This window comes from Micromonospora sp. NPDC005087 (genome assembly GCF_042872965.1).
GTDB lineage: Bacteria > Actinomycetota > Actinomycetes > Mycobacteriales > Micromonosporaceae > Micromonospora.
On record NZ_JBIALB010000003.1, the window covers coordinates 1 to 110,907 of the forward strand.

Consider the following 110,907-nt stretch of genomic DNA (forward strand, 5'->3'; position numbering starts at 1 on the left):
ACGCCCGGTCACATTCCGAACCCGGAAGCTAAGCCCTCCAGCGCCGATGGTACTGCACTCGTGAGGGTGTGGGAGAGTAGGACGCCGCCGGACAAACATTGGTCAGGGCCACCCCTTCAAGGGGTGGCCCTGACGCATTTCCATACCCCGAAAGACCTCAGCCGGCGTGGGACGCCGGCTCAGGTTTCAGCCCCGGGTCTGCATGCCGGCGCGCAGGTTGCGGAGCAGGCCGCCGGCGTCGGTGACCGACCGCCCCGGGAACATCGCCATCACCACGCTGCCGTGGTCCGCCCAGCCACACACCGCGAAGTCACCGCCCTCGCCGCTGGTGTTGCCGCACTTCATCACGCCGCCGAGCTCGCCCGCGGACACCTCGCGCAGGCCGGTCACCCTGCCGGTTTCGTCGGACATCAGGCCGAAGAGACTGTCCAGGTCCCGCTCCGGCTGCCAGAGCAGGGTGGTGCCCCCGAAGATGAGCACCGACCGCTTGTCGTCGGCCTGATCGCGGTAGACCGTGCCGAAACTGCGGTCCAGCTCGATGTTCGCGGCCAGGCCGCTGCGCAGGTAGTCCGCCGTGCTCTTCGCGCGTTCGCTGTCGTCCCGGGTCAGGCCCGCCGCCCGGTCCGGCGAGGTCAGCCGGGTGTCCTTCTGCTGAACCACCCGCCAGCCGCCGGCGCCCAGCACACCCGCACCGGCCAGGCCGACGACCAGCGCGACCGCCCAGCCGACGCGGCGCCGCCGGGACCACCCGCCACGCCGCTCGTCGGGGTCACCCCCCGGATCGCGGGTGCTCAGCTGGATCGGCTCCTCGGTCAGCTCCACCGGCTCGCGACCGTCGTCGAGCGGGCGCTCAGTGAGATGTGCGTCGGACATAGCCGACACCGTACGCGAATGGCAGGTGGCGCACGTCAGGTCCGCGGAAGCCCTCCGTAGACTTTCACGGGTGACCGACAGACTCGATGCCCGACGCCCCGACGCCCCCACCCTGGCCGGCCAGTACCAGCCCGCCGAGGTAGAGCAGCGACGGTACGAGCAGTGGGTAGCCGCCGGGCACTTCCGGGCCTCCGCCGACAGCGACAAGCCTCCGTTCACCATCGTCATCCCGCCGCCGAACGTCACCGGCTCCCTGCACATGGGCCACGCGTTCGAGCACACGCTGATGGACGCGTTGACCCGGCGTAAGCGGATGCAGGGCTTCGAGGCGCTCTGGCTGCCCGGCATGGACCACGCCGGCATCGCCACCCAGAACCTGGTCGAGCGTCAGCTCGCCGGCGAAGGCCTCTCCCGGCACGACCTCGGGCGGGAGAAGTTCGTCGAGCGGGTCTGGCAGTGGAAGGCCGAATCCGGCGGGGCGATCCTCGGCCAGATGCGACGCCTCGGCGACTCGGTCGACTGGGACCGTGAGCGCTTCACCATGGACGCGGGCCTGACCCGCGCCGTCCAGACGATCTTCAAGAAGCTCTTCGACGAGGGCCTGATCTACCGGGCCAACCGGATCATCAACTGGTGCCCACGCTGCCTGACCGCGCTCTCCGACATCGAGGTCGAGCACACCGACGACGATGGTGAGCTGATCTCCATCCGGTACAGCGACGAGGTCGTGGTCGCCACCACCCGCGCCGAGACGATGCTGGGTGACACCGCCGTCGCGGTGCACCCGGATGACGAGCGCTACCAGCACCTCATCGGCACCGAGGTCGAGCTGCCGCTGACCGGGCGCCGCATCCCGATCGTCGCCGACGCGCACGTCGACCCGTCGTTCGGCACCGGCATGGTGAAGGTGACCCCGGGGCACGACCCGAACGACTTCGAGATCGGCCAGCGCCACGACCTGCCCGCGCTGACCGTGATGGACGAGCGCGGCGTGATCACCGTGCCCGGCCCGTTCGAGGGGCTGGACCGCTTCGAGGCACGTCCCGCGATCGTGGCCGCGCTGCGCGAGCAGGGCCGGATCGTGTCCGAGAAGCGGCCGTACGTGCACGCGGTCGGGCACTGCTCACGGTGCAAGACGACCGTCGAGCCGCGGCTGTCGTTGCAGTGGTTCGTCAACACCGCGCCCCTGGCCCAGGCCGCCGGCGACGCGGTCCGCGACGGCCGGGTCCGCATCGAGCCGGCCGAGCTGGCGAAGCGCTACTTCGCGTGGGTCGACAACATGCACGACTGGTGCATCTCCCGGCAGCTGTGGTGGGGGCACCGGATTCCGGTCTGGTATGGCCCGCAGGGCGAGATCGTCTGCGTCGGCCCCGGCGAGCAGCCGCCGACGGGGGAGGGCTGGCACCAGGACGAGGACGTGCTGGACACCTGGTTCTCCAGCGCGCTCTGGCCGTTCTCGACCCTCGGCTGGCCGGAGCAGACCCCGGACCTGGCCAAGTTCTACCCGACCAGCGTCCTGGTCACCGGCTACGACATCCTCTTCTTCTGGGTCGCCCGGATGATGATGTTCGGCCTGTACGCGATGGACGGCCAGCAGCCGTTCGACGTGGTGGCCCTGCACGGCATGGTCCGCGACGAGCACGGCAAGAAGATGTCCAAGTCGTTCGGCAACGTGGTCGACCCGCTGGACTGGATCGACCGGTTCGGCGCCGACGCCACCCGGTTCACCCTGGCCCGCGGTGCCAACCCCGGCCAGGACGTCCCGGTCAGCGAGGACTGGTGCCAGGGCTCGCGCAACTTCTGCAACAAGCTCTGGAACGCCACCCGGTTCGCGCTGATGAACGGCGCGCACACCGCGGGCGACCTGCCCGCGGCCGAGCAGCTCTCCACCGTCGACCGGTGGATCCTGTCCCGGCTCGCGCACGTCACCGCGGAGGTCGACGAGCAGTTCGAGGCGTACGAGTTCGCGAAGGTGTGTGACCTGCTCTACCACTTCGCCTGGGACGACGTCTGCGACTGGTACGTCGAGCTGAGCAAGCCGGTGCTCGCCGAGGGCGGCGAGCGGGCCGAGACCACCCGCCGGGTGCTCGGGCACGTGCTGGACCAGCTGCTGCGGTTGCTGCACCCGGTCATCCCGTTCGTCACCGAGGAGCTGTGGCTCGCGCTGACCGGTGGTGAGACGGTGCAGACCGCGGCCTGGCCGGTGGCCGACCGTTCACTGATCGACGACGCCGCCGAGGCGGAGCTGGTCAGCGTGCAGCGGGTGGTCACCGAGATCCGCCGGTTCCGTTCCGACCAGGGGTTGCGCCCGACCCAGCGGGTGGCCGCCCGGCTGGACGGGTTGGCGGGGGCCGGCATCGCGGCCCACGAGCCGTTGATCCGCTCACTGGTCCGACTGGACCCGGCCGGCGACGCCTTCCAGGCCAGCGCCACGCTGGCCATGCCCGGGGCGGTCGGTGTCGCGTTGGACACCCGGGGGTCGATCGACGTGGCCGCCGAGCGGGCCCGCCTGACCAAGGACCGCGCCGCGGCCGAGAAGGAGGTCGCGCAGGCTCGGGCGAAGCTCGACAACCCGGCCTTCGTCGGCAAGGCCCCCGAGCCCGTCGTCGCGAAGATCCGCGACCGGCTGGCGACCGCCGAGGCCGACCTGGTCCGGATCGACGCTGCTCTGGAGACGCTTCCCTCGTGACCGACCGTACCGATTTCGCCGCCGTCGAGGCCGAGCTGGCCGCCCGCGGCTTCACCCGCATGGTCTTCGAGCTGGACCGGATCGAGTCGCTGCTCGACCTGCTCGGCAGCCCTCAGCGGGCGTACCCGGCGATCCACCTGACCGGCACCAACGGCAAGACCTCCACCGCGCGAATGATCGACTCGCTGCTCCGGGCGTTCGGGCTGCACACCGGCCGGTACACCAGCCCGCACCTGGAGACCGTCCGGGAGCGGATCAGCCTGGACGGCGAGCCGGTCAGCGAGGAGCGGTTCGCCGCGGTGTACCGGGAGATCCGGCCACTGGCGGAGCTGGTCGACGCGGGCTCGGACGAGCCGCTGACGTACTTCGACATGACCACCGCGCTGGCGTTCGCCACGTTCGCCGACGCGCCGGTCGACATCGCGGTGGTCGAGGTGGGCCTCGGCGGCGCCGAGGACGCGACCAACGTCATCCAGGCCGGCGTCTGCGTGATCACTCCAATCGGCCTGGATCACACCGAGTGGCTCGGCGACACGCTCCAGGACATCGCGCTCGCCAAGGCCGGCATCATCCACCCGGGCGCCACCGTGATCGCGGCGGCGCAGGAGGAGGAGGCGGCGCGTCCGCTCCTCGAACGCTGCGCCGAGGTGGGCGCGACCATCGCCCGCGAAGGCGCCGAGTTCGGCGTGCTGAGTCGGGCCATCGCGGTCGGCGGCCAGGTGCTCACCCTCCAGGGGCTCGGCGGCACCTACGACGACGTGTTCATCCCCCTGCACGGCGCGCACCAGGCGCAGAACGCCGCGGTGGCGCTCGCCGCGGTGGAGGCGTTCCTGGGCGCCGGGACCACGCGGCAGCTGGACATTGAGGCGGTCCGGGAGGGCTTCGCCACGGCCAGCTCCCCGGGTCGCCTGGAGCGGGTCCGGAATGCCCCGACCGTGCTGTTGGACGGCGCGCACAACCCGCACGGGATGGCCGCCACCGTCACCGCGTTGCAGGAGGAGTTCGCCTTCAGCAAGCTGGTGGCGGTCGTCGGCGTGCTCGCCGACAAGGACGCGCCCAGCCTGTTGGAGCTGCTGGAGCCGGTCGTCGACCTGGTGGTGGTCACCCGCAACAGCTCGCCGCGGGCGATGCCGACGGCGGAACTCGCCGCGCTGGCCGTCGAGATCTTCGGCGAGGAGCGGGTCGAGGTGGCCGAGGAGATGCCGGACGCGATCGAGGTGGCGGTGGCACTGGCCGAGGAGGAGGTCCCGGGTGAACTCAGCGGGGTCGGGGTGCTGATCACCGGGTCGGTGGTGACGGTGGCCGACGCCCGTCGGCTGCTGAAGCGATGACCGGCCCGGAGCGGGACCGCCGCAGCACCGAGCATTCACCAGCGGACCAGCCCACGATCGGGTCGCCGGGCGAGCAGCCCTCGGGCGAGCAGCCCCGGCGGTCCGGGCTGCGCAACCCGGAACGGGCGGTACGCGGCCTGGGCGCCGGGACCCTCAGCCTGGAGGCGCTGGTGCTGGTGCTGGCCATCCAGCCGATCCGCGTGGTCGGCGGTGACCTGGGCGGGGCCGCGATCGCCGCGGTGGTGGCCCTGGCGGTGGTCGCCATCCTGCTCGCCGGCATGATGCGCCGCCCGTGGGCGTGGCACGCCGGCACCGTGGTCCAGGGTCTGCTGCTGCTGGCCGGCCTGCTGCACTGGTCGCTGTTCGCGCTGGGCGTCATCTTCGCGCTGGTCTGGGCGTACGCGCTGCACGTCCGCAGGGTCATCCTCGGCTGACGGCCGACCTGGACCGCCTCGCGCTCGCGGTCAGGCGTCGGCGCGTTCGCGCCACTGGGTGAGGGCGATGCCGTGGCCGTCCGGGTCACGGAACGCCGCCGCCCACACCTCCAGCCTGGTGCCCCGGTTGACGACGCGGGGCGCGTACGTGAAGCGCAGACCGGACCCACGCAGCCGCCCGTACGCCGCCTCGATGTCGTCCACCTCAAGGTTGACGTGCACCAGCCGGCGGCTGATCGGTGCCGCCCCGGTCACCTCACGCAGCACCAGGCGGGTCGTGCCGGAGGCGAGCACGGCGTTGCCGGCGCCCTGGTCGACCTCGGTGAAGCCGAGCACGTCGCGATAGAAGCCGAGCGACCGGGACAGGTCGGTGACCAGCAGCGTGAGGCCGACCCCGCTGATCGGTGCGGTCGGGTCGGCGGCGGCCTCCGTGTCGTATCCGAAGATCGCCTCGTCCAGTTCCTCGGCGGTGACGGTCTCGCGCGCGGCGCCGGGCGGGGTGGGATCGTCCAGCGGCAGGTCGAGCGGGTCCAGGGGGTCCGTCATGCCCGGAGCGGACCGCTGCGCCGGAGGTGGGTCGAAGCGCTGTGCGGTGGGCGGGTCGAAGCGATCCTCGGCGGGTGGGGCGGCCTCCGGCTGGTCGAAGCGCTCTTCGGCGGGCGGGCGCGGCGCGGGCGTGGCCCGGCGGGGCAGCCCGCCGCCGGCCGACTGGCCGCCGGCCGTCTGCTCGACCACGACGCCCTCCAGCACCACCGGGCCGCCGGGGCTCTGGTGCACCACCACCGGCTCGCGTTCCTCGGGGGGCGCGACGCCCGGGTCGTCACGGAGCGGGTCCGGGCCGGGTGGGTCGCGAAACGGATCGCCGAGCGGGTCGCGGAAGTCGTCGTCCGGCGCACGGTCGGCCCACGGCGGGGCGTCCTGCTGGATCAGCACCTCGTCCAGGGCCTCGGCGTCGGCGAACTCGGGTGGCAGGTCGGCGACGGCCGCGGCGGTCTCGGCGTGGGTGGGTATCTCGTCCCAGAGGACCTTGACGTGCCGCTGATCGTCCAGCGCGACCCGGATCGGCAGGGTCTGGCCCAGCGACGGCCACTTGGAGACCGGCACCCGCGGTTCGATGATCTTCTTGGACCGGGGCGGCAGACCGGGGGCGTCGATCACCAGTTGCAGCTCACAGCGGCCGAACGCGTACTGGGTGGGTGGTTCGGACGCGCTGTGCACGTGCCCGACACCGACCACCCAGGTGCGGCCACCGCCGCGCACGGTGGCCAACGCGATCGCCAGCACCAGCAGGGCGACCCCGAGCGCCACGATGGCCCAGCTCATCATGCCCAGCCCGAAGAGGACGACGAACGTGGCCACGGTGCCCAGCACCGTGCCGATCAACTTGCGTACCGGCGCGATGGTTCGATTCCCGCCATTCGCCACAGTGGACCTCCCGGGGTCAGGGTCAGGCTAGGCCGGATCGGCCACCGGGGGAAAGACCGGCCGCCGCGCCGGCGCCGGGACCGGGTCGCTAGGCTGACCGTACCGATCCCGAGCGTTCAGCGCGTACAGGAGGAACCCAGCGTGTCCAGCAACAGTCCGGATGAGCGCAGCCTCGTTCTGATCAAGCCCGACGCGGTTCGCCGCGGCCTGGTCGGCGAGGTCCTCTCCCGCTTCGAGCGCAAGGGGCTGCGGATCGACGCGATGGCGCACCGGACGATGGACGCGGCGCTCGCCGACGAGCACTACGCGGAGCACGTCGACAAGGCGTTCTACCCGCCGCTGAAGGGCTTCATGACCGGCGGTCCGCTGGTCGCCCTGGTGCTCTCCGGCGACCAGGTCATCGACGTGGTCCGCGGGCTGGTCGGCGCGACCGACGGGCGCAAGGCCGCCGCCGGCACCATCCGGGGCGACCTGTCGCTGTCCAACCGGGAGAACCTGGTGCACGCCTCCGACTCGCCGGACAGCGCCAAGCGCGAGATCGCGCTCTGGTTCCCCGAGCTGGGCTGAGCCGCGCCGCCGGCGCTCAGTCGACCGGTGGCAGCTTCTCCGGGTTGCCGACCACGTAGACGCCGGTGATCCGACCGTCGGCCGCGCTGACGGTCAAGGTGTGCCGGCTGCCGTCCGCACCGGTCATCAGGGCGGCGGGTTCCCCGTTCAGCTCCACCCGGCGCATCGTCCACTCACGGGCCCGGCCGTAGATCCCGGCGAAGAACCGGGCGACCCGGTCTGCACCGGTGACGGGGTTGCGGGCGGCGCGTACCCGACCGCCGCCGTCGTTCCACGCCGTGGCGTCCGCCGCGACCAGGTCGGTGAGCGTCGCCAGGTCACCGTCCCGGGCGGCGGCCAGGAACGCGTCCAGCAGACGTTCCCGCTCGGCCCGGCTGGCGGTGAAGCGGCGCTGCTCCTGTCGCACCCGGGCGGTGGCCCGGTGGTGCAGTTGCCGGCAGTCCTCGGGGGTCCGATCGAGGATCTCGGCGATCTCGGCGTACGGCAGGTCGAAGGCGGTGTGCAGGACGTACACCGCGCGCTCGGGCGGGGTGAGCCGTTCCAGCACGTGCAGCAGCGCGGCGGACAGCGAGTCGCGCAGCTCCGCGCGGTCCAACGGCCCGAACGGCGAGGGCGCGGTCCCCACCGGCTCGGGCAGCCACGTCCCGACGTACGTCTCACGCGCCGCCTGCCGGACGCGCAGCCGGTCCAGCGAAAGGCGGGTGACCACCCGGGACAGGTAGCGGCGGGGCTCGGCCACCGTCGACCGGTCCACGCCGAGCCAGCGCAGGTACGTCTCCTGGAGCACGTCCTCCGCGTCGTGCCGGCTGCCGAGCAGCCGGTAGGCGAGCCCGAGCAGCATCGGCCGGTGCGCCTGGAGCGCACCGGCCGCGTCTGCCGCCTCGGTCCTCACACCTGCGCCGGAGGCTCCAACCGCAGGGTCACCCCGATCCGATTCCACACGTTGATTGTGGCAATCGCCATGACGAGGTCGGCCAGTTCCTTCTCCGACCAGACCTTCGCGGCGGCGTCCCACACCTCATCCGAGACACCGTGCTCGCCGAGCCGCGTGACCGCGTCGGTGAGCGCCAGTGCGGTCCGCTCCCGCTCGTCGAAGAACGGCGCCTCCCGCCAGGTGGCCACCGCGAACAGCCGCCGGTTCGACTCGCCGCTGGCGAGCGCGTCGCGGCTGTGCAGGTCCACGCAGTACGCGCACCCGTTGAGCATCGACGCCCGCAGCTTGATCAGCTCCAGCACGGTGTGGTCGACGTTCGACTGGACGTACTTCTCCAACCCCATGACGGCCTGGTACGCCTTCGGCGCCACCTCGCCCGGGTTCATCCGCTGCATGACTACCTCCCCTGATCGGTTCGACACCCTCACGACGGACCGGCCGGGGTGTGCCGTGACAGCGGTGGGTGTGACTCCGCTCATGCCGACCGGACAACCGGCGTTCCGGCCCGCGTCACCCGTACCGCCGCTCGCGGTCATGTCCGGCCGCTAGACCGGTCTCCGCAGTTGATCATGAAGTTGTTGTCACGACTCGCCGTGGCGACGGGCAACAACTTCATGATCAACGGGGTGGGGGGCCGGGGCCGGGGGGGTGGGGTGGGTGGGGTGGAGCGGGTTAGAGGGTGTCTAGGGAGGCTCGGCGGCGGGACTCGGCTTCGAAGAGCTTGAGCAGGAGTGCGGCGAGGACGGCGTAGGCGGCGCCGACGGCGAGCTCGGCGGCGAGTTGGGGTGCGGCAGCTCGGAAGCTCTCGCCGGCGACCAACCGGCGGGCCGCCTCGGCGGCGTGGGTGATCGGTAGCAGCTCGCCGATGACGCGCATCCAGGCGGGCAGCCCGGCGGCGGGCACGTTGACGCCGGTGAGCAGGAGCAGCAGCGCCACCGAGACGTTCGATACCAACCAGACGTCGCGAAAGCGCAGCCCGATCGCGCCCAGGGTCAGGCCGAAGAAGCCGCAGGCGAGCGCCGCGACCGCCAGGGCCAGCAGCAGTCCCGGCAGTGCGTCGACCGGCACTCGGAGGCCGAGCAGCAGCGACGCCGCGGTCAGTGTGGTGACCGCGATCAGCAGGCCGTTCGCCGCGTACGGCAGGACCCGGCCGAGGAAGACCGCGGTGCGGCTGCGCGGTGAGAGCAGCACGTGCCCGAGCGTGCCGAAGCGCCGCTCGTTGGAGACGGCCATCGTGCCGCCGAACACGCAGGCCACCGAGGCCGCCAGCACGGCGTTGCCGGTGATGTAGAAGCCGTCGTCGGCGACGCCGAGCTGCCGGCCCAGGTAGGCGAAGAACAGCAGCTGGAACAGCGGGCCGACGAGCAGCGTGCCGACGAACATCGCCGGGGTGGTCCAGTTGAACAGGGCACGGTAGGCGATCACGCCACCGATGCCGATCAGGCGGAGCAGTGCGGGCATCGTCGCCTCCTCAGGCCAGGGCGAGGGTGGCCGCCGCGCGGGCCCGCCGCTCGACGTGGGTCATCATGATCGCGCCGAGCGCCAGGCAGGCCAGGCTGATCGCCAGGCAGACGCCGAGCGACGGCCAGACCGGCCCGCTGCCGGTGGCCGCCTCGCGGACCGCCCGCGCTCCCCAGGTGGTGGGCAGCACGGCGGCGATCGGGCCGGTCCAGCCGGGCAGCGCGGTGATCGGCACGAGCATCCCGGAGACCAGCCAGATCGGGTACTCCAGCGTGTTGGTCAGCGCGTTGGCGTTACGCAGCAGGACGAACGTGGAGGCGAGCAACAGCCCGAACATGCCGAGCCCGATGATGCAGCCGGGTACCGCGACCGCGAACGCCAGCGGGTGGACGAAGGCCAGCGGAATGCCGTACAGCAGCCGGCCCCAGGCCAGTGTGGCGAGCATGGCGTACGTGCCGGTGAGCGCGGTGGCCAGCGTGATCGGCAGCACCACCAGGGCCGGCGGCCGGGGCGCCAACATGATCATTTCCAGGGTGCCCTGCCAGCGCTGGTTCTGGATGGCGCCACCCGAACCGAACAGCACCGACGACCAGATGCCCATCAGCCCGGCCCCGACCGCGGCCTCCAGCAGCCGGCCCGGGTCGCCGCCGGCCCGGAACAGGTGGACGGCCAGGGTCGCCTGCACCACCGGCACGATCAGCGCGGTGGCGATCTCGAACGGCGACCGGCTGAGCTGCTTGGCGTGCAGGAGCGCCCCGACCGCGATCATCCGCGACGTCCTCACGCCGCCACCGCCTCGACCGGGCGGGTCTGCGCGTCGACCCGGTTCACGATCGCCACGTACGCGTCCTCCAGGGTGGGCTGCCGGGCGGTGACCCGGCCCAGCCGGACCCCGTCCAGCGCGCGCAACACGTCCGCCTGCACGTCCACTCCCGCGTCGGACTGCACGGTCAGCATCTGCGCCGCACCGGTGACGACCACGCTCGCCTCGCGTACGCCCGGCAGGGCGTGGATCAGGGCGAGCTGGCCGTCAGCCACCCCGTACGCCTCCACCTCCAGCACCTGCCGGCCGTCGGCGTGGTGCCGCAACTCGGCGGGAGTGCCGAGGGCCTGGATCGTGCCGTTCGCGATCACCGCGATCCGCCCGCACAGCTCGTCCGCCTCGGCCATGTAGTGCGTGGTGAGCAGCACGGTGGTGCCGGTGGCGGCGAGGTCGGCCACGGTCTGCCGCAGCTCCCGGGCCGCCACCGGGTCCACCCCGATCGACGGCTCGTCGAGGAAGAGCACCCGCGGCCGGTGCAGCAGGCCCCGGGCGATGTGCAGCCGCTGCCGCAAGCCCCGCGGGTAGCCCTCCACCCGGTCGTTCTCCCGCCCGGTCAGCCGGACCAGCTCGAACAGCTCGGCGATCCGCCGCTTCTGCTCCCGCCCCGGTACGCCGTACAGCTCGGCGAAGTAGCGCAGGTTGTCCCGTGCGGAGAGCCGGTCGTAGAGACCCCGGTCACCGCCGAAGACGTACCCGATGCGTCGCCGTACCTCGCGGGTCTGCCGGACCACGTCGAAGCCGTCGATCCGGGCCTCGCCCGCGGTCGGGATGAGCAGCGTGTTCAGCAGCTTGATGGTGGTGGTCTTCCCCGCGCCGTTCGGCCCGAGCAGGCCGAACAGCTCCCCGTGGCCGACCGTCAGGTCGACGCCGCGGACCGCCTCCACCTCCCGGCGCTGTGGTCGTAACCATCCGGTCCGGCTGCGGTACGTGCGGCGCAACCCGACCGCCTCGATCGCGTGTTCGCTCATGGCCCGGAGGCTAGGAGCGGCTGGGGCGGGTAAAAACGAATTCGGATCCGGCCGAATGTTCAGGCCGAGGCGGTCGCCGGCCCGTCGCCGATCAACTGCACCAGGGCCAGGCCGGCCGGTTCCAGGCCGTACAGCACCCGCCGGCCCACCCGGCGGCGGTGCACCACGCCGGCGGTGAGCAGGGCGGAGAGTTGCTCCGAGACGGTGCTCGGGGCCAGCCCCAGGGTCGCGGCGAGGCCGGCGGTGGTCGCCGGTCGGGTCAGCGCCCGCAACACCTGTGCGCGCCCTCGCCCGACCAGCACCGCCAGCCGGTCGGTGGCCGGATCCGCCGCGGGCCTGTCGGTGGCCGGCCGGTCGGCCAGCAGCACCGAACCCCGGGCCTGGTACGAGACCGCGAGGATCTCGGAGTGATCGGTGGAGCAGGTGAGCGCTCCTCGGGAGAAGATCAACGGGATCAGCAGCAGCCGCTGGTCGACCGCGGTGAACTGGCCCTCGGACGACTTGACCAGGGTCAGCACCGGCCGTTCCCAGCGCACCCGCTCGTGCAGGTCGGCCAGCAGCGCGTCCGGGCCGTGCGCGGCGAGCGCCCGCGCCCGGTGCAGCACCTCCTCGTCCAGCGCCGCCCGCATCGCCGGCCACCAGGGCGCGATCGCCGCGTCCCAGTACGCCTGCAGGCCGTCGGCGAGCCGGTCCAGGGCCGCCTGCCGGTCGGTGACGAACGGGCGCAACCAACCCGGCAGGTCATCGGGACGGTGGTAGCGGGGGATCTGCTCGGCGATCACCGAGGCCGGCGTGGCCCGGAGCGCGGCCAGCTCCTCGGCGAGGGTCGGGCTCGCGGTGGGCGGTACCGGGCCGAGGAAGTCCGGGTACCACGGGCCGGTGACCGAGTAGAGCTTCAGCGGGGCCGCGTCGGGCAGCTCGGCGAGCGCCCGGCGGGCGTGCCGGGCCCAGCCCGTGTAGGGCCAGGGCACCTCGTCCGGGTACCGGTCGAGCAGGTAGAGGCTGCACTTGGCCTCCCAGAGCGGGCTGGTCGCGATCCGGGTGCGGGTCAACGTCGGCTCGTCCAGCTCGATCCGGATCACCCGGCCAGCCTAGGGGGCGCCCGGCGGGCGGGATTACTCGGCGGCGGGCCGGTGGGTGGGTCGAGTATCGTTGAGCACCGTAAGGCGATGACCCGGCCATCACCGGTGAGCCTCCGGAAGAACAGCCGGGCAACCGGCCCAGTAGAACCGGACGGGTCCGGCCCGTCACAGCCGGCCAATGAGCGGGCGGTCGATCCTGACCGCCAAGCGGGGTGGTACCGCGGGCCACCCGGGGAGCGTCGATTGAGGCGTACCCCGGAAGGTTCGTCCTCGCAGACCCACCGATGAGTGAGCTGCGAGGAGAGCGACCCCCGATGGTCTATCCGTTGCACGACCCGACCGCCGCCGGTGTCCCGGCGAGCCCGGACCTGCCCGCGGTCGAGCGCCGGGTGCTGGAGCACTGGACGGCCGACAAGACCTTCGAGGCGTCGGTGGAGGCCCGCCCGGCCGGCGACGACGGCAAGAACGAGTACGTCTTCTACGACGGCCCGCCGTTCGCCAACGGCCTGCCGCACTACGGCCACCTCTTCACCGGCTACGTCAAGGACGTGGTGCCGCGCTACCAGACCATGCGCGGCCGGCACGTCGAGCGGCGCTTCGGCTGGGACTGCCACGGCCTGCCCGCCGAGGTGGTGGCCGAGAAGCAGCTCGGCATCACCAGCAAGGCGGAGATCATCGACCTGGGCGTGGCCCGGTTCAACGAGGCCTGCCGCACCTCGGTGCTGGAGTTCACCCAGGACTGGGAGCGGTACATCAACCGGCAGGCCCGCTGGGTCGACTTCGCCAACGACTACAAGACGCTCGACCTGGACTACATGGAAAGCGTCATGTGGGCCTTCAAGACCCTGCACGACAAGGGTCTGATCTACGAGGGCTTCCGGGTGCTGGCCTACTGCTGGCGCTGCGAGACGCCACTGTCGAACACCGAGACCCGGATGGACGATGTCTACCGGGACCGGCACGACCCGACCCTGTCCGTGTGGTTCGGGCTGACCCCCGACGAGTCCGCGCCGGAGCTGGTACGCGGGTCGGTCAAGCTGGGCGTCTGGACCACCACGCCGTGGACCCTGCCGTCCAACCTGGCGCTGGCCGTCGGCCCGGACATCGAGTACGCGGTGCTGGAGCGCAGTGGCCAGCGCTACGTCGTCGGCGCGGCGCGGCTGGCCGCGTACGCCAAGGAGCTGGAGGGGTACGAGCAGGTCGGCACGGTGTACGGCCGTGACCTGGTCGGGCGCCGCTACACCCCGCTGTACGACTTCCTCGTCGAGCAGGCCGGGGACAACGCCTACCAGGTGCTCGGCGCGGAGTTCGTCACCACCGAGGACGGCACCGGGATCGTGCACCTGGCCCCGGCCTTCGGTGAGGACGACCAGAACGTCTGCAACGCCGCCGGCATCCCCACCATCGTCACTGTGGACGACCACACCCGGTTCACCGCGTTGGTCCCGCCGTACCAGGGCGAGCAGGTGTTCGACGTCAACAAGCCGGTGATCCGGGAGCTCAAGGAGCGGGGGGTGGTGCTCAAGCAGGACACCTACACCCACTCCTACCCGCACTGCTGGCGCTGCGAGACCCCGCTGGTCTACAAGGCGGTGTCGTCGTGGTTCGTGGCGGTGACCCGTTTCCGGGACCGGATGGTCGAGCTGAACCAGCAGATCAACTGGACGCCGGGGCACATCAAGGACGGCTCGTTCGGCAAGTGGCTGGCCAACGCCCGGGACTGGTCGATCAGCCGGAACCGGTTCTGGGGCTCGCCGATCCCGGTGTGGAAGTCCGACGACCCGAACTACCCGCGCCTGGACGTCTACGGGTCGCTGGCCGACATCGAGCGGGACTTCGGCGTACGCCTGAGCGACCTGCACCGGCCGGCGGTGGACGAGCTGGTCCGCCCCAACCCGGACGACCCGACCGGCCAGTCGATGATGCGTCGGGTGCCGGAGGTGCTGGACTGCTGGTTCGAGTCCGGCTCGATGCCGTTCGCCCAGGTGCACTACCCGTTCGAGAACGCGGACTGGTTCGAGCACCACTACCCGGGCGACTTCATCGTCGAGTACATCGGGCAGACCCGCGGCTGGTTCTACACCATGCACGTGCTGGCCACCGCGCTGTTCGACCGGCCGGCGTTCCGCAACTGCCTGAGCCACGGCATCCTGCTCGGCTCGGACGGGCGCAAGATGTCCAAGAGCCTGCGCAACTACCCGGACGTCTACCACGTCTTCGACGCGTATGGCTCGGACGCGATGCGCTGGATGCTGATGTCCTCGCCGGTGCTGCGCGGCGGTGACATGGCGGTCACCGAGACGCTCATCCGCGACGCCGTCCGGCAGGTGCTGCTGCCGCTGTGGAACGTCTGGTACTTCTTCTCGTTGTATGCCAACGCCGACGGGCACCAGGCGCGGCGCCGCACCGACTCGACGCACCTGCTCGACCGGTACATCCTGGCGAAGACGAACGAGTTGGTGTCGACGGTCGGCGCGCAGATGGAGGCGTACGACATCTCCGGCGCCTGCGCCACCGTCCGGTCCTACCTGGACGCGCTGACCAACTGGTACGTGCGCCGGTCCCGGGACCGGTTCTGGTCCGGTGACGCGAACGCCTTCGACACCCTGTGGACGGTGCTGGAGACGCTCTGCCGGGTGGTGGCGCCGCTGGCGCCGCTGACCGCGGAGGAGATCTGGCGCGGGCTGACCGGGGAGCGCTCGGTGCACCTGACCGACTGGCCGGAGGCGACCGAGTTCCCGGCCGACCACGAGCTGGTCGCCGCGATGGACGCCACCCGGGCGGTCGCCTCGGCGGCGCTGTCGCTGCGCAAGGCGAAGGGGCTGCGGGTGCGGCTGCCGCTGTCGAAGCTGACCGTGGCCTCGCCGGCGGCGGAGCAGCTGCGCCCGTTCGCCGACCTGGTCGCCGACGAGGTCAACGTGAAGGCGGTGGAGTTCAGCGCGGAGCTGTCCGACTACTGCGAGCAGGTGCTGACCGTGGTGCCCCGGGCGCTCGGCCCGCGGGTCGGCAAGCAGGTCCAGCAGGTGATCAAGGCGGTCAAGGCGGGCGACTGGGAACTGGTCGACGGCGCACCGGTGGCCGCGGGTGTCACCCTGGCCGAGGGCGAGTACGAGCTGCGCCTGGTCGCCGCCGACGCCGAGCACTCCGCGCCGCTGCCCGGCGGTGAGGGCGTGGTGGTGCTGGACACCGAGGTCACTCCGGAGCTGGCCGCCGAGGGGCTGGCCCGCGACGTGGTCCGGGTGGTGCAGCAGGCGCGCCGGGACGCCGACCTCGACGTCTCGGACCGGATCGTGGTGTCGGTGTCGGCGTCCGAGGAGGTGCGCGCGGCGGTGGCCGCGTACATCGACTTCGTCGCCGGGGAGGTGCTGGCCGACTCGGTCGACTTCGCCGAGGGCCTCGACGGCTTCGCCGGCGAGGTCGGCGAGGGTGACCGGGTGACGGTCGTCGTGCGCAGGGTATGACCGTGTAAGGAAGGGGCCCTTCCTAACGCCTCGTGTAGAGGAAGGGCCCCTTCCTAACCGCAGCATCGCCGGGGCGCGGGCGCCTCGCCACCTCCGTCCGGGGGGTGTGGCGGCGTCCGCTACCGTGACACCGCCTGTTCGCACCTGATCTGCCGGAGGACCAGTGCCCCTGCTCTACACCATCGGCAAGCTCACCGTGGCGCCCACGCTGCGGTTGGCGTTCCGCCCGACCGTGGAGGGGCTGGAACACGTGCCGGACACCGGCGGCGCGGTCTTCGCCGGCAACCATCTCTCGGTGGCCGATGAGCTGTTCCTCGGCACGGTGGTGCCCCGGCACCTGGCCTTCTGGGCAAAGTCGGAGTACTTCAAGGGCACCGGGGTGAAGGGCGCGATCTCCAAGTTCGTCCTCACCGGCCTGGGCGCGATCCCGGTCGAGCGGGCCGGCGGGCGGGCGGCACTGTCCGCGTTCGACGCGGCCATCCCGGCGCTCAAGGGTGGCGATCTGGTGGTGGTCTATCCGGAGGGCACCCGCTCACCGGACGGCAAGCTGTACCGGGGGCGGACCGGCGCGGCCCGGCTGGCGATCTCCGCCGGTGTGCCGATCATCCCGGTCGGCATGATCGGCACGGACAAGGCCCAGCCGATCGGCGCCCGGGTGCCCCGTCCCGGCACCGCCAAGATCACCGTTCGGTTCGGCAAGCCGCTGGACTTCACCGGCCGGCCGGACGACCGCACCTCGCTGCGGCAGATGACCGACGAGCTGATGAGCGAGATCCAGAAGCTCACCGGCCAGGAGTACGTGCCCCGCTACGCCCCGCCGCGCGCCCACCCGGACCCGACCCGCGACGCCTGACGGTCCTCAGCTCTGCTTGGGCTGGACGATCTGGCCGCGCAGGGTGTCCAGTAGGGCCGCGCTGTCGGAGACGGAGAGCCGGGTGAACACCCCGGTGGCGATGCTGCCGTGGTCGACCGAGGTGCAGACCACCACGTCGGTGTCGGCTGACCGGCCGACCGCGCAGCGTTCGTGCCGGCCCCGCACTCCGGTCTTCACCGTCTCGGGGGCGTCCAGCGCGTAGCGCTCGCTGAGCCGGCTGATCTCCGCGTCCGCGTCCGCCTCGGGGGTCAACCGGATGCCGGTGCCGCCGAAGACCGTCACGCGCTTGCCGTCCGCGGTGGCGTAGACGCCGGCGAAGGTGTCCTCGGCCAGCCAGTGCTCCTGGCGTACCTCGTTCTCCAACTGCCGGGCGGTCTTCGCGCTGCCGTCGTCCTGGCGCAGGCTCAGGTCGGCCACCTGCTCGGGCAGCGCCGCCCGGGCCGGGTACTGCGCCGAGATCGGGAACCCGTAGTAGGCCGGGCAGCCGCAGCAGCAGGCCAGGGTGAGCAGCAGCAGCCACGGCCAGCGGCGTCGCCGGCGGACCGGGACCGGCACGTACCCCTTGGGCGCCTGCCATCCCGGCGGCGGCGTCACCGGTGGTGGCGCGGCGGATCGGCGGCCCCGGCGCTGCTTCGGCGGCGCGGGCGGCGACACCGGCCGGGCCGGCGGCGTGGGACGCGACGGCACGGTGGGCCGGGCGGCTGTCGGCGGCGCGGCGGGTGGCGACACCGGGTGCGACCCGACCGGGGGAGCGGGTGGACCGGACCACTGCCGGGTCGCCGGCGGCGCCGGGTAGGGCAGTGTCGGAGGCAGCGGGGGCAGCTCGACGTGCGACAGCTCCCAGCCGCTGGTGTCCACGCCGGCCCACGGGTCGACCGGGGTCCGGTGCTCCGGTGGCTCGTCGGGCAGCGGCGGCGGCGGGGTCGGCTCGGCCGACTCGCCCCAGGCCCGCCGGCGCGGCAGCGGGGGCGGTACCGGCGCGGATCCACTCCACCGGGGCGGCGGGACCGCGTCGGTGGCGGCGGACTCGGCCGCCGTGGCGGGCGATTCGGCTGCGGTGCCGGGCAGGTCGATCGCGGTGGCGGGCAGGTCGGCCGCCGTGGCGGACGGGGATTCGGCCGCGTCGGCGCCGCCGGCCTGCTCGGTCGGCGGATCCGGCTGGTCCGGTGGTTGTGGCCGGTGCGGTGCTTCCGGCTCGTCCGAGGGGTCCGGCTGGTGCGGTGCTTCCGGCTCGTCCGAGGGGTCCGGCTGCTCCGGCGGTACGGATCGGGAGGTCGGCTCGTCGGCGACCGCCGGATCCCGGTCCGGCTCCGTGCCCGGGGTGCTCCCGTCGGCTGGACGGCCTGCTCCCGGCTGGGGCTCCGGCATCGCGGCAATCTCCTCTCGCGCCGGTCCGAGGTTAGTACCGTGCCGCCACCGTCGCCGACCGGGCGTCGTGGCGGGGGCGGCGCTCACCGCCACCGCTGGTCCTCGGGGCGTCGTGGGCGGCGTGCGCGCGGTCATCGCCGGGCGGGCGCGTACCCTTGGGCATCATGAGTGCCCCGTCCACGACGCCGCGCGCGGCCGCGACCAATTCCGTCTGGCCCCGGCTGGAGCCACTGCTCCCGCAGGTCTCGAAGCCCATCCAGTACGTGGGTGGTGAGCTGGGTGCGGTGATCAAGGACTGGGACGCGGCGACCGTGCGCTGGGCGCTGATGTATCCCGACGCGTACGAGGTGGGCCTGCCCAACCAGGGCGTGCAGATCCTCTACGAGGTGCTCAACGAGCTGCCCGACACCCTCGCCGAGCGGACGTACGCGGTCTGGCCGGACCTGGAGAACCTGATGCGCACGCACGGCGTGCCGCAGTTCACCGTCGACGCGCACCGGCCGGTGCGCGACTTCGACGTGTTCGGCATCTCCTTCTCCACCGAGCTGGGCTACACCAACCTGCTCACCGCGATCGACCTGGCCGGTATCCCGATGCTGGCCGCCGACCGCACGGACGCCGACCCGGTGATCGTGGCCGGCGGGCACGCCGCGTTCAACCCGGAGCCGATCGCCGACTTCATCGACGCCGCCGTGCTCGGCGACGGCGAGGAGGCGGTCCTGGAGATCACCGCGATCGTCCGGGAGTGGAAGGCGGAGGGTTCCCCGGGTGGCCGCGACGAGCTGCTGCTGCGGCTGGCCCGCACCGAGAGCGTCTACGTGCCGCGCTTCTACGACGTGGACTACCTCCCCGACGGGCGGATCCAGCGGGTCGTGCCGAACCGGGCGGCCGTGCCGTTCCGGGTGCACAAGCGCACGACGATGGACCTGGACGCCTGGCCGTACCCGAAGAAGCCCCTCGTTCCGCTGGCCGAGACGGTGCACGAGCGGTACGCGGTGGAGATTTTCCGGGGCTGCACCCGGGGCTGCCGGTTCTGCCAGGCGGGCATGATCACCCGGCCGGTGCGCGAGCGGTCGATCACCACGGTCGGGCAGATGGTGCGCGAGGGGCTGGAGTTCTCCGGCTTCCACGAGGTGGGCCTGCTGTCGCTCTCCTCGGCGGACCACTCCGAGATCGGCGACATGTGCTCGGGCCTGGCCCAGCAGTACGAGGGCACCAACGTCTCGCTGTCGCTGCCGTCGACCCGGGTGGACGCGTTCAACATCGACCTCGCGCAGGAGCTTTCCCGTAACGGGCGGCGTACCGGCCTGACCTTCGCCCCCGAGGGCGGGTCGGAGCGGATCCGCAAGGTCATCAACAAGATGGTGTCGAAGGAAGACCTGATCCGCACCGTGGTGACCGCGTACACCAACGGCTGGCGGCAGGTGAAGCTCTACTTCATGTGCGGCCTGCCCACCGAGACCGACGAGGACGTCCTCGAGATTGCGGACATGGCCCACGAGGTGATCAAGGCCGGTCGGGCCGCCACCGGCTCCAAGGACATCCGCTGCACGGTCTCCATCGGCGGGTTCGTGCCCAAGCCGCACACGCCGTTCCAGTGGGCCCCGATGGAGCGCCCGGAGGTCATCGACCACCGGCTCAAGATCCTCAAGCAGGCGATCAACTCGGACCGCTCGCTGGGCCGGGCGATCGGCTACCGCTACCACGACGGCGAGCCGTCGCTGATCGAGGGGCTGCTCTCCCGGGGTGACCGCCGGGTCGGCTCGGTGATCCGCAGGGTGTGGGAGAACGGCGGCCGGTTCGACGGTTGGAGCGAGCACTTCTCGTACCAGCGCTGGGTGGACGCGGCGGCCGAGACGCTGCCCGCGTTCGGGGTGGACCTCGACTGGTACACCACCCGGCACCGCGACGAGCTGGAGGTCCTGCCCTGGGACCACCTGGACTCGGGCCTGGACAAGGACTGGCTCTGGCAGGACTGGCAGGACTCGCTCAGCGAGTTCGAGCAGGACGACTGCCGGTGGACCCCGTGCTTCGACTGCGGCGTCTGCCCCTCGATGGACACCGAGATCCAGATCGGCCCCACCGGCAAGAAGCTCCTGCCCCTGACCCCCGTGAAGGGCCTCAAAACCCCCACCGCCTGACCCGGCCCCACCGGTGCTGAGTTCCGAGGAGCGAGACGATCAGTAAGAAACCACAGCCGGAGGGTGGGCAGGCGCCGGTCGTCCAGCGCGTCCGCATCCGGTACGCCAAGCGCGGGCCGCTGCGGTTCACCTCGCACCGGGACTTCGCCCGGGCCTTCGAGCGGGCGCTGCGCCGGGCCGGCGTGCCGATCGCCTACTCCCAGGGCTTCACCCCGCACCCGAAGATCTCCTACGCCAGCGCCGCACCCACCGGGGTGGCCAGCGAGGCGGAGTACCTGGAGATCGGCCTCCAGGCGCCGGTCGACCCGGAGGCGCTGCGGGCCGCGCTGGACGCCGCGCTTTCACCCGGGCTGGACGTGCTGGACGCCGTGATCGCCGTCGGGGGCAGCCTGCCGGACCGGATCGAGGCGTCGTACTGGCACATCGAGCTGCCCGAGGTCGACCCCGCCGTGCTGCGCGCCGCCGTGGATGCCTTCACCGCCGCCGAGGAGGTGCTGGTCGAGCGGATGACCAAGCAGGGCCGGCGTACCTTCGACGCCCGCGCGGCCGTGATGTCGATCGATGTCCTCGCGCCGACGCCGACGCCTTCCGGGGCGCCGGCCGTACCGTGTGCGATACTCGAACTGGTCGTGCGGCAGGTCACCCCGTCCGTACGGCCCGATGACGTCCTTTCCGGCCTCCGCGTGGTGGCCGACCTGGAGCCGCCGGTCTCGCCGAGGGTGACCCGGCTGGCTCAGGGCACGCTGACCGCGCAGGGTGCGATCGTGGATCCGTTGGATGCGGACCGCGACGGGGCAGCCATCGTTGGGCACTGACCGACGGTCAGTGCTCTGGCAGGCAGACTTCGGCGGTCGCGCACCACGCGCGCCCGGCGGAAACACTTTTGCGGCGACCCTGCGTGGCAGCGCTCACCCGCGCCCGGGGCAGCCAGAACTGGAGAACGTCCATGCTCGAGAACGAGCCCGAGGGCGGCGAACGGACCGGTTCACAGCCGGCCGGCGACACCGCTGACCAGAGCACCACCGCCGACGGCGCCGCCGTCGCGAACCCCACCGCCGCCGGGTCGGCCGCGTTGGACCCGGCCGGCGCGGACAGCGCCGAGCCCGCCGCGCCCGCGCGGCGTACCCGGACGACCCGTCGTCGGGCGGCACCACTCAACCAACCGGAGCAGGCCGAGGCCCCGGTCGAGGCGCCCACCGGTGGGGCCGGCGCTGGCGAGTCGCCACAGGCGGAGGTCTTCGCCCCGATCTCCGGCGACCTGGACACCCCACCGAAGACCCCCCGGCGCCGCCGCAAGGCCGCCCCGGTGGAGAAGGCCGCCGAGGAGCCGCTGGTCGCGGCCTCCGCCGAGGAGGCCACGCCCGAGGTGGTCCCCCCGGTCAAGGTGACCCGCACCCGGCGGAAGAAGGCCACGCCGGCCGCTGTCGAGGAGCCTCCCGCCGCCGAAGAGCCCGCCGCTGTCGAGGAGCCGGTCGCCGAGACGCCGGCGGAGTCCGACCTGCGCGAGGCCGAAGCCGAGCTGAACGAGGCGGAGATCGCCGCCGAACCGGCCCGGACCAGCGGCGCGCAGGAGGGCTCCGGCGAGGTGCCGCCGGGCGCGGCCGTGGCCGGTCTGGCCAACGAGCCGATCGAGCCGGCCGAGATCATCGAGCCGGAGCAGCCGCGGACCCGCCGCCGGCGGGCGGCGCTCTCCGCGCCCACCGTGCTGTTCATGGCGCCGCAGCCGGACGCCGTGCCGGTGACCCGGCCGGCGGAGCCCGCTCCGTTCGCCGAGGAGCCGGCCGCGGAGGAGGCCGCCGAGCCGTCCCGCCGGCGGCGGCGCGGTCGCCGCGACGCCGAGCCGGTGGAACCGGTCGAGGCAATTGAGGCCGAGGAGGAGCCGACCGAGGAGGCCGACGAGGCCGCCGAGGTGGATGAGGACGACGAGGACAGCGCCGCCGCGCGCCGCCGCCGCCGGCGTGGTCGCCGTGGCCGTGGCCGGGGCAAGGGCGGTGCCGACGACGCCGAGGACGAGGAGTCCGACGAGGCCGCGCAGGCCGAGGAGGAGGAGACCGCCGAGGCCGAGGCCGAGGGCGACGAGGACGAGGAGTCCGAGGGCGGGGACGGGCTGACCCGGCGCCGCCGGCGTCGCCGCCGCCGCGGTGCCGGTGACACCGAGGGTGCCGCCGACGACGGCGTGCCGACCGTGGTCAAGATCCGCGAGCCGCGCCGGACCGTCGACGAGGTGCAGGGCGTGTCGGGCTCGACCCGGCTGGAGGCCAAGCGCCAGCGCCGCCGGGACGGCCGGGAGCAGCGGCGTACCCGGCCGCCGATCCTCAGCGAGTCGGAGTTCCTGGCCCGCCGGGAGGCGGTCGACCGGGTGATGGCCGTGCGTCAGCGCGGTGACCGGACCCAGATCGCCGTCCTGGAGGACGGCGTGCTGGTCGAGCACTACGTCACCCGCAACTCCTCCGGCACCATGGCCGGCAACGTGTACCTGGGCAAGGTGCAGAACGTGCTGCCCAGCATGGAGGCGGCGTTCGTGGACGTCGGCCGGGGCCGCAACGCGGTGCTGTACGCCGGCGAGGTCAACTGGGACACCTCCGGCCTGGAGGGGCGTGCCCGCTCGATCGAGCAGGCGCTGCGTTCCGGCGACTCGGTGCTGGTCCAGGTCACCAAGGACCCGATCGGGCACAAGGGCGCCCGGCTGACCAGCCACATCGCGCTCTCCGGCCGGCACCTGGTCTACGTGCCCAACGGCAACGCCTCCGGGATCAGCCGGAAGCTCCCGGACACCGAGCGCAAGCGGCTCCGCGACGTGCTCAAGAAGCTCGTCCCGGACGGCGCGGGCGTGATCGTCCGGACGGCCGCCGAGGGCGCCAGCGAGGACGAGCTGGCCCGCGACGTCAAGCGCCTCCAGGCCCAGTGGGAGGACATCCAGGCCAAGGCCGCCGAGGGCGGCGCGCCGGTGCTGCTCTACGAGGAGCCCGACCTGGTCATCCGGGTGGTCCGGGACCTCTTCAACGAGGACTTCCGCGAGCTGGTGATCGAGGGCGAGCAGTCGTACGACATTGTCGAGTCGTACCTGTCGCACGTCTCCCCGGACCTGGTCGACCGGGTGCGCCGGCACGTCGGCACGAGTGACGTGTTCTCCGAGTACCGGATCGACGAGCAGATCATCAAGGGCCTGGACCGCAAGGTCTTCCTGCCCTCCGGCGGCTCGCTGGTGATCGACCGTACCGAGGCCATGACGGTCGTCGACGTCAACACCGGCAAGTACACCGGCTCCGGGGGCAACCTGGAGGAGACGGTCACCCGTAACAACCTGGAAGCGGCGGAGGAGATCGTCCGCCAGCTCCGGCTGCGCGACATCGGCGGCATCGTGGTGATCGACTTCATCGACATGGTGCTGGAGTCGAACCGTGAGCTGGTGCTGCGCCGGCTCACCGAGTGCCTGGGCCGGGACCGCACCAAGCACCAGGTCACCGAGATCACCTCGCTCGGCCTGGTGCAGATGACCCGCAAGCGGATCGGCGCGGGCCTGCTGGAGGCGTTCAGCGAGACCTGCGAGTGCTGCAAGGGCCGAGGCGTCATCATCCACACCGAGCCGGTGCCGGAGAAGCCACGCGCCAACGGGGCGGGGGAGAAGGTCAAGGCGGTCGCCTCGTCGGTCGCCGCCGCCCCGCCCGCCGAGCAGGGCAGCGCGTCGTCCCGCCGTCGGGCGCGCAAGAGCGCCTCGGCCGAGAAGGCGGTGGCCGAGGTCGTCGAGAGCGACACCGGCACCGAGCCGGACGCCGACTACGTGGACACCATGGGCTACGACCTGTCCCGCTACGAGGCGGACACCGCAGCCGCGCCGGCGGTCTCCGACAGCCAGCGGGGCGAGTCCGCCCGGCTGGCCGCCGCGGACGACCCGGACGCGCTCGCCGACGGCGACGCCGACGAGGAGAGCACCGAGGGTGGCGCGGGCCGGCGTCGCTCCCGCCGGGGTGGCGCCCGCCGACGGACCCGCCCCTGAGCAGCTGACCGGCCGGTCTGACCGGCCCGGTGTTTGATGAGGTCCCTTCCCCGGCAAAGTGACGGGGGAGGGACCTCGCCGTCCCGCCACCCCGGTCCGCGATCGGCCACCCCCGGTCAGGAGAAGAAGATGCGTCGTCTGCTCGCCGTCACTGTGCTGGTCGCCGCGCTCTCCGCCGGGGCGGGTTGCTCCACCGACCGGCCCGGCGAAGGCCCGACCGGCACGGCCACCGGGGGTTCCGGCCCGACGGCGGGGCCCGGGGGCGGGTCGGCCGGTACACCAGCGGGGTCGACCGGCACGCCGGTGGGTGGCAGCGCCGCGCAGGTCTGCGCCGTCGCGCAGCAGGCCGGCGTCACCGCGCTCGAGACGTACGTGGCGGAGGTGGGCCAGATGCTCGCCGCGGTGGGCGCCGGGGACACCACCGCCGCCGAGGCGGCCCGCGAGCGGGCCGAGGCCGCGTTGGCCGGCTGGCGGACCGCGCTGCGGGAACAGTCGGCCCGGGCCACCGACCCGCAGCTCAAGACGCTGCTCACCGACATCGGCACCGAGGTCGCCGCGCTCGGCGCGGACGTCGATTCGATCGACGAGACCGAGCTGGATCGGCTCCAGCAGCGCCTCGACCAGCTCTGCCCGCGCTGACCAGGGCGGGCCGGTTTGGGGTCCGGGCCTGCGATGGCGTACTCTTGCCTGCGGCGCACTTTTGGTGTGCCGAGTTCCCGTGTGCCCGCGCCGCCGTGCACTGCTACCCGGCGAGCCGCCGCGGGGACGACCGCCAGCAGCCTCAACGACAGGGAGTCCGCCTCCGATGTACGCGATCGTCAAGACCGGCGGCAAGCAGTACAAGGTCGCCGAGGGCGACGTGATCGAGGTCGAGAAGCTCACCGGTGCTCCCGGTGACGCGGTGAAGCTCACCGCAGTGCTCCTCGTCGACGGTGACGACCTGGTGACCGACGCGGCGAAGCTTGCCGAGGTCGCGGTGTCCGGCGAGATTGCCGCGCACACCAAGGGCCCGAAGATCAAGATCCACAAGTTCAAGAACAAGACTGGCTACCACAAGCGCCAGGGTCACCGCCAGCCGCTGACCCAGGTCAAGGTGACCGGCATCTCCAGCGGGAAGTAGGTCGTCCTCCAATGGCTCACAAAAAGGGTGCGTCCAGCTCGCGTAACGGTCGTGATTCCGCGGCCCAGCGACTCGGCGTGAAGCGCTTCGGTGGTCAGGTTGTCAGCGCCGGTGAGATCCTCATCCGGCAGCGCGGCACCAAGTTCCACCCCGGCGACCTGGTCGGCCGTGGCGGCGACGACACGCTGTTCGCGCTGTCCGCCGGTGCGGTCCTGTTCGGCACCAAGCGCGGTCGCAAGACCGTCAGCATCGTTCCGCAGCAGTAGCTCTCAAGCTTTGCGGGCCGCGGACCTCCGGGTCCCGGCCCGCTTCGCTTTTTTCGCAGTGCGGGGTCGAACCTCGCTGGAAGGATTGACGCCGTGGCGACGTTCGTTGACCGGGTCGTGCTGCATTTGCAGGCCGGCGATGGCGGGCACGGTTGTGCCTCGATCCACCGCGAGAAGTTCAAGCCCTTCGGCGGGCCGGACGGCGGCAACGGCGGGCACGGCGGCAGCGTGTCCCTGGTGGTCGACCCGCAGGTGACCACGCTGCTCGACTTCCACTTCCGCCCGCACGTCAAGGCCGACAGCGGCAAGGGTGGCGCGGGGTCGAACCGGGACGGGGCCAACGGCCACGAACTGGTGCTCAAGGTGCCCAACGGCACCGTGGTGCAGACCCTCGACGGCACCGTGCTGGCCGACATGGTCGGCGCCGGCACCACCTTCGAGGTGGCCCGCGGCGGGCGTGGCGGGCGAGGTAACGCCTCGCTGGCCAACGCCAAGCGCAAGGCTCCCGGCTTCGCCGAGCTGGGTGAGCCCGGCGACCACCTCGACGTGGTGCTGGAGCTCAAGAGCGTCGCCGATGTGGGCCTGGTGGGCTTCCCGTCGGCCGGCAAGTCGTCGCTGATCTCGGTGATCTCCGCCGCGAAGCCGAAGATCGCCGACTACCCGTTCACCACCCTGGTGCCCAACCTCGGCGTGGTCCGGGTGGACAACCACACCTTCACCGTCGCCGACGTGCCGGGCCTGATCCCCGGCGCGGCCACCGGCAAGGGGCTGGGCCTGGAGTTCCTGCGGCACATCGAGCGCTGCGCAGTGCTGGTGCACGTCATCGACTCGGCGACGCTGGAGCCGGGCCGCGACCCGGTCGCCGACATCGAGACCATCGAGGCCGAGCTGAACGAGTACGGCGGGCTGGCCGACCGGCCGCGACTGGTGGCCGTGAACAAGGTCGACGTGCCGGACGGCCGCGACCTCGCCGAGATCGTGCGCCCCGACCTGGAGGAGCGCGGTTACCGGGTGTTCGAGGTCTCCGCGGCCACCCGGGAGGGGCTCAAGGAGCTCACCTACGCGATGGCCGAGCTGGTCGACGCGCAGCGCAAGGCCGCGCCGCCGGCCGAGCCGACCCGGATCGTGATCCGGCCGACGGCCGTGGACGACGAGGGCTTCACCATCACGGCCGAGACCGACGGCTCGTTCACGGTCCGGGGCGTCCGACCGGAGCGGTGGGTCAAGCAGACCAACTTCGACAACGACGAGGCGATCGGCTACCTGGCCGACCGGCTGGCCCGGCTCGGGGTCGAGGACAAGCTGGCCAAGGCCGGCGCGCAGCCCGGCGACCTGGTCCGGATCGGTGAGCGCGAGTTCGACTGGCAGCCGACGCTCTACGCCGGCGTGGAGTTCACGCCCGGCAACCGGGGCACCGACGTCCGGCTGGAGGCGAGGTCGAACCGGGCTCGTGCGGCCGAGCGGCTCGCCGCCCGCAAGGCCCGCCGGGTGCGTTCCGGGGACGAGGTGGGCGCCGACGCGTCCGACGACATCGTCGACATCGACGACGAGGACGACGCCGAATAGCCCGTTGCGCTCCGTGATCGGGTTGATTGCCGGAAACCTCCGCGAAATCCACCCCGCCTAGCGTGGGGTGATGCTGATCGAAGCTCGGCCCGCCATCGATCCGGAGATCGCCGCACTGGTCACCGCGCAGCAGCGTGAGGTGCGCGAGGCCGACGGCGGGTTGGACGGGCAGGTCACCGTCACCCACGACGACATCCGCTACCTCGCCGTGGTGGTGAACGGCCGGGCGGTCGCCTGCGGCGGGCTCCAGTCGATCGACGCCGCCACCGGCGAGGTCAAGCGGATGTACGTCCGTCCGGCGTCCCGAGGTCGGGGCATCGCCCGCCAGCTGCTGGCCGCGCTGGAGGAGCTGGCATTCCGCCAGGGGCACTCGGTGGTCTGCCTGGAGACCGGCACCTACCTGCCGGCCGCGATCGGGCTCTACACCTCGTGCGGCTACGACCGGATCCCGGCGTACGGCGAGTACGTGCACAACCCGTACAGCGTCTGTTTCGCCAAGCGGCTGCCGGTCGCGGCCTGACGGCCCCGTGCCGCGGTGCCGGCGCTCAGGCGCCGGTGCTGGCGTGCGCGACGGTGACCGGCTTCGACTCCGGCGAAGCGTGCTGGCGCAGGACGATGCTCAGCACGATCAGGGCGCCGACCGCGAGGAACTCGCTCTGCCAGTTCTGCATGGACTGGAACCAGAAGTCGCTGGTGCCGAGGAAGTCCCACACCCCGATCGGCGGTGCGCCACTCTGCAACGCCTGCTCCTGGTTGTACGCGGCGGTGCCACCGAGCAGGTGGCCGACGAATGAGCCAGCGAAGATCAGCAGCAGCGCGATGGAGAGGCTGTTGCGGTAGACGACCAGCGGCAGGCCGCCGACGCGTACCGGCCAGGGCGACTGCGGGGTGGCCCGGCGCTCGTCGTCCTCCGGCCGGTCGGTCTGGTCCACCGGCTTCGACTCGGCCGAACCCCGCTGCACCAGGTGCGCGGTGAGCAGCACGTACCCGCCCATCTGGAGGAACTCCGACTCCCAGTTCTCGAAGACCGCCTCCGCGAAGTGCCCACTGGTCAGGTAGGCCGGCCAGCTCAGCGGCGCCGCGCCGAACTCGGTCAGCTCCTCGTTGTGGGTCTGCCAGCCGAAGACGCTCTGCAGCACCAGGAAGACCAGGAACGCGCCGAGCATGGCGACGGTCAGGGCGTTGTCGCGCAGCCAACGGGGCATGTCACACCTCTTTCGCGAATCACCCCCGGGATACCCCTGCCGGGATGACCGCCAAACCGCTCAAGCGCCAGTTCAGGGCCGGTCGATCGGCGTGTCGAGACGTCCGCCGGTGCCAACCTGGTTGGAGAGCAGCAACCCGAGCGTGAGCATGCCGAAGCCGAGCGCGAGGTGCAGCCAGTTGTCGGCGGCGTTGACCGGCAGGATGTTCACCCCGCCGTCCTCGTCGATCGCCTCGACCGCCAGGCCGTACAGCCAGAGGGCGAGGTAGATCGCACCGCCTCCGGCCAGGAAGAGCCGGGCGCCGCCGATGCTGCGGGCCAGCGCCAGGCCGACCAGCCCGAACAGCAGGTGTACGGCGTTGTGCAGGATCGAGATCTGGAACAGCCCGAGCAGCCGGGCGTCCGAGTGGTGGCTGGCGAACCGCAGCTCGCCGTAGTCGGTGGTGATGCCGGGGATGAAGCCGAGGATGCCGATCAGCAGGAAGACGCCGGCCACGATCAGTGCCGCCGTCTGCACCCGAGGCCGGGGGCCGGTTGGTCGGCCCCCTCGCGCGTCTCGTGCCATCGCTGCCCCCTCCGTGGATCTGCCGGCCCCGCGAACCTCACTGTCCGCAGCGGCGACGTGACGCAGCCCGACGATCCTCCATTTTGAAGTCGATCCCACCGGCCGCGCAGAGAAATGCACGAAGAGGCATGGAAGCCGGAACGCAGGGTAGGTGAATCGTCAGCGGCCGCGGCAGCGCGGTCGCATCCCCCCAGCACAACCGCGACGACTTTCCGAGCGGAAGGGAAATCATGACTTACGATCTGTCACCCACGTCTTCCACGTACGGGCAGGAGTCGACCAACGGCGGAGGCGTCCGCGACCAGGCCCGCCAGGTTGGATCCGAAGCCGCGCACGCCGGTGGCGCGGTCGCGCAGACCGCGAAGGAGCAGGGCACCGAGGTCGGCCGTGAGGCGGCCCGGCAGGCCCGCAACCTCTACGGCGAGGCGCGCAACCAGCTCGCCAGCCAGACCGGCGAGCAGCAGCGCCGCGCGGCCGGTGGGCTGCGTTCGTTCGCCGACGAGATGTGCTCGATGGCCGAGCAGGGTGGCCAGGCCGGCCCGGTGAGCGAGCTGGCCCGCCAGGCCGCCGACCGGGTGCACGGCGTGGCCGGCTGGCTCGAGGAGCGCGAGCCCGGCGACCTGATCACCGAGGTACGCGACTACGCGCGGCGCAACCCGGGCACCTTCCTGGTCGGCGCGGCGGTGCTCGGCGTGCTGGCCGGTCGCCTGACCCGCAGCATCTCCGCCGCCGGCGACGACTCCGGCAACGGCTCGACGGGTCACCGCGGCGCCGGCGCGTACGACCCGGAGCAGACCGCGGTGATCCCGACGCCGCCGGCGCCCCGCACGGTGCCGGACGCCGTTCCGCAGGGCGGCTACCTCGACCCGACCCCCGGCGCCTACGCCGAGCCGACCCCCGGCGCCTACGCCGAGCCGACCCCCGGCGCCTACGCCGAGCCGACCTCCGGCGGGTACGCCGAGCCGACCGGCACCGGCCAGCCGCTGCCGCCGGTGAGCCAGACCGACCCGCTGCCGGGCGTGCCGTCCGGCGGCAGCACCCGCCCGTGAGCCACCGAGTCATCCGAAGGGAGGCGACGGCATGACGATGCCGACGCAGGGGTCCGGACTGGACTCCGGTTACCACCCCGACGCGGGTGCCCCGCACAGCGCGGCGGAGGTGAAGGGCAGCTCGCTCGGTGAGCTGATGCGCCAGGTCACCAGTGACCTGTCGACCCTGATGCGCCAGGAGGTCGAGCTGGCCAAGGCCGAGATCCGCCAGGAGGGCAGGAAGGCCGGCAAGGCCGCCGGGCTCTTCGGCGGCGCCGGCTTCGGCGGCTACATGGTGGCGCTCTTCGTGTCCATCGCCGTGTGGCAGTTCCTGGACAACGTCATGGACTCCGGCCTGGCCGCGCTGATCGTGGCCGTGATCTGGGCCGTGGTCGCCGGGGTCCTCTACTCCATGGCCAAGAAGAACGCCCAGCACGTACGCGGGCTCAAGCAGACCAACGACAGCGTGCAGCGGATCCCCGACGCGCTCAAGCCCCACCCGGAGGGAGTCACCCGATGAGCACCGATCCCGACCAGATCCGCCGGGAGATCGAAGCCACCCGCAACAACCTGAGCTCCGACGTGGACGCGCTGGCGTACAAGGTCAGCCCCAGCCGCATCGTCGACGACCGTAAGCAGCGGGCCCGCTCCGCGCTGCAGAATGTGAGGGACAAGGTCATGGGAACCGCGTCTGACCTCGGCCACGGCACCGGCCACGCCGCCCACTCGGTGGGCGACCGCGCCTCGTCGGCGGCCTCCAGCGTCAGCGACGCCGCGCAGTCGGCGGCCTCCACCGTCAGCGCCGCCGCCCACAGCGCGCCGCGGGTCATCCGGCAGAAGTCCGAGGGCAACCCGCTGGCCGCCGGCCTGATCGCGTTCGGCGTCGGCTGGCTCGCCTCGTCGCTGATTCCGGCCACCCGCCGGGAGCAGCAGGCCGCGACCCAGCTCAAGGAGAAGGCCAGCGAGCACAGCGGGGTGGTGACGGAGAAGCTGGGCGAGGTGGCCAGCGAGCTCAAGGAGGAGCTGCGCGAGCCGGCTCAGCACGCCGCGGAGTCAGTGAAGTCCACCGCCCAGGACGCGGTGCACGCGGTCAAGGACGACAGCAGGTCGGCCGCACAGGACGTCAAAGACCAGGCGCAGCAGTCCCGCCAGCAGGTCAGCTCCTGACCCCACCCGTACCAACCCCGACGGCTCGCGGCCACCTCGGTGTCCGCGAGCTGTCGCGTTGTCAGCGGGGCCGCAGCGCGCGGGTCGAGTGGGCGGCCCGGCGGAGGCGGGTGTCGCCGTAGCGGACTCCTCCGCGCAGGAACCGCTGACCGACCGCGAGCCAGCCGCAGACGCCGCGTTCCAGCAGCCAGAGCGGGGCCGCCAGCGCGGTGCTCGGCGGGAAGACCGCGTCGCCCCCGGCGCGGCGGCGGCCGAGCTCGGCGAGGGCGGCGGTGCCGGCCGCCGCGCCGAGCAGCAGCCCGGACCGGCGGGCCGCGACCGCCGCCGCCAGCGCCGGCAGGACCGCGAGCGCGGTCAGCAGGCGGACCGGCTGGGCCAGATCGTCGTACGCCTGGCGGACCCGTTGGCCGCGGAAGTGCGCGGCGTCCGGTGGCAGCCGGCGTACGTACAGCCAGGCCGGCGTGGCCTCGGTTCCGCCGTACGCCCGCACGGTGCGGATCAGCTCCAGGTTCTCGAAGAGCACGTCCGGGTCGTACCCGCCCATGCCGAGGAAGGTGTTGCGGCGCACCGCCAGGGTGCCCGGGTAGTCCGCCCCGAGCGCCCTGTTGAGCAGCGTCCGACCGGTGTCCCACCAGGCGTGCCAGGGCAGCGGGGCGAAGTAGTTCTGCGGCCGGACCAGATCCACCCGGCCGAGCAGCCGGTGCACCGCGCGCAGCCCGGCCTCGTCGTACCGGACGTCGTCGTCGGCGATCACGACGTGTTCGTGGCCGGCCGCGCGGACGCCGGTGAGCACCCCGGTCACCTTGCCGTTCAGCCCGCGCAGGGTGGGGTCGGGCGGGAGGTGCCGGCGGACCAGCCCGCGCCACGCCGCGGCGTGGCGGGCGAAGACGTCCGGTGGGGAGCCGTCGACCACGATCAGCTCGACGCGGCCGCCCAGCCAGCGCAGGTAGTCGGTCAGATCGGCCAGGCCGGTGTCGACGGTCCAGCGCAGCGGCAGCACGTACGCTATCGGCAACGGGGGCGGCGCGGTACCGTCCCGGCCGCGGCCGGGGTCGAAGGGCAAGCGTGCCTCCCGGGCAGGCGGTGGGTCAGGCGGTGCGGCGGATGTTGGTGAGGGTGAGACCGGTGGGGGGTAGCGCCGGCATCCGGTGCAGGTCCAGGGCCAGGTCCTGTGGCGGAACCTCGTAGCGCATGGCGCTGGTCAGGTTGGTGACCGCCCGTTTCATCAGGTCGATGGTGATCCACTCGCCGGCGCAGCGGTGCCCGGTCCAGTGGTCGCCACCGCCCTGCGGGATCAGCTGGAACGCGTCCACGGGACGGCCGGCGAACCGCTCCGGGCGGAACAGCTCCGGCTCGGGCCAGAGCGCGGGGTGGTGGTTGGTGCCGTACAGGTCGAGGAGCACCCGCCGCCCTCGCGGGAAGTGGTGGCCCTGCCAGTCGAAGGAGCGCCGGACCTGGGCCGCGGCGGCCGGAAAGAACGGGTAGTACCGGCGTACCTCCTGCACGAACTGCTCGGTGGCCTCGTCGTCGCCGCGGACCCGTTGCCGCCAGGCGGGATGGTCGTGCAGGGCGAGCGCGGCGAAGACGATGAACCGGTCCACGGCGACCGTCGGCCGCAGCACGTTGAGCAGCTCGACCGCGGCGATCCGCCGGGGGAGCAGCCTGCCCCGCGCGTCGCGGTGCTCGGCGATCACCTTCAGCGCGCTGCCGGCGGGGGCCGGGAGAATGCCGATCCGCGTCCGCTCGATGATGTCGGCGATCCAGCGTTCGGCCCGGCGGCGGGCGAGCAGGCCCCGCCAGTGCCGGGGACCGACCATCGCCGGGGCTTCGATCATGGAGTGCAGCTCGACGGTACGGCGGTCGACCTGCGACGCGGCCAGCGGCACCCCGGCCCAGGCGCAGACCACCCGGGTCAGCAGCCGGCCCAGCTCGTCGTAGAGCGTCACCGGCGTCGCGCTCTCCCAGGCCGGGATCCGAGCCTGCCACTCGTCGTCGAAGAGTTGGCCGAGCTGCCCGATGGCGGCCGGCGTCATGATCGACATGAGCATCGCCTTGCGGTCCCGGTGCTCCGGCCCGTCCAGCCCCTGCACGCCGCCCCGGCCGGTCAGGGTCCGCTGTACCCGCGTCGGCATCGCCTCGCGCCGCTGGAAGCGCTCGGCGTCGTAGAACAGCGTCGCCGCCGGCCGGCCGCGCAGGCAGATGGTCGGGGCCAGCAGGATCCGGGTCTGGAAGACGTCGCTGCCGTACCGGTCGCAGCGCTCGCCGATGAACCGGTAGCCGGCGCGGAGGAACGCCAGCGTGCTGTCCGGGCCGCGGTCGGCCGGCATGGTTGCCATCGGGTCTCCTCACGTGCGGATGCCGGCCGGTCTGCTCGGCCGGGTGCGTCTACCCAGGTCGGGGCTCCTGAACCCACCGCTGGCATCGGTCGCGCGCCGGCTGGCCGGTGCGGCTCGGCCACCGGATCGGCGTCCGCTGGCCCCTCCCACCGGCGCGGGAACCTGGTTGAGTTTCGGGTGAGTGGCCGGCGGCGGCGAGGGCCGGGGCGGCTGGGGCCGGTGTTGCGGCCGGTCCGCGACAAGGGATCACGGGGAGGGCGTATGCGGGACAACAGATCGCCGCACTGGCGGCAGCGGCGGGCGGTCGGGGGTCTCGGCGCGGACCGGATCCGGGACCGGGGGGCGCTGATCGGGCCGCCCCGGCGGCCCACCCGGCCGCACCGGTTCTTCACGGTGCACCTGGGCTTCACGGCTGCCGGCATGGCCGACGCCCGCGAGCTGGCGGTGGCGTACGCGGAGGCGCTGAGCCTGCTCCGCCCGGAGCTGGCGCTCGGCGCGGCGGCCCTGTCGCCGGCCGATGCCTGGCACCGGGCCGAGCGGCTGTTCTGCGGGGCGGTCGGCCCGGACGGCGAGCGCTGCGTCGACGTGGCCGAGCATCTCGGCTTCCACCACGCCCCCGGTCCCGGCGGCCTCGGCTGGGGCGACGGCGACGGCCCCGGCGATGGTTGACCGATGGCTGACGCCCGGCCCCGGGTCGGCGACGTGGGAGTGCCGCGGGCGTCGAAACACCCCCACACCGCCGAGCCGGCGTGCGAGTTCAGTCCAGGTCGAACTCGCCGTCCTGCGCGCCGGCGACGAACGCGTCCCACTCCGCCTGGGTGAAGACCAGCACCGGCCCCTCCGGCTGGGCGGAGTTGCGCATCCCGATCAGTTCGTCGACGAACGCGACCTCGACGGCGCTGTCGGAGGTGTCCCCGTCGGCCCGCTGCCAGACCGCCCGAGAGAGGTCGAAGTCGCCCTTGGGGTGCTGCGCCATGGTTCTTTCCTCCAGTGCCGAGGGTCGTGTGGTGACCGCGTGCGGATCCCCATCGGGCAGGATAAGCGGATGCCGAGCCTGACCCGTGTAGAGGCGACCGCGCGTGGCGCGGCGATTACTGTCGAGTCCTATCAGGTGGACCTCGACCTGACCGGTGGCGGCGAGCTGTTCCGCTCCCGCGTCGAGATCCGGTTCCGGGCGACCCCCGGCACCGCGACCTTCGCCGAGATCAAACCCGCCAAACTCCTGGCGGTACGCCTCAACGACCGCGACGTCGACCCCGGCGCGTTGACCGACAACCGGCTCCCGCTGACCAACCTGGCCGCGGAGAACACCCTGTTCGTCGAAGCGGAGATGGCGTACTCCAACACGGGGGAGGGCATGCACCGCTTCGTCGACCCGGCCGACGGCGAGACCTACCTCTACGCGGTGACCTTCCTCGACAACGTGCAGCGCATCTTCGCCGCGTTCGACCAGCCCGACCTGAAGGCGTCGTTCACCCTCACGGTCACCGCTCCACCCGAGTGGACGGTCGCCAGCAACGCCGAGGTGGCCGCCAACCCCGCGCCCGGGCGTTGGGAGTTCGCCCCGAGCGCGCCCCTGGCCACCTACTTCTTCTCGCTGATCGCCGGCCCGTACCACGTGCGGCGGGCCGAGCACGACGGCGTGCCGCTGGGCATCTACTGCCGCCGGTCGCTGGCCGAGCACCTGGACGCCGACGCGGAGGAGATCTTCACCGTCACTCGGCAGTGCCTGGACCGGTTCCATGAGCTCTTCACCGAGCGCTACCCGTTCGGCAAGTACGACCAGGCGTTCGTGCCCGAGTTCAACGCCGGCGCGATGGAGAACCCGGGCATCGTCACCTTCCGCGACGACTACGTCTTCCGCTCGGCGGTCACGGACACCCAGCGGGAGCTGCGGGCCACCACCATCGCCCACGAGATGGCGCACATGTGGTTCGGCGACCTGGTCACCATGCGCTGGTGGGACGACCTGTGGCTCAACGAGTCCTTCGCGGAGTACCTGGGCACCCGGGTCACGGCCGAGGCGACCCGCTTCGACCAGGCGTGGACCACGTTCGCCATGCGCCGAAAGGCCTGGGGGTACGCCGCCGACCAGCGCCCCTCCACCCACCCCGTCGCTCCGGAGGAGGTGGCCGACGCCGACGAGGGCCTGCTCAACTTCGACGGCATCTCGTACGCCAAGGGCGCCAGCGTGCTGCGGCAGCTCGTCGCGTGGCTCGGTGACGAGGCGTTCCTCGCCGGCCTGAACGCGCACTTCGCCGCGCACCGCTTCGGCAACGCGACCCTCGCCGACCTGCTGGCCAGCCTCTCCGCCGCCAGTGGCCGGGACCTGTCCGGCTGGGCTGAGCTGTGGCTGCGCCAGGCGCAGGTCAACACGCTGCGCGCCGAGGTCGCCGTCGACGCCGACGGCCGTTACACCGAGGTGGCCGTGGTGCAGACCGCGCCCGAGTCGCACCCGGTGCTGCGTCCGCACCGGATCGGTGTGGGCCGCTACTCGGCGGACGGCGCGGTGGAGCGCGACGAGGTGGACCTCGACCCGGCCACCGACGGCGGGCGGACCGTGCTCGACGGGCTGACCGGCGCCCCGGCGGCCCGGCTGCTGCTGCCCAACGACGGCGACCTCACGTTCGCCAAGGTGCGCCTCGACCCGGCGTCGGCGAACGCCGTGCCGCTGGTGCTGCCCGGGCTGGCCGACCCGCTGGCGCGGGCGGTGCTCTGGAGCGAGGCGCTGGACGCGGCGACCGATGGCGAGCGGCCAGTGACCGGCCTGGTCGAGCTGATGGTCGCCGCGCTGCCGGCCGAGACCGAGGTGATCATCGCGGAGGACGTGCTCACCCTGAGCCGGTCGCTGGTCGACCGCTACCTCGATCCGCTGACCCGCGCCGCGGCGCTGGCCCGGGTCGCCGGGGCGTGCCGGCAGTTGCTCGACGGCGCGCCGGCGGGGGAGTCGTTGCAGCTCGCCGCCGCGCGGGGCTGGATCGCCGCGACCACCGACGCCGACCTGCTCACCGGCTGGCTCGCCGGCCGCGACGTGCCGACCGGGCTGAAGGTCGACGCCGAGCTGCGCTGGTTGGTGCTGCGCCGGCTGGTGGTGCTGGGCGCGGCCGGCGCGGCGGAGATCGACGCCGAGGTGGCGGCCGACCGCAGCGCCACCGGCGCCGAGCGGGCCGCCCGCTGCCGCGCCGCCCTGCCCGATCCCGCCGCGAAGCAGGCGGCGTGGGACATCATCGTGGGGGGCACCGAGCTGTCCAACCGGCTGCTGGAGGCGACCGCCGAGGGCTTCTGGCAGCCCGAGCAGGGCGAGCTGACCGCGGCGTACGTCGAGCGGTACTTCGCGGACATGCCGGCCGCCGCGCGTCGGCGTACTCCCTGGACCGCCGACCGCGTGGCCACCCTGGCGTTCCCCCGCTACGCCGTGGCGCAGCCGACGCGGGAGGCGGCCGCGGCGCTGCTGGCCCGCGACGACCTGACCCCCGGCCTGCGCCGGGTGGTCACCGACGCCGACGACGACCTGCGCCGCGCGCTGGTCGCCCGGACGGCGGTGGCCGCCGCGGCGGCCTGAGAGGGCAGGCGCGGGGTGGCTGGCGGGCCACCCCGCGCCCCGGCTCAGCGCAGCGCCGGCTCCGTCGTGACCGGGGCGTCCCAGTCGATGACGTAGCGCTGTTCGGCGGCGACCGTCTTCTCCGGGTCCATCGCGGTGCGCGCCAGCAGCGGCATCAGCAGCGGCATGAGCGTCCGGGCGACCGGCCCCGGCGCCTTGGCGTGGTTGATCCGCGCCGCTCGGGCGGCGACCTTTTCGACCCTCGCGCGGCGCAGCCGCTCGAACGCGGTGAACGCCGATGCCACGTCCGGCAGGTCACGCAGGCAGCGGGCGAGCTGCACGGCGCTCTCGATCGCCAGTGACGCGCCCTGACCGGAGCTGTTCGACGGCGCGTGCGCCGCGTCGCCGACCAGCACCATCCGCCCCCGGTGCCAGTGCGGCACGGGCGGCATGATCTGCAACGCGCCGACGACCTGGAGCTCGTCGGCGCTGCTGGTCGCCGTCAGTTCCCGGCCCGGATCGTCGTCGCCGTAGCTGCTGCGCAGCGTGTCCAGCCATTGCGCCGCCGGCACCGCGCGGGCCTCGACCAGGCTCAACGGCCGCTGGTGCGGCAGGTTGGCACCCCAGCGGGTGCCACCGCCGGGCTCCGGCCAGTAGAGGTAGTAGCCGCGTCGCCCGAACGCGAAGGTCATCGTGCCCGGCTCGGCGTCCACCTCGTGCCGGGCCACCGCCTCGAAGCCGAGCAGCCCGGTGAACCGGGGGCCGGGCGCGGCCGGGTCGATGAGACCGCGAACGGTCGAGCGGATGCCGTCGGCGCCGACCAGGACGTCGGCGGTGGCGGTGCTGCCGTCCTCGAAGCGGGCGGTCACGCCGCTCTCCGTCTGCTCGGCGGCGACCAGCCGCTTGCCGTACGCGAACGGGACGCCCTCGGCGACCGCCCGGTCGTGCAGCACCCGGTGCAGCTCGGCCCGGTGCACCACGCGCAGCGGTGGCACCCCGGCGAGCGTGGGCAGGTCGATGCGGCGGCGGCCGACGGCCATCACGGTGCGCTCGATCGGGGTGGCGATCGCGGTCACCGCCTCGTCCGCGCCCACCGTGCGCAGTGCCGCCACGCCGTTGGGCGCGAGCGCGAGGGTGCCACCGATGCCACCGATGCCGCCGACCCCGCTGGCGGTGGCGGGGTACGCCTCGTGGACGGTGGCGGTGATGCCGGCGCGGCGCAGCGCGAGCGCCGTCACCGGACCGGCGATGCCGCCGCCGATGACGATCGCGGTTCGTACTGTGGTCATGCTCTCTCCCTGGGTGTCGTCGGTTCGTGCGCGTGCGAACCGACCTGGGAGGGAGCGCGGTTATCCTCGTGGTTGCCGCTTCGGGCCGGGCGCCTTCCCAGGTGTCGGTTCGAGGTAAGGGCTCCGGCGGGGTGTTGGCGCACCCCGCCGGAGCCGTCCGTCAGTCGGGGGTGTCGGGGGCCGGGGTGCTGGTCCTCTCCGCCAGCTCGGCCAGCTCTGCCGGTATCTCGCCGGTCTCGTGGAAGGCCCGCCAGGTGTCCAGACCCGGGTAGCTGCCCGAGGTCAGCTCGGCGAGCAGGGCCCGCAGCCAGGCCGCTTCCGCGGCCCGCATGGCCAGGTCGTACTCGGACTCCACCAGGAACAGCCGCGGGATCTCCCGTAGGTGCGCGTCGAGCGTTGCGCGGTCCTGGCCGATGGCGTCGTCCAGCAGGTCGAGCCGTTGCCGCAGCAGGTCGGTGGCTTCGTCGGGATGCAGCGCGGCGAGCACGGACAGGCCGGCCCGGAAGCGGGGATGCTCCGGCATCGGGGTGGAGACCAGCTCGCGGGCCCAGTCGACCAGCTCCGCCCGTCCCACGTCGGTGATCCGGTAGACGGTGCGTTCGGGGCGTCGGCCGTCACGGACGCTTTCCACGGCCTCGATCATGTCGTGTTTGTCCATGTTGCGGATCACCGTGTAGAAGGATCCCCACTTGAACTCCATGTCCTGGTCCTTGCCCCAGGCGCGTAGTGCGGTGGCGATCTCGTACGGGTGCATCGGCCGCTGGACCAGGGCGGACAGCACGGCCAGCGCCAGCAGGTTGCCGACCTTGCGCCGCTTCGGCACGACACCCTCCTCCTTCTCGTTCCCGATTACTTGTTGGCGAGTATATGCGCACGAGTCGTCGCACCGCGACCCCCGGGTCGATGGCCTTTGTTTCCTCGCGTGTTTGGAGCGGGATCAGGTGTGCCCGTCGCCGGGCCGGAGCGGTGGTCCACGATGCCCGGCCTACGATCACGGGGTGGAGGAAGACATCCGGCGGATCGGGATCATGGGCGGCACCTTCGACCCGATCCACCACGGGCACCTCGTCGCGGCCAGCGAGGTGGCCGACCGTTTCGGCCTGGACGAGGTGGTCTTCGTCCCCACCGGGCAGCCGTGGCAGAAGACCGACGAGCCGGTCAGCCCCGCCGAGGACCGGTACCTGATGACGGTCATCGCGACCGCCTCCAACCCCCGGTTCCAGGTCAGCCGGGTCGACATCGACCGCAGTGGGCCGACCTACACGGTCGACACGCTGCGCGACCTCCAGGCCGAGTACGGCCCCAAGGTGCAGCTGTTCTTCATCACCGGCGCCGACGCGCTGCAACGCATCCTGTCGTGGAAGGACCTCGACGAGATCTTCGAGCTGGCCCACTTCATCGGGGTGACCCGGCCCGGCTTCCAACTCACCGACAGGCACCTGCCCGCCGACACCGTCAGCCTGATCCAGGTGCCGGCGATGGCCATCTCGTCGACCGACTGTCGTGCGCGGGTGGCCCGGGGCGAACCGGTCTGGTATCTGGTGCCCGACGGTGTGGTGCAGTACATCGCCAAACGGAACCTGTATCAGCGCTGACCATGCCCGGTTCGCCCCCATTCATGCGGCTAATCGACCAGAACTGACAAGTCGAGGCGACGCCGGGTATGAGACGCTTGGAGGATCGCACGGTTGATCGAAGGAGAACGGTGACAGTTTCCGAACGCGCTCACGAGCTGGCGATCGCCGCCGCCCAGGCCGCCGCCGACAAGAAGGCGCAGGACATCACCATCATCGACGTCGGCGACCAGCTCGCCATCACCGACGCGTTCCTGCTCGCCGCCGCCCCCAACGAGCGTCAGGTGCTGGCCATCGTCGACGCCATCGAGGAGCGCCTGCTGGAGCTGCCGGAGAAGGCCAAGCCGGTGCGGCGCGAGGGTGAGCGTGGTGGCCGCTGGGTGCTGCTCGACTACGTCGACATCGTGGTGCACGTCCAGCACACCGAGGAGCGCGAGTTCTACGCGCTCGACCGGCTCTGGAAGGACTGCCCCACGATCCCGTTCGTCGACCGCGACCTCGTCGAGGCCGACGCCAGCGGGTCCGCCGCGGCCGAATGACCCGGCTGATCATCTGGCGGCACGGCAACACCGACTGGAACGCCGCCAACCGCGTCCAGGGGCAGACCGACGTACCCCTCAACGAGCTTGGCCGCGACCAGGCCCGCGACGCCGCCCCGCTGCTCGCGTCGCTGCGTCCCGACGCCATCGTGTCCAGCGACCTGAGTCGCGCCGCGGAGACCGCCGCCGCGCTGGCCGCGCTGACCGGCCTGCCGGTCCGCACCGACGCCCGGCTGCGCGAGCGGCACTTCGGGCAGTGGCAGGGCCTGTACCTCACCGAGGTCGCCGAGCGCTTCCCCGCGGAGTACGCCCGCTGGCGGTCCGGCGACCCGGCCCCGGGCGCGGGCCTTGAGCCCCTGCACGACCTGGGCCAGCGGGTCGCCGCCGCGTTGCAGGAGGCGGCCGACGCGACACCCGGCGGCACCGTGGTGATCGCCACCCACGGCGCCGGCTCCCGGCAGGGCATCGGTCACCTGCTCGGTTGGGACGCCGGCGTGCTGCGCAGCATCGGCTCGCTGGTCAACTGCCACTGGACCGAGCTGCGGCACGACGACGTCCGGGGCTGGCAGCTGTGGGCGCACAACATCGGCATGATCACCGCCCCGGCCGTCGTCGACGCGGTCTGAACGCCGTCCATCGCGGCCGGCCCCGCTACCTGTCGCACGATTGCGCCTCGGCGTTCACCGCCCCGATCGACTAGCGTGCGGGCATGCCCGTCGCGGTCGTCATCGACTCCACCGCCTACCTTCCCCCCGACCTGGTGCAGGCGCACCGGCTGACCGTCGTGCCGCTGACCGTCGTGCTCAACGGCGCGGAGGGACTGGAGGGGGTGGAGACCCAGCCCGCCGACGCCACCCTGGCGCTGAGCGGCCGGCGGGTCACGGCCAGCACCTCCCGGCCGGCGCCCGAGCAGTTCGCCCAGACGTACCGCCGGCTCCTCGACGCCGGCGCCGACGGGATCGTCTCGGTGCACATCTCCGCGAGCCTGTCCGGCACGGTCGAGGCGGCCCGACTGGCCGCCGCCGACCTGGACGGCCGGGTCGAGGTCGTGGACAGCCGCTCGGCCGGCATGGGGCTCGGCTTCCCGGCCATCGCGGCCGCCACGGCCGCCGAGGCCGGTGCCGACCTGTCCGGTGTACGCGACGCGGCCCTCGCCACCGTCGTCCGGACCACCGTCTGGTTCTACGTCGACACGCTGGAATTCCTCCGCCGGGGCGGCCGGATCAACGCCGCCGAGGCGCTGCTCGGCACCGCCCTGTCGGTCAAGCCGATCATGCACATGCCGGACGGCTCGATCGTGCTGCGGGAGAAGGTGCGCACCGCCAGCCGGGGAGTGGCCCGGCTGGTCGACCTGGCCGTCGAGGCGGCCGGCGACGACGAGGTGGACCTCGGGGTGCACCACCTGGCAGCTCCGCAGCGAGCAGAAGCACTGCTCGCCGCCCTCACCGAGCGACTCGGCGACCGGCTGCACGACACGTACGTCTCCGAGGCGGGCGCCGTCGTCGCCGCGCACGCCGGCCCGGGGTTGGCCTGCGTCGTCGTCCACCGCAGACCGGGCGGCTGAGCCAGGTGTCCACGTCGTGCGTGGTGACCGGCGGCGGCCGTGGCGTCGGCCGGGCCGTGGTGCAACGACTCGTGGCGACCGGTGCCACCGTCGTCGTGGTGGAGCGTGACGCCGACGCGGTCGACTGGCTGGCCGGGCACCCGGCCGCCGACCGGCTGGGCGCGATCATCGGCGACGCCGGCGACGAGCAGGTGGCCGAGCGCGCCGCCCACCTGGCGGAGCGCTCCGCGCCACTGACCGGCTGGGTCAACAACGCCGCGGTGTTCCGGGACGCCGCCCTGCACTCGGCGTCCGCCGACGCGGTGCTCGACCTGATCGGGCAGAACCTGCGCCCGGCCGTGGTGGGCGCCGCCGTGGCCGTGCGCCGGTTCCTGGCCGCCGGCGCGGGTGGCGCCATCGTGAACGTCTCGTCGCACCAGGCCCGCCGGCCGGTTTCGGGCGCCCTGCCGTACTCGACAGCGAAGGCCGCCGTGGAGGGGCTGACCCGTGCGCTGGCCGTCGAGTACGGGCGGCACGGCATCCGCGCCAACGCCGTCGCGCTCGGCTCGATCGCCACCGAGCGGCACGGCGACTTCCTGGCCGCCCAGGAGCCCACCCAGGCCGAGTGGATCGACGCCGAGCTGACCCGGCTGCACCCGGTGGGCCGGATCGGGACGGTCGACGAGGTGGCGGAGGCGGTCGCGTACCTGCTGTCGCCGGCGGCGAGCTTCATCAACGGGGTCACGCTGCCGGTGGACGGGGGACGGGCCGTGCTGGGCCTGGACCCGGAGGCCCGCTGACCACGGTGGCGTCATGGCCCATACCGACGTAGCCCAGCTGCCCGCCGACGCCCAGACCTTCTCCGAGCGCACGGCGGGTATCCCCGGGACCCGGGCGAGCGGGTGATCCCGCCCGCCGACCACCAGGTAGCAGTCGCCTTGCCGTAGCCAACGGCGTCCGTGGGCAGGCACTCGTCGAGCAGAATGTCCCAGTGCGGAATTTACTCGGAAGGAACAGATGATGAACGACGACGTCCGGGTGATCGGCGACCAGGCGTATGACGCCCTGATCCAGGGGTTCCAGACCGGGTCGTGGAAGAGCTTCTTCGACCTTTTCGGCGCGGAGGTGGACCTGATTCTGCCGGCGCCGCAGACCGGCCACTTCACCGGGCCCGAAGGGCGGGAGAAACTGGTCGCATTCTTCAGTGCCTTCACCCCCGGCACCAGCCGATTCGACAGGGTCGAGGTCATTCACAAGACCGTCGCCGAGGATCGCGTCGTCATCGAGGACTGGGCTCGGGGTGTCGCTTTCAACGAGCCCTACGCGGCCCGGCATTGCATTCACATCTTGGTTCGGGACGGAAAGGCCGTCGGTTTCCACGAATACAATCGGTCGCTCGACTGAGAGCGGTTTGTCGTGACGGCGGGCGCGCTCGGCGAGCGGACGCGCCGCCACCGCTGACCGCCAGCTGGCGTGACAACTCTGCTAACAGTGGATTCAGCGGACGCGAGTCAGTCGACGAAGCGGTCAGTGAGGTTCGTCGGCGGGTTGCTCGGGTTCAGCGCCGTGAGGTCACCCGCGGCTTCCTCCTGAAGGGACGCCAGGTGAATCAGCAGCGCCGGGCGGTCATGACGGTACTCGCCGAGGAGACGCAGCTTCGCGGCCGAGCAGGGCCAGGCGATCCGGCAGGTCCGGCAGCGCCACGAGGGCTTGATCACCGGGTGTTCCGAGCGGCCCGCTCGACGCCGCCGTCGGCCTTCACGTCGATGCGCGTCCACCTCCTCGGGGGTGAGCCCGACGGTGCCCCGCGCTGAGGTGTTTGAGGGTGAGTACGGTCATCCGCCGACCCTCACCGGGGTCCGGCTGACCGGCCGGCGACGTCCCGGTACGAACCTCGTGCAGTCGGTCGTCGGTGGCGTCCGGAGTGGTGAACCGCAGGGACCTCCACCCCCTGTGCACCCTCGGGCATGAAGTACAGGGAGCGCCGGGCCACGGCCGGCGTGGCGTCCTTCACACACGTACATGCCGTCGCCGCGGCGCACGGTCAGCCGGGCTGGCTGGCCTGGGCCGACGCGATCGTGTTGGAGTTGACCTCGATCGCCGCTGGCCTGAAGTTGCGCCGCAACCGGTGCCTGCGCAAGAACGTCGCGATCCCCGCCACGATGCTGGTCGCGGCGGTGCTGCTGTCGCTGGCGGCGCAAGTCGTCGAGGCCGAGGCGTCGCTGATCGGCTGGATCGCCGCCGCCCTGCCAGCGCTCGGTTTCTGGCGATGGTGAAGATCGCCCTCGGCCGTGCCGACCCCGCCCCACCCCCGTCGACCGTCCGGCCCGTGCGGACGGAGCCCGGACCGCCACTGACCGTCGACGCGTCGGTCCCGGACAACCGCCAGCCGCTCGCCACCATTACTGCCGCCGTCCGGGACCGCACGACCGCGGTCCCCGCCGCCGCGGACCGATCTGAGGTGGTCCCGGACCGCCCGGACGGCCAGCCGTCGGCCGATGACGGCGGTCCGGAGGTCACCGCGCTGGTCCCGGCCGCCCGGACCGCCGCCCGCACCCTCACCGTCGAGGGAACGCCGATGTCCCGCAAGGCCCTCGCCCGACAGCTACGCGCGGACGGACACCAGTTGTCCAACGCCACCGCCTCGGCGCTCGTACGCGTCCTGCGCGCCGAGACCACCTCACCCGCACCGAACCTGTCACCGGGGGAGGCCGCGTGACAGAACCCCAACCTGCGGCTTCTGTCAGAGCGAGCCGCCGCTGTCAGACCAGCTTGCGCGCCTGTCAGCAGGCCCGCGAGCTGACAGAACCTGACCGGACCTGTCCACGCGCTCCCGCCCGCGACAGCGGCCGGTGCACCCGCCGCACACCCACACCTCTGACCTTGGAGCAACAACAGTGATCACCCCACATGACGAATCTCAGCCGCGTCGCCGCTTCCGTCACCGGCCCGCCTCACACACACTCTCACCGTGTCGTCACGCCGGGCCCGGTGTGCGCGGCAGTGTAGGAGTCAGCGCCGATCCCCGTTCGACCGTCCGCCTTGATCCTGACCCCCAACCTGACCCTCCGTCCTCGCTCGCAGCCCAGGTCAACCCCCCTCACAACGACTCTGATCGGCTCCAGACAGACCCTCAGCTCTGGGGTCTCCCCCCTGGGGCTGCCCATGCGTAAACCCACACAGACCTCGGATCCGCTGCTGCGGCCTCAGGCCAGCATCACCGCCCGCGACGACCGGCTCCTCGGCTGGCTCTACGACCACGGCGTGTTCACCACCGACCAGATCGCCGCCGCCCTGTTCCCGTCCCTGGACTCCACCCAACGCCGCCTGCGCCGCCTCACGCTGCTGCGGGCGGTGGACCGGTTCCGGCCCAACAAAGCCGACGGAGGCTCCTACCCCTACCACTACGTCCTGGACCAGCTCGGCTACGACCACGTCCGCGTCCAACGCGGACTCGGCCGACCACGCCGGGACCAAGCTCGCCGCCGCAAACAGTCCCTCACCCGCCGACCGGACCTCCCGCACCTGCTCGCCGGCAACCAGGTCTTCATCGACCTCGCCGCCCACGCCCGCACTTACCCGGGCGGCAAGTTGATCCGCTGGCAGCCGCCTACCACGAACCCGGCGTCCTCTACCGCAAAGGCGGCAACCCGCAGATGATGGTCCACGGACCCACCGGACTGCCCCGCCCGGACGGCGCCGGGATGTGGACCGAGCGCGGACGGGCGGTGCCGTTCTTCCTCGAGTACGGCACCAGCGGCGAATGCCTGGACGTCCTTACCGAGAAGATCGCCAAGTACGAACGCCCCTACGCGATGAGCACCTGGGCGTGGCCGGTCCTGTTCCACCTTCCCTCCGCTCGGCGGGAGGCGAACCTGCACCACCGCCTCGCTGGCTTCAATCTGATGACGGTGAGCCGGCGACGGGACCGGCTGGAGGAGTACGTGGAGGCGGTGGTGATCGCGCGCCTGAGCCGACCGGATGCCGCCGCCCTGCTCACCTCGGACGATGACGGGGGAGAGCGGGAACGGGCCGCTCAGGCGGCGGAGCAGGTACGGCAGCGGCTCGACGACGCTGCGGCCAGCTTCGCGGCCGGGGTCATCACGGCCCGCCAGCTCGCCACGATCACGGGCCAGCTCCGCCCCGAGCTGGCCGCGCTGGAGGCTGCCGCCGCCCCACCGCCGGACCGCGCATCCGTGCTCGGGGAACTGGTGAGCGCGGCGGACGTGGAGAAGGCGTGGGACGCACTCAGCCCGGACGCGCGCCGGACCGTTGTCCGCCTGCTCATGGAGATCCGGGTGGACCGGGGCCGGCGCGGACCGGGGTCCAGCACGGACGGGATCGAGATTATCTGGCGCTGAGTTTCCCCGTCGCGCAATGGCATCCGTCAGTGCGCGACGGGGAAACCGGTCAGCTCTCCGGCGGCGGCGGCTCGTCCGCGCCGCGCGCCTTCCACGGCTGGTGCTCGGCGATCCAGCGCTCCACGTCTTCGGCCCACCAGACGGAGCCACCGGCCAGGCGGTCAACGGGCTCGGGGAAGTCGGGGCGGCTGGTGAGCTGGACGACCCGGACGCGCGACACGCCTAGGCGTTCCTGTAGCTCCGCCGAGCCGTACAACCTCCGGGCCATGCCCCGAGGATCCCGGCCGGACCCCCTTACGGAGTCGCAACCCCCCTTGCGGCCACCCGTCCGCGCTGCTCACCCGTCGCCACCCACCCCCTTGCACACTTGACAGGGGGTCGCTCGTTCGGTCCCCTATAGGGGCGGTCCGGGCACTTGAGCGGGGCTCGGTGCCCGGACCTGCACCGACTATGGGAGGTGGGGCCATGCTGGAGCGGGAGCTACCCCGATCGGAATGGGTGCCCATGCTGGCCAAGCGGATCATCCGGCGGCACTGGATCGTGGGCTACTGCGAACGGTGCGCCGGACGGACGGACGCGTGCCCGGCGCTGCGGTGGGCCCGGGACCGGGTGGGAGCGCACCGCCTGGCCGGCAACCGGCCTGCCCGGTACTGAGCGCAGACAGCACGAAAGAACGGCCCGCACCCGGAGGAGACCAATCCGGGGGTGCGGGCCGTCCGTCTGTGACCGCTCAGACCGGCTGAGACGCCTTCTCTCGCGCCACCTTGGCGGCGTGGCGCTCCAGGCCCGCCAGCGCCACCGCCGCGCGCTCCCGGGTCTCCCTGGCCGCTTCCACGGCGTTGCCGGTGATGGTCGTCCCGGTGCCGAACAGGCGGCCGCCGCTCGGAGACTCCACCACCTGCCGCACCCGGTCGATCTCGGCCAGGTCGGCCACTGCCGCTTCCAGCTCCGCCACCACCAGCTCCGCCACCACCAGATCCGGCCGCGCCAGTCCGGCGGCGGCCTGGCCGTGCAGGTAGGTCAGCCACTCCGTGCGGCGCTGCTCGATCCCGGCGGCTACCTGCTGCCGGACCTGGCCCACCGCGTCCCGGGTGCCGTCCGCCGTGATCTGTGCGGCCTGCGCCTGCTCCTGCCGCTCCCGGATCGACCGGGTGACCGTGGCCGCGTCCAGGGGCGCACCGGAGGCGGCGGCCTCCGCAGCGTCCCGGCGCGCGTCGGGCCCGGCGTTGTCCCCCGGAGATCAGGTGTTGGCGCACCTGCCGGGCCCGATCATTGTCGGTACCCGCCGCGCTCATGCGTCGGCATACCAGGACCTGGGTTTCCTCGACGCGGTCCGGCCGGCCGTCGCGCTGGTGCCGGTGGGCACCGGCAACACCTACGGGCACCCGAATCCGGGGTTGCTCGCCCGGCTGAGCAGGGGCGGTGCCCGGGTGCTGCGGACCGACACCGACGGCGATCTGGCGGCGATCGGGACGGGGGCGGGCCTGGCGGTGGTGCGCCGAGGCGTGCCGCCGGGTCGACGACCCTGAACCGGGCGGGGAAGGATGCTGGCGTGACTTCCGGTGGAAATTGCGCGACCAACGCGGTAAATGCTGGGGGTATACGAATTTCGAGGGGGATCAGGGTGAATGTCGGGATTTGCACTGACTGCGGGCTGTGCCGACTGAGCGGCGAATGACCAGGCACGATCCCGCCGTGGGCCGTGCGAATATGGGCGGCGTGACCCCCGCCAGCCTCGCCCCCATTCTGCTCGTCCTCGGTGATGAGGAGTTGCTCGCCACGCGAGCGGTGACCGAAGCTGTCGCGAAGGTACGCAGCGTCGACCCTGAGGTGGACGTCCGCGAGTACCAGGCCAGTGCGCTCACCGTCGGCGAGATCGCCGAGATGCTCAGCCCGTCGCTGTTCGGCGGGCGGCGGCTGCTCGTGCTGCACGCCGGGCAGGACGCCCGCAAGGACCTGGTCGCGGCGCTGCTGGCGTATGCGAAAAACCCCGACCCGGAGGTCCAGCTGCTCGTGCTGCACCTGGGCGGGGCCAAGGGCAAGGCGTTCGCGGACGGGCTGCGGGCTGCGGGCGCGACCGTGATCCCGGCGGCCAAGCTGCCCAAGGGGCAGAAGGGGCACCGCGACCGGGTGACCTTCGTCCGCGACGAGATCCGGCGGGCCGGCGGCAGGTGCACCGACGACGCCGCCGAGGCGCTGATCGCGGCGGTCGGCAACGACCTGCGCGAGCTGGCCGCCGCCTGCTCCCAACTGGTCGCCGACACCGACGGTCGGATCGGCGCCGACACGGTCGCCCGCTACTACCGGGGCCGGGTCGAGGTGAGCGGCTTCACGGTGGCGGACGCCACCATGGTCGGGGACGTGCCGGCCGCGCTGGAGGCGCTGCGTTGGGCCCTGCACGTCGGGGTCGACCCGGTGCCCATCGCCGACGCCCTGGCCGACGGGGTCCGCACGGTGGCCCGGGTGGCGTCGGCCGGGCGGGGCAACGCGTACCAGCTCGCCAGCACCCTCGGCATGCCGGCCTGGAAGATCGAGCGGGCGCAGCGGCAGGGGCGCGGCTGGACGCCCGAGGGGCTGGTCCGGGCCATGCAGGTCGCCGCCGAGTGCAACGCGGCCGTCAAGGGCGGCTCGGACGACCGGGCGTACGCCCTGGAACGTGCTGTCTTCTCGGTCGCGGCGGCCCGGCAGGGCAGCATCCGGTGACGGGGCCGAACCGTACGGCGTGGGCCACCATCCCCGCCGATGAGGAGCGTTATCGGCCGCTCTACGCCCGGCTCCTCGGCCTGCGGTTCGTCAACCCCGGCGGGGTGCTCTGCTTCCTCTTCTTCGAGGGCACGGTCGCGCTGGCCGTGCTGCTCGCCCTCGCCGAGCTGGTCACCTGGTGGGCCGTGCTGGTGCTGCCCGCCGTGGTGGCGGTGATGGTGAAGCTCAACGACATGGTGGCCGCGATCGTGGTGCGTTCCGCCGCGCTCGTGCCCGAGCAGGAACGGGACCGCTTCCGCCGGCAGATGGAGCCGGTGGTCGGCCGGGCCCGGGTGGAGTGGATCTCGCACACCGTTCCCGGCGTGGTGATCAACGCCGATCAGGTGCCACCCAACCGCCGCACCGACCCGTCAGACTGACCGGGGGTAGGGGCGGAGAACGTGCCCGCGGGTGGACACACGGAAGCCCCGGGCCGGGGCCCGGGGCTTTCCGAATCAGTCTGACGGCGAGTCGTCAGGCGGAGAGCGACACCACGCGCTTGGCGATCGCGGACTTGCGGTTCGCGGCCTGGTTGGAGTGGATCACGCCCTTGCTGACAGCCTTGTCCAGCTTGCGCGAGGCCTCCTGCATCAGCGCGGCGGCCTTCTCGACGTCACCGGCCTCAGCAGCCTCGTTGAACTTCCGGACGGCGGTCTTCAGCGACGACTTGACCGACTTGTTGCGCAGCCGGGCCTTCTCGTTCTGCCGGTTGCGCTTGATCTGGGACTTGATGTTCGCCACGCGACAGCCTCGTCTTGATAGCTCGGGTTGGTCAGCTTAGGTGCGCGAGATGACGAACATGCGTCATCGCTGCGCGAAGAGCCAGGTTACCAGGTCGCCCGGGACGAGCCAAAACGGCTCCGTGCTCGCGCGGCCGAACGCGCCGCTGATCCGGCCCGTCGGGGCCCAGGTTACGCCCCCGCCGGTCATCGCCAGCCCTGGCGGTGGGCGAGCCAGTCGAGCGCCTGCTCGCCACTCCACCGCTGGTGCGCGGGCAGGTGCGGCGAGGCCGTCACCGGGGCCGCGGCGGCGCCGGTGAGGAAGTAGCCGGCCAGCGCGGCCAGGGTGGCGTCCAGCGCGTCCGGGGGCGCGCCCGCGGTCACCGGGTGCGCGGCGAAGAGCCGGTCCGCGTCTAGGCCGCTGGCGTACGCGGTGAGCAGCAGGCCGGCCAGGTCGAACCAGGCCGGCCCGTGACAGACCCAGGTCCAGTCGCAGAACCAGGCCCGGCCGTCCGCGTCGATGAGCACGTTGTCCACCCGCAGGTCACCGTGGGTCAGGCCGGTCGCCCCGGTGGCGTACCGGGGGAGGCGGGACTCCAGCGCCACCAGCTCGGGCAGCCGACCCCGCACGGGCTCGGGCAGCGCCGGAGGTGGCTCCCGGCCGGCGGCGACCTCCTCCCACCAGAGGATGTCCGACCGGGCCAGGTCGGCCAGGTGCGGCAGGTCGAGCGCGGTCAGCCCGGTCGGAGGGTCGGCCAGCGCGGCGGCGACCTCGGCGTACCCGGCGAGCGTGGCGTCCAGCTCGGCGGGCGCCCAGGGTAGCCGCGGGGTGTGGCCGTCGACGGCGTCGGTGCAGAGCACGAACCAGCCGGCCTCGTACAGGGTCCACCGGGGGCGAGGCGCCGGCAGGCCGGCCGGCAGCCGGTCGAGGATCGCGGCCTCCCGGGCGTACGAGTCGACCAGGCGCGGTTGCTCGACGGCGGACGCGGCCTTGACGAAGGCCCGGCCGCCGTCGGCGGTGCCGAGCACGGCGGCGAAGCCCCGGGTGAAGCCCGCGCCGGCCACCCGGGCGGTGACCACCGGCGCGCCGAGCCGGTCGGCGATCGCGGCCCGCAGCGCCGCCGGCAGCGCCGGCCACGACGGGCGCAGCGCGCTCGCGTGGTACGGCACCGGAGGCAGCGGCGTCGGGGACACCCCACCATGCTGCCCCGGGGTACGTGCACAGCGCGCGGCGACACTGCCAGACTGCCAAGCCATGAGGACCGAGGACTTCTGGCAGCTGATCGACGAGGCCCGGGCCGGCGGAGGGGGAGAGCCCGGCCCGGTGGCCGCGCGCGCTGTGGCGCTGCTCGCCCAGCGTGACCCGGAGGACATCGTCGGGTACGCCCGGCACCAGACGCGGGTGCTGGCCGCGTCGCACAAGGCGGATCTGTGGGGGGCGGCGTACCTGATCAACGGCGGCGCGTCGGCGGACGGCTTCGAGCACTTCCGGGGCTGGCTGATGACCCAGGGTCGGGCGGTCTTCGCCCGCGCGGTCGCCGACCCGGACTCGCTGGCCGAGCTGCCCCAGGTGCGGGCCGCCTCGCTCAGCGGGGAGGAGTTCTCCGCCGAGCAGATGCTGGCGGTGCCCTGGGACGCGTACCGCAAGGCCACCGCGTCGGAACTGCCGGCGGCCCGGGAGCCGGTGCGCGCGCCGGACCTCAACGACTTCTGGGACTTCGACGACGAGGAGGAGGCCCGCCGTCGGCTGCCCCGGCTGGCCGCGCTCTTCGTGGAGCCGCCGGTGGAGTGACGGGCGCGGGCGCTTCGCAGGCCGATCCATCGCCCGCGCAGCGGGGGCACCCCGGCGGCGTGGGAACATAGAGGGGGTCGGCGGCGCGCCGGCCTGTTCACGTCAGCCGACCAGAACGGACCGCTGTGCCACCGAAGCTCGATCCCGGCGCGAATGCTCCTGGTGCCACCGACCCCGGTCGCATCCGGAACTTCGGCATCATCGCCCACATCGACCACGGGAAGTCGACCCTGGCCGACCGGATGCTGCAGCTCACCGGCGTGGTCGACCCCCGGCAGATGCGCGCCCAGTACCTGGACCGGATGGACATCGAGCGCGAGCGCGGCATCACCATCAAGAGCCAGGCCGTCCGGATGCCGTGGACCATCCGCGAGGGTGAGCGGATCGGTGAGCACGCGGTGCTCAACATGATCGACACCCCAGGACACGTCGACTTCACCTACGAGGTGTCCCGGTCGCTGGCAGCCTGCGAAGGGGCCGTGCTGCTGGTCGACGCCGCGCAGGGCATCGAGGCGCAGACCCTGGCGAACCTCTACCTGGCGCTCGAGAACGACCTGCGCATCATCCCGGTGCTCAACAAGATCGACCTGCCGGCCGCCCAGCCGGAGAAGTACGCCGAGGAACTGGCCCACCTGATCGGCGGCGACCCCGCCGACTGCATCCGGGTCTCCGGCAAGACCGGCGAGGGCGTGCCGCACCTGCTCGACGAGATCGTCCGGCAGTTCATCCCGCCGGTCGGCGACGCCGAGGCGCCCGCCCGGGCGATGATCTTCGACTCGGTGTACGACGTCTACCGCGGCGTCGTCACCTACGTCCGGGTCATCGACGGCCGGATCAGCGCCCGGGACCGGATCAAGATGATGTCCACCGGGGCGGTGCACGAGCTGCTGGAGATCGGTGTCATCTCGCCGGAGATGGTGAAGGCCGAGGCGCTCGGCGTCGGCGAGGTGGGCTACCTCATCACCGGCGTGAAGGACGTCCGACAGTCCCGGGTCGGTGACACGGTCACCATCAACAGTCGGCCGGCGGCCGAGGCGTTGGGTGGCTACAAGGACCCGAAGCCGATGGTCTACTCCGGCCTCTACCCGATCGACGGGTCCGACTACCCGAACCTGCGCGAGGCACTGGACAAGCTCAAGCTCAACGACGCCGCGCTGGACTACGAGCCGGAGACCTCCGGCGCGCTCGGCTTCGGCTTCCGCTGCGGCTTCCTCGGCCTCCTCCACCTGGAGATCATCCGGGAGCGGCTGGAGCGCGAGTACAACCTTGACCTGATCTCCACCGCGCCGAACGTCGTCTACCGGGCGATCACGGATGACGGCGAGGAGATCGTCGTCACCAACCCCAGTGAGTACCCCACCGGCAAGATCGCCGAGGTGTACGAGCCGGTGGTCCGGGCCACCGTGCTGACACCCAATGACTACGTGGGCGCGGTGATGGAGCTCTGCCAGGGTCGGCGGGGCAGCCTGCTCGGCATGGACTACCTCTCCGCCGACCGGGTGGAGCTGCGCTACACGCTGCCCCTCGCAGAGATCATCTACGACTTCTTCGACCAGTTGAAGAGCCGGACCAAGGGCTACGCCTCGCTGGACTACGAGCCCTCCGACGAGCAGGCGTCCGACCTGGTGAAGGTGGACATCCTGCTGCACGGCGAGCCGGTTGACGCGTTCAGCGCCATCGTGCACAAGGACAAGGCGTACAACTACGGCGTCACCATCGCCGCCAAGCTGCGCACGCTGATCCCGCGCCAGCAGTTCGAGGTGCCGATCCAGGCGGCCATCGGCAGCCGGGTCATCGCCCGGGAGACCATCCGGGCGATCCGCAAGGACGTGCTCGCCAAGTGCTACGGCGGTGACATCAGCCGTAAGCGCAAGCTGCTGGAGAAGCAGAAGGAAGGCAAGAAGCGGATGAAGATGGTCGGCCGGGTCGAGGTGCCGCAGGAGGCCTTCATCGCCGCCCTCTCCTCCGACTCCGGCGACGGCAAGGCCGCCGGCAAGAAGTGACACCGGCGCCGGTGCGCCGGCGCTGACTGACGAACACGGCCGGTGCCCCGGCCGGGCCGGTCGCGACGACCGATCGCCCGACGGGGTGCCGGCCGTCGCCGTACCCCGGCCGGCGGCACCGCCGTTTCTCGCCGGCTGGCGGGTCGTGGCAACGGGCCGACCCGGCCGGGGCGGAGATTTTTTCGGGCCTCGCCGGTGGCGGGTGGCCCCCACGACAGGGCGGGTGACCTGTGTGGACGCGCCCTGTGTCAACCGACGCAGCCGTGGCGCATTGACGCCCACCGTTGGTGTCGATGGTGAGTCGGTTTGGATTTTCGGTGGGTCGGGAACTTAGCGGTCACGACAGGAAGCACACATCGTGTGTCAGACATTCTTTGAAGGAGGGCGACCGTGGAGCTCACCGTGTGGGGCATTATCACTGCGCTTGTTGTTGGTCTCATCGTCGGCGCGCTGGGCCGCCTGGTCGTTCCGGGCCGGCAGAACATGCCGATGTGGCTGCACATGCTGATCGGTGTCGGCGCGGCCCTGCTGGGCACCGTGCTGGCGCGGGCGATCGGCATCGCGACCGAGACCAACGGGATCGACTGGGGCGAGCTGCTGGTGCAGGTCGTCGTGGCCGCGATCGCGGTTGCGCTGGTGGCCGGCGTGGGTCGCCGCCGCAGCGTCACCCGATAACACCCGCACCACCGCGACACATCCGAAGGGCGCCCGACCGACTGGTCGGGTGCCCTTCGCGTTCATGCCCGACGGTCTCGTCCTGGCGCCAGCCCGCCTTTGATCCACTCGACATCAGGGATCTCGCGGTGTCCCTGCTGCCGGGACACCCCGATATCCGTGAACTCGTGTCGATCACGCCAGCGGCGGCCGTTCGCCGCCGTCGGCGCTCGCCCGCAGCCCGTGCACCTGCCCCCAGCGCGCCCGTCGCCGCTCGCAGCCGCCCGCGGCCAGCCCCGCGCACACCGCCCGCTGCCCGCCGTGGCCCGTCGGCCGTCCGGCATGGCCCGCCGTCTGTCGCCCGTCCCGCGCCCGTCGCCCTCGGCCGCAAGAGGCAGGGGGCGGTGGAACCTGTCCGTGTACGCCCAGTCGTGATCGTCTGGTGCGGGAAGTCGGTTTGGATTTTCGGCGGGTCGGGAACTTAGCGGTCACGACAGGAAGCACACACCGCGTGTGTCAGACATTCTTTGAAGGAGGGCGACCGTGGAGCTCACCGTGTGGGGCATCATCACTGCGCTTGTTGTTGGTCTCATCGTCGGCGCGCTGGGCCGCCTGGTCGTTCCGGGCCGGCAGAACATGCCGATCTGGCTGCACATGCTGATCGGTGTCGGCGCGGCCCTGCTGGGCACCGTGCTGGCGCGGGCGATCGGCATCGCGACCGAGACCAGCGGCATCGACTGGGGCGAGCTGCTGGTGCAGGTCGTCGTGGCGGCCATCGCGGTTGCGCTGGTGGCCGGCGTGGGTCGCCGCCGCAGCATCACCCGATAACAACCCGGCATCACCTGGCACCACCGCACCACTGGAAAGAGCGCCCGGCCCTCGGCCGGGCGCTCTTTCGTGTGGGAGTGCCCGACTTCGGCCCGATGCCACAGCGCCTTTCGCCGGCCCCCTGCGGTACGGTCGCCACGCTTCCGCCGGCACGCCCACTGTTGTAAAGGAATCCTTCGTACTAAGGTGCGGCGGAGAAGGTTAGTTCCAGGCGGCGCGAGGGGAGAAGTGGCGTGAACAGGTGGAAACGGCTGGCCCCGGTCACCGCCGTGGTGGCCTCGGCCGCGATGGTGCTGACCGGCTGCGGCGGGGGCTCCGGCGACGACGCGGCAGACGACAGCAAGCTCACGGTCTGGATGATGGGCGAGGGCGGGGACGCGCAGAACACCTTCCTCGACGGGGTGGAGACCGAGTTCCGGCAGAAGCACCCCGACACCGACGTGGTGGTGCAGTACATCCCCTGGCTCGAGGCGCCCAAGAAGTTCCAGGCCGCGCTCGCCGGCGGTGAGGGACCGGACATCACCGAGCTGGGTAACACCGAGACCCAGGGCTGGGCGGCCCAGGAGGCGCTCGCCGACGTGAGCGGCCGGATGGGCGGCTGGGCCGACGGCAAGGACCTGCTGCCTGACCTGGTACGCAACGCGCAGCTCGACGGCAAGCAGTACGGCGTGCCGTGGTATGCCGGCGTACGGGCCATCTACTACCGCACCGACTGGTTCGCCGAGGCGGGCGTGCAGCCGCCGAAGACCTGGGACGAGCTGATCAGCGTGGCCAAGGCCGTGCAGGCGAAGAAGAAGGGCACCTACGGCATCGCCCTGCCGGGCAACTCCGAGCTGCCCTTCTATTCCTTCCTCTGGGGCGCCGGCGGCGAGATCGCCAGCAACCAGGGCGGCGCCTGGAAGTCCGGCTACACCACGCCGGAGGCGCAGCGGGCCGTCAAGTTCTGGACCGACATGGTGACCGTCCACAAGGTGGCCCCGCCGGCCGCCGCGGGCTGGAACGAGATCGACGCGCGTACCCAGTTCGCCACCGGAAAGGCCGCGATGGCCTTCGCCGGCAGCTGGCAGCAGGGCGCCATCAAGAAGGACAACCCCGAGATCGAGAAGGTCTGGGGTACGTTCCCGATCCCCGGCCCGGACGGCAAGGCCGCGCCCGGTTTCGCCGGCGGCTCGGACGTGGCGATCTGGAAGGACAGCGAGCGTCAGGACCTGGCCTGGGACTACCTGACCGTGCTGCTGAACAAGAAGAACTCGCAGAGCTTCGCGAGCAGCCTCGGCTTCTTCCCGGTCTACAAGGACCTGGTCGCCAGCGACACGTACACCAACGACAAGGTGATGGCGGCGTTCGCCACCACCATGCAGAACACCAAGCTCACGCCGCTCACCCCGAAGTGGGTGGAGGTCAGCCGAACCAAGACGGTGACCCAGGCGATGAACAGCTCGGTCATGAAGGGTCAGAAGACGGTCGAGAAGGCCACCGCCGACGCGGCCGCTGAGATGGAAAGCATTCTCAACGCCAAGTGACCACGCTGACCGAGGTGCCGGAGACGGCAGCCGCGCGGGAGAACCCCGCGCGGCGGCGTCGCCGAGTCGACCGCCTGCCGTACCTGCTGCTGCTGCCCGCACTGGCGATCATTGGGGTGCTGCTGCTCTGGCCGCTCGGCCAGGTCGTGGTGATGTCCTTCTACCGGTTGAACAGCGTCCGGCAGTTACGCGGCGACCGGGAGTGGCCGTGGGTGGGGTTGGGCAACTACGCCGACATCCTCACCGATCCGTTCTTCCTGACCGTGCTGCGCAACACGGTCCTGTTCGCCGCGGCCAACGTGCTGCTCACGATGGTCCTCGGCACCCTGGTCGGGCTGCTGCTCAACCGGCTCGGCCGCAAGATGGCCACCTTCGTGGCCAGCTGCGTGATGCTCGCCTGGGCGACCCCGGCACTGACCGGGACGATCGTCTGGAAGTGGATCTTCGACGACACCAGCGGTCTGGTCACCTGGCTGTTCAACGCGCTGCCGGACGGCCTGTCCAACGCCCTTTTCGGCCACAGTGACTGGACCGGCTACGGCTGGTTCAACTCGCCGCTGCTCTTCTTCGCCATCCTCACCCTGGTGGTGGTCTGGCACTCGTTCCCCTTCATCGCGGTGAGCGTGCTCGCCGGCCTGAAGAGCGTGCCGAGCGAGCTGCACGAGGCCGCCCGGGTGGACGGCGCCGGCCCCTGGCGGGCGTTCTGGAAGATCACGTTCCCGCTGCTGCGCCCGGTCTTCGGGATCCTGATCGTGCTCTCCACCATCTGGGACTTCAAGGTCTTCACCCAGCAGTTCGTACTGGCCGGAGGCACACAGGACCGGACGACGTTCATGCTCTCCATCTACTCCTACGCGGAGGCGTTCTCGCCACCGCCGAAGTACGGCCTCGGTGCGGCCATCGCGGTGATCCTCACGCTGATCCTGCTCCTGGTCACCGGCTTCTACGTACGGATGGTGCTCAGGCAGGAGGACGAGTCGTGAAGAAGTTCGCCCTCAACGGCGCCGGGCTGCTGGTCGCGCTCTTCGCGGCGTTCCCCGTCTACTGGATGATCTCCACCTCGCTGAAGCCGAGCAAGGAGATCTTCTCGTCCACCCCGCAGCCGGTGCCGACCCACCCGACGCTGGCGCACTACCGGGAGATCCTGACCGGCAACCTGATCCCCGGCGTGAGCTTCGCCGACTTCTTCCTCAACAGCGCCCTGGTCGCAGTCTCGACGGTGGTGCTCAGCGGCCTCGTCGCGCTGCTCGCCGCGACCGCGGTGGCCCGGTTCCGGTTCCGGCTGCGGACCAGCTTCCTGATCATGCTGCTGGTGGTGCAGATGATCCCGCTGGAGGCGCTGGTCATCCCGCTGTTCCTGATGATCCAGCGGCTCGGGCTCTACAACACCCTGCCCAGCCTGATCCTCACGTACCTCGGTTTCTCGCTGCCGTTCGCGGTCTGGATGCTGCGCGGCTTCGTCGCGGCGGTGCCCAAGGAACTGGAGGAGGCGGCCGCGATCGACGGAGCCAGCCGGGCCCAGATCTTCCGGCGGATCCTGTTCCCGCTGGTCGCACCCGGCCTGGTGGCCACCAGCATCTTCTCCTTCATCACCGCGTGGAACGAGCTGATCTTCGCGTTGACGTTCATCAACGACCAGAATCGGTACACGCTGCCGGTGGCGATGACCTTTTTCTTCGGCCGGGACGACACCAACTGGGGCCCGGTGATGGCCGCCTCCACCCTGTTCACCCTGCCGGTCATCATCTTCTTCCTGCTGGTGCAGCGGCGGATGGTCTCCGGCCTGGTCGCCGGCGCCGTCAAGGGCTGACGGCCGCCCACGGCTGTCGGCGATCTTGGCGACGCGCCACCCCGTCGGGTCCCGCTAGGCTGACCGCCATGACGGGCAGGGTGGCAGCGGTGAACCTCGGTGTGGTCACCGAGGCCGAGTGGGCCGGCGACGCGAGCGGTCGCAGCGGCATCGACAAGCGGCCGGTGGACGCGCCGGTGCTGATCCGGGTCGACGGGGTGGTCGGCGACTTCATCGGCGAGCGAGCCCACCACGGCGGCGAGGATCAGGCGGTCTACGCCTACGCGGAGGAGGACGGCGCCTGGTGGGCGACCGAACTGGGCCGGGACATCGGGCCCGGCGGCTTCGGCGAGAACCTCACCACGTATGCGGTCGACGTGACCGGCGCGGTGATCGGTGAGCAGTGGCAGATCGGGTCCGCCCTGCTTGAGGTGACCAAGCCTCGAACGCCGTGCACCACCTTCGCCGGCTTTTGGGGCGTACCGGACCTGATCAAGCGGTTCACCGTCCGGGCGCTGCCCGGGGCCTACCTGCGGGTGCTGCGCGAGGGGGAGGTGGGCCCGGGCGACCCGGTCGAGGTGGTGGACCGGCCCGCGCACGGGGTGACCATCGGCGAGGTGTTCCGGGCGACCAGCCTCGAGCCGGAGCTGCTGCCCCGGCTGCTCGACGCCGAGGACCTGCCGGAGCCGATCCGGGAGAAGGTCCGCCGCCGGCTCGTGGGCCGCGCCTGACGAACGCCCGGCGGACGCGCAAGAGCCCCTGCCATCTCCAGACGGCAGGGGCTCTCGCGGTCAGCGGGTCAGCGGAGCCAGGGGACGCTGCGGTCCAACAGGCCGCGCTCCTTGAGCTCCTTGCGCAGCGGGATCTCGTCGTCGACGTACCCGTCCCAGTTGATGCCCCAGTAGTTGGCGGTGTGAGTGCCCTCGCCGATCAGCTGGCGCTGCACCGGCGTGCGGTTGCGGTACCACTCGCCGTCCAGGTCCGGGTGCAGCTCGTCCAGCGGGCGGATCCACCGGTACGTGTAGCCGACGAAGAGCATCTTGCGGGTGATGGACGACAGGTTCGTCGACCGCGAGTGCCACTGGCGGCGGTCGAAGATGAAGGCGTCACCCGGGTTGGCGGTGATCTCCACCGTGCCCTCCGGGTCCGGGTTGTGCACGCTGAGGTCCTTCGGCCGGGGCAGCGAGTTCAACAGGTGGCTGCCCGGGATGACCTTGGTGGCGCCGCGACCGGTCTCGGAGAGGTCGGAGAGCACGTACGCGACCTTGAGCGAGAACATCGGCCGGGGCAGGTTCGGGTCCATCGTCTCCGGGTCGGAGTTCTGGCGGTACCCGTCCTGGTGCCAGCCCCAGTACGGCTTCTCCGGCTGGAGCGCCGGCGGGGTGACGTCCAGGTGGTTGTGGTGGGTGTAGATGTTCCAGCCCGCCAGCCCCCACATGTACGGGAAGGCGATCGGGTGGGTGAGCAGCTCACCGAAGAGCTCGTCGCGCTCCAGGAAGCCCAGCAGGTGCAGCGTGCCGTCCTTCTTGGTGTTGCCCTTGGCCTGTTCCTCCGCGTAGACGCGGTCGACCGCCGCCTCCAGCGCCGCCCGGTGATCCTCGGTCAGGACGTTGCGCAGCAGGAGGAAACCCTGCTCGTGGAACTCCTTGCGGTCAGTGTCGCTGATCGGTTCGTAGCCGGTCCGGTCGCCGTAATCGAACACCGCGTCGTACCCCTCCCCATGAGGTGAAACCATTTCTGGCACAGGCCGCCGATCGTAACGCGCATACCTCGGCATTGGGGAGGGCGTGCGGAGCGGTTGGACACCGGTCGGACCGCGCGCAGCGGGACTGTCACGGATGGTCAAATTTGCGTGATCAATAGCAGCCTCTGTGGGCCGTTGTCCGATTGTGCGGTGACTGCCGGTTAAGAAATCGGGGCGGTGTCACGCCTCGGCGAACACCTCGGCCACCACCTGACCGGCGGGGCCCTGCTCGCCACTCACCCGCCCCCAGGTGCCGTCCCGGGCCGTCCACTCCAGCCCGCCGAAGCGGACCCGCTTCACCCCGTGGTCCTGTGCGTGCGAGACCAGCCAGTGCGCGTACCGCCAGCCGTCGCGCTGGTCGCCCGCGGTCACCGCCAGCCCGGTCTGGTCGTCCGGGTCGGTGCTCGACACCCCCCAGTCCAGCACCAGGTTGCGGGTCAACTGGGCGGCCGCCGCCGCGCCGCGCATCACCGGGGTACGCCCCACCGAGCAGGCGACCGCGCCGGTGACGTCGCCCAGCAGCGCCCGGCTGAGTACCTCGGAGTCGTCGGCCCACTTCTGGTACGCCTCGGGGAACGCCGAGCGCTGCACCCGCTGGGCGGCGTCGGTGACCCGCATCGACTCCCAGCCGCGCACCTTCTTCAGCGCCGCGTAGAACCGGTTCGCCGCGTAGCGCGGGTCGCGGATCTGCTTCGGGCTGCCCCAACCCTGGCTCGGGCGCTGCTGGAACAGGCCGACCGAGTCACGGTCGCCGTCAGCGAGGTTGCGTAGCCCGGATTCCTGGTAAGCCGTGGCCAGCGCGACCACCACGGCCCGCTCGGGCATCCCGCGCTGGGCGCCGATCGCCGCGATGGTCGCCGCGTTGGCCATCTGGTCGGCGTCCAGGGCGACCCGACCGTCGGCCTGGACCGTGCAGGTCCGCGAGGACAGCGGCAGTCGCAGCTCGTCTCCGACCTGCCGCAGGACGAGCCAGATTGCGATCACGGCGACGAGGACGAGGACCACGCCACCCGCCACGGTTGCCCGAGTTCGCACCCACACCCCCAGATCGACAGTCCGACAAGAGTACGTCCCCCGGCGACCAATCCGGGTCGTCCGACCGGTTTCGAACCGACGGGACCGACCTACGCCGACTGGAGATTCCCCCTCCGGTCGGGGTCTCACCCGACTTCCTGATCGCAGGACTATTGCCCGGATTCTCCGAATTTATCCCCAATGGTCTGTCGTCAGCGTCACGATGGCCGAGTTCGGTGGAAAGTGCTTGATCGGTCAAGCGGTTGCCTGACATGGCACGTCAATTACCCGGGCCCGTCAGGACCTGGGCCACGGACCGAGGAGGAGTCCCATGGGAACGCTGGATGGCGAGGTCGTGCTCATCACCGGCACCGGTGGAGGTCTGGGCCGCGTCGCGGCGCTGGCCTTCGCGCGGGAAGGTGCACGGGTCGTCGGGGCCGACATCCAGATCGATGGCAACAACGAAACGGTCGACCTCGTCCGGAAAGCCGGTGGGGAGATGACGGGCATCGCACCGGTCGATCTCACCGACCCGGAACAGGTGCGCCAGTTCGTCGAGGACGCGGTGGCGGCGTACGGCGGGCTTGACGTGGTTTACAACAACGCGGCCGCGCTCCGCTTCGGCCCGATGCCCGACTTCTCCGTCGAGGACTGGCGGTACACGATCACCGGCGAACTCGACATTCCCTTCTTCGTGTCGAAGTTCGCCTGGCCGCACCTGGTCCGGCGCGGCGGCGGCGTCATCATCAGCGCCGCTTCCATGGCCGGAATGATCGGTGGCCATGTCCCCCCGATGGTCGGGCACGCCGCGGCGAACGCCGGCATCATCGGCATGACCCGACAACTCGCGCTCGAGGGCGCGCCCCACGGGATCCGGGCGGTGGCGATCAGTCCCGGGCCCATCGTGAGCCCGGCCAGCGAACGCGACCTCGGCGACAACCAGGCGGCCCGGGACGCGATCACCGGCAAGACGCTCGTCAAGCGCTTCGCCCAACCCGAGGAGGTCGCCGAGCTGGTGGTCTTCCTCGCGTCCGACCGGGCCTCGTACATCACCGGCGCGAACTACCCGGTCGACGGCGGCGCGACCGCGTGGTGACGGACCTCGGGGCGCCGCCTTTCCCGGGCGGCGCCCCACCCTCATCGAGGCCGTTTGCTCTGCTTAGACGTCGAGAGCGGGCACCCAGTGCGCCGGTCGTTTCTCCCGGAACGCGGTGACCCCCTCGCGTCCCTCGTCGGAGAGGAAGTAGCCGGTCGACAGAGCGGACAGCCGGGCCAGCTCAGCGCGCAGCTCGGCGGTGCCCGGTTGGCGCAGCAACTCCTTCGCGCCGGCCAGCGCACCCGGGGCGCCGCGCACCAAGGAGTCGCAGTACCGGCTGACCGCCGAGTCCAGCCCCTCGACCGGGACCGCGGCGGTGACCAGGCCGATCTCGGCGGCCCGCCGGCCGTCGAAGGTGTCGCCCGTCAGGTACAGCTCGGCGGCGGCGCGCGGGTGCAGCCGGGGCAGCACGGTCGCCGAGATCACCGCCGGGATCACCCCGATCCGCACCTCGGTGAAGGCGAACGTCGCCTCCTCGGTGCAGACCGCCAGGTCGGCGGCCGCGATCAGGCCCAACCCACCGGCCCGCGCGGGCCCGGCGACCCGGGCCAGCACCGGCTTCGGGCACTCCCAGAGCGCGGCGAGCACGTCGCCCAGCATTCCGGCCGGCACCGTCCCGCTGGCATACGCGGCGGCGGTCTCCTTCAGGTCCGCGCCCGAGCAGAACACCGGACCGGTGTGGTCGAGCACGATCACCCGGACCGCGTCGTCGGCCACCGCGTCGGCCAGCCCGGCCAGCAGCTGGGTCATCAGGCCGGTGGAGAGCGCGTTGCGGTTGTGCGGGCTGTCCAGGGTGAGGGTGGTCACCCCGCGGGCCGTGGAGACCCGCACGAGCACGTCGGGAGAGGTCATGCCGGGCACACTAGTGGCCATGCCCGGCGTCCTTCCAGATGGTGAGACCGTCCCCGCCGACGGATCGCTGCCCGCCACCGCCACCACCGCGGTCGGCGCGCGCGGCTTCGGCGTGTACGTCCACGTGCCGTTCTGTGCCAGCCGCTGCGGCTACTGCGACTTCAACACCTACACCGCGGCCGAGTTGGGCGGCGGCGCCAGCCGCGAGGGGTACGCCGACACCGTGCTGGCCGAGCTGGCGCTCGCCGCCCGGGTGCTCGGCGACAACCCACCGCCCCGGGTCGACACCGTCTTCGTCGGCGGTGGCACGCCCACTCTGCTTCCCGCCGACGACCTGGCCCGCATCCTCGACGGCATCGACCGCACCTGGGGGCTGGCCGCCGACGCCGAGGTGACCACCGAGGCCAACCCGGAGTCGGTCACCCCGGAGTCGCTGAAGCTGCTGCGGGCCGCCGGCTACACCCGGATCTCGCTCGGCATGCAGTCCGCCTCCCCGGGGGTGCTGGCGATCCTGGACCGCAAGCACAGCGCCGGTCGGGCCACCGCCGCCGCCCTGGAGGCGCGCGACGCCGGTTTCGAGCACGTCAACCTGGACCTGATCTACGGCACCCCGGGGGAGCGGGCCGAGGACTTCGCCGCCTCGCTGGAGCAGGTGGTCGCAGCCGGGGTGGACCACGTCAGCGCGTACGCCCTGATCGTGGAGGACGGCACCCGGCTGGCCGCCCGGATGCGTCGCGGCGAACTGCCGTACCCCAGCGACGACGTCGCCGCGGACCGTTACCTGGCCGCGGAGGCTGCCCTCGACGCCGCCGGCCTGTCCTGGTACGAGGTCTCCAACTGGGCCCGCACCGACGAGGCCCGGTGCCGGCACAACCTGCTCTACTGGACCGGCGCCGACTGGTGGGGGCTGGGCCCCGGGGCGCACAGCCACGTCGGCGGGGTGCGCTGGTGGAACGTCAAGCACCCGTCGGCGTACGCTGAGCGGCTGGCCGCCGGCGCGTCACCCGGCCTCGCCCGGGAGGTGCTCACCGGCGACGAGGCGCACATGGAGGACGTCATGCTCCGGCTGCGGCTCGCCACCGGGCTGCCGCTGGCGGTGCTCGACGCCACCGGCCGGGCCGGCGCCGAACGGGCGCTGGCCAACGGACTGCTGGCCGCACCGGAGTACGCGGCCGGCCGGGCGGTGCTCACCCTGCGCGGCCGACTGCTCGCCGACGCCGTGGTGCGCGACCTGCTGCCCTGAGCCGGCGTGCCGCCGCCGGTCGGCCCGACGGCCGTCGGCAGTCGGCCCGCCGGTCGACCGACGGCGGTGCACCGGGTCGGCCGGGGGAGCGGCCGACCCGGGTCACTTGATGAAACTGGCCGACATCGGGTAGCGGTAGAGCTGGCCCTCGTTGGCCTTCATCCCGGCGATGATCCCGAACAGGATCTGGATCACCACCACCGCGATGCTGGGCAGGAAGAGCAGGCACCAGCTCACGAAGAGCAGCACGAACGCGATGATCGACCAGAGGATCTGGAAGTTCAGCGCGGCCAGGGCTTGCGCCCGGACGGCCGGCGACTGCTGACCGCGGGCCAGATAGGCGATGAGCGGGGCGACGAAGCCCAGCGGGCCGAAGCTGATCAGCGCGCCGGCGGCGCCGCCGAAGTGCGCGACCAGTGCCCAGGTCTTGTCCTCGTTGCTGGCGTAGCCGCCGCCGGGGCCGCCGTAGGCGCCGCCGGTCGGATAGCCGCCAGGGGGATAGCCCCCGGGTGGCGGAGGGTAGCCGCCCGACGGCGGTTGGTCACCGGTGGGCGGCGGATAGCCACCGGCCGGGGGATAGCCGCCCGGGCCGGGTGCCCCGGACAGTGGTGCGGTGGGTGGCTCGGCCGAGGAGGCCGGGCCGGGAGCGGCCGGCGGGTAGGTCGGCTCCGGCGGCTGATCGCCGGGGTCTCCCGCACCGGGAGGGCGAGGTGGTTCAGTCATGGATGTCACGGTAGGGGCCCGTGGCAACGCCCACCAGAGCGACACCGCCGGGCCAGCCTGTCTGAACGGACAGCGGCGGCCTTGATCATCGCGCTGGGGGGCACGCCGACGTAGACTGGCACTCGTTACAGTCGAGTGCCAGTACGGCCCGCCGGCCCCGCCGTGCCGGCGGCCGACGTGCGACAGGAGGTGCGGAGGATGGGTCTGGACGACCGCAAGCTCGCCGTGCTCCGCGCCATCGTCGAGGACTACGTCTCCACGCAGGAGCCGGTCGGCAGCAAGGCGCTGGTCGAGCGGCACCAGCTCGGTGTCTCCCCGGCCACGGTCCGCAACGACATGGCCGTGCTGGAGGAGGAGGGCTACATCCGGCAGCCGCACACCAGTGCCGGCCGGGTGCCCACCGACCGCGGCTACCGGCTCTTCGTGGACCGGCTGTCCCGGGTAAAGCCGCTCAGCCCGGCCGAGCGCCGGGCCATCGAGCGCTTCCTGGTCGGCGCGGTCGACCTCGACGACGTCGTGCACCGCACCGTACGGCTGCTCGCCCAATTGACCCGGCAGGTGGCCGTGGTGCAGTACCCGAGCCTGGCCCGCTCCTCGGTGCGCCATCTGGAGCTGGTGCCGATCTCCACCACCCGGCTGATGCTCGTCATGATCGCCGACACCGGGCGGGTGGAGCAGCGGCTGGTGGAGCTGCCCGGGCCGGTGCATCCCGACGACGTCACCGACCTGCGCCGACTGGTCAACGAGAAGCTCGCCGGCGCCCGACTGTCCGACACGCCGCCGCTGGTGCAGGCGCTGGTCGAAGAGGCGCCGTCCGAGCTGCGCCCGGCGATGACCACGCTCTCCACCGTGCTGCTGGAGACGCTGGTCGAGCGGCACGAGGAGCGCATCGCGCTGGCCGGCACCGCCAACCTCACCCGGGGCGGGCTGCTCGACTTCCAGGGCTCGCTGCGGCCGATCCTCGAGGCGCTGGAGGAGGAGGTCGTGTTGCTCAAGCTCATCGGCGAGACCGAGCCGAGCACGACCCGGGTGCTGATCGGCGACGAGAACGAGTTCGACAACCTGCGTGCCGCCTCGGTGGTCAGCACCGGGTACGGCCCGGGCGCCACCATCGTGGGTGGCCTGGGGGTGCTGGGGCCCACCCGGATGGACTACCCCGGCACCATCGCCACGGTGCGCGCCGTGGCACGCTACGTGGGCGAGTTGCTGGCCCAGAACTGACCAGTCAGGGCCGACGGCCGGCTGCGGCCGCCGACCGGCGCAACGCGAGACGAACATGAGGACACGGAACGCAGTGGCCAGGGACTACTACGGCATTCTCGGTGTGAGCCGGGAAGCCTCCGATGACGAGATCAAGCGCGCCTACCGCAAGCTGGCGCGCCAGTTCCACCCGGACGTCAATCCGGACCCGGAGGCTCAGGAGAAGTTCAAGGACATCAACGCCGCGTACGAGGTGCTCTCGGACGACCGGAAGCGGCAGATCGTCGACCTCGGTGGCGATCCGCTCGCCCCGGGTGGCGGCGGCGCCGGCGGCCCGGGTGGTCCGGGCGGCGCCGGCCCGTTCGTCGGGTTCCAGGACATCATGGACGCGTTCTTCGGCGGCGCGGCGGGTGGCGCGCGCGGCCCGCGCCCGCGGACCCGGCCGGGCGCCGACGCGATCCTGCGGCTGGAGCTGGACCTGCACGAGACGGCGTTCGGGGTCGAGGCGCCGATCACCGTCGACACCGCGGTGCTCTGCACCACCTGTTCCGGCGCCGGCACGGCCGCCGGCACCCACCTGGCCACCTGCGAGGCGTGCGGCGGCCGGGGCGAGGTGCAGTCGGTGCAGCGCACCTTCCTCGGCCAGGTGGTCTCCGCCCGGCCGTGCACCGTCTGCCAGGGCTACGGCACCACCATCCCGCACCCCTGCCCCACCTGCGCAGGCGACGGCCGGGTGCGCACCCGCCGTTCGCTGACCGTGAAGATCCCCGCCGGCGTCGAGGACGGCATGCGGATCCGGCTGGCCCAGCAGGGCGAGGTGGGCCCGGGTGGCGGCACCGCCGGTGACCTCTACGTGGAGATTCACGAGCGGCCGCACGACGTGTACTCCCGCAAGGGCGACGACCTGCACTGCCGGGTCACCGTCCCGATGACGGCGGCGGCGCTGGGCACCCGGCTGACCATCAAGACGCTGGACAGCGAGGAGACGGTCGACGTCAAGGCAGGCACCCAGCCCGCCAGCACGCTGCGGCTGCGCGCCCGCGGTGTGCCGCACCTGCGTGGCACCGGGCGGGGCGACCTCTACGTGCACCTGGACGTCCGGACGCCGACCAAGCTCGACCCGGACCAGGAGAAGATGCTGCGCGACTTCGCCAAGACCCGGGGCGAGGAGGTCGCCGAGCTGACCAAGCAGGGCGGCTTCTTCTCCCGGATGCGCGACGCGTTCAACGGCCACGCCTGACCGGCGCGGCTAGCCTGATCATCGTGTCCGCCCCACTGTTCCTGGTCGAGTCGCTGCCCACCGCCGACACGATGACCCTCGACGGTCCCGAGGGGCATCACGCCGCCACCGTGCAGCGGCTGCGGGTCGGCGAGGAGCTGCTGCTCGCCGACGGCCGGGGCGGCACGGCCGCCGCCGTGGTCACCGCCGTCGGCCGGGGCAGCCTGGAACTCACGATCACCTCTCGGGGATACGTGGACGCGCCCGTACCCCGGCTGGTGATCGTGCAGGGCATCGCCAAGGGCGACCGGGGAGAGCTGGCCGTGCAGGCGATGACCGAGGTCGGGGTGGACGAGATCGTGCCCTGGGCGGCGGTCCGCTCGGTCACCCAGTGGCGCGGCGACCGGGGCGTACGGGCCCGGGAGAAATGGGTGGCCACGGCCCGGGAGGCGGCCAAGCAGGCCCGCCGCCCCTGGTTGCCGGTGGTGGCCGGGGCGCCGGACGAGTCGACCGCCACGGTGACCCGCCGGATCGCCGGTGCCGCCGCCGGGTTCGTGCTGCACGAGGAGGCCGACGAACGGCTGACCGTCGCCGACCTGCCGCCGGCCGGGGAGATCGTCCTGGTGGTCGGCCCCGAGGGCGGCATCGCCCCGGCCGAGCTGACCGCTTTCCGCGAGGCGGGCGGCCGACCGGTCCGGCTCGGCCCTGCGGTGCTACGGACGTCCACCGCCGGGGTGGCCGCGCTCAGCGTGCTCGCCACCCGGCTCGGCCGCTGGTAGTCCGGGCTCGGAGCCGTTCCCACCCCCGAGGGCGACGCCCGCCCCGGCTGTCCTGCCCCCGACGTCCCAGCTCCCCCAACCACCCTGCCCGCGCCCTTTGCTCTGCTTCAACCACCGCAACACTTGCGGCCGTCGGGTGTTGCGCCCGTTGAAGCAGAGCAAAGGCGCGATGAGCAGGTCGGGCGACTCGACAACCGGCGGGTCCGGCTCGATCGCGGAACCGGCGGTCAGCTGCGCAGGTAGGAGGCGCCGTTGAGGTCGACGATGGTGCCGGACGCCCACTCGGCCTGGGGCGAGGCCAGCCAGTGCACCGCAGCGGCGATCTCCTCCGGCCGGGCCACCCGGTCGAACGGGCTCTGCGCCCGGATCGCCGCGCCCGGCTCACCGCGCAGGTGCTCGGTGGTCATGTCGGTCGCCACGAAGCCCGGCGCGACGGTGGCGACGGCGATGCCGTACGGCGCGAGCGCCACCGCGAGGGACTGGCCCAGCGCGTTCAGCCCCGCCTTGCTGGCGCCGTACGCCGGCTGCGACGGCTCGCCCCGGAACGCACCCCGGGATGAGACGTTGACGATCCGCCCGCCGCGCTCCCGCATGTGCTGGGCGGCGCACCAGGTGACGTTGCCGGCGCCGGTCAGGTTGGTCTCGAGCACCTGCCGCCAGCGCTTCTGCCACTGCTCGTAGGAGGCGCCGAAGATCGGGTGCGGGTCGTCCCGGTCGCCGTACACCCCGGCGTTGTTGACCAGCACGTCCAGGCCGCCCAGCAGTTCGGCGGCCCGGTCCACCATGGCCCGGACCTCGTCCGGGTCGGTGAGGTCGGCGCGGACCACCACGTGCCCCGCGCCGGGCAGTTGGGCGCGTAGCTCTTCAGCGGCGTCCGCGGAGTCGCGATGGTGGATGGCCACCCGGTCGCCGCCGGCCGCGAACGCCGTCGCCACCGCCCGGCCGATCCCGCGCGAGGCCCCGGTCACCAGTACCGCCCGATTCGTCACGCCGGACATCCTGCCGTAGCCGCCGCGGATGTCGGGACGGGACCCTTCCTTAGACTGCCCCGATGGGATCCGATTGCCTGTTCTGCCGCATCGTCGCCGGGGAGATCCCGGCCACCGTGGTCCGGGAGACCGCCACCACGCTCGCTTTCCGGGACATCGGCCCGAAGGCGCCGGTGCACGTCCTGGTGATTCCGAAGGAGCACTACGCCGACATCGCCACCCTCGCCCAGGGTGACCCGGCGCTGGCCGGGGAGGTGTTGGCCACGGCCGCCGCGGTCGCCGAGGACGAGGGGCTGCTCGGCGACGGCTTCCGGTTGATGTTCAATACCGGCGCGTACGGCGGCCAGGAGGTGTTCCACGCGCACGCGCACCTGCTCGGTGGCGCGCCGCTCGGCCCGATGCTCGCCCGGGACCTGGCGTGAGCACCGAGGCGGCGTCGACCCGAGTCGTGGACGAGCGGCTGGGCCGGCTGGTCCGCCGGGTGCAGGCCGACGCCCGGGTGCCGGCGGTGTCGGCGGCGCTGCACCGGGCCGACCGTCCGCTGTGGAGCTGCACCGTCGGCGGCACCGGCACCGACAGCCCGTTGGGGCCACGCACCCAGTTCCGGATCGGCTCGGTCACCAAGACTTTCACCGCGGTGCTCACCCTCCAGTGCCGCGACGACGGGCTGCTGGACCTGGACGACCCGGTGGGCCGGCACCTGGACCTGCCCGCGCACGGTGAGCTGACCGTCCGCCGACTGCTGTCGCACACCGGTGGTCTGCAACGCGAGCCGTTCGGCGACGTCTGGGACAGCCTGCGCGCGCCGGACGCCGGGCAGTTGGTGGCCGAGCTGGACCGGGCCGAGCGCGTGCTGCCGCCGGCCCGCCGATTCCACTACTCGAACCTTGGCCTGGCCGTGCTCGGCCAGCTGGTCGCCCGGCTGCGCGGCGGCAGTTGGGCCGAGGTGCTCGCCGAGCGGGTGCTGACGCCGCTGGGGCTGACCGACACCACCGTGACGCCCGGGCCTGCGGCGGCCACCGGGTTCCTCGTCGACGCGTACTCCGACGAGGCGCACCCGGAGCCGCCGACCGACTTCGGCGCGGTCGGCCCGGCCGCCCAGCTCTGGAGCACCGCGACGGACATGGCCCGCTGGGCGGCGTTCCTCGCCGACCCGGCCGCGTTGGACCCGGCCGGCGCGGTGCTCGCCCCCGCCACGCTGGACGAGATGCGCTGGCCGGTGACCACCACCGACGAGACGCTCTGGGGGGCCGGCTTCGGGCTCGGGTTGATCCTGGTGCCGCAGGGCGAGCGGGTGGTGCACGTGGGGCACGACGGGGCCATGCCCGGTTTCCTGGCCGCGGCGTACGGCAGAAGGGGCGGCGACGGCACGGCGGGCGCGATGGGCGCCGCGGTGCTCGGCTCCTCCGGCACGGCGGCGGAGCTGTTCGACCTGCCGCACCGGCTGCTCGCCGCGGCGGTCGAGCACGACCCGGCCGAGATCGAGCCGTGGCGGCCCGGCGCACCCGCTCCGGCCGCACTGCGGGGTCTGCTCGGTCGCTGGTGGGGCGAGGGTTTCGAGTACGTCTTCTCCTGGCACGACGGCACGCTGCAGGCGCGTGGGGCCGGCGACCCGGCGGGACGCCCACCGGCGGTCTTCACCCCGCTGCCGGACCGGCCGGACGTGTTCCGCACGGTCTCCGGTCGGGAGGCCGGCGAGCTGCTGAGGCTGACCCGGGACGAGTCGGGCGCCGTGGTCCGGATGCACTGGGCGACGTACCGCTTCACCCGCCACCAGGAGACCTTCGACCGGTACGACTTCCGGGCCGGGAGCTGATCGCGGCCAGCGGAAATGGACGCGATGCGGGCCGCGTTGAACGGATACGATGGGGGTGACGTCCGCACGCCGTGCCAGCAGGGCCGGCGCAGAGATCGAGAGCAGGTGCGCAGGGCCCTTCGGCCCGACCTATGACTGGCACCCCACCTCCCGGCCCGCCCCGGGTGCAGACCAGGATCACCGTGCCCGACTCGAAGATCATGGTCAATCTGCTCGGCGCAGGTGACGAGATCCTGCGACTCGTCGAACGCTCGGTCACCAGTGACGTGCACGTGCGTGGCAACGAGATCACCATCACCGGTGCGCCCGCGGACAACGCCCTCGCCGAGCGGGTCTTCACTGAGCTGCTCGAACTCATCGAGAAAGGCGAGACCCTGACCACTGACGCGGTTCGGCGTACCGTCGGCATGCTCGAGCAGGGCAGCGCCGAACGGCCCGCCGAGGTCCTGACGCTCAACATCCTCTCCCGGCGCGGACGCACCATCCGCCCCAAGACCCTCGGGCAGAAGCGGTACGTCGACGCGATCGACTCGCACACCATCGTCTTCGGCATCGGCCCGGCCGGCACCGGCAAGACCTACCTGGCGATGGCGAAGGCCGTCCAGGCGTTGCAGGCCAAGCAGGTCAACCGGATCATCCTGACCCGGCCGGCGGTCGAGGCGGGTGAGCGACTGGGCTTCCTGCCCGGCACGCTGAACGAGAAGATCGACCCGTACCTGCGCCCGCTCTACGACGCGCTGCACGACATGCTCGACCCCGAGTCGATCCCGAAGCTGATGGCCGCGGGCACGATCGAGGTCGCCCCGCTGGCGTACATGCGCGGCCGGACGCTCAACGACGCGTTCATCATCCTAGACGAGGCGCAGAACACCACGCCCGAGCAGATGAAGATGTTCCTGACCCGGCTCGGCTTCAATTCCAAGATCGTCGTCACCGGTGACGTCACCCAGGTGGACCTTCCCGGCGGCACGACCAGCGGTCTGCGGGTGGTCCGGGAGATCCTGGAAAACGTCGAGGACGTGCATTTCGCCCAGTTGTCCAGCTCCGACGTGGTCCGCCACCAGTTGGTCGGGCAGATCGTCGACGCGTACGCCCGCTGGGATGAGCGGGAGACCCAGCAGGCGCAGGGCGTCCACGCGGTGCCCGGGCGACCCGCCCAGGGCGGCCGTGCCGGCCGCCGCCGTTAAAGCAGAGGAAAGCAGTTGTCCATCGAGATCGCCAACGAGTCCGGTGTCGAGGTCGACACCGACGCCGTGCTCGCCGTCGCCCGGCACGCTCTCGACGAGATGGGGGTCAACCCTCTCGCCGAGCTGTCCGTGCTGCTGGTCGACATCGACTACATGACCGAGCTGAACCACCGCTGGATGGGTGGCGAAGGCCCGACCGACGTGCTCGCGTTCCCCATGGACGAGGGCAGCGTCGACCACGGCCCGGGCGAGAGTGCCCCGTCCGGCGGCGAGCCGGCCCTGCTCGGCGACATCGTGCTCTGCCCCGAGGTGGCGGCCAAGCAGGCGGCGACCGCCGGGCACGCTCCGGCCGACGAGCTGCACCTGCTCACCGTGCACGGGGTGCTGCACCTGCTCGGTTACGACCACGCCGAGCCGGAGGAGGAGCGGGAGATGTTCGCGCTCCAGGCCCGACTGCTGGCGAGCTGGCGGTCGACCCGCACCCAGTGATGCCCACTCCGCTACTGGCGGTCGGCCCCACGGCCGGCCTGCCCGACCTGCAACTGATCGTCTTCGCGGCCGGCCTGGTGGTGCTGGCCGGCCTGATCGCGATGACCGAGGCGGCGCTCGCCGCGGTTTCCCCGGCCCGGGCCGCCGAGCTGGCCCGGGACGGCGTACGTGGTGCCCGTACCCTCCAGACCGTCGCCGCCGACGTGGTCCGGCACCTCAACCTGCTCCTGCTGTTGCGGCTGCTCGCCGAGTTGACCGCCACCACGCTGGTGGCACTGGTCGCGGTGGACACCTTCGGCGCCGGCTGGCGGGCCGCGCTGGTCACCGCCGGCGCGATGACCGTGGTGAGCTTCGTGGTGGTCGGGGTCGCCCCGCGCACCATCGGCCGGCAGCACGCGTACGCCGTGGGGCGGGCGGTGGCGCCGCTGGTCCGCTGGCTGGGCCGGGCGCTCAACCCGCTCGCGTCGCTGCTCATCCTCATCGGCAACGCGGTCACCCCGGGGCGCGGCTTCCGGGAGGGTCCGTTCGCCACCCAGGTGGAGCTGCGCGAGCTGGTCGACCTGGCCGAGCAGCGCGGCGTGGTCGAGCACGGCGAGCGGCAGATGATCCACTCGGTCTTCGCGCTCGGCGACACCATCGCGCGTGAGGTGATGGTGCCGCGTACCGAGATGGTGTGGATCGAGGAGGGCAAGACCCTCGAACAGGCGCTGGCGCTGTTCCTGCGGTCCGGTTTCTCCCGGATCCCGGTGATCGGCGAGAGCGTCGACGACGTGCTGGGTGTGCTCTACCTCAAGGACCTGATCCGGCGGTCCCGGGGCGGTGACCCGGACGCTGAGCAGTTGCCGGTGGCCGAGTTGATGCGTCCGGCCACCTTCGTACCGGAGTCCAAGCCGGTCGACGACCTGCTGTCGGAGATGCAGGCCGCCCGCAACCACCTGGTCATCGTCGTCGACGAGTACGGCGGCACCGGCGGCCTGGTCACGATCGAGGACATCCTGGAGGAGATCGTCGGCGAGATCACCGACGAGTACGATGTCGAACGCCCGCCGGTCGAACGCCTGGCGGACTCCTCGGTGCGGGTCACCGCCCGCCTGCCGGTGGAGAATCTGGGCGAGCTGTTCGACACGGACCTGCCCACCGATGAGGTGGAGACGGTCGGGGGCCTGCTCGCCCAGTCGCTGGGGCGGGTGCCGATCCCCGGAGCGCAGGCCGAGGTGGCCGGCCTCCGGCTGGTCGCCGAGGGCACCACCGGCCGGCGCAACCGCATAGACACCGTTCTGGTCAGCCGGGTGGAACCGGGCGATGAGCAGGACACCGCGGGGCGTGGCGAGCACGCCGGCCCCGGGGACGGCCAGGACCACTATCGAGACGAGGAGAGGCAACCCGCCGATGCCTGACACATCCGCCGCGCCCGCCGCCCGGCCCACCCCCACCGCGCCGGCCCCGCTGAGCGCCGAGGACGGCAAGCTTGTCGTCCTGGCCCGCGGAGCCCGTGGGCGGGTCGGTGCCGTCGAGGGCGCCGCGGTCCGGGACCAGGATGGCCGGACGTACGCGGCGGCCAGCGTCGCGCTGCCCTCGCTGACCCTCACGGCGTTGCAACTGGCGGTGGCCTCGGCCGTGGCGGCCGGGGCGAGCCGGCTGGAGGCGGCGGTGGTGGTGACCGAGGCGTCGACGCTGGACGGCGCCGGGCATGCGGCGGTGCGTGACCTCGCCGTGGACGCGCCGATCCATCTGGCGGCGCCGGACGGCACCGTGCTCGGCACGGTGACCCAGTGACCCCCGTGCAGGATCCGGACGGTCGCCCGTACCGGGCCGGGTTCGGCTGCTTCGTCGGCCGGCCCAACGCCGGCAAGTCCACGCTGACCAACGCCATCATCGGCACCAAGATCGCGATCACCTCGAACAAGCCGCAGACCACCCGTCACGTCATCCGGGCCGTGCTGCACCGGCCCGAATCGCAGCTGGTCCTGGTCGACACGCCGGGCCTGCACCGCCCCCGTACGCTGCTCGGCGAGCGCCTCAACGACCTGGTCCGATCGACGTGGACCGAGGTCGACGTGATCGGCCTGTGCATTCCGGCCAACGAGCCGGTCGGCCGGGGCGACCGGTTCATCACCGGCGAGCTGGCCGAGTTGAAGGCGACCGTGCTGGCGGTGGTCACCAAGACCGACCTGGTCGACAAGCGTCGCCTGGCGGAGCAGCTGCTCGCGGTGAGCCAGATGGGGGAGTTCGCCGAGATCGTGCCGGTGAGCGCGGTCTCCGGGCACCAGGTGGACACGCTGGTCGACGTGATGACCAGCTACCTGCCGCCGTCACCGCAGCTCTACCCGGACGACATGCTCACCGACGATCCCGAGCAGGTGCTGGTCGCGGAGCTGATCCGCGAGGCCGCCCTGGAGGGGGTCCGTGACGAGCTGCCACACTCCATCGCCGTGGTGGTGGAGGAGATGATCCCCGAGGGCCAGGTCATGAAGATCTACGCCGACCTGTACGTGGAACGGCCCAGTCAGAAGGCCATCGTTCTCGGTCACAAGGCGAGCCGGCTCAAGGAGGTCGGCACCACCGCCCGCCGGCAGATCGAGGAGTTGCTCGGCGGTCGGGTCTACCTGGACCTGCACGTGCGTGTCGCGAAGGACTGGCAGCGCGACCCGAAGCAGCTGCGCAAGCTGGGCTTCTGACCGACCCCACCGGTCCGGCCAGGCATTCCGGTCGGACCGGGGCGCGATGATCGTCTTCGGTCGGGCTGAGGGGCAATGTCACGTTTGATCGGGGTGCCGACCGTTTGGCGCGGCGGCCGCGAAGGGTAGGGGAGGTACGCCCGGCGTCCCCGACCAGATGCAGGCTGATGCGCAACAGATACCTCGATCTGCTCCGTTTCCTCGCCATCGTCCGGGTGGTCGTCTACCACGTCACCGGGTGGGCGACCCTCACTCTCGTCTTCCCGGCCATGTCCGTGATGTTCGCGCTGGCCGGCTCGTTGATGGCCGCCTCGTTGACCCGCTCCGGACCGGCGGCGGTCGGCCGCCGGCTGCGCCGGTTGCTGCCGTCGCTGTGGGTGTTGGCGGTGATCTTCGTACCGGCCATGCTGATCACCGGGCTGCCGCTGTCGCCCCGGCTGCTGCTGTGGCTGTTCCCGATCGCCGATCCACCGGCGAACCACTGGGGCGCCCTGGCGCTGAGCGTCATCTGGTACCTGCGCGACTACCTCTGGTTCGTGCTCGCCTCACCGGTCGCGTTCTGGCTGTTCCGGCGCGCCCCGCTGCCCACTCTGCTCGCCCCGTACCTCCTGCTGGTGACGATCGAGGCGGGGATCTACCCGGCGCCGCCGGTGCTGCGCGAGTTCGGGCTCTACTTCGGCGCGTGGCTGCTCGGCTTCGCCTACCACGCCGGGATGCTGCGCCGCCTGGCCGGCCGGCTGGTCTACCCGCTGGCGCTGACGCTCGCGGTGGGCGGCGGGGCCTGGATCGTCGCGCATCCGGGCCCACGGGGGTACGACCTCAACGACAACCACCTCGGCAACGCCCTCTGGTCCGCCGCGTTCGTCCTGATCGTGCTGGGTCGGGCGCCGGCGGGGATCGCCTGGCTGGGCCGTAGCCGGCTGGCCGACCGGGCGGTGACCGTGGTCAACCGGCGGGCGCTCACCGTCTACCTCTGGCACATGCCGTTCGTGGTGGCGCTCACCCCGCTGGTGGACGTGGTCGGCTGGTCCCACCAGGACCCGCTGGGACTGGCCGTCCGGGTGCTGCTGGTCTTCGCGCTGGTGGGGCTGGTCACCCTGGCCGTCGGCTGGGTCGAGGACATCGCCGCCCGCCGACCGCCGGAGCTGGTGCCCGGCCGCCGGTCGCGTCCCGCCGACCCGGCGGTCCGGTCCGGAGCCGGGCCGGCCGGGGAGACCACCGGACGAGCGGTGGTGCCGGCCCAGCGGGTGGCCGGGGACGCGGCCACCGCCGAGGTCAGCGCTCGCTGATCGTGACGTTGCCGCTGCCGGCCGAACCGTCGAGCACCAGGGACGCGGCCGGGTTGTCGGCGACGGTGATCCGCTCGTCACCGGATCCGGCGTTGGAGCGGACCCGGTAGCTGCCCGCCGGCACCAGCAGGGTGACGTCCCCGCTGGAGGCGTGCGCGCGGGCCGAGGCGGGCGTCTCCAGCTCGACGATGACATTGCCGGAGCTGGCCTCGGCGTCGACCGTGCCACCCAGTCGACGTGCGGTGATGTCCCCGGACGTGGCATGCAGCCGTACGGCCGCGCTGGTCTCGCTCACGTCGATGTTGCCGGAACGGGTCTCCACCCCGAGCGCGCCGGAGGCGTCGGCGACCCGTACGTCGCCCGAGCCCAGCCGCAGTTCCACCGTGCCGACCCGGCTCAGCTCGACGTTGCCGGAGCCGACCTCGCCCTGCACGGCCACACCCTCCGGCACGGTCACCTCGTAGGAGATGCTGCACCGCGAGCCGCAGTCGGTGTCCAGCACCAGCTCGCTGCCCTCGATCTCGTACCTTGCGTTGTCCGGTTCGCCGCCCTGGTAGCGCACCACCCGCTTGATCCGCGCCTGCCCGGCCGGGCCGGTGCCCCGGACCACCACATCGCCAGAGCCCCCCTGCACCCGGATCGTGGCGATCTTCACCGTCTCGGTGTTGTCATAGTCGAGCCGGCGGAAGGACAGGTTGTCGCACCCGGCGAGCAGGATGAGGGCGGTGGTCAGCCCCAGCGCGATGGGGGCGGCGGCGCGACGGCGGAGGTCGGCGGTGGTCTGGTGCATTGCCATGGCGAGCACGCTACGGCCGGTCATCGGCCCGACGCATCGGGGTTCCTCCGCGCATCCACCCCGAGCCGACCCTGATTTCACACCCCGAGGGAGAATGGTCCGATGGCCGGGTACCGCCGACAGCTCTACCGCGACGACGCGGTGGTGCTGCGCGTGCAGAAGCTCGGCGAGTCCGACCGGATCATCACCCTGCTGACCCGCCGGCACGGCCGGCTGCGCGCGGTCGCCCGGGGGATCCGTCGCACCACCAGCAAGTTCGGTGCCCGGCTGGAGCCGTTCGGCCACGTCGATCTTCAGCTCGCCGGCGACCCGAAGGGCAACCTGGGCAGCTCGCTGCACACCGTCAGCCAGGTCGAGGGCATCGACCTGTACGGCAAGCGGTTCCTCGGGGACTATCCCCGCTACACGGCGGCCAGCGCGATCGCCGAGACCGCCGAGCGGCTGACCCCGGTGGAGCGGGAGCCGTCGCTGCGCCTGTTCCAGCTCACCGTGGGCGCGTTGAAGGCGCTGTCCCGGGGCGAGCACGCCACCACCCTGGTGCTCGACGCGTACCTGCTGCGCGGGATGGCCCTCGCGGGCTGGGCGCCGGCGCTGATCGCGTGCGCGGTCTGCGGCACACCGGGGCGGCACCGGGCGTTCTCCGTGCCGGCCGGCGGCGCGGTGTGCCCGGATTGCCGGCCGCCCGGCGCGGCCCATCCCGCGCCGGCCACCATCGACCTGATGTCCGCGCTGACCACCGGCGACTGGGTGATCGCCGACGCCACCGAGGCCGGCGTGCGCCGGGAGTGCAGTGGGCTGGTGGCGGCTCACCTGCAGTGGCACCTGGAACGCGCGCTACGCTCGCTGCCGCTGGTCGACCGGGGTCCCTCGGCGGCCGGCGCGGTCCCGCCGCCGGGCGGCGCGGGGGCCGCGACGCTCCGGCCGCACGGCGACGTGGTGGCCGGGGCGGACGGTGCGAACAGGGAGAGAGCCGAGTGATCCGATCGATGAGGGCCGGCCGGCGTGAGCCGGTGCCGCCGACACCGCACCCGTCGGGCGCCCGGCCGCCGGCGCTGCCGACCGAGGCGGTGCCGAAGCACGTCGCCGTGGTGATGGACGGCAACGGCCGGTGGGCCAAGGAGCGTGGGCTGCCCCGCACCAAGGGTCACGAGGCGGGGGAGCACAGCCTCTTCGACACCATCGAGGGCGCCATCGAGATGGGCATTCCCTACCTGTCGGCGTACGCGTTCTCCACGGAGAACTGGCGGCGCTCGCCGGACGAGGTCCGGTTCCTGATGGGGTTCAACCGGGACGTCATCCGCCGCCGCCGCGACCAGATGGTCGATCTCGGCGTCCGGGTGGTCTGGTCGGGCCGGCCCGGGCGGTTGTGGAAGAGCGTCATCTCCGAGTTGCAGACCGCCGAGGAGATGTCCCGCGGCAACTCGACGCTGACCCTGCAGTTCTGCGTCAACTACGGCGGGCAGGCGGAGATCGGCGACGCCGCCGCCGCGATCGCCCGCGACGTCGCGGCCGGCCGACTGGATCCGGCGAAGGTCACCGAGAAGACCGTGGCGAAGTACCTCTACCACCCGGAGATCCCGGAGGTGGACCTGTTCCTGCGCCCCTCCGGGGAGGAGCGCATCTCCAACTTCCTGCTCTGGCAGACCGCGTACGCCGAGCTGGTCTTCCTGGACACGCTCTGGCCGGACTTCGACCGCCGTCACCTCTGGTACGCGTGCGAGCTGTACGCCCAGCGTGACCGGCGGTTCGGCGGCGCGCTGCCCAACCCGGTCGCCCCGGTGGGCTGAGCCCAGGCTTACCGGCACGTCACGCTGGGTACCACTGCTGTCAGGAGCCACTGACGGAGGTGAACCCACATGATCCAGAAGCGCATCGCACAGTGGGCGGTGATGGCGATCGCGGTGCCGTTGGCCGCGGCTGGCGCCCGCCGACTCAGCCACACCCTGGAGGCCCGGCGTGGTCCCTCCGGGGCGACCCGGCTGCTGACAAAGGGCGCGGACTTCATGCGCCCCCAGAAGGCCAAGCGCCGCCGATTCTGGTAAGCCCGAACCACCCGGTGCCGCTCCCACATCCGTGCGAGCGGCACCGCCGCATCTCCACCTCGGCCCGCCCTCCCCCATGGTGGGGGCGGGGGGTGTGGTGGTTTTGGAGTTGTGGCGGGTGCGGGCGGGTAGGGTCCGAGAGTGGTGGGGTTGCGGCGGTCGGGGGTGGGATGTGCGGGATCTCCGGTACAAGATGATCATGGCGTTGAACGCGGCCGATCTGGGTGACCCGATCTGCGAGCAGGTGGCCGAGATCTGCGCGGAGATCGCCGAGCAGCACTGCGCCGAGTTCGGCCACACTCCGCAGCTGCGTACCGGCGAGATCGCCGAGCTGGCCACCGGGGACCCGGCCCTGACCTGGGCGCCGTCGTCCGCCGACACCGGGCAGCGTGCCTGGTGACCGCGTCCGCCCCAGCGGTCGACGTACGCCGGGCCGAGGACCGCTTCGCCACCCGGATCTCCTGGCTGGACTCCAAGCACTCCTTCTCGTTCTCCCGGCACTACGACCCGGCCAACACCCACCATGGGCTGCTGCTGGTCAACAACGACGACGTGGTCCGCCCGGGCGCCGGCTTCGAGACCCACCCGCATCAGGACATGGAGATCGTCACCTGGGTGCTGCGTGGTTCCCTCGTGCACCAGGACTCCACCGGGCACTCCGGGGTGATCTACCCGGGGCTGGCCCAGCGGATGAGCGCCGGCACCGGCATCCTGCATTCGGAGAAGAACGACGCCTGGCGGCTCAACAACCAGGAGCCGCACAGCGACCCGGTGCACTTCGTGCAGATGTGGGTGCTCCCCGACGAGGAGGGCGTCGACCCCGGCTACGAGCAGCTGGAGATCGAGGACGAGCTGCTGCGCGGCGGCCTCGTGCCGGTCGCCTCCGGAATGGAACGCTACGACGGGGCATCCGCGATCCGGATCCGCAACCGGTACGCCACCCTGCACGCCGCCCGACTCGCCCCCGGCGACGAGGTCACCCTCCCGGACGCGCCCTTCGTGCACCTGTACGTGCCCAACGGCACGGTGAACCTGGAGGGCAGCGGCCCGCTCGACACCGGTGACGCGGCCCGGCTCACGATGACCGGCGGCCGTCGGGTCACCGCCGACGAGCCGGCCGAGATCCTCGTCTGGGAGATGCACGCCACCATCGCCTGACCCCGCACTCGACGTCGGGAGAGGGGCCAGGCGGCGGGCCGTCAGGCCGGGGACTCGGTGCGGTCTCCCGCCCAGGTGGTGTGGAACGAGCCCTCGCGGTCGACGCGCTGGTAGGTGTGCGCGCCGAAGTTGTCCCGCAGACCCTGGATCAGCGCGGCCGGCAGGCGCTCGGCGCGCAGCGCGTCGAAGTACGCCAGCGACGACGAGAACGCCGGCGTCGGCACCCCGGCCCGGACCGCGTCGGCCACCACCCGCCGCCAGCTCGGCACGCCGGCCGCGACCGCGTCGGCGAAGTACGGCGCCACCAGCAGCGTGGGCAGGTCGGGCTGCTTGTCGTACGCCTCACGGATCCGGTTCAGGAAGCGGGCGCGGATGATGCAGCCGCCCCGCCAGATGGTCGCCGTGCCTCCGAGGTCGATGTCCCAGTCGTACTCCTGGCTCCCGGCGCGGATGTGGTCGAAGCCCTGCGCGTACGCGACGATCTTCGAGGCGAGCAGCGCGCGCCGGACGTCCTCGATGAACGCCTCCCGGTCGGCCACCTGCCACCTCTCGCCGGCGTCCGGGAACGCCCGATGGGCCGCATCGCGCTGGTCGACGTGCCCGGAGAGCGAGCGGGCGAAGGTCGCCTCGGCGATCCCGGTGATCGGCACGCCCAGGTCCAGCGCGCTCTGCACCGTCCACCGCCCGGTGCCCTTCTGCTCGGCCCGGTCCTGCACCACGTCCACGAAGGGCTGGCCGGTGGCGGCGTCGCGGTGCGCCAGCACGTCGGCGGTGATCTCGATGAGGAAGGACTCCAGCTCGCCGCTGTTCCAGTCACGGAAGATCTCCGCGATCTCCGCCGGCTCCGCGCCCAGGCCAGCCCGGAGCAGGTCGTACGCCTCGGCGATGAGCTGCATGTCGGCGTACTCGATGCCGTTGTGCACCATCTTGACGAAGTGCCCGGCGCCATCCGGCCCGACGTGCATGCAGCACGGCACCCCGTCCACGTGGGCGGAGATCTTCTCGAACATCGGGCCGAGCTTGGCGTACGACTCGACCGAACCGCCCGGCATGATGCTCGGCCCGAGCAGCGCGCCCTCCTCGCCGCCGGAGACGCCGGTGCCCACGAAGTGCAGCCCGGACCCGCGCAACGCCTCCTCGCGGCGGCGGGTGTCGGCGAAGTGGGCGTTGCCGCAGTCGACGACGATGTCGCCCTCCTCCAGCAGGGGCACCAGCTCGTCGATCACCGCGTCGGTGGGGGCGCCCGCCTTGACCATCACGATCACCGCGCGGGGCCGTTCCAGCGACGCCACGAAGTCGGCCATCGACTCGCCGGCCGCGAACGTGCCCTCGTCGCCGTGCTCGGCGACCAGGCTGCGGGTGCGCTCCGGCGAACGGTTGTGCACCGCCACGGTGAAGCCGTTGCGGGCCAGGTTGCGGGCCAGGTTGCGGCCCATCACCGCCAGCCCCGTCACGCCGATCTGCGCCGTCGCCTGCTCAGCCATCCGTGCCGCCACCTCTCACCGTCGTACTGCCGTGCTGCGACCGTATCGCGGTGCGCGGCGGAGCGGGCCGCCTCGTCGACAGCCAGTCACCGGCCGGTGGCGCTCGGCCCCGGACCAGCCGATTCTCCACGCGGTCACCGTCGTGTTGAGCGCGTCGGCCAGCAGGCCGCCGATGCTGTCGGGGAAAACGGATGCGCCGGTGCCCGCCCACGGGATAGCGTGCGGGCATGCGTAACTGACGCCCCATTTCCGAGCCGGCCCGCCGCCCCGCGCCGCGGTCCGAGCGCTCCCGGGCGTCCCGCATCCCCACCCGCCGTGCGGCGGTGCTGGCCCTGCCCGACCCCGGTGAGCAGTCCCTTCCCTCTCGACCGTCGCGGTGCGACGGTCACCAGCCGAGCCGACCGACCGCGGAACGCGGGAACGGGTCGGCACGAAGGAGGCCCGGATGCCTGCCAGGCGCAACCCGAAGAAGAAGTCGTCCCGTACTCCCGCACTGACGCGGCCCGGCACCGAGCCGGCGGCCGGCCGCGGCCCGCTTCCGGCCGTGTCGACCCGGTCCGACCTGCCGGCCCTGCCGGTCAAGTCGGCCCTGCCGGCGATACCGGTCGAGCCGGCCCGGCCGGTCGGGGTGCCACCGGCCGTCGAGGTGCCGGCGGCGATCGACGTGCCCGTGGTGGTCGACGTGCCGGCGGCGCTGGACGTTCCCCCGGTGGTCGACGCGTCGTCGGTGGCCGGGCGGTCGGCGGCGCCCAAGGCCGGCCCGCCGCTGCCCGGGGCGGCCCGCTCCGCCGGTGGCAAGAGCCAGCGAGCCGGTCAACCTCGCCGCTACGCCTTCCGCCGCAGCTGACCGGCCCCGCCCCGCGAGAATCGCGGTTGCCGCCTCCGCCGCAGCGGGGGCGGCAACCGCAGGATCGTGGGGGAGCCTCAGCCCAGCAGGGGGCGGAAGGTGCCGAGCAGCACGCTCACCGTCAGGGCCGCGCCGGCCAGCGCGACCGCTCCGGCGATGAGCAGTCCGTCGGCGAGGCCGAAGGGCTGACGGCGGGCCACGGTGCGGGGGGTGCCGGCGTCGAAACCGCGGGCGTCCATCGCCACGGCCAGTCGGGTGCCCCGACGGATCGCCCCGACCAGCAGCGCGAACCCGGTCGAGGCGAACAGCCGCAGCTTCGCCGCCGGGTTACGTCCGGCGTCGACGCCCCGCGCCCGCCGGGCCATGCTGATCATCTGCCACTCCTGACCGAGCAGCGGCACCAGCCGGAACGCTGCCAGTGCCCCGATGGCGAACCGGGCCGGCGCCTTCGCGTTCTGGATCAGCGCGTCCGCCAGGTCGGTGGGGTCGGTGGTGGCGAAGACGATGACGCCGGGCAGTGCGACCGCGAGCACCCGCAGGATCAGGCCGAGCGCGGTGAGCAGCACTCCGGTGGTCACCAGCACCGGCCCCGCGTCCAGCAGGACCCGACCGGACCGGTCGGAGGCGAAGAGCACCAGGGTGACCAGGATGCCGACGGCGCTGACCAGCAGCGGCCAGGCCCGCCGGGCCAGCACCCCGTAACGGATGCCGAACAGCGGCAGCACGGCGAGTTCGACGGCGATGGCGATCGCCGGGGCCACCGGGTCCAGGGTGGCCAGCAGGGTGAACGAGAAGACCAGCGCGGCGGCGACCTTCGCCACCGGGTTACGGCGGGCCAGCGGCGCACCGGGCGCGGCGACCGGCTCGATGCTGATCATCGAGCGGCCGGTCACGATCGCTCCAGGGTGACGGTGCGGTCGGCGAGCGCGGCGACGAAGTCCGGGTCGTGGGTCACGGTGACCACGCCGTGCCCGGCGTCGCGGAGATCGGCGAAGAGATCGACCAGCTCCCGCCAGGTCCGCCGGTCCTGACCGAAGGTGGGTTCGTCGCAGATCAGCAGGCGGGGCGCGGTGGCCAGGGCGGTCGCCACGCTCAGCCGCCGGGCCTCCCCACCGGAGAGGGTGTACGGGTTGGCCGCGGCGAGCCGGGTCAGCCGCAGCCGGTCCAGCAGCCCCGCCACGGTCTCCTTGACGGCCGCCTCGGGCTGGCCGGTCCGGCGCGGGCCGAGCGCCAGCTCGTCGAAGACGGTGCTGGTGACGAACTGGTGCTCAGGGTCCTGGAACACCGACCCGATCCGTCGCGCCAGCGCGGGCGCCCGCCACCGGTGCGGGGCGGTGCGGTGGTCCGGCCCGGCCAGTTCGGCGGACGCGGTGACTCGGCCGGCACCCGGCCGGAGCAGCCCACCGAGCAGCAGCGCGAGAGTCGACTTGCCGGCCCCGTTCGGCCCGCGCACAGCGAGCGCCTCGCCGGCGCGTACCGCCAGGTCGGTGGGGGCCAGCCGGGGTGGCAGGCCGAGCCGGTCGGCGGTGAGCAGCAGCTCGCCGGGGGCGGCGGTCGCCCGCCGGATGGCCACGGGATGACCCGGCACCCAGACGCCCTCGGCGGCGAGGGCGGCGCCGTGCGCGGCGAAGACCGCCGCGGGCGGGCCGTCCGCGCGGACCCCGCCGCCGGGCTCCAGGACGACCACCCGGTCGACCAGCGGAAGCGCCTCGGCGACCCGGTGCTCGACCAGGACCAGCGTGGTGTCGGCGTCCAGCGCGCCGGCCACCGCCCGCCGGACGAGGTCTGCCCCGGCCGGGTCGAGGTTGGCGGTCGGTTCGTCGAGCAGCAGCAGGCCGGGGCGCAGGGCCAGCGCACCGGCGAGGGCGAGGCGTTGCTGCTCGCCGCCGGAGAGCGCGGCGGTGGGCCGGTCCCGGTCGTACGGGAAGCCGACCCGGCGCAGCGCCTCGTCCACCCGGGGCCAGATCGCGTCCGTCGGCACCCCCCGGTTCTCCAGCCCGAAGGCGACGTCGTCGCCGCTACGGGCCATCACCAGCTGGGTCTCCGGGTCCTGGAAGACGATGCCGACCCGTTCCCGACCCTTGCGCGGGTCGAGCCTATCGATCTCGACGGTGCCCTCCTGCTCGCCGGAGTCCTCCGGCAGCAGCCCGGCCAGCGCGCTGAGCAGCGTGCTCTTGCCGGCCCCCGACGGGCCGAGCAACAACACCCGCTCCCCAGCCTCGACCCGCAGGTCCACACCGCGTACGGCCCACGCGAGCCGCCCGGCGTGCCGCCACCCGAACCCCCGTAGCTGGACCCCGCTCACCACACCCCCCTTCCCCCGCCCGGGCCGCTCTCACGTCGTTGATCAAGAGGTTTACGTCAGTTCGCCGCCCCTTGTTGACGCAAACCTCTTGATCAACGGGGAAGACGTGGGGGTCAGATGGCGGCGCGGTCGCGGGCGACCGGGAAGCGGTCCAGGACGCCGGTGTCTGCCATCGCGCGGGTGAGGACCCAACCGCCGACGCCGGCGATCACGGTGGCGCTGACGATGGTGAGCAGCGCGTACGGGATGCGGTAGTCGACCAGCTCGTACTCGGCGTTCCAGACGAAGAAGTCGAACAGCGCGGCGCTGAGCCCGGTCAGCGCGCCGGCCAGCGCCGCGGTCGGCAGCCGGAACGAGCGGTACCGGAAGGCCGCGAAGGCCAACTCGGCGCCGAGGCCCTGCACGATGCCCTGCGGGATCACCGTGCCGGCCCACTGGCTGCCCAGCAGCGCGGAGAGGACCGCGGCGACCGTCTCGCAGTAGAGCGCGGCGCCGGGCTTGCGGATGACCAGGCCGCCCACCACGGCCGGCATCAGCCAGACGCCGTAGATCAGCGTCTGTGCCGGCGGGAAGAAGGCGAACGCCCCCTCGGTGGCGCTCCAGACCAGGCCCCAGGCCCAGAAGATGACGCCGAAGGCGACCGCGATCACCGAGGCGACCACGATGTCGATGGTGCGCCAGCGGTTGGTGTCGCTGTGGTTCATGTGAATGCTCCCAGTTCTGACTGCGAACCAGGAGAAGACGCACGCCGCGCGCCCGGTGGCACCGGACGGCGGCGCGGCTGGAGGTCGACCGAACTCCCTGCGCTGGCATTACCCAGATCAGGTTCGAGGGTCTGCGGGCGTGCCCGCACTCTCAGCGCTGTGCGCTCCCCTGTCGGATGTGAAGTTGTCTCGCTGACGCTAGCACCGACCAGGGGTACCGGCCCAGCAGGGCGTCCCGCCGCAGGGTCCGGTTCAGGAGACTTCGGCTGGGTAGGCTGACGATCATGCGGGTTGACGCACGGGGTCTCAGGTTCGACGTACGCGCCGGTGGTCCGCCGGACGGCGCGCCCGTCCTGCTTTTGCACGGCTTCCCCCAGCACTCCGGCGAGTGGGACGAGGCCGCGACGGCGCTGCACACAGCCGGGCTGCGCACGTACGCGCTGGACCAGCGGGGCTACTCGCCGGGCGCCCGGCCGGCGGCGGTCCCGGACTACCGGATCCCCGAACTGGTCGCCGACGCGGTGGCGGTGCTGGACGCGCTCGGGCTGGACGCCGTCCACCTGGTCGGCCACGACTGGGGTGCGATCGTGGCCTGGGCGCTGGCCGCCCGGCACCCCGAGCGGGTCCGTACGTTGACCGCGGTGTCCGTGCCACATCCGGCAGCCATGGCGCACGCGCTCGCCACCGACGGCCAGCAGAAGGCGCGCTCGTCGTACATCGCGTTGTTCCGTAAGCCGGGCAAGGCGGAGAAGGTGCTGCTGGCGTGGAACGCCACCGCACTGCGCAAGTTGCTCACCGGGGTGGGCGACGCGTCCCGGGTGGACCACTACGCCGACCCGATGCGCGAGCCGGGCGCGCTCACCGCGGCGCTGAACTGGTACCGGGCGATGTCCCGCGCCGACCTGGCCGGCGTCGGCCCGGTCGCGGTGCCCACCACGTACGTGTGGAGCGACCGGGACATCGCCATCGGCCGGACCGCCGCCGAGGCGTGCGCCGCCAACGTCACCGGGGACTACCGCTTCGTCGAGCTGCCCGGCGTGAGCCACTGGATCCCGGACGCCGCGCCGGGCCCGCTGGCCGAGGCGATCCTGGCCCGAACCAGCGGAACGGCCTGAGCCATGGCGGTCGGGAGGCACACCGTGACGATGGACGCCGGCGGGCCGGGGACCCGGCGCTCGATCGCCGCGCAACTGCGCATGCTGGGCGTACGCCCCGGCGGGACGCTGCTGGTGCACGCCGGGCTGCGTCAGCTGGGTTTCGTCTGCGGTGGTCCGCAGGCGCTGGTGCTCGCCCTGCGCGACGCGCTCGGCCCGGACGGCACGATCGTGGTGCCCACCCACACCCCGGACAACAGCGACCCCGCGCAGTGGCGCGACCCGCCGGTGCCGGTGGACTGGTGGCCGCTGATCCGCGCCGAGATGCCCGGATTCGATCCGGCGGTCACCCCGAGCCGATTCATGGGCGTGTTCGCCGAGACGGTCCGCGGCTGGCCCGGAGCGCTGCGCAGCTCCCATCCCCACGTGTCGTTCGCCGCCCTCGGCCCGGCCGCCGAACAGGTGGTCGCCGGGCACACCCGGGCCGACATGCTCGGTGAGGGCTCCCCACTGGCCCGGCTCTACGACCTCGACGCCCACGTGCTGCTGCTCGGTGTGGACCACGCGGTGAACACCTCGCTGCACCTGGCCGAGTACCGCCGTCCGGCCCCACCCCACGAGCAGTTGGGCGCGGCGGTACGCACCGCCGACGGTGGCCGCGAATGGGTGTGGTGGCAGGACGTACGGCTCGACGAGACCGACTTCGACGCGTTGGGCCGGGACCTGGAGGCGACCGGGGCGGTCCGTACCGGACGGGTCGGCACCGGGACCGGGAGGTTGATGCGCCAGCGGGCGGCGGTCGACTTCGCAGTGCAATGGCTCGCCAGCAACCGGACGACGGAGGACGCATGACGGTGAGTGCCGAGGACTACCTGGCCGTGGTGACCGAGACGATCGGCCGGGTGGCCGCGAGTCAGCGGGCGGCGGTGGGGCGGGCCGCCGACCTGATCGCCGACGCGGTGCGCGCTGACGGGGTGGTGCACGCCTTCGGCACCGGGCACTCCGAGGCGTTGGCGATGGAGATCGCCGGCCGGGCGGGCGGTCTGGTGCCGACCAACCGGATCGCGCTGCGCGACCTGGTGCTGCTCGGCGGCGAACCGGCCGACCGGCTCGGCCCGTTGCTGGAGCGGGACCCGGCGGTGGCGCACCGGCTCTACGAGCTGGCCCCGGTGCGACCCACCGACGTCTTCGTGCTCGCGTCGAACTCCGGGGTCAACGGCGCGATGGTGGAGTTCGCCACGCTGGTCAAGCAGCATGGCCACGGACTGGTGGCGATCACCTCCGCACAGCACTCCGGCCGGATGACCTCCCGCCACCCGTCCGGGCGCAAGCTGGCGGACCTCGCCGACGTGGTGCTCGACAACGGCGCGCCGTACGGCGACGCGACGCTGCCGCTGCCCGGCGGTGGCGCGGTGGGCGCGGTCTCCTCGATCACGGCGGCGCTGCTGGCCCAGCAGGTCACCGTGGAGGTGGTGGCCAGGTTGCTGGCGGCGGGGGAGCGGCCCCCGGTCTACCTGTCGGCGAACATCCCGGACGGCGACGCCCACAACACGGCGCTGGAGGCGCGGTACGCGGGCCGCATCCGGCGCGGCTCCTGAGGCTCGTCCGGGAGGGGCCGGTGCCCCGGCGGCGGTCGGGGTGTCGTGAACCTGTTTCGCGCTCGACCGGGTGGGGCACTTGCCTTGCTGGCGGCGGCCCGTACCGCCGGCAGTACCGTCGCACCGGAGGTAGCGCGTGTCCAAGGAGACCGAGAAGCAGCGTTGGCAGCGCAATTTCGCCGACCTGTTGCAGGAGTTGCGGGTCGCCCAGACCGGCGTGCAGATCCTCTTCGCCTTCCTGCTCACCCTGCCGTTCAGCAACGGGTTCGGTCGCACGACCGAGTTCCAGCGGGACGTCTACATCGTCGCGCTGCTCGCCGCGGCCGCCGCCACGGCGCTGATCATCTCGCCGGTGGCGTTCCACCGGGCGCTGTTCCGGCAGGGGCGTAAGCCGGAGCTGGTCCGGTTCGCGCACCGGATGGCCAGCGGCGGCCTCGCCTTCATGCTGATCTCCATGGTCAGCGCGGTGCTGCTGATCACCGACTTCGTGCTGGACCGGCCGATCGCGTTCGTGCTCAGCGCGCTGACCGCGCTCTGGTTCCTCACGTTCTGGGTGGCCCTGCCGTTCTCCCGGCGCAGCTGGGGGGACGACGACATCGACGACGACGATGACGACCCGCGCACCCTCGCCAGCTGAGGCCGGGGCCAGGTATCGAACTCGATCTTCACGGACCGCTACCCCTGAGTAACACCCGGGGGTAGCGTGACGGTAGTCGCGCACGTCGACGCAGCCGCACCGAGGTTCGAGGGGGCAGCCGTGACCACGACGCAGAACGGCCGACCGGCAGCGGACGGCCCCGATCCCGGCACCGCTCCGAACACCGCCGGCGCCGCAGCGCCGTTGCCGAAGGAGGCGGGGCAGGTCTCCGAGAAGGAGGCCCGGCAGGTCGCCGAGGCGGCTCGCGAGTCCGCGTGGGACCGGCCCAGCTTCGGTAAGGAGCTGTTCCTCGGCCGGTTCCGGCTCGACCTGATCGACCCGTGGCCGCGGTCCGACCCGGACGACGTGGCCCGCGCCGACGAGTTCCTCGGCCGGTTCCGCGCCTTCCTTGCCTCTGAAGTGGACGGCGCGGCCATCGAGCGCGACGCGTCCATTCCGGACGCGGTGTTCCACGGGCTGGCCGACCTCGGCGCGTTCGGCATGAAGATCGACCGCGGGTACGGCGGTCTCGGGCTGAGCAACCTGCACTACTGCCGAGCGCTGATGCTGGCCGGCTCGGTCGGCCCGGCGATCGGCGCGCTGCTCTCGGCGCACCAGTCGATCGGGGTGCCGCAGCCGCTGAAGATGTTCGGCACCGCCGAGCAGAAGCAGCGCTTCCTGCCCCGGCTCGCCGCCGGCGAGGTGTCCGCGTTCCTGCTCACCGAACCGGACGTCGGCTCCGACCCGGCCCGCCTGGCCACCACCGCCGAGCCGACCGAGGACGGCACCGGCTACCGGCTCAACGGCGTGAAGCTCTGGGCCACCAACGGCATCGTCGCCACCCTGCTGGTGGTGATGGCCCGGGTGCCGGCCACCGAGGGGCGGCGCGGCGGGATCACCGCGTTCGTGGTGGACGGCGACAGCGCGGGCATCACCGTGGAGCGGCGCAACGAGTTCATCGGCCTGCGCGGCCTGGAAAACAGCCTCACCCGGTTCCACGACGTGTTCGTGCCCGCCGAGAACGTGATCGGCGGCGAGGGCAAGGGGTTGAAGATCGCCCTGACCACGCTGAACACCGGCCGGCTGTCACTGCCGGCGATGTGCGTGGGCGCAGGCAAGTGGGCGCTGAACGTGGCCCGGGAGTGGTCCGCCGACCGGGTCCAGTGGGGCCGACCGGTCGGCGAGCACGAGGCGGTCGCCCAGAAGCTCGCCTTCATCGCCGCCACCACGTACGCCATGGAGACCATGCTCGACCTCTGCTGCCTGCTCGCCGACGACGACCGCAACGACATCCGGATCGAGGCCGCGCTCGTCAAGCTGTACGCCAGCGAGATGGCCTGGAAGATCGCCGACGAGCTGATCCAGATCCGGGGCGGCCGGGGGTACGAGACGGCCGACTCGCTGGCCGCCCGCGGCGAACGACCGGCCGCGGTCGAGCAGATGCTGCGCGACCTGCGGATCAACCGGATCTTCGAGGGCTCCACTGAGATCATGCATCTGCTGATCGCCCGGGAGGCGGTCGACGCACACCTGTCGGTGGCCGGCGACATCATCGACCCGGACGCGGGGTGGGGCCGCAAGGCCCGTGCCGGGGCCCGGGCCGGGGCCTTCTACGCGAGGTGGCTGCCCACCCTGGCCGTCGGCCGCGGGCAGAGCCCGTCGGCGTACGCCGAGTTCGGGCCGCTGGCCGCGCACCTGCGTCAGGTGGAGCGCTCGTCGCGCAAGCTGGCCCGGTCGACGTTCTACGCGATGTCCCGCTGGCAGGGAAAGATGGAGCGCAAGCAGGCGTTCCTCGGCCGGGTGGTGGACATCGGCGCGGAGCTGTTCGCGATGTCCGCGGTCTGCGTCCGGGCGTCCGCCGAGAGGGACAGCCGGCCGGAGAACGTCGAGCTGGCCGACCTGTTCTGCCGGCAGGCCCGGGTCCGGGTGGACGCGCTGTTCGCCGCCCTGTGGGACAACACCGACTCGGTCGACACCGCCGCCGCGAAGCGCATCCTCGACGGCCGCTACGCGGCCTTGGAGGAGGGCGTCATCACCCCGTCCGACGAGCTGCCCTGGGTGGCCCGCTGGGCACCCGGTCCGTCCGCCGCCGACGACGTCCGCCGCCGTATCCCGCCGAAGCCGTGACCGGTGCCGCCCGGCGCGTCGCCGTGCCGGGCGGTCAGCGGGCGACCGCCCAGGCCAGCACCGCCGCCAGGATCAGGCCGTTGAGCACCGCCAGACCCAGGTACGCCGCGGGCGGGATCTTCCTGCCCCGTCGGACGAAGGAGACCAGGACCGCGGCGTAGCCGAGCAGCAGGACGGCGATGACGACCAGGAAGTAGAACACGCCGACGACCTTAGCGGGCCGCTCGGCTCCTGGCGCGCAGGCCGAGCTGCCGCAACTCCAGCGCGGCCAGGGCGTCGACGGTGTCGTCGTCACCGCGCCGCCACGCCTCGGCCACGTCGGGCGCGATCCGGGTCAGCCGGCCCAGTGGCTGGGTGGCCAGCGCGCGCAGGGCGAGCAGGTCCCGGCCGGCCGGCCCCGCGGCCAGCTTCGTGGCCGAGGAGGCCCGGCGCATCCAGCGGACCCGCAGGGGCAGCCACCCGAACAGCACCAGCCCGAGCGGGAAGATCAGCACTGCGATGGCGAGGGCGAGGGCGAGCTGGTCGACCAGGTGCTGCTGGTCACGGCCGGCGTCGGCGAGCGACCGGGCGGCATCGGCGGCCCGCTGGAAGGGCGCGGTCAGCTCGTCGCCGACCAGCGGCACCCGGCCGACCTTGCTGCCGGCGTCGCCCAGGTTGTCGGCGAGCCCGGTGCCGGCGCCCTCCAGCTTCTGCCCGGGTACGGCGAGCTTCTGCACCAGGTCGTGCAGCCAGAGCGCGCCGCGGATCGCGACGTACACCCAGGCGACGACGAGCAGATCGGTGAGCAACTGGCGGGCGGCGGTGGGAAAGCGATCGGCGTAGATCTTCACGCCGGACAGCGTGCCACGAACAGCCCGGCACGACACTCGTCGTCCCGCCCACCACGTCCACGGACCCCACCTCGAAGCCGGTGCTGGTGATCCGTGGATGCGGCTGGTTCACCCGTCGAAGCGTCGTCCGCCGCCGGCGCGGGCGGCATTACCCAGCGCCTTTGCTCTGCTTCAACTGGCGCAACACTTTCGGCCGGCCGCTGTTGCGTGGGTAGAAGCAGAGCAAAGGGCGCGCGGAGGGTGCCCCGGGCCGGGAGGGCGTGCGGAGGGTGGCCGGGCCCGGGAGGGCGTGCGGAGGGTGGCCGGGGCGTTGGTCAGTGGGCGCAGGCCGGGCAGGTGCCGAAGATCTCCAGGGTGTGGCTGACGTCGGCGTAGCCGTGCTGGGCGGCGACCCGGTCAGCCCAGCTCTCCACTGCCGGGCCGGCCACCTCGACCGTGTTCCCGCAGGCTCGGCACACCAGGTGGTGGTGGTGCCCCTCGCTGCACCGGCGGTAGAGGTGCTCGCCGCCCGGCGGGCGCATCACGTCGATCTCGCCCGCGTCGGCCAGCCCCTGCAGTGTGCGGTAGACCGTGGTCAGGCCGACCCGCTCGCCGCGCTGCCGCAGCATCGCGTGCAGGTCCTGGGCGCTGTGAAAGCCTTCCATCTCGGCGAGCAGCGCGCTCACCGCCGAGCGCTGCCGGGTGTTGCGCACCGCGGCGCCACTCTCGCTCATCATCCCTCCCCGGCGTGGCTGACCGCGTCCGCCACGATGTGCGCGACGTGCTCGTCGACCAGGCTGTAGGCGATCTCCCGCCCACGGCGGGAACCCCGCACCACGCCCGCGCCGCGCAGCACCCGCAGGTGCTGGGAGACCAGCGGTTGCGCGGCCCCGAGCTTCTCCACCAGCTCGTGCACGCACCGCTCGCCGTCGGCGAGCTCACTGACGATGGCCAGCCGGATGGGCGCCGACAGGGCGCGAAGCAACTCGCTGGCCCCATCGAACCCCTCGTAGCCCGTCGCGCTGGTCACCCTGCAACGGTAACCAATATCGGCGACATCCCGCTGATCAGGTTCACCCCAGCACAACCTCGTGCGGTTCCGGCGCCGGCGCGGCGGCCGGCGCGGCCCGGCGGCGCAACGCCCGCCAGACCCCACCCGCCACGGCCACCACCAGGAACGAGGCGATCGCCAGCAGCACCACCGAGGCGCCCGGCGGCGTGTCCGCCGTGGCCGCCACCCACACGCCGGAGCCGGCGGCGAAGAAGCCGAGCGCCATCGCGGCGGTCATCGTGCTGCGGAACCCCCGGGTGACCTGTTGGGCGGTGGCCACCGGCACCACCATCAGCGCGCTGATCAGCAGCACCCCGACGGCCCGCATCGCGATGGTCACGGTGATCGCGGTGGTCACCGCGATGAGCAGGTTGAGCGTACGCACCGGCAGGCCGGACACCCGGGCGTACTCCTCGTCGTGGCAGACCGCGAAGAGCGCCGGCCGCAGCGCGATCATGGTGACGAGGATCGCCGCGCCGAGAACCGCGATGGTGATCAGGTCACTGGCCTGGATGGTGGTCAGCGACCCGAACAGGTAGGCGTTGAGGTTGGTGCTGGTCGCGTCGGAGAGCCCGACCAGCAGTACGCCACCGGCGATGCCGCCGTAGAAGAGCAGCGCCAGGGCCAGGTCGCCGGAGGTACGCCCGCGGGCGCGGACCAGCTCGATGGCGATCGCCCCGATGGTGGCCACGATCACCGCCACCAGCACCGGCGAGCGGTTGAGCAGCAGGCCGGCGCCAACGCCGGTCAACGCCACGTGCCCGACGCCGTCGCCGATCAACGCCAACCGGCGCTGCACCAGGTAGATGCCGAGCGCCGGCGCGGCCAGGCCGATCACCAGCGCGCCGATCAGGGCGCGCTGCATGTAGGGGTACTGGAAGAGTTCCATGCTCAGTTGCTCCACAGCCCGGCGGGCTCGTCGGGACCGTGCGGGTGCACATGGTCGTGGTCGGGCTCCGCGTGATGGCCGGCCGGGTCCGGCACCGCACCGTCGTGACAGATGCCGCCCTGGTGAACGACGACCGCCCGGCTGATCACCGGTCGCAGCGGGCCCAGCTCGTGGGCCACCAGCAGCACCGTCCCGCCGCCGGCGACGAAGTCGCGCAGCGCCCCGGCGAACGCCTCCTGGCTGGCCGCGTCCACGCCGGCGGTGGGCTCGTCGAGGATCAGCAGCTCCGGTTGGCCGGCCAGCGCGCGGGCGATCAGCGTGCGCTGCTGCTGGCCGCCGGAGAGGGTGGACACCGGGTCCGCGGCACGGTCGGCGAGCCCGACCGCGCGCAGTGCGGCGTCGACGGCGGCCCGGTCGGCCCTGCCCGGTGGGCGGAGAACCCCCCGGCGGGCCAGCCGGCCGGAGGCCACCACCTCACGGACGGTGGCCGGCACGCCGCCGCCGGCGCCCAGGCGCTGCGGGACGTACCCGATGCGCTGCCACTGGCGGAACTGGCGCAACGGCCGGTCGAAGAGGGTGATCGAGCCGCCGCCGAGCGGCACCAGCCCGAGCACGGCCCGGATCAGCGTGGACTTGCCGGAGCCGTTGGCGCCGAGCACCGCGACCACCTCCCCGGCGGTCACGGTGAGCGAGACGTCCCGGAGCACCGGGCGGCCGTCGTAGCCGACCGCCCCGTGCTCGACGGTGATGACGGGTGCGTTCACGAGCAGCTCAACGCCGTCCGCAGGGTCTGCAGGTTGGTACGCATGACCGAAAGGTAGTCCGCGCCGCTGCCGGCGGCGAGCCCCTCGATCGGGTCCAGCACCGCGGTCCGCGCGCCGACCTGACCGGCGATGGTCTCGGCGACCTTCGGGCTGACCAGTGTCTCGAAGAAGATCGTGGTGGCCTGGTGCTCCTTCGCCTCCTCGATCACCTGCGCGAGCCGCTGCGGCGAGGGCTCGACGTCCGGGCTCAGCCCGGTGATGCCGACCTGCTGGAGCCGGTACCGGTCGGCCAGGTAACCGAACGCGGCGTGGCTGGTCACGATCTCCCGCCGCTGGCAGGTCCGCAGGCCCTCGGTGAACTCGCCGTCCAGAGTCGTCAGGTCGGAGCGCAGCGCCGCGGAGCGGGCGGTGTAGTCGGCGGCGTGATCCGGGTCGGCCTTGCCGAGCCGCTGGGCGAACTGGTCGCCGATGGCGGCCAGTCGGGTCGGGTCGAGCCAGACGTGCGGGTCCTTGCCGCCGTGCTCCTCCTCGGCGTGCTCATCCGCGCCCTCGCCAGCGTGGTTGTGCCCGCCGGCGCTCGCGTCCAGCAGCGGCTGCACGCTGGTGACGTCGAACGTCCGGTCGTCACCGTTCTGCGCGACGGCGTCGTCCACCGCCGGCTGGAAGCCCTTCAGGTAGACGATCAGCTCGGCCTCGCTGACCTGGCCGACCTGGCTCGGTGTGAGCTCCAAGTCGTGCGGCTCTGCGCCCGGCTTGGCGAGGTTGGTCACCCGGACCGCGTCGCCGCCGATCCGCTCCGCGAGGAACTGGAGTGGGTAGAACGCGGCGACCACGTCGACCCGCTGGGGGTCGGCGCCGGCGGCGCCGCCGACGGAGCAGCCGGCGCCGGCGCCCAGGGCGAGCAGGGCGGTCGCGGCGGCCAGGACACGAGACGAGGTGCGGTTGGTCATGTCACCAACTGTCCGTCGTAACGATAATGATTGTCAAAAACGCATGAGTGCATGTCAGAGCAGCTTCACCAGGCCCACCGTCACCAGCAGGGTCAGCATCAGCAGCCGGATCAGCCGGGTCTGCGGGGCCTGAACCGGCCAGGTGGTGGCCAACAGGGCGATCAGGCCCGCGGCCAGCGCCAGCGTCAGCAGCCCGCCGATCACCCCGGGCGTGAAGAACGCGACCAGCACCACCACCAGGGTGAGCAGGAACACCGACGTCGGGTTCGCCCCGGCCAACCGAGCCAGCAGGGGGCGCTGCGTACGCTGCATCCCACAGACTCTACGAGGAGGAACCCGGTGCTGGTGACCAACCGGTTCGTGGTCGACGTCGATGTCGCCGACGACTTCACCGAACGGGCGCACGCCGCCCTCACCGCGCTGGCCGCCCGCCCCGGCTACCTGCGCGGTCAACTGGTCCGGGCGCTGGACGACCCCCGCCACTGGTCCTTGGTCACCGAGTGGGAGTCGGTCGGCACGTACCGGCGGGCGCTGGGCGCCTTCGAGGTCAAGGTGAGCGCGGTGCCGCTGCTCGCCGAGTCGGTCGACGAGCCGTCCGCGTACGAGGCGCTGGCCACCGCGGCGCCCGGCGGGGCCGTGGTGGTCGCCGAGAGTGATCGGGCTGCTGGTCCTTACCGCTGAGCCGTCGGGCACTACCCTGCTCCTATGACCGCACCCGCCCCGCCGCCCGGTCCCGGGGTGGCGCCGCCGTTCGCCGCGCCCCCCACCGAGGGCCGCCGGACCCGGCTCTGGATCGGCCTCGGCGTCGGCGCGCTCGCCGTGCTGCTCTGCTGTGGCGGAGGCGGAGCAGCCGTGGTCGGCCTGGCCGTCACCGGCGTGCAGGCGATCCGGGAACAGGGCCGCACGGTGACCGGCGACTACTACCAGGCACTGGTCGAGCGGAACTACGGACGGGCCTACGACCAGCTCTGCGACGACGCGCAGCGGCGCGAGTCCCGCCCCGAGTTCGAGCGGCGCGCGGCCGCCGAGCCACAGGTCGCCGCGTTCCGGGTGGGTGAGGTGGACACCACCAGCCTGACCGTGCCCGTCGACGTGACGCTCGACGGCGGCGACCGGGAGCAGCAACAGGTCAGCCTGGGTCAGGACGGCCAGACCGGTGGCATGGAGGTCTGCGGGGTGAGCTGAGCCGCCCCCGGTATTCTGCTGGGCTCGGGGCGACAGTGGTCGTACCGTTGTCCCGAACTGACCCGCTCCATCCACATCTCGCCCCCGCCGACCGCCAGCCGGCGTAGGAGGAAACATGCCAGCCGACCGTATCGACGCCGTCGTCAGTCTCGCCAAGCGCCGAGGCTTCGTCTTCCCCTCCAGCGAGATCTATGGAGGCACCCGATCGGCGTGGGACTACGGCCCGCTCGGCGTGGAGCTCAAGGAGAATGTCCGCCGGCAGTGGTGGAAGACCATGGTCCAGCAGCGCGACGACGTGGTCGGCCTCGACTCCGCGGTGATCCTGGCCCGCAGGGTGTGGGAGGCGTCCGGTCACATCGCCGAGTTCGTCGACCCGCTCACCGAGTGCCAGTTCTGCCACAAGCGGTTCCGGGCCGACCACCTCGAGGAGGCGTACGCCGAGAAGCACGGCAAGCCGCTGACCTCGCTCGCCGAGCTCAACTGCCCCAACTGCGGCAACAAGGGCACCTTCACCGAGCCGAAGATGTTCAACGGCCTGATGAAGACCTACTTGGGCCCGGTGGAGAGCGACGAAGGGCTGCACTACCTGCGCCCGGAGACCGCGCAGGGCATCTTCGTCAACTACAAGAACGTCGAGACGGTCGCCCGCAAGAAGCCGCCGTTCGGCATCGCGCAGACCGGCAAGTCGTTCCGCAACGAGATCACCCCGGGCAACTTCATCTTCCGGACCCGCGAGTTCGAGCAGATGGAGATGGAGTTCTTCGTCGAGCCGGGCACCGACGAGCAGTGGCACGAGTACTGGCTCCAGGAGCGCTGGAACTGGTATCTCGACCTCGGCCTGTCGGCGGACAACCTGCGGCTCTTCGAGCACCCCAAGGAGAAGCTCTCGCACTACTCGAAGCGGACCGTGGACATCGAATACCGCTTCCAGTTCGGCGGCACCGAGTTCGCCGAGCTGGAGGGCATCGCCAACCGCACCGACTTCGACCTCTCCACGCACAGCAAGCACTCCGGCGTCGACCTGTCCTACTTCGACCAGACCAAGGGCGAGCGCTGGATGCCGTACGTCATCGAGCCCGCCGCCGGTCTGACCCGCGCCGTGCTCGCCTTCCTGCTGGAGGCGTACGACGAGGACGAGGCGCCGAACACCAAGGGCGGCGTGGACAAGCGCACCGTGATGCGGTTCGACCCGCGGCTGGCCCCGGTCAAGGTGGCGGTGCTGCCGCTGTCCCGCAACGAGGCGCTGTCGCCGAAGGCGAAGGACCTCGCGGCGCTGCTGCGCAAGCGCTGGGTGGTGGAGTTCGACGACTCGCAGGCGATCGGCCGCCGTTACCGCCGGCAGGACGAGATCGGCACCCCGTTCTGCGTGACGGTGGACTTCGACACCCTGGACGACAACGCCGTGACGGTTCGTAACCGGGACACGATGGCCCAGGAGCGGGTCTCCCTGGACCAGGTCGAGCGCTACCTGATCGAGCGTCTCCCCGGCTGCTGAGGTGCAAGGAAGGGCCCCTTCTTAACGCCTCAGGTATAGGAGGGGCCCCTTCTTAACCGCGCACACTCCGGGAGTGGAGTGTGCGCGTACCCGATCAGGTGCCTGCGTGCTCCGGGCCGGCTGAGTCGACCCGGACCCGGAGCGTGGCGCCGACGCCCTGCCGGGACTCGTACGCGTCCTCGACAGTTCGTCGGATGTGGTCCGGATGGCGCCGGAGTTGTGCTGGCGTAACGTGCAGTACCAGGACACCGTGCCGACTCAGCTCGTTGTGCCGTTCCAACGTCCGCGCCCAGTCGCTTGGACTGAAGTGGTACTCCTGCGAATCGACCTCCAGCGCCACCGCCGAGTCGGTCAGGTACCCGTCCGGCGTCGGCAGCGCCGCCCCGTCGAGCGTACGAAGGCGTGGATTCCATCGTATTTCTGGCAGAACTGCGCTGCCTGCCAGGCACTCACGCATCTCCGCCTCTGGAGCCGACCGGGTGCCGGCCACGACCTCCGCGTACGCCATCCTGATCAGCGCTGTGCGACTGCGCCGCGCCCGGCGGATCTCCTCGTCCAGCCTGCCGAGATCGGTGAAGCCGCGCTGGACGGACTCGGCGACGATGGCCCGCACTGGGCGAAGCTGCCGTAGGTCACGGGCCGCGTCCACCACCGCCCGCGCCGGCGAGCAAACCGGGTAGAGCGCGGTCGACCGGGGCCGATCATCGAGTGCCAGGGCTCGCCGAACAAGGGCGTAACCCGCCGACCGGCGCCGCGTGTGGTGCGGCACCACCAGGTGTACGTCGGTGTTGCGCGGAATCTGGCGGAACCCGTACCAGGCGAGCGCCGCGAAGCTGGTGAGCTGCGCCCGCGGCCCGGCGTAGAGCGCTGCGGAGATCCGCCGTTGTTCATCGGTCAGTACGCCCGTCACCAGGGCGTACGTCGCCGGCAGGACGCGTTGCCACTGCCCGCGCCGGGCCTGACGGTACAGGTACATGTCGTCGTAGCCGGCGGCGAGCAACTGAGCTCGGGTGGCGATCTGCTGCTGCCGCTCGACCACCGCCGCCAGCTCGGGTGGATGTTCACGCATGACCGCAGCCTGGCTGCCGGAGCCGGGCTGTTCCCGTCCCAGCCGTACGAGCTGTGGACAACCCGCCTGCTGTGGACAACCCCGTTGATCATTGCTTGGTGTGATATGCGTCGTGTTAATAGGGGGCCCTTCCTATGCACCAGGCGTTAAGCAGGGGCCCTTCCTTACACTTGTCCGGTGAATGTTTCGACCGTGCCTGTGCTGCGCCCGTTGACGCTCGGGCGGTATCAGGTGTGGCCGCCGGTTGTGCTCGCGCCGATGGCCGGGATCACCAACGTCGGGTTCCGGCGGCTGTGCCGGGAGCAGGGCGGCGGCATCTACGTCTGCGAGATGATCACCACGCGGGCACTGGTCGAGCGGAATCCGAAGACGCTGCGCATGATCGCGTTCGGTGACGACGAGCAGCCGCGCAGCCTCCAGCTCTACGGCACCGATCCGGAGATCACCGCCGCCGCGGTGCGGATCGTCGTGGAGCGCAACCTGGCCGATCACATCGACCTGAACTTCGGCTGCCCGGTGCCCAAGGTGACCCGCCGGGGTGGCGGCGCGGCGTTGCCGTGGCGACGCCGGCTCTTCGCCCGGCTGGTGAAGGCCGCGGTGGACGCCGCGTCGCCGGCCGGGGTGCCGGTCACGGTCAAGATGCGCAAGGGCATCGACGACGACCATCTGACGTACGTCGAAGCCGGGCTCGCGGCCCAGGAGGCCGGTGTCGCCGCGGTGGCCCTGCACGGACGCACGGCCGGGCAGCGTTACTCGGGCACGGCCGACTGGGACGCGATCGCCACGCTCAAGCAGGCCCTGGACGTGCCGGTGCTCGGCAACGGCGACATCTGGGAGGCCGACGACGCGCTGCGGATGGTCGCGCACACCGGCGTCGACGGCGTGGTGATCGGGCGCGGCTGCCTGGGCCGACCGTGGCTCTTCGCCGACCTGGAGGCCGCCTTCCACGGTCGGCCGGAGCGGCGGCTGCCCACCCTCGGCGAGGTGGCGGTGACCATGCGCCGGCACGCCGAGCTGCTGGTCGACCAGTTCGTCGCGGGGGCGCGCAACCCGGCCCGCGGTGAGCGGGACGGGTGCACCGACTTCCGCAAGCACGTCGCCTGGTACCTCAAGGGCTTTCCGGTCGGCGGCGAGCTGCGCCGCTCGCTGGCGATGATCGAGAGCCTGGCCCAGCTCGACGACCTGCTCGGCAAGCTCGACCCGGCGGAGCCGTTCCCGGTGGCCGCCCTCGGCCAGCCGCGCGGCCGGACGAACTCCCCGGGCAAGGTCTTCCTGCCCGACGGTTGGCTCGCGAGCCGGGACGACGACGTCGTCCCCGAGGACGCGGAGCTGGACGACTCCGGCGGCTGACCGCCTCCGACGACGACGAGAGGCCGGCCCCCGATGGGGGCCGGCCTCTCGCTCACGCGCAGGGGATCAGGAGGTGGCGTAGCCGCGGCTGGCGATCCAGTTCGCCAGGTTGGCGATGCTCACGTCGTAGGCGGGGTCGTTGGGGTTGGCCGAGTCGGCGATGGTGGCCGTGTCGCCGTTGTCGCGGTAGCCCACGACGCTGATGTAGTGGCCGTTGTCGTACGAATGGGTGTTGCCGTCGGTGTCCGTGGTGGTGCCGTAGATGTTGGCGACCACGGCCCGGCCCGCGTCCACGGTGCGGACGACGTCGGCGCGCAGCGTCTTGACCTGGGCGTCGCTCGCCTGGTCGTCGCGCATCTCGACGCTGTGGTACGCGTTCTTGCCGGTCTCCTGGTTGAGCACCGGGGTGATGTCGAAGATGGAGCCGGTGCCGGCCTCGGTGGTGCCCATCTTCTTGGCCATGTCGTCGACGCTGATCTCCTTGCCCAGTACGGACAGGGCGTTACGGGTTGCGGCGGGCCCGCAGTCGAAGAAGTTGGGCTGCGCCGCGTAGCGGACGTTCAGCTCGCGTTCGCTGGGGCTCTTGCGGTCGCCCTGCGTCTGGGTGGTGGCGGGCTTGGCGTCCGACGCGGCGTATGCAGCGGTGACGGGTCCGACGATGGCGCCACCGGTGCAGGCGAGGCCGGCAGCGGTCAGAGCGGCCTTACGAATCAGATCGGTACGCATGATGGCGTGCTCCTCTGCTCGGGGTACGCGCGACACAGTCCTGCGTCACACGGGATCGGGAAGGTCCGGAGTGATCTGCCGGGCGGCCGTGTGGCCTGCTCCGGTGTCCTGGGGATGTAACCGTCTGGGCCGGCGAGCCATTCCGCCGATGCAGAGGCGGCGGTCAACCCGAAACAGGATGTCCCGTCGGTTATCGACAATGCGGGAGTGCGGGCCCCATAAACCGGACATCAGTCGTTCCTGTCATATTACCGGGCTTTGGCATGTCCCCCCCAAATGCCGCCGGAACCGGACAAGGGCAATCTTCGCTCATCTCCTCGTGGTAATCGGGTCAGTACCTCTATGTACTGTGTGCCGCAGAACTGGTGCGCAGATCGGGAAGATGATCGGGCAAATCTTCGGCTGGTTGCTCCCCTGTGGCGGGGATGGGGCGGTAAGTGGTGACGGAAGGGCCGCGCGGGGGGCGGGAGGTCGTCTCGAATCTGGCCGCCGCGGCGGCGGCCTGCTGGCGACATGGGCGCGACGTCGTCGAGACGACGGACATCCTCGTCGAACTGGCGACCTCGATCGCGTCACTCGACCGTCTGCTCGGCCCGCGTGCGCACGATCTCCCCGAGGCGGTTCGTGGCCTTCCGGCGGAGCTTGCGTCGCCCGACGCGCCGGCGACGCGCGCACCAGCCGTCCGGGAGGCCGAGGCTGTCCTGCGAGAGGCGACCTGGGAGGCCCGCCGGGAGCTGCGGCACGACCGCGGCGAGGCGGCGCCCGCCTGGAGCGCGGCCAGTCGCGCCGCCGTCACCGGGGCCCTCGACACCGCCGCAGCCAGGGGTGTCCAGCACGCACACGGGATGCATCTCCTCTCGGCGCTGCTCGACGACCCCGCGTGCCGTGCCACCGGCGCGTTGACGCGCCTGGGTTTCACGCAGGACGACATCCTGCGGGCCGTGCCGGTGGGCAAGGTAGTGGCCGAGGAGGGCTCGCCGATCGCCTTCACCGCCGGCTTCCTAGCTGCGGCGGGACTGGTACGGGAGTCGGGCGGTGCGCTGTCCCGGCGAGTGCGCCACCGGCTGAGTCGCCTGGTGCTGCGACCGCACGCCGGTGTCGTCCTCGTGTGGCTCGAGCAGGAGGCGATTCGTCAGACTGTGCGGCTGGGCAGGGCCGACGTCGACAGTGTCGCGCTGCTGGCCGCGATCCTCTCCCTCGACGAGCAGTTGCGGTTCACGCGTCGCACCATCGCGGTGCCCTGGGCCGCCTTGAATGCCGCCCGGGAGAATCTCGTGGGGCACGGGCTCGATCTGCCCACGCTGGCGTCGCGGGCCGTGCCCCTGCCGTCAGCGGTGACCGCGCCGGGCCGGACGTACCACCGGCGGGACATGACCGGAGACCCACCGTTCGGGCGGGACGCGGCGGACGTGGTGGAGCACGCTCGTGGCCTGCCGGACCGACGTGACCTGGGCACGAGCCATCTGGTGCTGGCGATGCTCGCCGAGCCGGGATGCGCCGCTCATGCCCTGCTGGCCGGCGCGGTGGACCCGGCCCGACTGGGACGCGAGCTGTCGAACCGGCTGTCTGCCTAGCGCCGCCGCGGTGTCGACTCGGTGGCGGCGCGGGGCGCAGGAAGCGGCGGCGCGGCGGGCCAGGGGACGTCCGGGGCGGGGTGGAAGGCGATGCCGGCGGCGGCCCAGCGCGGGCCGTGCCCGGCCAGGCGGTCGCGGAACGCGGCCCAGTCGTGCGTCGCCCGGGGCGACCAGCCCAGCTCGGCGATGGCGGGCAGCCGGGGCAGCAGCATGAACTCGATCTCGGCCAGCGAGGTGACCGATTCGGTCCAGAGCGGTGCCTCGACACCGAGTACCGCCGCGTCAGGCACTCCCGTCACGTGTGACCCGGGATCCCAGTCGTACGCCCGGCGCACGTCGATCAGGCCGGCCCAGTCCTGCCCGAGCGGGGTGTCCGGGTCGTACTTCATGTCCAGGTAGGCGTGGTTGCCGGGGGAGAGGATCAGCCGGGCGCCCCGGCGTACCGCCTCGAGGGTGGCCGGGTCTTCGCCGTTCGTGCCCCACCACTGGAGTACCCGCCCGTCGACGTGCGCGGCCGGCGCGAGCTGGTGCCAGCCGACGACGGTCTTGCCGGTGTCGGCGACGATCCGCTGCGTCCGCTCGACGAAACCGGTGTAGACCGCACCCTTGACCTTGAACGCCTCGTCACCGCCGATGTGCAGCCACGGTCCGGGGGTGAGCGCGGCGATCTCACCCAGTACGTCGGCGATGAAGTCGTACGTCCGTTCGTCGGCCGGGTCGACGTAGCTGAAGCCGACCTCGGTGCCGGTGTACGGCGGTGGCGCGACCTTGTCCGGCGCCAGCTCGGGGTATGCGACCAGCGCCGCGTTGGTGTGCCCGGGGAGGTCGATCTCCGGGATGACGGTGACGTGGCGGGCGGCGGCGTAGCTGACGATCCGCCGGTAGTCGGCCTTGGTGTAGTGCCCGCCGGGGCCGCCGCCGACCTCGGTCGCCCCACCGACGGTGGTCAACCTCGGCCAGGAGTCGACGGCGATCCGCCAGCCCTGGTCGTCGGTGAGGTGCAGGTGCAGGTGGTTGAGCTTGTACCGGGCCAGGTGGTCGACGACGCGCAGGACGTCCTCGACGTCGAAGAAGTGCCGTGCCACGTCGAGCATCGCGCCCCGGTACGAAAAGCGGGGTGCGTCGGTGATGGTCCCGCCCGGCAGCATCCACCGTTCGGTGACCGGGGCCGGGCTCTCGATCGCCGGTGGCAGCAACTGGCGCAGGGTCTGCACGCCGTGGAAGAGGCCGGTGGCGGTGGCCGCGGTGATGGTGACGCCGGCGCGGGTCACGGCGAGCCGGTATCCCTCCGCGCCCAGGCTGTCGTCGTCGTTGAGCACGAGCGCGATGCCGCCCGCCGCCGGTCGGGTGGTGTCGGTGACCGGCAGCGGGTAACCGGTGGCGGGTCGCAGCAGCTCGGCGAGGTGCGCGGCGACCGTCAGCGCGGCGGGGTCGGCGCTGGCCACGATGACGGCGTCGGGTGGTAGCAGCCAGTCCCCGGCCGGGTCCGGCTCGACCTGCTGCGGCGCGGGCACGACGTCGGCCAGCCGGACCGGGGCCGGCGGGGCGAGCAGTTCGCCGGCGGCCTGCTCGGCAGACCGGGCGAGCGTGGCGGCGTCCGGTTCGTGCGCCGACAGCGGCATGGAGCCGGTGGGACCGGGTCCGCCGGGGGTGGCGGTGGGTCCGGGCGAGGGGATGGTCGACACGGCGGCGGCTCCGGGGGGTGTATTCGCGTCGGTTATGGCAAAAGTGAGGTTCACCGGCTGGCGTTGCCGTCAAGGGTACGGCGACAGGCCGGGATGCGTGATCGTGCGCATGGAAGCGTTCCCAAAAACCGGTACGAACGCGGATAGTCGTGATAGCTGTGCCGATTGTCACCGAACGGTCCCGGGCCACTCGATGTTCGCTTAACCTTCGCCCACCGATCGGCGTCGACCCCGGGATTACCGGTGGTCCGTCCCGGGGTATGAGGAAACTGAACCTTCGTTAAGTGTCAATCCGGCGCGCGTGGGAGGCTCTGGTGGCAGCGCAAGAGACCGTCGATCACAAGTACGTCTACGACTTCACCGAGGGCAACAAGGACCTCAAGGACCTGCTCGGCGGCAAGGGCGCCAACCTCGCCGAGATGACCAACCTCGGTCTGCCCGTTCCGCCTGGCTTCACCATCACCACCGAGGCCTGCCAGGCGTACCTCACGACCGGCCAGGAGCCGGACGGGCTCGCCGACCAGATCGAGGCGCACCTGGAATCGCTGGAGCGCGCGATGGGCAAGCGCCTCGGTGACCCGCAGGACCCGTTGCTGGTCTCCGTCCGCTCGGGCGCCAAGTTCTCCATGCCCGGCATGATGGAGACCGTCCTCAACGTCGGCCTCAACGACCAGAGCGTGGTCGGGCTCTCCGCGCAGGCCGGGAGGAACGACCGGTTCGCCTGGGACTCGTACCGGCGACTCATTCAGATGTTCGGCAAGACCGTCTGCGAGGTGCCGGGCGAGGAGTTCGAGCACGCCCTCGACGACATCAAGCGCGCCAAGAACACCCACAACGACCTGGACCTGGACGCGGACGACCTTCGCGGGCTGGTCGACGCGTACAAGAAGATCTTCCTGAAGCACACGGGTCGGGAGTTCCCGCAGCAGCCGCGCGAGCAGCTCGACCTGGCCATCCGGGCGGTCTTCGAGTCGTGGAACGCCGAGCGCGCGGTGCTCTACCGCCGCCAGGAGCGGATCCCGGCCGACCTCGGCACCGCGGTCAACGTGGTGACCATGGTCTTCGGCAACCTCGGCCCGGATTCCGGCACCGGCGTCGCGTTCACCCGCGATCCGGCCAGCGGCGCCCAGGGCATCTACGGCGACTACCTGGCCAACGCCCAGGGCGAGGACGTGGTCGCCGGCATCCGCAACACGGTGCCGTTGCAGGAGCTGGAGCAGCTGGACAAGACGTCCTACGACCAGCTGCTCTCCTTCATGGCCCGGCTGGAGGAGCACTACCGGGACCTCTGCGACATCGAGTTCACCATCGAGCGCGGCAAGCTGTGGATGTTGCAGACCCGCGTGGGCAAGCGCACCGCCGCCGCCGCGTTCGTCATCGCCGGCCAGCTCGTCGACGAGGGCCTGATCGACCTGGACGAGGCGCTGCACCGGGTCAACGGCGCGCAGTTGGCCCAGCTGATGTTTCCCCGCTTCCAGCTCGACCACGAGTTCCAGCCGGTCGCGAAGGGCATCGGCGCCTCGCCCGGCGCGGCGTCCGGCAAGGTGGTCTTCACCTCCGCCCGGGCCGTCGAGCTGGCCGCCGAGGGCGAGTCGGTGATCCTGGTCCGCCGGGAGACCAACCCGGACGACCTGAACGGCATGATCGCCGCCAAGGGCATCCTCACCTCGCGCGGTGGCAAGACCAGCCACGCCGCCGTGGTGGCCCGGGGGATGGGCAAGACCTGCGTCTCCGGCGCCGACGAGATCGACGTGAACGTGCCGGCGAAGCGGTTCACCGTGGCCGGCCAGACCGTGAGCGAGGGCGACGTCGTCTCCGTCGACGGCACCACCGGCAAGGTCTACCTGGGCGAGGTGCCAGTCATGCCGTCGGAGGTGGTGCAGTACTTCGAGGGCAGTCTCGACCCGGAGCACATCGACAACGCGCTGGTCCGTGCCGTACACCGGATCATGACGCACGCCGACGACAGGCGGCGGCTCGCGGTCCGCACGAACGCCGACACCGGCGCGGACGCCGCCCGGGCCCGGCGCTTCGGCGCCGAGGGCATCGGCCTGTGCCGCACCGAGCACATGTTCCTCGGCGACCGGCGCGAGCTGGTCGAGCGGCTGATCCTGGCCCGCGCGGACGATGAGCGGGAGGCGGCGCTGACCGCGCTGCTGCCGTTGCAGCGGGCCGACTTCGAGGAGATCTTCCGCGAGATGGACGGCCTGCCGGTCACCGTCCGGCTGATCGACCCGCCGCTGCACGAGTTCCTGCCGCCGCTGGAGCAGCTCGCGGTCAACGTCGCGGTCGCCCAGGAGCGCGGCGAGGACGTGGCCAAGGAGGAGGCGCTGCTCGCCGCCGTCCGGCGGATGCACGAGGAGAACCCGATGCTCGGGCTCCGGGGCGTCCGCCTCGGCCTGGTCATCCCCGGATTGTTCGCGATGCAGGTCCGGGCCATCGCCGAGGCGGCCGTCGCCTGCGCCCGCGGCGGCGGGGTGGCCAAGCCGGAGATCATGGTGCCGCTGGTCGGCGCCGTGCAGGAGCTGGAGACGGTGCGCGCCGAAGCCGAGAAGATCATCGCCGAGGTGGTCGGGGACAGCGGCGTCGAGGTGCTGATCGGCACCATGATCGAGGTGCCGCGGGCGGCGCTGACCGCCGGGCAGATCGCCGAGGCGGCCGAGTTCTTCTCCTTCGGCACCAACGACCTCACCCAGATGGCCTGGGGCTTCTCCCGGGACGACGTCGAGGGCGCGTTCTTCTGGCGCTACCTGGAGCTGGGCATCTTCGGTATCTCGCCGTTCGAGTCGATCGACCGCGACGGCGTCGGCCGGCTGGTGCGGATCGCCGCCGAGGAGGGTCGGGCCGCGCGGCCCGGACTGAAGCTCGGCGTCTGCGGTGAGCACGGCGGCGACCCGGACTCGGTGCACTTCTTCCACGAGGTCGGCCTGGACTACGTCTCCTGCTCGCCGTTCCGGGTGCCGGTGGCCCGGCTGGAGGCCGGCCGCGCGGTGGTGGAGACCGACGGCTCGGACAGCCGCTGACGCGGTGCCGGCGGCGGCCCGGGCCTCCGGACCGCCGCCGGCACCGATCATCAGATCGGCGGGCGACGCCAGGTGGGCCGCGCCGAGCGGCGCAACTGCGCCGGCAGGGTGGCCATCGGGGTACGCATGACCAGCGGCGCGTGCGCGTCCGGTACGGCCGAGACGGGGGGTCTCGCGTCCCGGTTGTCCAGCACCGAGCCGGCCCGGCGCGCCACCGCCCGGGCTTCCTCGTGCAGCCCCTCCAGGTCGTCCGCCGCCGTGACGGTGACCAGGGTCAGCAGGGCGGTGCGCCCAGCCGGGTAGGTGACCACGCAGCCGGCGGTGGTGCGCACCACCGACTCCCGGAAGTCGCCCCGCCGCACCGTGTCGGCCACCCGGTGACCCAGACCGAAGCTCGCGGCGGCGAGCGCGGCGAGGTGGGTGGCGTCGGTGCTGGGCAGGTCACTGGAGATGAGCAGCCCGTCGGTGCCGGCCAGCACGGTCCCCGCGACCTCGGGGCGGCGCCGACGCAGCCCGCGTAGCTCCGTGCCGACCACCATGTCTGCGTCCACGAGCGTCTTCTCCCTACCGGTCGGGCCCCTGCGTGCGATCAGTTGGTCACGTTCCGCGCCGGGAACGCTACCGGCGGCCACTTCCGTCCGCGAGCCCGTAACGGTCGGCGATCGGCTGACAACTCCCGGCCAATCGGCGGTTGTGGACCTTTCGGCGAGGCGTCGCGGGCAGGTCGGTCGGCCCTGGCGGGCGTAATCTTGGCTCGCTCGTACACCGCCGATTGCGCACGCCGTCGAGGGGGGAAGGGGACTGCATGAGCAGCGTCTGGGAGAGCCTGACCGTCGACGCCCGCGATCCGGCCCGACTGGCCCGCTGGTGGGCCGAGGCGCTCGGCTACCAGGTCGTCGCCGAGGAGCCGGACGGCGTGGAGATCCGCCAGTCCGCGGACCGGCGTCCCGCCCTGTTCTTCGCGCGGGTGGCCGACGGCAAGGAGCGGAAGAACCGGCTGCACCTCGACCTGCGCCCCGCTGACCAGGAGGCCGAGGTCGAGCGGTTGGTCGACATGGGCGCCCGGCACGTCGACATCGGCCAGGGCGACGTGGACTGGACGGTGCTGGCCGACCCGGAGGGCAACGAGTTCTGCGTTCTTCGTGAGCGCGAGGAGTGAGCCGGGTTTGCGAGCCCCGCAGTCGCGGTTGACCGCACCGCCGTCCGGCGCGGCGGACGCCCGGCTGGTCGAGGAGGCCCCCAAGGACACCGGCCACCGTCGGTCACCGTACGAGCGTGACCGCGCCCGGGTGCTGCACTCCGCGGCGTTCCGTCGACTGGCCACGAAGACGCAGGTGCACACCGCCGGCACGGACGACTTCCTGCGTACCCGGCTGACCCACTCGTTGGAGGTCGCCCAGATCGCCCGGGAGATGGGCGCCCGGCTGGGCTGCGACCCTGACGTGGTGGACGTCGCCGGGCTCGCCCACGATCTCGGGCACCCGCCGTTCGGGCACAACGGCGAGGCGGCGCTGGACCTGCTCGCCACGCCCTGCGGCGGCTTCGAGGGCAACGCGCAGACGCTGCGGGTGCTGACCCGGCTGGAGGCGAAGGTGCTCGCCCCGGACGGCTCGTCCGCCGGGCTGAACCTGACCCGAGCCTCGCTCGACGCCATCGGCAAGTACCCCTGGGCGCGGCGGCCGGGCCAGCGGAAGTTCGGGGTGTACGCCGACGACGTTCCGGTCTTCGACTGGCTCCGGGTTGGCGCGCCCGGCGACCGGCGCTGCCTGGAGGCGCAGGTGATGGACTGGGCCGACGACGTCGCGTACTCGGTGCACGACGTGGAGGACGGGATCCACGGCGGGTACGTCTCGCTGCGCCCGCTGCTCGCCGACGCCGACGAGCGGGCAGCTCTCTGCGCCGATGTGGCCGCCACCTACTCGGGGGAGTCCCCGGCGGACCTGGGTGAGGTGCTGGTCGAGCTGCTGGCCGACCCGCTGCTCGCCCCGCTCGCGGGGTACGACGGCAGCCACCGCGCGCAGGCCGCGCTGAAGGCCACCACCAGTGGACTGACCGGTCGGTTCGTCTCCGCGGCGGTGGCCGCCACCGAGGAGCGGTCCGGACCCGGCCCGCACCGCCGCTACGCCGCCGATCTGGTGGTGCCGCGGCTGGTCCGGGCCCACTGCGCCCTGCTCAAGGGCATCGCGCTGCGCTACGTGATGCGTCGCGCCGGCTTCCGGGGCCGCTACGAACGGCAGCGGACGATGCTGGCCGAGCTGGTGGCCGCGCTGGTGCGGCGGGCGCCGGACGGGCTCGATCCGGTCTTCGCCCCGCTGTGGCGGGCCGCGCCGGACGACGCCGCCCGGCTGCGGGTGGTGATCGACCAGGTCGCCTCGCTCACCGACCCGGCGGCCGTGACCTGGCACACCCGTCTGGTCGGCGGCGGCGCACCGCCGGCGGGCGACGGCGAAGATTAGGCTAGCCTAAGTGACATGACGGAACGCCCCAGGAACGTCACCTCGGTCCGGGTGCTGCGCACCGAGCGGCCCACCCCGCACCTCATCCGGCTCGTCCTCGGCGGGGACGAGCTGGCCGACCTGCCGGTGGGCGAGTGCACCGACCACTACATCAAGGTGGTCTTCCCGCAGCCGGGCGTCGCGTACCCGCAGCC

Annotated in this window: 116 protein-coding genes, 1 rRNA gene, 1 pseudogene and 1 riboswitch (1 of these 119 only partly in view); of the genes and pseudogenes, 75 read left to right on the forward strand and 43 right to left on the reverse strand. The window is 72.2% G+C overall.

The features are described from left to right. Positions 1 to 93: ribosomal RNA gene (gene rrf / locus ACFYPS_RS08150) — 5S ribosomal RNA — on the forward strand; the annotation flags it as partial. A 93-nt stretch (positions 94 to 186) separates the two neighbouring features. Here the strand turns inward: rrf and ACFYPS_RS08155 are convergent. Further along, a complete protein-coding gene (locus ACFYPS_RS08155; protein WP_354965645.1) occupies positions 187 to 873 on the reverse strand; it encodes a hypothetical protein in 687 nt (228 codons plus the stop codon). A 70-nt stretch (positions 874 to 943) separates the two neighbouring features. On the opposite strand from ACFYPS_RS08155, the gene ACFYPS_RS08160 reads away from it, so the two are divergent. From ACFYPS_RS08160 to ACFYPS_RS08170, 3 genes are read left to right on the forward strand one after another with little or no spacing between them, the layout of a single operon-like run. Next, entirely contained in the window at positions 944 to 3,562 is a 2,619-nt protein-coding gene (locus ACFYPS_RS08160) for a valine--tRNA ligase (RefSeq protein ID WP_354965644.1), read from the forward strand. Next, positions 3,559 to 4,893 carry a folylpolyglutamate synthase/dihydrofolate synthase family protein gene (locus tag ACFYPS_RS08165; protein ID WP_354965643.1) on the forward strand — a complete coding sequence of 445 codons (1,335 nt, stop codon included), beginning with the start codon at positions 3,559 to 3,561 and terminating at the stop codon, positions 4,891 to 4,893. The genes ACFYPS_RS08160 and ACFYPS_RS08165 overlap by 4 nt, the downstream gene beginning before the upstream one ends. Continuing rightward, positions 4,890 to 5,327: a DUF4233 domain-containing protein gene (locus ACFYPS_RS08170; RefSeq protein ID WP_354965642.1), complete on the forward strand. Its 438-nt coding sequence runs from the start codon at positions 4,890 to 4,892 to the stop codon at positions 5,325 to 5,327. Before ACFYPS_RS08165 ends, ACFYPS_RS08170 begins: the two co-directional genes overlap by 4 nt. 30 nt (positions 5,328 to 5,357) lie before the next feature. On the opposite strand, the gene ACFYPS_RS08175 is transcribed toward ACFYPS_RS08170, so the two are convergent. Next, positions 5,358 to 6,752, reverse strand: coding sequence for a VOC family protein (locus ACFYPS_RS08175; RefSeq protein ID WP_354965641.1), 1,395 nt, complete (start codon positions 6,750 to 6,752; stop codon positions 5,358 to 5,360). Between the two features lie 141 nt (positions 6,753 to 6,893). On the opposite strand from ACFYPS_RS08175, the gene ndk reads away from it, so the two are divergent. Next, positions 6,894 to 7,319 (forward strand): nucleoside-diphosphate kinase, encoded by a 426-nt coding sequence (gene ndk / locus ACFYPS_RS08180; protein WP_354965640.1) that lies wholly within the window; start codon positions 6,894 to 6,896, stop codon positions 7,317 to 7,319. A gap of 16 nt (positions 7,320 to 7,335) precedes the next feature. Here the strand turns inward: ndk and sigJ are convergent, their stop codons facing one another. From sigJ to ACFYPS_RS08210, 6 genes are all read right to left on the reverse strand, one after another. Beyond that, complete coding sequence (sigJ, locus tag ACFYPS_RS08185) at positions 7,336 to 8,211, reverse strand: RNA polymerase sigma factor SigJ (protein ID WP_354965639.1); 876 nt, start codon at positions 8,209 to 8,211, stop codon at positions 7,336 to 7,338. Continuing rightward, positions 8,208 to 8,639, reverse strand: coding sequence for a carboxymuconolactone decarboxylase family protein (locus ACFYPS_RS08190; protein WP_387323961.1), 432 nt, complete (start codon positions 8,637 to 8,639; stop codon positions 8,208 to 8,210). Before ACFYPS_RS08190 ends, sigJ begins: the two co-directional genes overlap by 4 nt. 286 nt (positions 8,640 to 8,925) lie before the next feature. Beyond that, positions 8,926 to 9,714, reverse strand: coding sequence for an ABC transporter permease (locus tag ACFYPS_RS08195; protein ID WP_354965637.1), 789 nt, complete (start codon positions 9,712 to 9,714; stop codon positions 8,926 to 8,928). Between the two features lie 10 nt (positions 9,715 to 9,724). Continuing rightward, positions 9,725 to 10,483 (reverse strand): ABC transporter permease, encoded by a 759-nt coding sequence (locus ACFYPS_RS08200; RefSeq protein WP_354965636.1) that lies wholly within the window; start codon positions 10,481 to 10,483, stop codon positions 9,725 to 9,727. Positions 10,484 to 10,494: 11 nt separating this feature from the next. Beyond that, positions 10,495 to 11,505 (reverse strand): ATP-binding cassette domain-containing protein, encoded by a 1,011-nt coding sequence (locus tag ACFYPS_RS08205; protein WP_387323627.1) that lies wholly within the window; start codon positions 11,503 to 11,505, stop codon positions 10,495 to 10,497. Positions 11,506 to 11,564: 59 nt separating this feature from the next. Then, complete coding sequence (locus ACFYPS_RS08210) at positions 11,565 to 12,587, reverse strand: ArsR family transcriptional regulator (protein WP_354965634.1); 1,023 nt, start codon at positions 12,585 to 12,587, stop codon at positions 11,565 to 11,567. 314 nt (positions 12,588 to 12,901) lie between these two features. On the opposite strand from ACFYPS_RS08210, the gene ileS reads away from it, so the two are divergent. Further along, positions 12,902 to 16,048 (forward strand): isoleucine--tRNA ligase, encoded by a 3,147-nt coding sequence (ileS, locus tag ACFYPS_RS08215; RefSeq protein WP_387323630.1) that lies wholly within the window; start codon positions 12,902 to 12,904, stop codon positions 16,046 to 16,048. A 163-nt stretch (positions 16,049 to 16,211) separates the two neighbouring features. Beyond that, positions 16,212 to 16,901 carry a lysophospholipid acyltransferase family protein gene (locus ACFYPS_RS08220; protein WP_354965632.1) on the forward strand — a complete coding sequence of 230 codons (690 nt, stop codon included), beginning with the start codon at positions 16,212 to 16,214 and terminating at the stop codon, positions 16,899 to 16,901. Positions 16,902 to 16,907: 6 nt separating this feature from the next. Here the strand turns inward: ACFYPS_RS08220 and ACFYPS_RS08225 are convergent, their stop codons facing one another. Beyond that, a complete protein-coding gene (locus tag ACFYPS_RS08225; RefSeq protein ID WP_354965631.1) occupies positions 16,908 to 18,290 on the reverse strand; it encodes a hypothetical protein in 1,383 nt (460 codons plus the stop codon). Positions 18,291 to 18,454: 164 nt separating this feature from the next. On the opposite strand from ACFYPS_RS08225, the gene ACFYPS_RS08230 reads away from it, so the two are divergent. From ACFYPS_RS08230 to ACFYPS_RS08265, 8 genes are all read left to right on the forward strand, one after another. Then, positions 18,455 to 20,431, forward strand: a complete 1,977-nt coding sequence (locus tag ACFYPS_RS08230) for a TIGR03960 family B12-binding radical SAM protein (RefSeq protein ID WP_354965630.1) — start codon at positions 18,455 to 18,457, stop codon at positions 20,429 to 20,431. A 95-nt stretch (positions 20,432 to 20,526) separates the two neighbouring features. Further along, the gene (locus ACFYPS_RS08235) at positions 20,527 to 21,246 is read left to right on the forward strand and encodes a TIGR03936 family radical SAM-associated protein (protein WP_354965662.1); all 720 of its coding nucleotides are present in this window, start codon (positions 20,527 to 20,529) and stop codon (positions 21,244 to 21,246) included. Positions 21,247 to 21,377: 131 nt separating this feature from the next. Then, the gene (locus ACFYPS_RS08240; protein WP_354965629.1) at positions 21,378 to 24,428 is read left to right on the forward strand and encodes an Rne/Rng family ribonuclease; all 3,051 of its coding nucleotides are present in this window, start codon (positions 21,378 to 21,380) and stop codon (positions 24,426 to 24,428) included. A gap of 129 nt (positions 24,429 to 24,557) precedes the next feature. Then, positions 24,558 to 25,067, forward strand: coding sequence for a hypothetical protein (locus ACFYPS_RS08245; protein ID WP_354965628.1), 510 nt, complete (start codon positions 24,558 to 24,560; stop codon positions 25,065 to 25,067). Between the two features lie 166 nt (positions 25,068 to 25,233). Further along, on the forward strand, positions 25,234 to 25,548 hold the full coding sequence (gene rplU, locus ACFYPS_RS08250; protein ID WP_074313742.1) for a 50S ribosomal protein L21: 315 nt from the start codon (positions 25,234 to 25,236) through the stop codon (positions 25,546 to 25,548). A gap of 11 nt (positions 25,549 to 25,559) precedes the next feature. After that, complete coding sequence (gene rpmA, locus ACFYPS_RS08255) at positions 25,560 to 25,814, forward strand: 50S ribosomal protein L27 (RefSeq protein WP_074313740.1); 255 nt, start codon at positions 25,560 to 25,562, stop codon at positions 25,812 to 25,814. A 93-nt stretch (positions 25,815 to 25,907) separates the two neighbouring features. Next, positions 25,908 to 27,380, forward strand: a complete 1,473-nt coding sequence (gene obgE, locus ACFYPS_RS08260) for a GTPase ObgE (protein ID WP_354965627.1) — start codon at positions 25,908 to 25,910, stop codon at positions 27,378 to 27,380. Positions 27,381 to 27,450: 70 nt separating this feature from the next. Next, positions 27,451 to 27,900 carry a GNAT family N-acetyltransferase gene (locus ACFYPS_RS08265; RefSeq protein WP_387323636.1) on the forward strand — a complete coding sequence of 150 codons (450 nt, stop codon included), beginning with the start codon at positions 27,451 to 27,453 and terminating at the stop codon, positions 27,898 to 27,900. Positions 27,901 to 27,925: 25 nt separating this feature from the next. Here the strand turns inward: ACFYPS_RS08265 and ACFYPS_RS08270 are convergent, their stop codons facing one another. Then, positions 27,926 to 28,585 carry a DUF6766 family protein gene (locus ACFYPS_RS08270; protein ID WP_354965625.1) on the reverse strand — a complete coding sequence of 220 codons (660 nt, stop codon included), beginning with the start codon at positions 28,583 to 28,585 and terminating at the stop codon, positions 27,926 to 27,928. 72 nt (positions 28,586 to 28,657) lie between these two features. Beyond that, positions 28,658 to 29,149, reverse strand: coding sequence for a DUF4383 domain-containing protein (locus ACFYPS_RS08275; protein ID WP_354965624.1), 492 nt, complete (start codon positions 29,147 to 29,149; stop codon positions 28,658 to 28,660). Positions 29,150 to 29,379: 230 nt separating this feature from the next. Here ACFYPS_RS08275 and ACFYPS_RS08280 point away from each other — a divergent pair, with 230 nt between their 5' ends. From ACFYPS_RS08280 to ACFYPS_RS08290, 3 genes are read left to right on the forward strand one after another with little or no spacing between them, the layout of a single operon-like run. Then, complete coding sequence (locus tag ACFYPS_RS08280) at positions 29,380 to 30,198, forward strand: hypothetical protein (RefSeq protein WP_354965623.1); 819 nt, start codon at positions 29,380 to 29,382, stop codon at positions 30,196 to 30,198. Positions 30,199 to 30,229: 31 nt separating this feature from the next. Beyond that, on the forward strand, positions 30,230 to 30,697 hold the full coding sequence (locus ACFYPS_RS08285; RefSeq protein WP_354965622.1) for a phage holin family protein: 468 nt from the start codon (positions 30,230 to 30,232) through the stop codon (positions 30,695 to 30,697). Then, positions 30,694 to 31,344, forward strand: coding sequence for a DUF3618 domain-containing protein (locus ACFYPS_RS08290; protein ID WP_354965621.1), 651 nt, complete (start codon positions 30,694 to 30,696; stop codon positions 31,342 to 31,344). Before ACFYPS_RS08285 ends, ACFYPS_RS08290 begins: the two co-directional genes overlap by 4 nt. 61 nt (positions 31,345 to 31,405) lie before the next feature. On the opposite strand, the gene ACFYPS_RS08295 is transcribed toward ACFYPS_RS08290, so the two are convergent. Together ACFYPS_RS08295 and ACFYPS_RS08300 are read right to left on the reverse strand one after the other, a co-directional pair. Next, complete coding sequence (locus ACFYPS_RS08295) at positions 31,406 to 32,407, reverse strand: glycosyltransferase (protein ID WP_354965620.1); 1,002 nt, start codon at positions 32,405 to 32,407, stop codon at positions 31,406 to 31,408. Between the two features lie 25 nt (positions 32,408 to 32,432). Then, positions 32,433 to 33,680, reverse strand: a complete 1,248-nt coding sequence (locus ACFYPS_RS08300; protein WP_354965619.1) for a cytochrome P450 — start codon at positions 33,678 to 33,680, stop codon at positions 32,433 to 32,435. Positions 33,681 to 33,941: 261 nt separating this feature from the next. On the opposite strand from ACFYPS_RS08300, the gene ACFYPS_RS08305 reads away from it, so the two are divergent. Next, a complete protein-coding gene (locus ACFYPS_RS08305; protein ID WP_354965618.1) occupies positions 33,942 to 34,349 on the forward strand; it encodes a hypothetical protein in 408 nt (135 codons plus the stop codon). A gap of 88 nt (positions 34,350 to 34,437) precedes the next feature. Here the strand turns inward: ACFYPS_RS08305 and ACFYPS_RS08310 are convergent, their stop codons facing one another. Next, a complete protein-coding gene (locus tag ACFYPS_RS08310) occupies positions 34,438 to 34,656 on the reverse strand; it encodes a DUF397 domain-containing protein (protein ID WP_354965617.1) in 219 nt (72 codons plus the stop codon). Between the two features lie 69 nt (positions 34,657 to 34,725). On the opposite strand from ACFYPS_RS08310, the gene pepN reads away from it, so the two are divergent. Next, positions 34,726 to 37,242, forward strand: a complete 2,517-nt coding sequence (gene pepN, locus ACFYPS_RS08315; RefSeq protein WP_387323644.1) for an aminopeptidase N — start codon at positions 34,726 to 34,728, stop codon at positions 37,240 to 37,242. A gap of 44 nt (positions 37,243 to 37,286) precedes the next feature. Here the strand turns inward: pepN and ACFYPS_RS08320 are convergent, their stop codons facing one another. Both ACFYPS_RS08320 and ACFYPS_RS08325 read right to left on the reverse strand, forming a co-directional pair. Beyond that, positions 37,287 to 38,510 (reverse strand): FAD-dependent monooxygenase, encoded by a 1,224-nt coding sequence (locus ACFYPS_RS08320; protein ID WP_354965615.1) that lies wholly within the window; start codon positions 38,508 to 38,510, stop codon positions 37,287 to 37,289. A 160-nt stretch (positions 38,511 to 38,670) separates the two neighbouring features. Next, on the reverse strand, positions 38,671 to 39,333 hold the full coding sequence (locus ACFYPS_RS08325) for a PadR family transcriptional regulator (RefSeq protein WP_354965614.1): 663 nt from the start codon (positions 39,331 to 39,333) through the stop codon (positions 38,671 to 38,673). 175 nt (positions 39,334 to 39,508) lie between these two features. On the opposite strand from ACFYPS_RS08325, the gene nadD reads away from it, so the two are divergent. The 6 genes from nadD to ACFYPS_RS08355 all read left to right on the forward strand — a co-directional run bounded on the left by nadD (position 39,509) and on the right by ACFYPS_RS08355 (position 43,570). Beyond that, entirely contained in the window at positions 39,509 to 40,105 is a 597-nt protein-coding gene (gene nadD, locus ACFYPS_RS08330; RefSeq protein WP_354965613.1) for a nicotinate-nucleotide adenylyltransferase, read from the forward strand. 110 nt (positions 40,106 to 40,215) lie between these two features. Next, complete coding sequence (rsfS, locus tag ACFYPS_RS08335; RefSeq protein WP_354965612.1) at positions 40,216 to 40,623, forward strand: ribosome silencing factor; 408 nt, start codon at positions 40,216 to 40,218, stop codon at positions 40,621 to 40,623. After that, positions 40,620 to 41,249, forward strand: coding sequence for a histidine phosphatase family protein (locus tag ACFYPS_RS08340; RefSeq protein ID WP_354965611.1), 630 nt, complete (start codon positions 40,620 to 40,622; stop codon positions 41,247 to 41,249). Before rsfS ends, ACFYPS_RS08340 begins: the two co-directional genes overlap by 4 nt. 83 nt (positions 41,250 to 41,332) lie before the next feature. Then, positions 41,333 to 42,187 carry a DegV family protein gene (locus tag ACFYPS_RS08345; protein WP_354965610.1) on the forward strand — a complete coding sequence of 285 codons (855 nt, stop codon included), beginning with the start codon at positions 41,333 to 41,335 and terminating at the stop codon, positions 42,185 to 42,187. Between the two features lie 5 nt (positions 42,188 to 42,192). Then, the gene (locus ACFYPS_RS08350; protein ID WP_354965609.1) at positions 42,193 to 42,966 is read left to right on the forward strand and encodes an SDR family oxidoreductase; all 774 of its coding nucleotides are present in this window, start codon (positions 42,193 to 42,195) and stop codon (positions 42,964 to 42,966) included. Positions 42,967 to 43,186: 220 nt separating this feature from the next. Then, entirely contained in the window at positions 43,187 to 43,570 is a 384-nt protein-coding gene (locus ACFYPS_RS08355) for a hypothetical protein (protein ID WP_354965608.1), read from the forward strand. Positions 43,571 to 43,677: 107 nt separating this feature from the next. Here the strand turns inward: ACFYPS_RS08355 and ACFYPS_RS08360 are convergent, their stop codons facing one another. Then, complete coding sequence (locus tag ACFYPS_RS08360; RefSeq protein ID WP_354965607.1) at positions 43,678 to 43,884, reverse strand: flavin reductase; 207 nt, start codon at positions 43,882 to 43,884, stop codon at positions 43,678 to 43,680. A gap of 249 nt (positions 43,885 to 44,133) precedes the next feature. Here ACFYPS_RS08360 and ACFYPS_RS08365 point away from each other — a divergent pair, with 249 nt between their 5' ends. The 4 genes from ACFYPS_RS08365 (at position 44,134) to ACFYPS_RS08380 (ending at position 46,527) form a co-directional block, all read left to right on the forward strand. Beyond that, complete coding sequence (locus tag ACFYPS_RS08365) at positions 44,134 to 44,442, forward strand: DUF2637 domain-containing protein (protein ID WP_244298611.1); 309 nt, start codon at positions 44,134 to 44,136, stop codon at positions 44,440 to 44,442. Positions 44,443 to 44,495: 53 nt separating this feature from the next. Beyond that, positions 44,496 to 44,885 carry a hypothetical protein gene (locus tag ACFYPS_RS08370; protein WP_354965606.1) on the forward strand — a complete coding sequence of 130 codons (390 nt, stop codon included), beginning with the start codon at positions 44,496 to 44,498 and terminating at the stop codon, positions 44,883 to 44,885. Between the two features lie 446 nt (positions 44,886 to 45,331). Then, positions 45,332 to 45,826, forward strand: a complete 495-nt coding sequence (locus ACFYPS_RS08375; protein WP_354965605.1) for a replication-relaxation family protein — start codon at positions 45,332 to 45,334, stop codon at positions 45,824 to 45,826. Continuing rightward, positions 45,823 to 46,527: a replication-relaxation family protein gene (locus ACFYPS_RS08380; protein WP_354965604.1), complete on the forward strand. Its 705-nt coding sequence runs from the start codon at positions 45,823 to 45,825 to the stop codon at positions 46,525 to 46,527. The genes ACFYPS_RS08375 and ACFYPS_RS08380 overlap by 4 nt, the downstream gene beginning before the upstream one ends. 49 nt (positions 46,528 to 46,576) lie before the next feature. On the opposite strand, the gene ACFYPS_RS08385 is transcribed toward ACFYPS_RS08380, so the two are convergent. Then, entirely contained in the window at positions 46,577 to 46,795 is a 219-nt protein-coding gene (locus ACFYPS_RS08385) for a DNA-binding protein (protein WP_354965603.1), read from the reverse strand. A gap of 197 nt (positions 46,796 to 46,992) precedes the next feature. Here ACFYPS_RS08385 and ACFYPS_RS08390 point away from each other — a divergent pair, with 197 nt between their 5' ends. Then, positions 46,993 to 47,181, forward strand: a complete 189-nt coding sequence (locus ACFYPS_RS08390) for a hypothetical protein (RefSeq protein ID WP_387323653.1) — start codon at positions 46,993 to 46,995, stop codon at positions 47,179 to 47,181. Positions 47,182 to 47,257: 76 nt separating this feature from the next. Here the strand turns inward: ACFYPS_RS08390 and ACFYPS_RS08395 are convergent, their stop codons facing one another. Next, complete coding sequence (locus ACFYPS_RS08395; protein ID WP_354965601.1) at positions 47,258 to 47,608, reverse strand: hypothetical protein; 351 nt, start codon at positions 47,606 to 47,608, stop codon at positions 47,258 to 47,260. Positions 47,609 to 47,819: 211 nt separating this feature from the next. On the opposite strand from ACFYPS_RS08395, the pseudogene ACFYPS_RS08400 reads away from it, so the two are divergent. From ACFYPS_RS08400 to ACFYPS_RS08410, 3 genes and pseudogenes are all read left to right on the forward strand, one after another. Further along, positions 47,820 to 48,056 (forward strand): annotated as a pseudogene (locus tag ACFYPS_RS08400) (hypothetical protein); the annotation flags it as partial. A 181-nt stretch (positions 48,057 to 48,237) separates the two neighbouring features. Next, positions 48,238 to 49,230, forward strand: a complete 993-nt coding sequence (gene holA, locus ACFYPS_RS08405) for a DNA polymerase III subunit delta (RefSeq protein WP_354965661.1) — start codon at positions 48,238 to 48,240, stop codon at positions 49,228 to 49,230. Beyond that, positions 49,227 to 49,649, forward strand: coding sequence for a hypothetical protein (locus tag ACFYPS_RS08410; RefSeq protein WP_354965600.1), 423 nt, complete (start codon positions 49,227 to 49,229; stop codon positions 49,647 to 49,649). Before holA ends, ACFYPS_RS08410 begins: the two co-directional genes overlap by 4 nt. 94 nt (positions 49,650 to 49,743) lie before the next feature. On the opposite strand, the gene rpsT is transcribed toward ACFYPS_RS08410, so the two are convergent. Both rpsT and ACFYPS_RS08420 read right to left on the reverse strand, forming a co-directional pair. Beyond that, the gene (gene rpsT / locus ACFYPS_RS08415; protein ID WP_210912321.1) at positions 49,744 to 50,010 is read right to left on the reverse strand and encodes a 30S ribosomal protein S20; all 267 of its coding nucleotides are present in this window, start codon (positions 50,008 to 50,010) and stop codon (positions 49,744 to 49,746) included. A gap of 185 nt (positions 50,011 to 50,195) precedes the next feature. Beyond that, on the reverse strand, positions 50,196 to 51,182 hold the full coding sequence (locus ACFYPS_RS08420) for a phosphotransferase (protein WP_354965599.1): 987 nt from the start codon (positions 51,180 to 51,182) through the stop codon (positions 50,196 to 50,198). A gap of 61 nt (positions 51,183 to 51,243) precedes the next feature. Here ACFYPS_RS08420 and ACFYPS_RS08425 point away from each other — a divergent pair, with 61 nt between their 5' ends. The 8 genes from ACFYPS_RS08425 to ACFYPS_RS08460 all read left to right on the forward strand — a co-directional run bounded on the left by ACFYPS_RS08425 (position 51,244) and on the right by ACFYPS_RS08460 (position 59,308). After that, positions 51,244 to 51,780 (forward strand): DUF4240 domain-containing protein, encoded by a 537-nt coding sequence (locus ACFYPS_RS08425; RefSeq protein ID WP_354965598.1) that lies wholly within the window; start codon positions 51,244 to 51,246, stop codon positions 51,778 to 51,780. Between the two features lie 125 nt (positions 51,781 to 51,905). Beyond that, the gene (gene lepA, locus ACFYPS_RS08430) at positions 51,906 to 53,783 is read left to right on the forward strand and encodes a translation elongation factor 4 (protein ID WP_354965597.1); all 1,878 of its coding nucleotides are present in this window, start codon (positions 51,906 to 51,908) and stop codon (positions 53,781 to 53,783) included. 390 nt (positions 53,784 to 54,173) lie between these two features. Next, positions 54,174 to 54,458, forward strand: coding sequence for a GlsB/YeaQ/YmgE family stress response membrane protein (locus tag ACFYPS_RS08435; RefSeq protein ID WP_074313648.1), 285 nt, complete (start codon positions 54,174 to 54,176; stop codon positions 54,456 to 54,458). A gap of 522 nt (positions 54,459 to 54,980) precedes the next feature. Beyond that, entirely contained in the window at positions 54,981 to 55,265 is a 285-nt protein-coding gene (locus ACFYPS_RS08440; protein WP_354965596.1) for a GlsB/YeaQ/YmgE family stress response membrane protein, read from the forward strand. Between the two features lie 233 nt (positions 55,266 to 55,498). Beyond that, a complete protein-coding gene (locus tag ACFYPS_RS08445; RefSeq protein ID WP_354965595.1) occupies positions 55,499 to 56,788 on the forward strand; it encodes a sugar ABC transporter substrate-binding protein in 1,290 nt (429 codons plus the stop codon). Next, on the forward strand, positions 56,785 to 57,771 hold the full coding sequence (locus ACFYPS_RS08450) for a carbohydrate ABC transporter permease (RefSeq protein ID WP_387323661.1): 987 nt from the start codon (positions 56,785 to 56,787) through the stop codon (positions 57,769 to 57,771). The genes ACFYPS_RS08445 and ACFYPS_RS08450 overlap by 4 nt, the downstream gene beginning before the upstream one ends. Next, positions 57,768 to 58,598, forward strand: a complete 831-nt coding sequence (locus tag ACFYPS_RS08455; protein WP_354965593.1) for a carbohydrate ABC transporter permease — start codon at positions 57,768 to 57,770, stop codon at positions 58,596 to 58,598. Before ACFYPS_RS08450 ends, ACFYPS_RS08455 begins: the two co-directional genes overlap by 4 nt. 68 nt (positions 58,599 to 58,666) lie before the next feature. Further along, complete coding sequence (locus tag ACFYPS_RS08460) at positions 58,667 to 59,308, forward strand: MOSC domain-containing protein (protein WP_354965592.1); 642 nt, start codon at positions 58,667 to 58,669, stop codon at positions 59,306 to 59,308. Between the two features lie 68 nt (positions 59,309 to 59,376). Here ACFYPS_RS08460 and ACFYPS_RS08465 read toward each other — a convergent pair whose 3' ends face one another. Next, positions 59,377 to 60,279, reverse strand: a complete 903-nt coding sequence (locus ACFYPS_RS08465) for a phytanoyl-CoA dioxygenase family protein (RefSeq protein ID WP_354965591.1) — start codon at positions 60,277 to 60,279, stop codon at positions 59,377 to 59,379. Positions 60,280 to 60,501: 222 nt separating this feature from the next. After that, entirely contained in the window at positions 60,502 to 61,362 is an 861-nt protein-coding gene (locus ACFYPS_RS08470; protein ID WP_354965590.1) for a hypothetical protein, read from the reverse strand. Positions 61,363 to 61,666: 304 nt separating this feature from the next. Here ACFYPS_RS08470 and ACFYPS_RS08475 point away from each other — a divergent pair, with 304 nt between their 5' ends. Beyond that, positions 61,667 to 62,431, forward strand: coding sequence for an SDR family NAD(P)-dependent oxidoreductase (locus ACFYPS_RS08475; protein WP_354965589.1), 765 nt, complete (start codon positions 61,667 to 61,669; stop codon positions 62,429 to 62,431). A gap of 63 nt (positions 62,432 to 62,494) precedes the next feature. On the opposite strand, the gene ACFYPS_RS08480 is transcribed toward ACFYPS_RS08475, so the two are convergent. Continuing rightward, positions 62,495 to 63,283: an enoyl-CoA hydratase-related protein gene (locus tag ACFYPS_RS08480; protein ID WP_354965588.1), complete on the reverse strand. Its 789-nt coding sequence runs from the start codon at positions 63,281 to 63,283 to the stop codon at positions 62,495 to 62,497. 19 nt (positions 63,284 to 63,302) lie between these two features. On the opposite strand from ACFYPS_RS08480, the gene hemW reads away from it, so the two are divergent. Then, positions 63,303 to 64,526, forward strand: a complete 1,224-nt coding sequence (gene hemW, locus ACFYPS_RS08485) for a radical SAM family heme chaperone HemW (protein WP_354965660.1) — start codon at positions 63,303 to 63,305, stop codon at positions 64,524 to 64,526. Between the two features lie 102 nt (positions 64,527 to 64,628). Here hemW and ACFYPS_RS08490 read toward each other — a convergent pair whose 3' ends face one another. Beyond that, the gene (locus ACFYPS_RS08490) at positions 64,629 to 65,249 is read right to left on the reverse strand and encodes a DUF4870 domain-containing protein (protein ID WP_354965587.1); all 621 of its coding nucleotides are present in this window, start codon (positions 65,247 to 65,249) and stop codon (positions 64,629 to 64,631) included. Between the two features lie 198 nt (positions 65,250 to 65,447). Here ACFYPS_RS08490 and hrcA point away from each other — a divergent pair, with 198 nt between their 5' ends. The 3 genes from hrcA to ACFYPS_RS08505 all read left to right on the forward strand — a co-directional run bounded on the left by hrcA (position 65,448) and on the right by ACFYPS_RS08505 (position 68,447). Continuing rightward, positions 65,448 to 66,470 carry a heat-inducible transcriptional repressor HrcA gene (gene hrcA / locus ACFYPS_RS08495; protein WP_074313627.1) on the forward strand — a complete coding sequence of 341 codons (1,023 nt, stop codon included), beginning with the start codon at positions 65,448 to 65,450 and terminating at the stop codon, positions 66,468 to 66,470. Between the two features lie 73 nt (positions 66,471 to 66,543). Then, positions 66,544 to 67,689: a molecular chaperone DnaJ gene (dnaJ, locus tag ACFYPS_RS08500; RefSeq protein WP_172899204.1), complete on the forward strand. Its 1,146-nt coding sequence runs from the start codon at positions 66,544 to 66,546 to the stop codon at positions 67,687 to 67,689. A gap of 23 nt (positions 67,690 to 67,712) precedes the next feature. After that, positions 67,713 to 68,447 carry a 16S rRNA (uracil(1498)-N(3))-methyltransferase gene (locus tag ACFYPS_RS08505; protein ID WP_354965586.1) on the forward strand — a complete coding sequence of 245 codons (735 nt, stop codon included), beginning with the start codon at positions 67,713 to 67,715 and terminating at the stop codon, positions 68,445 to 68,447. Between the two features lie 227 nt (positions 68,448 to 68,674). On the opposite strand, the gene ACFYPS_RS08510 is transcribed toward ACFYPS_RS08505, so the two are convergent. Beyond that, positions 68,675 to 69,436, reverse strand: coding sequence for an SDR family oxidoreductase (locus ACFYPS_RS08510; protein ID WP_354965585.1), 762 nt, complete (start codon positions 69,434 to 69,436; stop codon positions 68,675 to 68,677). Positions 69,437 to 69,498: 62 nt separating this feature from the next. Here ACFYPS_RS08510 and ACFYPS_RS08515 point away from each other — a divergent pair, with 62 nt between their 5' ends. From ACFYPS_RS08515 to ACFYPS_RS08550, 8 genes are all read left to right on the forward strand, one after another. Further along, a complete protein-coding gene (locus ACFYPS_RS08515) occupies positions 69,499 to 69,858 on the forward strand; it encodes a histidine triad nucleotide-binding protein (RefSeq protein WP_089019445.1) in 360 nt (119 codons plus the stop codon). After that, the gene (locus tag ACFYPS_RS08520; protein ID WP_354965584.1) at positions 69,855 to 71,252 is read left to right on the forward strand and encodes a serine hydrolase domain-containing protein; all 1,398 of its coding nucleotides are present in this window, start codon (positions 69,855 to 69,857) and stop codon (positions 71,250 to 71,252) included. Before ACFYPS_RS08515 ends, ACFYPS_RS08520 begins: the two co-directional genes overlap by 4 nt. A gap of 131 nt (positions 71,253 to 71,383) precedes the next feature. Further along, positions 71,384 to 72,439, forward strand: coding sequence for a PhoH family protein (locus tag ACFYPS_RS08525; protein ID WP_354965583.1), 1,056 nt, complete (start codon positions 71,384 to 71,386; stop codon positions 72,437 to 72,439). A gap of 15 nt (positions 72,440 to 72,454) precedes the next feature. After that, a complete protein-coding gene (gene ybeY / locus ACFYPS_RS08530) occupies positions 72,455 to 72,928 on the forward strand; it encodes an rRNA maturation RNase YbeY (protein WP_210912337.1) in 474 nt (157 codons plus the stop codon). Continuing rightward, the gene (locus ACFYPS_RS08535; protein WP_387323966.1) at positions 72,904 to 74,325 is read left to right on the forward strand and encodes a hemolysin family protein; all 1,422 of its coding nucleotides are present in this window, start codon (positions 72,904 to 72,906) and stop codon (positions 74,323 to 74,325) included. The genes ybeY and ACFYPS_RS08535 overlap by 25 nt, the downstream gene beginning before the upstream one ends. Beyond that, complete coding sequence (locus tag ACFYPS_RS08540; protein ID WP_354965581.1) at positions 74,318 to 74,704, forward strand: cytidine deaminase; 387 nt, start codon at positions 74,318 to 74,320, stop codon at positions 74,702 to 74,704. The genes ACFYPS_RS08535 and ACFYPS_RS08540 overlap by 8 nt, the downstream gene beginning before the upstream one ends. 5 nt (positions 74,705 to 74,709) lie before the next feature. Then, on the forward strand, positions 74,710 to 75,606 hold the full coding sequence (era, locus tag ACFYPS_RS08545) for a GTPase Era (RefSeq protein ID WP_354965659.1): 897 nt from the start codon (positions 74,710 to 74,712) through the stop codon (positions 75,604 to 75,606). Between the two features lie 167 nt (positions 75,607 to 75,773). Beyond that, entirely contained in the window at positions 75,774 to 76,895 is a 1,122-nt protein-coding gene (locus tag ACFYPS_RS08550) for an acyltransferase (RefSeq protein WP_354965580.1), read from the forward strand. Here the strand turns inward: ACFYPS_RS08550 and ACFYPS_RS08555 are convergent. Continuing rightward, the gene (locus ACFYPS_RS08555) at positions 76,882 to 77,691 is read right to left on the reverse strand and encodes a DUF4097 family beta strand repeat-containing protein (protein ID WP_354965579.1); all 810 of its coding nucleotides are present in this window, start codon (positions 77,689 to 77,691) and stop codon (positions 76,882 to 76,884) included. The genes ACFYPS_RS08550 and ACFYPS_RS08555 overlap by 14 nt on opposite strands. A gap of 102 nt (positions 77,692 to 77,793) precedes the next feature. Between ACFYPS_RS08555 and recO the strand changes: the two genes are divergently transcribed. The 5 genes from recO (at position 77,794) to ACFYPS_RS08580 (ending at position 80,891) form a co-directional block, all read left to right on the forward strand. Then, complete coding sequence (gene recO / locus ACFYPS_RS08560; protein WP_354965578.1) at positions 77,794 to 78,669, forward strand: DNA repair protein RecO; 876 nt, start codon at positions 77,794 to 77,796, stop codon at positions 78,667 to 78,669. An 8-nt stretch (positions 78,670 to 78,677) separates the two neighbouring features. Continuing rightward, positions 78,678 to 79,478, forward strand: coding sequence for an isoprenyl transferase (locus tag ACFYPS_RS08565; protein ID WP_354965658.1), 801 nt, complete (start codon positions 78,678 to 78,680; stop codon positions 79,476 to 79,478). A gap of 69 nt (positions 79,479 to 79,547) precedes the next feature. Then, on the forward strand, positions 79,548 to 79,733 hold the full coding sequence (locus ACFYPS_RS08570; RefSeq protein WP_354965577.1) for a hypothetical protein: 186 nt from the start codon (positions 79,548 to 79,550) through the stop codon (positions 79,731 to 79,733). Positions 79,734 to 79,932: 199 nt separating this feature from the next. After that, entirely contained in the window at positions 79,933 to 80,133 is a 201-nt protein-coding gene (locus ACFYPS_RS08575) for a thioredoxin reductase (protein ID WP_354965576.1), read from the forward strand. Next, positions 80,130 to 80,891: a pirin family protein gene (locus tag ACFYPS_RS08580; protein ID WP_354965575.1), complete on the forward strand. Its 762-nt coding sequence runs from the start codon at positions 80,130 to 80,132 to the stop codon at positions 80,889 to 80,891. Before ACFYPS_RS08575 ends, ACFYPS_RS08580 begins: the two co-directional genes overlap by 4 nt. A gap of 41 nt (positions 80,892 to 80,932) precedes the next feature. Here ACFYPS_RS08580 and gndA read toward each other — a convergent pair whose 3' ends face one another. Beyond that, positions 80,933 to 82,375, reverse strand: coding sequence for an NADP-dependent phosphogluconate dehydrogenase (gene gndA, locus ACFYPS_RS08585; RefSeq protein ID WP_354965574.1), 1,443 nt, complete (start codon positions 82,373 to 82,375; stop codon positions 80,933 to 80,935). Between the two features lie 445 nt (positions 82,376 to 82,820). Between gndA and ACFYPS_RS08590 the strand changes: the two genes are divergently transcribed. Beyond that, a complete protein-coding gene (locus tag ACFYPS_RS08590; protein ID WP_354965573.1) occupies positions 82,821 to 83,222 on the forward strand; it encodes a hypothetical protein in 402 nt (133 codons plus the stop codon). A gap of 77 nt (positions 83,223 to 83,299) precedes the next feature. Here ACFYPS_RS08590 and ACFYPS_RS08595 read toward each other — a convergent pair whose 3' ends face one another. The 3 genes from ACFYPS_RS08595 to ACFYPS_RS08605 all read right to left on the reverse strand — a co-directional run bounded on the left by ACFYPS_RS08595 (position 83,300) and on the right by ACFYPS_RS08605 (position 86,231). Next, positions 83,300 to 84,100, reverse strand: a complete 801-nt coding sequence (locus ACFYPS_RS08595; protein WP_354965657.1) for an energy-coupling factor transporter transmembrane component T — start codon at positions 84,098 to 84,100, stop codon at positions 83,300 to 83,302. An 11-nt stretch (positions 84,101 to 84,111) separates the two neighbouring features. Continuing rightward, positions 84,112 to 85,527 (reverse strand): ABC transporter ATP-binding protein, encoded by a 1,416-nt coding sequence (locus ACFYPS_RS08600; protein WP_387323676.1) that lies wholly within the window; start codon positions 85,525 to 85,527, stop codon positions 84,112 to 84,114. Between the two features lie 113 nt (positions 85,528 to 85,640). Then, on the reverse strand, positions 85,641 to 86,231 hold the full coding sequence (locus tag ACFYPS_RS08605; protein ID WP_354965571.1) for an ECF transporter S component: 591 nt from the start codon (positions 86,229 to 86,231) through the stop codon (positions 85,641 to 85,643). 76 nt (positions 86,232 to 86,307) lie between these two features. Further along, positions 86,308 to 86,412: riboswitch (TPP riboswitch) on the reverse strand. A 103-nt stretch (positions 86,413 to 86,515) separates the two neighbouring features. Here ACFYPS_RS08605 and ACFYPS_RS08610 point away from each other — a divergent pair. From ACFYPS_RS08610 to ACFYPS_RS08630, 5 genes are all read left to right on the forward strand, one after another. Then, the gene (locus ACFYPS_RS08610; RefSeq protein ID WP_354965570.1) at positions 86,516 to 87,346 is read left to right on the forward strand and encodes an alpha/beta fold hydrolase; all 831 of its coding nucleotides are present in this window, start codon (positions 86,516 to 86,518) and stop codon (positions 87,344 to 87,346) included. 30 nt (positions 87,347 to 87,376) lie between these two features. Next, the gene (locus ACFYPS_RS08615; RefSeq protein ID WP_354965656.1) at positions 87,377 to 88,177 is read left to right on the forward strand and encodes an AAC(3) family N-acetyltransferase; all 801 of its coding nucleotides are present in this window, start codon (positions 87,377 to 87,379) and stop codon (positions 88,175 to 88,177) included. Next, on the forward strand, positions 88,174 to 88,923 hold the full coding sequence (locus ACFYPS_RS08620; protein WP_354965569.1) for an SIS domain-containing protein: 750 nt from the start codon (positions 88,174 to 88,176) through the stop codon (positions 88,921 to 88,923). Before ACFYPS_RS08615 ends, ACFYPS_RS08620 begins: the two co-directional genes overlap by 4 nt. A gap of 136 nt (positions 88,924 to 89,059) precedes the next feature. After that, positions 89,060 to 89,560, forward strand: coding sequence for a DUF6328 family protein (locus ACFYPS_RS08625; protein ID WP_354965568.1), 501 nt, complete (start codon positions 89,060 to 89,062; stop codon positions 89,558 to 89,560). Positions 89,561 to 89,680: 120 nt separating this feature from the next. Continuing rightward, positions 89,681 to 91,687, forward strand: a complete 2,007-nt coding sequence (locus tag ACFYPS_RS08630; protein WP_387323680.1) for an acyl-CoA dehydrogenase family protein — start codon at positions 89,681 to 89,683, stop codon at positions 91,685 to 91,687. Positions 91,688 to 91,721: 34 nt separating this feature from the next. On the opposite strand, the gene ACFYPS_RS08635 is transcribed toward ACFYPS_RS08630, so the two are convergent. From ACFYPS_RS08635 to ACFYPS_RS08670, 8 genes are all read right to left on the reverse strand, one after another. Beyond that, positions 91,722 to 91,889, reverse strand: coding sequence for a hypothetical protein (locus ACFYPS_RS08635; RefSeq protein ID WP_167517539.1), 168 nt, complete (start codon positions 91,887 to 91,889; stop codon positions 91,722 to 91,724). 10 nt (positions 91,890 to 91,899) lie between these two features. Next, positions 91,900 to 92,517 carry a hypothetical protein gene (locus tag ACFYPS_RS08640; protein ID WP_354965567.1) on the reverse strand — a complete coding sequence of 206 codons (618 nt, stop codon included), beginning with the start codon at positions 92,515 to 92,517 and terminating at the stop codon, positions 91,900 to 91,902. 314 nt (positions 92,518 to 92,831) lie between these two features. Next, positions 92,832 to 93,230 (reverse strand): Fur family transcriptional regulator, encoded by a 399-nt coding sequence (locus ACFYPS_RS08645; protein WP_354965566.1) that lies wholly within the window; start codon positions 93,228 to 93,230, stop codon positions 92,832 to 92,834. Further along, positions 93,230 to 93,526 carry a metalloregulator ArsR/SmtB family transcription factor gene (locus tag ACFYPS_RS08650; protein ID WP_089019464.1) on the reverse strand — a complete coding sequence of 99 codons (297 nt, stop codon included), beginning with the start codon at positions 93,524 to 93,526 and terminating at the stop codon, positions 93,230 to 93,232. The genes ACFYPS_RS08645 and ACFYPS_RS08650 overlap by 1 nt, the downstream gene beginning before the upstream one ends. A gap of 43 nt (positions 93,527 to 93,569) precedes the next feature. Further along, complete coding sequence (locus ACFYPS_RS08655; protein WP_354965565.1) at positions 93,570 to 94,436, reverse strand: metal ABC transporter permease; 867 nt, start codon at positions 94,434 to 94,436, stop codon at positions 93,570 to 93,572. Between the two features lie 2 nt (positions 94,437 to 94,438). Further along, on the reverse strand, positions 94,439 to 95,200 hold the full coding sequence (locus tag ACFYPS_RS08660) for a metal ABC transporter ATP-binding protein (RefSeq protein WP_354965564.1): 762 nt from the start codon (positions 95,198 to 95,200) through the stop codon (positions 94,439 to 94,441). Further along, positions 95,197 to 96,150 (reverse strand): metal ABC transporter substrate-binding protein, encoded by a 954-nt coding sequence (locus ACFYPS_RS08665; RefSeq protein WP_354965563.1) that lies wholly within the window; start codon positions 96,148 to 96,150, stop codon positions 95,197 to 95,199. The genes ACFYPS_RS08660 and ACFYPS_RS08665 overlap by 4 nt, the downstream gene beginning before the upstream one ends. A gap of 54 nt (positions 96,151 to 96,204) precedes the next feature. Further along, entirely contained in the window at positions 96,205 to 96,462 is a 258-nt protein-coding gene (locus ACFYPS_RS08670) for a hypothetical protein (protein WP_354965562.1), read from the reverse strand. 27 nt (positions 96,463 to 96,489) lie between these two features. Between ACFYPS_RS08670 and ACFYPS_RS08675 the strand changes: the two genes are divergently transcribed. The 3 genes from ACFYPS_RS08675 (at position 96,490) to ACFYPS_RS08685 (ending at position 98,830) form a co-directional block, all read left to right on the forward strand. Further along, on the forward strand, positions 96,490 to 96,831 hold the full coding sequence (locus ACFYPS_RS08675; RefSeq protein ID WP_074313566.1) for an antibiotic biosynthesis monooxygenase: 342 nt from the start codon (positions 96,490 to 96,492) through the stop codon (positions 96,829 to 96,831). Between the two features lie 24 nt (positions 96,832 to 96,855). Then, positions 96,856 to 97,335 (forward strand): hypothetical protein, encoded by a 480-nt coding sequence (locus ACFYPS_RS08680; protein ID WP_354965561.1) that lies wholly within the window; start codon positions 96,856 to 96,858, stop codon positions 97,333 to 97,335. 115 nt (positions 97,336 to 97,450) lie between these two features. After that, a complete protein-coding gene (locus tag ACFYPS_RS08685; RefSeq protein ID WP_354965560.1) occupies positions 97,451 to 98,830 on the forward strand; it encodes a glycine--tRNA ligase in 1,380 nt (459 codons plus the stop codon). A 94-nt stretch (positions 98,831 to 98,924) separates the two neighbouring features. Here the strand turns inward: ACFYPS_RS08685 and ACFYPS_RS08690 are convergent, their stop codons facing one another. Then, positions 98,925 to 99,899, reverse strand: a complete 975-nt coding sequence (locus ACFYPS_RS08690) for a type IV toxin-antitoxin system AbiEi family antitoxin domain-containing protein (protein WP_354965559.1) — start codon at positions 99,897 to 99,899, stop codon at positions 98,925 to 98,927. A 177-nt stretch (positions 99,900 to 100,076) separates the two neighbouring features. Between ACFYPS_RS08690 and dusB the strand changes: the two genes are divergently transcribed. Beyond that, positions 100,077 to 101,249 (forward strand): tRNA dihydrouridine synthase DusB, encoded by a 1,173-nt coding sequence (gene dusB / locus ACFYPS_RS08695; RefSeq protein WP_354965558.1) that lies wholly within the window; start codon positions 100,077 to 100,079, stop codon positions 101,247 to 101,249. Positions 101,250 to 101,315: 66 nt separating this feature from the next. Here the strand turns inward: dusB and ACFYPS_RS08700 are convergent, their stop codons facing one another. Beyond that, complete coding sequence (locus ACFYPS_RS08700) at positions 101,316 to 101,975, reverse strand: C39 family peptidase (protein WP_354965557.1); 660 nt, start codon at positions 101,973 to 101,975, stop codon at positions 101,316 to 101,318. A gap of 440 nt (positions 101,976 to 102,415) precedes the next feature. Here ACFYPS_RS08700 and ACFYPS_RS08705 point away from each other — a divergent pair, with 440 nt between their 5' ends. Beyond that, entirely contained in the window at positions 102,416 to 103,549 is a 1,134-nt protein-coding gene (locus tag ACFYPS_RS08705) for a Clp protease N-terminal domain-containing protein (protein ID WP_387323688.1), read from the forward strand. On the opposite strand, the gene ACFYPS_RS08710 is transcribed toward ACFYPS_RS08705, so the two are convergent. After that, positions 103,546 to 105,288 (reverse strand): family 20 glycosylhydrolase, encoded by a 1,743-nt coding sequence (locus ACFYPS_RS08710; RefSeq protein WP_387323691.1) that lies wholly within the window; start codon positions 105,286 to 105,288, stop codon positions 103,546 to 103,548. The two genes, ACFYPS_RS08705 and ACFYPS_RS08710, sit on opposite strands and share 4 nt — an antisense overlap. A 260-nt stretch (positions 105,289 to 105,548) precedes the next feature. On the opposite strand from ACFYPS_RS08710, the gene ppdK reads away from it, so the two are divergent. Next, entirely contained in the window at positions 105,549 to 108,257 is a 2,709-nt protein-coding gene (gene ppdK, locus ACFYPS_RS08715) for a pyruvate, phosphate dikinase (RefSeq protein WP_354965555.1), read from the forward strand. A gap of 50 nt (positions 108,258 to 108,307) precedes the next feature. On the opposite strand, the gene ACFYPS_RS08720 is transcribed toward ppdK, so the two are convergent. After that, positions 108,308 to 108,808, reverse strand: coding sequence for a roadblock/LC7 domain-containing protein (locus ACFYPS_RS08720; RefSeq protein ID WP_354965554.1), 501 nt, complete (start codon positions 108,806 to 108,808; stop codon positions 108,308 to 108,310). Positions 108,809 to 109,062: 254 nt separating this feature from the next. Here ACFYPS_RS08720 and ACFYPS_RS08725 point away from each other — a divergent pair, with 254 nt between their 5' ends. The 3 genes in view from ACFYPS_RS08725 to ACFYPS_RS08735 are tightly spaced (at most 15 nt apart) and all read left to right on the forward strand, a layout consistent with a single transcriptional unit that may run on beyond the window. Beyond that, positions 109,063 to 109,416, forward strand: a complete 354-nt coding sequence (locus tag ACFYPS_RS08725; protein ID WP_354965553.1) for a VOC family protein — start codon at positions 109,063 to 109,065, stop codon at positions 109,414 to 109,416. A gap of 7 nt (positions 109,417 to 109,423) precedes the next feature. Beyond that, the gene (locus ACFYPS_RS08730) at positions 109,424 to 110,713 is read left to right on the forward strand and encodes a deoxyguanosinetriphosphate triphosphohydrolase (RefSeq protein ID WP_387323695.1); all 1,290 of its coding nucleotides are present in this window, start codon (positions 109,424 to 109,426) and stop codon (positions 110,711 to 110,713) included. A 15-nt stretch (positions 110,714 to 110,728) separates the two neighbouring features. After that, positions 110,729 to 110,907, forward strand: the beginning of a protein-coding gene (locus tag ACFYPS_RS08735) for a siderophore-interacting protein (protein ID WP_354965552.1). Its footprint extends 652 nt past the window's final position; the window shows 179 of its 831 coding nt (coding positions 1-179); the start codon lies at positions 110,729 to 110,731; its stop codon lies off the right edge, out of view.

Bases quoted from the DNA above. Each gene is read 5' to 3' on its own strand.
- ACFYPS_RS08155 (WP_354965645.1), bottom strand. From the start codon at position 873: ATGTCCGACGCACATCTCACTGAGCGCCCGCTCGACGACGGTCGCGAG.
- ACFYPS_RS08170 (WP_354965642.1), top strand. From the start codon at position 4,890: ATGACCGGCCCGGAGCGGGACCGCCGCAGCACCGAGCATTCACCAGCG.
- ACFYPS_RS08190 (WP_387323961.1), bottom strand. From the start codon at position 8,639: ATGAACCCGGGCGAGGTGGCGCCGAAGGCGTACCAGGCCGTCATGGGG.
- ACFYPS_RS08195 (WP_354965637.1), bottom strand. From the start codon at position 9,714: ATGCCCGCACTGCTCCGCCTGATCGGCATCGGTGGCGTGATCGCCTAC.
- ACFYPS_RS08200 (WP_354965636.1), bottom strand. From the start codon at position 10,483: ATGATCGCGGTCGGGGCGCTCCTGCACGCCAAGCAGCTCAGCCGGTCG.
- ACFYPS_RS08205 (WP_387323627.1), bottom strand. From the start codon at position 11,505: ATGAGCGAACACGCGATCGAGGCGGTCGGGTTGCGCCGCACGTACCGC.
- ileS (WP_387323630.1), top strand. From the start codon at position 12,902: ATGGTCTATCCGTTGCACGACCCGACCGCCGCCGGTGTCCCGGCGAGC.
- ACFYPS_RS08225 (WP_354965631.1), bottom strand. From the start codon at position 18,290: ATGCCGGAGCCCCAGCCGGGAGCAGGCCGTCCAGCCGACGGGAGCACC.
- ACFYPS_RS08230 (WP_354965630.1), top strand. From the start codon at position 18,455: ATGAGTGCCCCGTCCACGACGCCGCGCGCGGCCGCGACCAATTCCGTC.
- ACFYPS_RS08240 (WP_354965629.1), top strand. From the start codon at position 21,378: ATGCTCGAGAACGAGCCCGAGGGCGGCGAACGGACCGGTTCACAGCCG.
- ACFYPS_RS08245 (WP_354965628.1), top strand. From the start codon at position 24,558: ATGCGTCGTCTGCTCGCCGTCACTGTGCTGGTCGCCGCGCTCTCCGCC.
- rplU (WP_074313742.1), top strand. From the start codon at position 25,234: ATGTACGCGATCGTCAAGACCGGCGGCAAGCAGTACAAGGTCGCCGAG.
- rpmA (WP_074313740.1), top strand. From the start codon at position 25,560: ATGGCTCACAAAAAGGGTGCGTCCAGCTCGCGTAACGGTCGTGATTCC.
- ACFYPS_RS08265 (WP_387323636.1), top strand. From the start codon at position 27,451: ATGCTGATCGAAGCTCGGCCCGCCATCGATCCGGAGATCGCCGCACTG.
- ACFYPS_RS08270 (WP_354965625.1), bottom strand. From the start codon at position 28,585: ATGCCCCGTTGGCTGCGCGACAACGCCCTGACCGTCGCCATGCTCGGC.
- ACFYPS_RS08275 (WP_354965624.1), bottom strand. From the start codon at position 29,149: ATGGCACGAGACGCGCGAGGGGGCCGACCAACCGGCCCCCGGCCTCGG.
- ACFYPS_RS08280 (WP_354965623.1), top strand. From the start codon at position 29,380: ATGACTTACGATCTGTCACCCACGTCTTCCACGTACGGGCAGGAGTCG.
- ACFYPS_RS08285 (WP_354965622.1), top strand. From the start codon at position 30,230: ATGACGATGCCGACGCAGGGGTCCGGACTGGACTCCGGTTACCACCCC.
- ACFYPS_RS08290 (WP_354965621.1), top strand. From the start codon at position 30,694: ATGAGCACCGATCCCGACCAGATCCGCCGGGAGATCGAAGCCACCCGC.
- ACFYPS_RS08300 (WP_354965619.1), bottom strand. From the start codon at position 33,680: ATGGCAACCATGCCGGCCGACCGCGGCCCGGACAGCACGCTGGCGTTC.
- ACFYPS_RS08305 (WP_354965618.1), top strand. From the start codon at position 33,942: ATGCGGGACAACAGATCGCCGCACTGGCGGCAGCGGCGGGCGGTCGGG.
- ACFYPS_RS08310 (WP_354965617.1), bottom strand. From the start codon at position 34,656: ATGGCGCAGCACCCCAAGGGCGACTTCGACCTCTCTCGGGCGGTCTGG.
- pepN (WP_387323644.1), top strand. From the start codon at position 34,726: ATGCCGAGCCTGACCCGTGTAGAGGCGACCGCGCGTGGCGCGGCGATT.
- ACFYPS_RS08320 (WP_354965615.1), bottom strand. From the start codon at position 38,510: ATGACCACAGTACGAACCGCGATCGTCATCGGCGGCGGCATCGCCGGT.
- ACFYPS_RS08340 (WP_354965611.1), top strand. From the start codon at position 40,620: ATGACCCGGCTGATCATCTGGCGGCACGGCAACACCGACTGGAACGCC.
- ACFYPS_RS08345 (WP_354965610.1), top strand. From the start codon at position 41,333: ATGCCCGTCGCGGTCGTCATCGACTCCACCGCCTACCTTCCCCCCGAC.
- ACFYPS_RS08355 (WP_354965608.1), top strand. From the start codon at position 43,187: ATGAACGACGACGTCCGGGTGATCGGCGACCAGGCGTATGACGCCCTG.
- ACFYPS_RS08365 (WP_244298611.1), top strand. From the start codon at position 44,134: ATGAAGTACAGGGAGCGCCGGGCCACGGCCGGCGTGGCGTCCTTCACA.
- ACFYPS_RS08375 (WP_354965605.1), top strand. From the start codon at position 45,332: ATGCGTAAACCCACACAGACCTCGGATCCGCTGCTGCGGCCTCAGGCC.
- ACFYPS_RS08380 (WP_354965604.1), top strand. From the start codon at position 45,823: ATGATGGTCCACGGACCCACCGGACTGCCCCGCCCGGACGGCGCCGGG.
- ACFYPS_RS08385 (WP_354965603.1), bottom strand. From the start codon at position 46,795: ATGGCCCGGAGGTTGTACGGCTCGGCGGAGCTACAGGAACGCCTAGGC.
- ACFYPS_RS08390 (WP_387323653.1), top strand. From the start codon at position 46,993: ATGCTGGAGCGGGAGCTACCCCGATCGGAATGGGTGCCCATGCTGGCC.
- holA (WP_354965661.1), top strand. From the start codon at position 48,238: ATGGGCGGCGTGACCCCCGCCAGCCTCGCCCCCATTCTGCTCGTCCTC.
- ACFYPS_RS08425 (WP_354965598.1), top strand. From the start codon at position 51,244: ATGAGGACCGAGGACTTCTGGCAGCTGATCGACGAGGCCCGGGCCGGC.
- ACFYPS_RS08460 (WP_354965592.1), top strand. From the start codon at position 58,667: ATGACGGGCAGGGTGGCAGCGGTGAACCTCGGTGTGGTCACCGAGGCC.
- ACFYPS_RS08475 (WP_354965589.1), top strand. From the start codon at position 61,667: ATGGGAACGCTGGATGGCGAGGTCGTGCTCATCACCGGCACCGGTGGA.
- ACFYPS_RS08480 (WP_354965588.1), bottom strand. From the start codon at position 63,283: ATGACCTCTCCCGACGTGCTCGTGCGGGTCTCCACGGCCCGCGGGGTG.
- hemW (WP_354965660.1), top strand. From the start codon at position 63,303: ATGCCCGGCGTCCTTCCAGATGGTGAGACCGTCCCCGCCGACGGATCG.
- ACFYPS_RS08490 (WP_354965587.1), bottom strand. From the start codon at position 65,249: ATGACTGAACCACCTCGCCCTCCCGGTGCGGGAGACCCCGGCGATCAG.
- hrcA (WP_074313627.1), top strand. From the start codon at position 65,448: ATGGGTCTGGACGACCGCAAGCTCGCCGTGCTCCGCGCCATCGTCGAG.
- ACFYPS_RS08515 (WP_089019445.1), top strand. From the start codon at position 69,499: ATGGGATCCGATTGCCTGTTCTGCCGCATCGTCGCCGGGGAGATCCCG.
- ACFYPS_RS08525 (WP_354965583.1), top strand. From the start codon at position 71,384: ATGACTGGCACCCCACCTCCCGGCCCGCCCCGGGTGCAGACCAGGATC.
- ACFYPS_RS08540 (WP_354965581.1), top strand. From the start codon at position 74,318: ATGCCTGACACATCCGCCGCGCCCGCCGCCCGGCCCACCCCCACCGCG.
- ACFYPS_RS08550 (WP_354965580.1), top strand. From the start codon at position 75,774: ATGCGCAACAGATACCTCGATCTGCTCCGTTTCCTCGCCATCGTCCGG.
- ACFYPS_RS08555 (WP_354965579.1), bottom strand. From the start codon at position 77,691: ATGGCAATGCACCAGACCACCGCCGACCTCCGCCGTCGCGCCGCCGCC.
- recO (WP_354965578.1), top strand. From the start codon at position 77,794: ATGGCCGGGTACCGCCGACAGCTCTACCGCGACGACGCGGTGGTGCTG.
- ACFYPS_RS08565 (WP_354965658.1), top strand. From the start codon at position 78,678: ATGAGGGCCGGCCGGCGTGAGCCGGTGCCGCCGACACCGCACCCGTCG.
- ACFYPS_RS08570 (WP_354965577.1), top strand. From the start codon at position 79,548: ATGATCCAGAAGCGCATCGCACAGTGGGCGGTGATGGCGATCGCGGTG.
- ACFYPS_RS08575 (WP_354965576.1), top strand. From the start codon at position 79,933: ATGGCGTTGAACGCGGCCGATCTGGGTGACCCGATCTGCGAGCAGGTG.
- gndA (WP_354965574.1), bottom strand. From the start codon at position 82,375: ATGGCTGAGCAGGCGACGGCGCAGATCGGCGTGACGGGGCTGGCGGTG.
- ACFYPS_RS08590 (WP_354965573.1), top strand. From the start codon at position 82,821: ATGCCTGCCAGGCGCAACCCGAAGAAGAAGTCGTCCCGTACTCCCGCA.
- ACFYPS_RS08595 (WP_354965657.1), bottom strand. From the start codon at position 84,100: ATGATCAGCATCGAGCCGGTCGCCGCGCCCGGTGCGCCGCTGGCCCGC.
- ACFYPS_RS08605 (WP_354965571.1), bottom strand. From the start codon at position 86,231: ATGAACCACAGCGACACCAACCGCTGGCGCACCATCGACATCGTGGTC.
- ACFYPS_RS08610 (WP_354965570.1), top strand. From the start codon at position 86,516: ATGCGGGTTGACGCACGGGGTCTCAGGTTCGACGTACGCGCCGGTGGT.
- ACFYPS_RS08615 (WP_354965656.1), top strand. From the start codon at position 87,377: ATGGACGCCGGCGGGCCGGGGACCCGGCGCTCGATCGCCGCGCAACTG.
- ACFYPS_RS08620 (WP_354965569.1), top strand. From the start codon at position 88,174: ATGACGGTGAGTGCCGAGGACTACCTGGCCGTGGTGACCGAGACGATC.
- ACFYPS_RS08645 (WP_354965566.1), bottom strand. From the start codon at position 93,230: ATGAGCGAGAGTGGCGCCGCGGTGCGCAACACCCGGCAGCGCTCGGCG.
- ACFYPS_RS08655 (WP_354965565.1), bottom strand. From the start codon at position 94,436: ATGGAACTCTTCCAGTACCCCTACATGCAGCGCGCCCTGATCGGCGCG.
- ACFYPS_RS08665 (WP_354965563.1), bottom strand. From the start codon at position 96,150: ATGACCAACCGCACCTCGTCTCGTGTCCTGGCCGCCGCGACCGCCCTG.
- ACFYPS_RS08670 (WP_354965562.1), bottom strand. From the start codon at position 96,462: ATGCAGCGTACGCAGCGCCCCCTGCTGGCTCGGTTGGCCGGGGCGAAC.
- ACFYPS_RS08680 (WP_354965561.1), top strand. From the start codon at position 96,856: ATGACCGCACCCGCCCCGCCGCCCGGTCCCGGGGTGGCGCCGCCGTTC.
- ACFYPS_RS08685 (WP_354965560.1), top strand. From the start codon at position 97,451: ATGCCAGCCGACCGTATCGACGCCGTCGTCAGTCTCGCCAAGCGCCGA.
- ACFYPS_RS08690 (WP_354965559.1), bottom strand. From the start codon at position 99,899: ATGCGTGAACATCCACCCGAGCTGGCGGCGGTGGTCGAGCGGCAGCAG.
- ACFYPS_RS08700 (WP_354965557.1), bottom strand. From the start codon at position 101,975: ATGCGTACCGATCTGATTCGTAAGGCCGCTCTGACCGCTGCCGGCCTC.
- ACFYPS_RS08725 (WP_354965553.1), top strand. From the start codon at position 109,063: ATGAGCAGCGTCTGGGAGAGCCTGACCGTCGACGCCCGCGATCCGGCC.